We start from the raw sequence: 115,343 nt of genomic DNA, 5'->3' as shown, positions 1-115,343 counted from the left end.
TTCCGTAAGGTGTCCTGATCCTCACCAAAAACCCTCACCACAATATTGGCTTCAATCGGAGTACCTTGTTCAAAATCTTTAACTTCTATCCTTGCATAAGGAAAATCGTTGAATTTTTTTCGCAGTTGTTTGATCAGATCTGTTTTCGATTTTGGACTTGCCTCTTCGTCCAGTTGAACGAATACCTGGGCGAAGTCAGGCTTTACATCCTGCTGGTGCACGTTGTAATAGATCTGTGGATTGCCTTTGCCCACGTTAGATGTGTAATAAACGATCTCTTTGTGTTTCTTCAGTTCACTTTCTACCAGCCTGGTTACCCGGTCACTTTCGGGAATATCAGCTTGCAGGGGCAGTTTGATATTGATCAGGAACATCGGCTTTTCAGAGGTCGGGAAAAGCTTAAACCCGGTTTGTGTAAATAAGAAAAAAGCAAGCCCGCTTAAGGCCAACGAGATCCCGATAGTAGTTTTGGGCCACTTTAAGGCAAGCGGCATTACCCGGGCATAAGACATGGTGAGGAAACGTTGCAGGTGCTTTAAAAGAAGTTACCCTCGCCATGGGTATGTGTCTTTAACATTCTGCTGCCCAGGAAGGGAACAAGCGTTAAGGCCACGATCATAGAAGCCAGTACACTGGTCATCACAGCCATCGGCAGGCTGCGGATAAACTCACCGGCCATATCGGGCAAAAAGGCAAGTGGCAGAAAGGCGATAACCAATGTAGCCGTACAGCCTATAACCGCTATCCCGATCTGTTGCGTACCTTTCAGGATAGCATCCTTCCGGGAGTGGCCCTCGCGAAGCCAGCGCTCGATGTTCTCAACCACCACAATACTATCGTCTACCAGCAGCCCCAATGCCACCACAAGCCCTACGATACTAAGCTGATTTAAGGAATATCCCAATAAGTTCATGGCAATGAGGCCCAGCGCCAAAGAAAGCGGGATAGAGATCATCACGATAAGCGATGCCCTGAATCCTAATGGCAGCAAGGTAATGATCACTAAAACGATGGCTAATCCAAAATCAAAACCCAGGTGGCCCAAGCGCTCGGAAACCATGTTAGCCTGGTCAAAGTTTTTAACAAGCCGGACATTCTCGGGCAGGCTTTTGCCGAATTCATCCAGTACCGGTAAAAACTCTTGCTGTACGCTGGCGATATTCACATTGTCTTTCATCCCCGCTGTAACCAGCACACAACGGTGCCCGTTCAGCCGGGTGATATGATCGGCAATGCCATCTTTGTAACTCACATCGGCTACATCCTTTAGGTAAATGATCTTGCCATTGGCATTATAAATAACGGTATTGGCCACATCATCAACGGCCTTGAACTTGCCGCTGGTCTTTACGTTGAATATCTTGCTGTCCAGGTTGATGCCGCCGCCGGGGATATCCGCTGCCTCGCTTTGTAAACTGCCTATGACCACATTGAGCGGTATTTTTAACTGTGCCAGTTTATCCAGCTGCATGTCGATACGGATCTCCTGCTCTGGCATTCCAAAATACTTAACATCCTTCAGGTTGGTGATCTTCTCCAGGCGCGTTTTCAAAATATCCGCTTCATCCCTTAATAACTTTCCGGAAGCGTTATCAGAAACTAACGCCACTTGCAGTACCTTTACATCAGATGAGGATATTTTTTCTGTTTTGATCAGATAAATATCTTTTGGAAGCTCGCTATTTTTTAAAGCGTTGATCTCTGTCGATATCTCCTGGTATTTGTTGTCTACGTCCACGCCATATTTAAACTTTGGCTGGATAACCGCAACACCGTCTTCCACAGTGGTCAGGATCTTTTCGATGTTTTCCAGTCTGTAAATTTTGTTCTCAATGGGTTTTACCACCTGCTCTTCCATATCTTTCGGACTCGTGCCTGGATAGATCACAGTGATTAGGTATTGCGGCGGATGGGTGGTTGGGTCTTCCGACCGTGGCATGGTAAACAACGTTAATACGCCTACTACAGCGACAAGCAAAAATATGATCAGTGTGAACTGGTAGTTCTTAACTGCGAAATTTGTGATTTTCATAACTGCAGCTTACTTGATGATTTTAATAATGGACTGTTCGTTGAGGTAGGCGCTGTTGGAAACCACGATCTGGTCTATACCTTCCAATTTATCCTTGAGATATACATTGTCGTTATCGAACTTCAGGATGGTAACCGGCACTCTTTTTACACGGGTCGCGCTAACGGTAGTAAACACAAAACCTTTATTGCCATCGGCCTCCACCAGCGATCCATAGGGGATCACCATCACAATTTCATCCTGGTGGGTGGCTATTTCCGCCTTGCCAAACATGCCAACCGCAGGTTTTATGCCACTTAAATTCAGCTTCAGCTCTACCTGGAACGATCCAAGGGCCTGGTCTGCAGCCTGCGACTTGCGAAATACCACCGCATCAAATTGCCTGCCTGCGTATCCATCGAGCGTGACTTTGGCTGTTTGCCCCGGTTTGACGATGGCCCATTCGCGGTCGGTCACCCCAACCTTTAGTGAATAACTGTTGTGCTGTTCGGTGGAATTGATGAGCAACACTGGCATTCCTTCGGCAATCACTTCCCCCTCATTGGCGATCTTCTTGCTCACAAAACCATCGGATGCTGCGTATATTTTGGAATAGCGGTCATTAAACGCCACCGCTTCCCGGGCCTTTTGCGCAACGTCAAGGGCAGTTTTAGTATTTTGTAACTGCTCTAAGGTATAAACGCTGTCTTTGTAAAGGTTCATTGCACGGCTGTAATCACGTTGTGCCTTTTCCACACCCAGGCTGGATTGAGCCAGACCGGCTGAAATCTCGGTTGAATTGAGCGTAGCCAGTAATTGGCCTTTTTTAAAGAACTGCCCTTCCTGTACGAAGATCCGGCTGATCACACCACCTATTTTAAAAGCATATTTGGCTTCATCTTCGGTGCTCACCAGGCCGGTTGCACTAATGTGGTCGGGAACTCCTAATATGGGAACCGATGCTGTTTTAACGGCGATGATATCCGGTTCACCCATTGCATTTTGTTCCTGGTGTTTTTGTTTGCAGGAGGTTAGCAGGAATATGGCTGCCATTATTATGCTGAGTAATTGAAGTTTTTTCATTGTTGTATGTTTTTATTGTTGAATTGTAAAACTGGCATTAGCTCGTTCGATAGCCGTATAGGCTATCCAAGTGTCGTAAAGGGCAATGTTGGCATTAAGCTGCGCATCTATCCACTGATTTTGGGCATCCAGCAGTTCGATGTAAATGGCCATTCCTTGCTTATATAGCTTGACCATATCGTTGTAGTAGGTCTGGCTGGTCTTCAACTGGGATTGTGCCGCCTCGTATTGTGCAATGGCGCTTTGCATGGCGGCCTGGCGTACTTTAAGCTCGGTAAGGAGTTGCTGCTGTACATAGTCGGTCTGTGATGCCAGGGCCTCTCGGTCTGCAATCGTTTGTTTTACCCGGTAACTATTTTTCCCGGAGGAGAACAGGTTCCATTCCAGGGAAACGCCAAATAAGTAGTATCGGCTCTGACTGTTGAACTTCCAGTCAAAAGCTTGTGAGCCCAAGTCAATAAAAGTGCCCAACTTGGGGATGATATAAGATTTGGCCAGCCCGTTCAGGTTGCCGTTAATGTCTTTAGCGATCCTGAGCTTGGATAATTCTTCCCTGGCGCTAACGCTATTCCCCAACAATTGCTCCCTTGCGGGTAGCGTGGTAATATCATCCAAAAGGATGCTGTCCGTTAGCGAGCGATTGATCAGGAAGTTAAAATAGTAGCGGGCCGATTCCGCAATTTTCTTTGCGCCGGTAAGTGAGGCATTGATCCTGGATACTTCGTTCTGACTTCTGAGCACAACTGTGCGATTTACTTTACTGTTGTCATACAGCTTGGTATTGATTCTTTGGCTTTCTTCCACCAGCCGGAGCGAGGATTCATAGATCCCGGTAGCATAAATGGCTTTCGAGTAATTATAATAAGCCGTTTTGATCTCTTTGACCAGTTCGCGTTTGTAAAGAAGTACTTCGGCTTTTTGCAGATCAACCTGCTGCTGCTTTATCCTTTTGTTATAGATGAGCTCCGCATTCAAAATTGGAAGTGAAGTGCGAAACTTGGCGTCATAAAAATTATCCGGGTTGAGCAGAATGTGCTGATTTTGCAGCTGCGGAAAAGCATTGCTGCCGGTCAGTTTATTCAGCGTGGAATAAACCCCGTTAAACAGGTCGCCTGTTGGAAAGTCTATCGTCCGTCCGCCGTCGGCTTTAGTATAGGTGGTTGAAAAAGTAACCTCGGGCCCGAACATGCTTTTTGCTTCTTTCAATGCATATACATTTTTTTCGAGTACAAAGTCCTGTTGCTTAATGCTCTGATTGGAGCTGAGCCCCTCGCGGATGTATTCATCCAGCCGGCTTTGAGCTTTTGCCGAGGTAGCGGCTATCAAGGTTGCCGCCACCAGGACAAAACCATATCGGATATGTGTTTTAGATTTCATTTTTAAACCACCGTTATAATTTTAAACATTGTTCAATAAAATATCAAAAAAAAGCGTTAACTTTTTCAAGGAGCGCGACAAAGCACTCATAGCCGCTCTGCATCAGTTCCTCATTCGTTCTGCCTATAAAACTTGTAGTACGGTCTCTGCAGAAGAGGGCACAAATGCCGTGCATTGCGGAAAGGATCATAAAAGTTAGATCTTCTGTATCCAAATCTTTGAATCTTCCCTTTTGCTGGCAGTCCTTAATTACAGAAGCCAGGCGGTCAATTGCTTCCTGTGCTATCTTAAAGCCACCATCATTTTCGGACATTTTTGTCGGTTCCTCCACCAGGAACATCAGGTTATAATAATCCTTGTTTTCCTGTGCAAATTGGATAAAGATGCGGCCCATCGCTTTCAGACGCTCAAAAGGATCACCTACCTTGTCTAAAACTTTGAACTGGTTGAGCAGTAACGCGAACCCTTCCTTATGCAGTTCCTGGAAAATCTCACTTTTATCTTTAAAGTAAAAATAAATAGAGCCTGGGCTGTAGTTGATCTCGTTGGCAATACTACGCATGCTGGCTTGTTCATAGCCTTTTTCAAGGAATACTTTACGTGCTCCGTTTAAAATGCGTTTATGCATTTCCTGTTTCTCTTCCAATTTTCGTTCTGCTATGCCCATTTTTATTAATAATAATATACAAATATAATAGCGCCGGCCAGGTGGCGAAATTTCGCACCACGATTCGGCGTTTAGTTTTTCATGCCGGGGCTAATTTGTCCCATAATATTTATAGCGGATTTTCGGCTCAATAATTTGAATCCAAATAGCATGAACCTATTCTTCCAACCCTGTACAACTCTCGGCTTCCGCCTGTTTTCCAGGGCCCTTACCAGTTCTTCGGCGACATCCTCAACAGAAGACATTACAAATTTTGGAAAATCACTGGTATGCCCACCTGCATGTGAATGAAAGTCTGAGGCTGCAGCACCGGGATTAAAACCCATCACAAAAATTCCTTTTTTCTTGAACTCATACCATAGTGATTCCGAGAAATTGGCGACAAAACCTTTGGTAGCTGCATAAACTGATCCGCCCGGAAGGGAAGAATGCGCAAGCAGGGAACCAATATTTACCAAAGCATCACCCTGCCTGGCATTTTGCAAAAACGCATAAGATAAGGTTACCAGGGCATTCATATTGAGCTGCATGGTTGCCAGTTGCTCGTCCAATGGGATGTCAATAAACTTTCCGTAAATACCAGCACCTGCATTGTTGATCAGAACATCGTATTCCCCGGTTTTCAAATGCTCCGCTACTTTTTGCAGGTTGTCTTTATCCGTTAGGTCCGCAACCAAAATGGTATGGCCAGTACCATCCAGATCTTTTATTGCCTTATTTAACTTTTCCTCGCTACGGGCTACCAGTGATACTTGGTAATTTTGAGAAGCCAGGCGTCTGGCTATTTCCAGCCCTATGCCGCCGCTCGCTCCTGTGATCAATACTTTTTTTCATGATTATCCGGTTAATATTTTTTAAACATGTCAAAATTATTGAACAGCGTTCAAATAATTAAATTAATTTATTAATCTGACGTCAGCATGATAGTCGGATTAATAAATTGTTATAAGTCGAGTGAAAACTTGCCGTGAAAGTAAGGAAGGAATATTTCGTCAGAAGTACGGCGAACTGGTATGCCGATATTGCCTTGTAGCCTTATGCCCAGGCTTACCTGCACAATGATGTGCCCAGCTATGTGCTTGCTCAATAACGCTGGCATCATGTCGCGGAAGGCGCGTAAAAGCGCCCAGGGATGGGATTTAACTTATGCGACCAATCATCTCGGCCCTTTTGCATTGACGGAGACGTTGGCAACTCATCTTCCCGATAGCGGCGATGGCTTTGGCACGAGAAAACCCGAGGCAATGTGTCAATGCGCTGGAGCCGGGAATAACCCCGCGGGACCAATCTTGGCGGCGAGGACACCAATGCTATTTTACGTTACCTGTTTGGTAAAATATTTTCATTGATCCCTGCCGTTGCCCAATATAAAAGCACGCCCGAAAAAACCGCCATTGCCAATAGTCTTTGCCCGATAGTCCGGTCTCACTACGCGTATTCGAGGTAAATGCCCTTAATGAATTGCGATCAATCGGTAACTTTTGAGCGAATGATAGTAAATTATGAGCGACGAATAGGAAAGTAACCGGAAAACGTAATTTAATCATCTCCAAAAATAATTTTATTCTCAATGCTGGTTTGCACTATAATTTTAACGGTTTTTTATTGATCAACCTAAAACCATATTCCATTCGCTTGTCAGACTCCTATAAATAAAAGCATCCATAGAAGTCATGGTAGCTTGAATGGAACATGGATTCGGTTCCTGGTTTCAAAAACAGGTAATAATCTTTTCAATAAATAAACTCTGCGAACATGGAACTGGATCAATAATGATCGAACTTTCTTCATTATCCGTTCTATATCTGATGCGATTTCCGGAGAATAGAGGTTATCTTATCTTTTGCATCTACAACCTCACAGGTGCCTGTAGTTTGACTTTTCGCCCAATAAGCCGCTATTTTACCACCGGAAAATTACCGCCGTCAATGAAGTAATTCGCTCCGCTGATATAAGATGCTTTTGGCGATGCCAGGAAGTAGATAAGTTCAGCCGTTTCTTCCGGTTCTGCCATCCTGCCCAGCGGTACCCCGCCAACGCGGTCAAAGAGCTTTTGTGTCATCTCATCAAACGTGATGCCTTCTTTGGCTGCCAGCTGACCCAGAAAATCAGACATTGCTTCCGTTTTATTAAGTCCGGGGAAACAGTAAGTACACGGACGCCATACGGGCCTGCTTCATCAGCGAGTGATTTACTGTAAGAGGTCAGCGCCGCTTTGGCCGCACTATAAGCCATGGTTGATTCCCAAATCGGGTACTGGCCGCTGGTGGAAGAGATGTGGATGATTACGCCGCTTTTCCTTTCCAACATTTTTGGCAATAAGGCCCGGTCTAAACGTACCGATGATAGCAGGTTGATCTCCAGCGCCTGGTACCAATGCTCATCAGCAAGCGTACTGAAACCGCCACCGGGAAAGGTGTTCGCTCCCATATTATTGATCAGAATATCAACCCCGCTATACCTTTCGCTAATCTCTGCCGCGACTTTTTCTACATCCTCACGCTTTGCCAGATCGGCGGCAATAAAGTGATATGGCTTATTATGCTCATCCGGCTTGTTTCGTGCCGTAACGATGACCGTTGCGCCGGCCTGTGATAATCTCGCGGTTACCGCTTTACCTATGCCTTTGGTGCCGCCTGTTACCAGTGCTATTTTTCCTTCAAGATCCCTGATCAGTTGCTGCTGTATTTCCATTTTTCTATGTTATTTACTTTTGTTTCACAAAGAAACTAAAGCAGATGAACTATATTTGATGATACACTGCTATTAGTGGTTACAAGCTGGTAACTAAAGCAAAATAGCAGTAACCTATTGGTAACTAACAAATGAGAAAGATGCTGCAAAATCCCGAAAACTGCGCTGTTGTAAGAACGGTGGGTTATATCGGAAACAAATGGAAACCCATCATACTGGTGCGCTTGCTGAACGGAGGAAAGGTTCGGTTTGGCAAGCTTTGTGTGCAAATGGCTGATATTTCACGCAAAATACTCAGTCAGCAATTGAAGGAGCTGGAAGAGGATGGACTGATCATCCGTCATACTTATATGGAAAAGCCGCCACGGGTAGAATATGAGCTCAGTGAACTGGGCAAAACGCTTATTCCGGTGTTGAAAGCCATGTATGACTGGGGAAATCAGATCGCACTGCCGGAACAGCAGGGGACCTGGGATCCGGTAGTGAAATGATAGCATAGTTTTTCATAACAAGGCGATCCTTATCAAATCACAACAGTACTTTAATGGTCATCGACCAACTCTTTTAATGGCATACAAGAAAGCATCGCTCAGAACAGGTTTCCTGCATGAGGCGGTTTTGTTGGATTGGATCAACCACAATTAACAGAACGATCAGTTAAAAGATTGCCGGAATTCCAGTGGCGAGAGGCTGGTTTTGGTCTTAAACAGTTTACTGAACGACTGCAGGTGTTCGAACCCGAGTTCATAAGCGATCTCGCTGACCGTAAGGTTGGTCGTGGACAATTTTTCCTTGGCCAGCTCTATCAGCTTATGATGCAGGTGCTGCTGCATGGTTTGCCCGGTCAGTGTTTTGAGCAGGCTGCTAAGATACCCCGGGGAAATATTCAGTATTTCGGCGATGTGGGTTACGCTCGGCAGACCCTGCTTCGCTAAGGTTCCGCTGTTAAAATAACTGTCCAGATGATCTTCCAGCCTAGTCAATAGTTCATGACTGGATTTTTTACGGGTAATAAATTGACGCTGGTAAAAACGTTCCGAATAGGTGAGCAATAACTCCAGTTGCGCAATGATGACGCTTTGGCTGAAACGGTCGATAGCGGTGTTATATTCCTGTTCTATCTGGCCCGCGATCGCGGTGAGCATTGTCTCTTCCTTTTCGGACAGGTACAGCGCCTCGTTCACCGAATAGCTAAAGAACTCATACTGTTTGATGTTTTTGGCCAGCGCCGTGTTCCACAGAAAGTCCGGGTGGATCAGGACCATCCAGCCTTCAGGCTTTTTTGTTGTATGCTCCACACTTTCCACGCCAAACAACTGACCGGGCGACATAAAGAAGAGCACACCCTCGTCAAAGTCGCTGTTTTGCTGGCCATAGCGGAACTTGACATGCTGCATTTTCTTCATCGAGATCCAGTAAAAGTCCCCCACCAGGCTAAATGGCACCTCGGCGATCGGCAGGTTAATATTTTCCATGCGGACCACACTGATCAGCGGATGAGCTGGTTTGGGCAAGCCCACGGCACGATGATAGTCGCTGATGGTGCTGAAACGGAAAGGCGTTGAATTGCTCATCACACAAGGTACTTAATTTTGATGGTATACCCGGGCAAACTCCTGGGCAAAATTTGTGAGCTTAACGTTGCCCATTTTCGGGTGATTACGATGAAAGTTTTCCAGCGGTTTACCGCTGTGCATAGCGGCCTGCATTTCTACCAAAGTTTCCGCGAGTTTTTCGGGTACTTTAGCCATTTTCAATCCCTGCAGCATGGCTTTATCGCTCAGCAACACCCATTTCAGCCAGGGCTTGCCTACCGCCGTGCCGATGATCCTGGCCGCTTCGTTGCAGGTCAGCTCCTCACTGCCTACATAGCGAATGGTGCTTTGCTCAGTCATCAGCACCAGCTCTTCCGCGACTGCCACGGCAATATCTTTGGGCGATACGAAAATAATGCGGTCGTCACCGCCACAATTGCCCATCAACAGGCCGGTCTTCCCCGTCAGCAATGCCCAAAAGCCGGAGTAACGCAGTGTGAGTAGTTTGCCCATCAGGCCCCTGCCTTTGATCATGTCGACATGCTGATAAAAGTTCGTATAAAATGATCCGGGGCGCATAAAAGTCACGGAAGCTTCCAGGCTGTTAAACTCGTTCTCGAGGTTTTCGCTTTTGATCAGGTCGGCGACCCAACCGCTCATCACGACTACGCGCTTGACCTTCGTTGTGTTTAAAGCTTGCACGTAGTTTTTAGCTATCCGGCGCAGGTACTTGCCCAGGTCCGGCTCCGTAAAACTGAGCGGAATCATGGCGTAAACCGCATCTGCCCCCTGAAAGGCTGCTGTAAGGAAATCAACATCGGCAATAGAGCCTATGGCAGCCGAAGCGCCCAGCGCTTCAATGGCTGTTTGTTTTTTTACATCACTGCTGATTACAGTAACCTCGTGTTCCAGAGTTACCAATATTTCTGTCAGCGGTTGGCTAATGTTCCCTAAAGAACCGGTTACAACTAACTTCATCTTATTGGGTGTAAATGCCGTTTTCTATATCGGTTAACAGGAAAGGATGTGTTGGCTGCCAGTTTAAGTGTTCTTGGGTCCACGTGCTCGAAGTCGGGCAATCGATCGCCGCCATGTGGGCAAACCAGCCGAAATGCCCGGCTGCTTCTTCGCTGGTAATCGATCTGACCGGTAGGTTCAATTGAGCGCCAATGGCCTCGGCGATGCTTTTAACGGTTATGCCTTCTTCTGTATTCGCATGGAAACGCGCTCCGGGCGTTGCCTGCTCCAATGCTAAACGGTACAATAACGTAGCGTCCAGCCGGTGTCCCGCGTTCCAGCGGTTCTGTCCTTCGCCAATGTAGGCAGAGAACCCTTTTTCTCGTGCCAGATTCACCAGGATAGGGATAAAGCCGTGTTTGTCCCCATCGCCATGCACTGAAGGCGGCAAACGCACAATGGCGGCACGGACGCCGGCGGCTGCGGCAGTTTCTGCTGCCCGCTCCGAGGCGCGCGGCCAGGCAGGGTTGAATGGTGATGGCATATCTTCGACAGCCAGACTACCGGGATTTACCAGGGCGGTCCCTGAAGTAACGATCAGTGGACGGTCTGAACCGGCCAGTACACTGGCTATGGTTTCTATGGCCCGCTCATCCACCGCGCAAACTTCGGCAAAGCGTGTAAAGTCGTGGATAAAGCCGCAATGGATCACCCCATCGCTTTCGGCGGTGCCTTTACGCAGGCTATCCAGATCTTCCAGATCGCCGTAAAACACTTCGGCCCCGGCTGCTTTTAATTTGGCTGCTGATGCTTCCGAACGCGCCAGCCCCAGTACCTGGTGACCGCCTTTTAATAATTCCTGCACAACGGCAGTACCTACGAAGCCTGATGCTCCGGTAACGAATACTTTCATATTGGTTCTTTTTGTTAATACAAAGAACCGCCGTTACAGTGGGAAAGATTTATCCAAATCCATGTTTGGTTTAGCCGAAACCATGGTATCTATCGTCAGGTGCGTTGTCTGGTCATGCCGAAGAAGCCGCATGGCCTCTCTTAACAATCTGCCTCCTTACACGGCTGAGGTATGCCCGGGTAAGACCCAGAAAAGACGCCATCATGTATAAGGAGATACGGTTGTATCGTGTTGAATGGTGCTGCACGAACGTTGCATAACGTATCTCCGCCGGATCACTGATGTTGATGAAGATCCGGTTCTGATCAGCCTCAAAATTTTTGGTGGTCAGCGCTTCGATGATCCGCCTGAAGCTTGGCGAAGCGGCGAGCAGTTCATCCCATTTATCTTTTGAAAAGCGGATGATTTCACTGTCCTCCAATGCTTCTATAAAACACTTGGAGGTCTGGCCGGACATTAAGCTGCTGAAGTCCGAGACCCACCAGTTCTCAATGGCGAGCCGCATCACATGTTCCTCCTTGTCATCTTCGATGGGGGAATAAACAGAAACTGCCCTTAACGACTAATGCGACGAGAATCACTTACCTCGCCTTCTTCGAGCAGATATTGATTTTTCCGGCCCCTTTTTGAAAGAATTGCAGGAATTGGAGCAAAATCAAATAGTAGCCCGTACGGTGATGCCCACGAAACTGATAACCGTGGAATACGATTTAACGGAACATGGTAAGACTTTAAATGGGGTAATTACCGCTATTTCGGCCTGGGGAGTTACGCATCGAAAATTCCTGTTTAAAAAATAAGCTAAACAGGAATTCTATTATGCATACCGGACACCAACTAAGTTAGTATCAGGTAAAAAAGCGAATTGTGTTAGCTTGCGCCAATAATATTTTATGGCAGGTTTGATATGGAAAAATAAATAGCCTAAACAGGCAAAATGAAGGGTCGAGAAAATAATCATAAAAAACGGGCGGAGAAATCTTTCCCCGTCGGTTCCGGCTCTGCATTAATGTTCAAACAAGGGACACCCAACTGGATTGACTCAATTCACATTTTATCAAAAGAAATTTATTATTTGAAATTAAAAAAGCTCAAATCGGGTACCCATTAATTCAATCCGACACTTAACGAAATAAAAATGTTATTTAACTAGTCGTCTTCGCACGATTTTTTTCCTTCAACATGGATACTGATACTACTTGGATGGATCATACCTAATGTAGAACCGGGCCGGATTCTTAAATATTTTTTAAATACCTTTCCATTACTGCTTTTGATAGTGCGGTATAACTTTCTTCATATCCTTTTCCAGTAAATGGAATCAACGGTTTATCATAATGAATATCTCCGCGGTTGTCAACAAAAACAGAAAAAGAATAATAAAAATTCGCATATGCCTGGTTAATAGCAATATCGTATGTAGGATACATATAATTATCGGACGTATCGAAGTTGTTTAACATGTCGCCAAGAGCGTACCGACGTGTTACTTTAACCAGATTACTTTTACTCTCAACAATTGGAGGTTGACGTGCAGAAAATGCTTTATGATAATCTTTTTCTGCAGAATCCACGAGGATTTAACAAACAAAGTATCCTGTTTACCGGGTGCCTTTACAGTCGCAGTATCTTTGTGGATCACATTTTTTATGTAATTATCAGCGTAAAAGGTCATATATACATTTGATCCCCTTGTATCTATTGAATCTGCATGGGCTTCAATAAGCTGAAACAATAAACTGTCTCGCGTTATTTCCCTCGCCTTAAACCAGGTCCTTGCTGTGTTAAAGATTGAATCGTACCCACAGGTAAGAGGAAAATTGATGTATTCTTTTTTTATAGGACTATATATACATACAGAGTCGTTTGAAATAAATTCCATTTGCCAATCGGGTTCCAACTGGTAACCATCTTTGCTGAACGAAAGGCCATTATCTAACCTGCGTGCCACTTCGGTATAACTGATACCAAATATCTGCTTAAAAGATATCCTGTCTTTTTCGCCGTTGTGTTTTACTATGACTCTTTGTTTACAAGCTATCAAACAAAAAAGGATTAGGAACGAGTAGAAAATCGGTTTTATTTTTTTAACCAGAGGAGTTACATTCATGGAATAGGTTTAATTTAACGCGTTTCAGCTGATCACTCACTTCTTAAGCTCTGCACCGGGTTGGTAACGGCTGCTCTTATTGCATGATAGCTTACAGTTAACACTGCCACGATGATAGCCAGCAGCCCCGCAGCTCCAAACATCCACCATTGTATTGTAATGCGATTAGCAAAGCCTTGAAGCCAGTTATGCATGGCCCACCACGCTACCGGCGACGACAGCAAAATTGACAACAATATCAGCTTTAAAAAATCTATGGAGAGCAGGCTGTTGATTGATGATATGCTCGCGCCCAAAACTTTCCGTATGCCAATTTCTTTGGTGCGTTGCTCTATGGTAAATGCAGCCAGTCCAAACAAGCCCATCGCAGCTAAAATGATAGTTATGACGGTAAAAACACTGAAAATTGCAGCCAGCTTATCTTCGGCTTTATACTGGGCATTAAAAGCATCATCCATAAAAGTGTAATCGAACAGGGTATCCTTATCGTATTTTTTGAAAATGTTTTGTATCGAACCGATCAGCGTAGGCAAGTTGGTACGCGGTTGTACTTTGGCAAACAGGTAGCGCCCGCCCGAGCCGAGTGTCCAGTCCCTTGCCGTATCGGCTGTAATGAAAAGTCCCAGCGGCTGTACTGCATCTTCTAACGAGCCAAAATTGAAATTTTTCACCACTCCGGCTACTTCAAGTTTCTCGGGCCCCGAATCAATAATAGTTCCTATAGGGTTAAGGGGTAAGTGCAATTTCTCTATAGCCAATTCGTTAATGACCACTTTCGATCCTGCTTCTAAGCGGTTATCCTGTATCGGGGGATATTTCCATTGCAATCCCAAAATAGAGATGAAGTTTTTATCTACTCTTAAACCACGCAGCATCATGCTTTCTTCTTTGGAATTACCGCCTATACCGATTATGTCATAACTCCCGAACATTCCATAACGGGAAGTTGCTACATTACTTATGCCCGGCAATGACATAACATCCCGCTTAAATGCTGCATAACTTTTAAGCCCGCTGCCAGTCGGTATCATGATAACATTATCACGGTCGACACCAGTTTCTGTGTGCCTGAAAAAATAAAGCTGCCGGTCTATTACAATACCACAAATAATCAGTGCTACAGATATCGAAAACTGAAGGGTGGTAAATATCTTCCGGATGATGATACCACCCGATTGTTTGCTCATTTTTCCCTTGAGAGTAATGGCCGGCTTAAAGCCCGACAACACTAATGACGGATAACTGCCGGCTATTAATATCGTTAACACCAACAACCCAAACAAAATAGATAAAGTTAGCGGATTGAGCAGAAATGTATAATCGATTTGCAGTTGAAGAATATTAAAAAATACCGGCTTGAACAACAAACACAACAAACACAACAAACAGCCGATGCCAAATGATATAGTAGAAAAAACAGCTGATTCAACATAAAACTGCATGGCGATGCCTTTGCGGCTTGCACCTGAAACCTTACGCACACCGATCTCTTTTGCCCGCAACGTAGCCCTCGCTGTTGACAGGCTCATATAATTGAACAAGGCCAGCAAAAGGATCAATATAGCAACCAGGGGGAATATGGTAAGGTATTTAAAATTAGAGTTGTCATGCGACCTTTTCAAATGTTGATCCAAGAACGGGAACAGTGAGAATTTAATGTTTGGATCCCTTTCTTTACCCGCATCAAATGCCAGGAGGCCACGCCTCAACACTGCTGTATCCGTACGGTGTTTCAGAAGAAGATAAACATCGAAAGCTCCCCCGCCTATTCCTGGTGCACCGATGAACATGTCAGAAATTCTGGTTTTCATTAAACCGCTGTTGGAAGCAACAAAATTATACTCAATAGAAGAATTGGACGGACAATTTTCGGCCACTCCGGTTACCTGGTAAGTATAGGCGCTATCCGTTTTAATGGTTAGGCGTTTGCCTACAGGGTTTTCATTGCCGAAATATTTTGCAGCCATGGCCTGTGATATCACAACCGAAAAAGGTGAGGATAAAACCTGCGATGCCTGCCCTGACAATAGCTTAAAGGAAAAGAAACTGAAAAAACCAGGATCTGCAAACAACAGTTTATTTTCAGTGAATTTGAGCTCCGGTTTTGAAGGGTTAATAACTACCGACGGCATAAAATAATGCAGCGTACGCATATAGTCTTCCACAACAGGCTGCGTTTGTTTAATGATCGGGCCTGATGCATAACTCATATGATCCATATTAATGGTATTGCCGTTTATTTTTGTTTCGGCAAAAGGCCTGAATATGCGATCTGCATTTTTGTGAAACCGATCATAGCTATGTTCATGGGCAACATAAAGCGAGATGAGCATACATACGGCCAGCCCGACAGCAAGGCCAGAAATATTAATGAAGCTGTAAAGCCTTTGCCGTACCAGGTTTCTCCACCCTATTTTTAAATAATTCTTAAACATATAATTCCGGTTTACTTTATCAGTTGGCCAGTTTGGTTTGGCTTCCTGGTACGAAATTATTGCCGCCGAACGGGAATAAGGGCTCAAATGATAAGTTGGGCCACCTTTTTTCAGGTCATTTTTGTATGCTGCCGGGCTTTTACCCGTGATTTCACGAAAAGTACGATTAAAGGTTGATTTTGAATTAAAACCCGAATCGAAAGCAATGCCCAGCATCGTTAACCTGTCGTAATTGGTGTCCTGCATTTTCAGGGTCACTTCCTGGATACGGTATTCGTTAACAAAGTCATTAAAGTTTTTGCCGAACGTTCCGTTTATAATCCGGGACAGCTCATGGGGATGTATCTTTAGTTTTTCTGCCAGTGTGGTCAGGCTTAGTTCCGGATCATGATATAACCGGTCATCAAGCATGGCTTTCCTTAGCCACACTCCTTTTTCCTGAGCGCAGCAGATGGACCTGACTTTGGCAATACCGGCACATGGGCCGGCACCTCTTTTTCCGGTTTTAAGAAAGCAACAGCTGTTATCCGTATCATTGCAACTGTAAGCAGCAGGTATAAAGGGTAGCAGGCGTATATACCCCGTGCATTGTGGTAATAAAAGTAATTGATTGCTGTAAAAGGTATCCACAATAACCACAGCACACCAAAAATATTCAACCACCGGTGTAACCAGCGCAAGCTCAACCTATACCTGTCGCCCCATCTGTTGAATTTTAAGCCCCGGTAATAGTTTTCAATTAATCTGAAAGAGAGGACCAGGTACACTATCACCGAAATAAATGCTGCCAGGTGTAGTACCGGGCTCATTTGCTGAAACGTTAAAGTATCATCAATGGGCTCACTGGTCCTTAAGCTCTCCTTTATTTCTAACAGCAATATAAATTGTTCTGCCAGTACGGGGCCGGAATGCAGCAGATCCTTCCACCCAAATACCCGATCCGGCCGTACTATCTTTAAAACATAAAAATAAATCAAGGGGCCAAAAGCCAATGAAAACTGCAGTGGTAACCAATTCCAGCGGGGAAAATAGGTTGCCAACCCGATATCGGCACACAACGCCCAAACCATCCACAAAACAATGGTTATCATGGCCACGGCGAGCAAACGGTTAGCCACTCTGTTGATCCCCTTGCCAAACCATAAAAGCAGCGAAAAATTCAACCCGATAAATATGGTTCCGGTTGAGGCGAGGTCATAAAGGCTGATATTAAAGGTATATGGGTTCAAGCGAATCTTTGCTTAATTACATCCAAATTTACATTTATCTGTTGATACGACTCTATTCCTTAATCTAAAAGCACCGTTGTAATGATAGATTTTTTAATTGATATTGATTTATATATCCAACAGACGCTTAATAAAAAAAGTTGTCAACTTTATTGGCAACTTGCCTAAAATTGTACTCCTTGACTTAGTTGGTTCGAACCAACTCAAAGAAGACTTGCCTACAATGTCTAGGATTCCTTTACAAGGAAATAAAAGATGATTTAATCCACCGCACATTCATTAAATAACGTTATTCAATTTGATAAGCGATTTTAGGAACACCTAAAAAGTTAATAATAGTTGTTTATTATTTTTTTACAGGTTCGAGTCCATTAGGGTGCATTTCTGAAAAAAAGCCGTTTTGATATCAAAAAACGGCCTTTTTTTGTCGCTAAACGCGAAATAGGATCCTTCGCTGAAATGTTACTGTAACACTTTTGTAACATGATTTACACGTTTAAGAATGCGTTACGTATCTCACCACGGAACGCACCTACTAATGTTCAATTAAGCCTCAGATCCCAGTTTGCGGATTTAAGCGTTTTCAGCGGATCCTATAAATCATTCACTCCGCAAACTTTTCTCTGGGTTGGTCAACGCAGCTTTTATAGCCTGAAAAATGATAGTGAACAGGGTGATCACGATTGCCGCTATCCAGGATGCGATAAATACCCCTGGGCCAATACTCACGCGGTAAGCATATTTTTCGAGCGAATTTTCCAGGAAGTAGAGTGTAAGCGGCGAAGCAATGAAGCAGCTATTCTATTTTTTTCGGTTTGCATTTTCGCCGGTGGCCATAAATCGTGCTCTGAACTTAGTATTGCTTCAACCCGCGTAACAAATAAACCTTCCTTATTTTGATCGGGCTTGGCGTAAGGCCCCAGGTTAAAATTGTAATAATGGATCTCCGGTTTGAGCTGTTCGTAAGTGGTACGTGCTGTTACCCAAAGTTCCTGATAATTGAAGGTTTTTAATGCGGTAGTGAGAATGGCAACCGCACTCGATATAATCAATGTCAGGATAGTCCAATCAACGCCCAGTCCACTGCCAGGGGCGGCGTTACCTCCTAATTTTAACGCCGTAAATACCGGAGTCAATAACGACAGAATTATCAGAGTCCACTGAAAATTCCTGTAGAGACGATGGTTTTTAGCCGAGGTTGTCTTGTAATACTCCATTTGATGACGATACCTGTCTTCAACATACTTTTGAAAATCATTCTGTTCCATAATGGCAGATAAATGGCATAAGCTTTTGCTTTTTTAAAAGCACTATGCCTATGGGTTGGCGTTTAAAATTTCTTTAATCTTCAATACGGCGGGTTCTTTTCCGGTAATAACTTTCGTTTGTTGCATTTTCTCAAAATCATCCAGGAAACTCACCTTAATTGTCTGACTCCGGTACAAAACATCCTTATAATTCCGGTATAATAGTTCTGCCTCTGTATAATTTCCCTGTAGCAGATTGCCAAGCGCAAGGTTAGTGTAGATCCAAGTTTCACCGGGACCGAGCTCCAGTCCCTTTTTGCTGCAGCAATTGCAGCAGTGTAATCCCGTTCAAAAATTTTGTAGAAAGAAAGCGAACCATATGAAACAGACAATAATCGTTGCGCTTCTGCATCATTGGGAGTGAGAGCCAGGTATTCGTTATAAAGTTTTATATTCTCCGCTGAAAGTTTAGCTTTTTCGCTGTAAACAGAAAGGTCAACTTCTGGCATCTCGGCAATCATTTGATTATTAACCATGGCGAGTTGCCATAGCTCATATCGCCGTTGGCTGGTGTGGTTTATTTGTAACGCATGCGTTAACAAAGCTTTGACCTTGATAAGGGTATCCATCGGCATCTCATTGTACGAATCCGGTGTATGCGGAAAAAAATAAATAACCGACTTTCTGATCAATCTAACATTGTTAGAATGCATGATGTAATCATAAGAAAGCAGGCCACTTTCAAGCTTTTCTTCCTCTGATTGTTTAAGAAAGCCCTTTAATCGGCCAAAACTTTCGTTTATATCAGCCCTCGAATTGTTACGTGTATTCCAAAGACTCACAAGCCCGTCGTTGTCGGTCATCACTGCAGTTATATCATCAATAAATTTCGCGTCTTTAATTGGTGTATTCCCATTGCTGAACCTCTTCATTTTTATATCCGGATAGATTTTTTTCCTTGCATAACTACGCGTCATCTGGTTTGCAGACATATTATGTAATAAGGAATCGTCAGCCGACTCAATCAAAAAAGTGCCTCTTCTTGATAATACTATAGCCTTTTTCCAATCGGCAGAAAGCATAATCTTATCAATTTTTGAGCTGTTATAGCCCTGGTCTAAACCATTGCCGGGCAAAGGCCAGGTAACGACATTTAAAACTCTCCCATCAAACTTTGTCAGGTATATGCTATTTCCCCATACTACTAATAAATTATCGCTGTTCGGAGTAAAACTTACATAGTTTGTCCCCTTGAGGTAATAATTATTTCTTAAAGTAAGCTTTACCATATTATTAATATCCCATGCCTCGTCATACTCTGAGGTTTGAATCAACAACTTTAAGCCATCGGGCGATACTGTTAAACCTTTGATATTCTGTTTAGCTGTAAGGAATTTTCCCTTCATCCTGCCAAATCCGGGGCCCGTTTTTAATTGATCCAGATTCCAGAGCGTAACCGAATCCCGCAGGGAAGTAATAAGCTGTTTTCCGTCTGGAGTAAAAACTGCATATGCAGGTGATGGAATAGTATCTAATAAAGATTCACGACCTTTATCCCAATAAATCAAATTGCCCCGGTCAAGTGCAAGCAACCCGTTGTTGTTTATCGAAATGTATGCTTTCCATCCAAGGGATCCCCCTTTGATCCGGTAAGCCTGACGTAGCTCAATCATTTTGCCAACCGGATCATAACGAAGGGAGAACAGGGAGTCGCTGCCGATAGCATAAAAACCATCGGTTCCGGCGGGCGAAATTTTAAGATTTTCGTCATCTCCCACGTTCAGGATATTATCGGGAAAAAGATTGGTTTCGAAAATAGTCCTGATGATTTGACTCAGGTAAATGTTTTCTGAATGCATGTTCCACAAAGTGTCTGCCATTCTCAGTCCCAAAATAGCATTGGCTGGTATCGTATCAAATGCTATCGCAGCCCTGTTCAGAAGTTGAAGTTTATTATTGTCAATATATTTTTCTACATCTACCGTTCCAGAACGTTCCAGCTTTCCTTTTAACACATTACCCAACATATCGCCCTTGAGCTTGTCACTTAGTCCACTTACCTTATAAAAATGTTCCTTTTGAAGCGCGTTGATGGTTAGTTGTAGTTCAATCGCTTTTTTTGACTCGCCACTTCTTTTGAAACTTTGCGAAGCGAATTAGTAAGTGAATCATTATGTTTTAGTTGCAATTGAAGGCCAGCCTGGCTTTTTATGAGCTCGTTGTTAACAAGTGTGGTCTGTTCCAAATATTTGTCTGCCCTGATCTTTGCGTTTTGAGCTATTCGGGCACTTTTTTGCGCTTCTACAAGGTTTTTGTTCGCCTCTGCCTTTTGCCGGTTTGCCTCTGCCTTTTGCTGAATAGCCCATGCTGCGACTATCAATGTCAGTACTAAACCGAAAGAAAGTATAAACATTAAAATCTTCCTGTTCCTTTCCCGTTCCTGCCTCCTGACTTCTGCCTCAATCTCTAATTTTTGCTCCTCTGTTTCCTGATCCTCCTTTCTTATGCTATAATCCAGGAAGGCAAGATTCTTTTCTTTAAGAAACTCATGATCAGGTTCAGCACCCCTTCTTGCGGGGTTTGATGGTAACGTGAAGCCCATGCTGCCGTAATTTTTATCTTCTCCACCAGCTCTTTCAGTTCACGTAGTAATACACCCTTTATAACATCCGAAGGATCGTGTTCATAAAGCTCTCTTCTTTCATTAAGCCTGGTATAAAGTTTTCCGTTCGCGGTTTCTTCGTTGATCCAGGTACGGAGTTCAACCCAGTTTCGCATCAGGCTTTCATGTGAGATGTCGATAACAAGCTCCGGATTTAATGGCGTAGAGGGGGCGGCATCAGAAAAGAAGTATCTGTTGCCCTGAAATACGCAATTACGGCATTTATTTCTTCCTCATTTGCAGGGAGCGGTTTGCATAGGTCATATATTTTACCGAGTGGAAGCGGCCGACGGCCCCCTTTTTGTCCGCCCTTACTTTGGTCAGTAATGGCCTGGAAAATCAGTTTAGCAATCTGCTGCTTTTTTGAAAGCTTTGCTTGGTTGTCTTTATCACCTAACTCCCGGAATTTATCGCTTGCATGGCGCGATAAAGATTCCTCCATTCCGCCAACGGCCTTGTAATCGTCATATACAATCTCTCCGTTAATTGATCTATCAGATGATTGCCGATACGTTCGCATTAGCGCATGCTGCAAAATTGGCAGTTGATCAAGGTTATCTTTTAGCTTATTTTCTTCAATCTTGTTGATCAGTAATTCAATAAGCCCGGATGCTATGCTCTTTTCCGCCAGCAAAAGCGGACCTTCTATTACTTCCTTCAATTGTGGCCGGTCAAGTTGCGGCACAAGATACTGGCTCCGGTTAATAGCCTCAGGTAAGCCCTGAAAACGGACACAATCGCCAAGAAATTCCGACCGCATGGTGGTAATTACGTAAACAGGATCATCTTTAGTTGTGGCAGCTTTCAGCAACAGGTTTACAAACTGGGTCTGATGCCCGTCCATCAGCCCGCTTTTTGCTGTAAAACGAAATAATTCTTCAAATTGATCAATAATTACAAGCAGGTTTCGTTTTTTTCCTTCTTTTTGCCCTCATTAAGCAATCTGGCAACATCCAACAATCCATAAATGGATCTAAGTAATTGTGGGTAGATCTCCCTGAAATCGTGCTCGATCACTTCTTTGCTCCTTGAACTGCTTCGTATACTGGCCAACGCGATAGCAAGGTTTTCTATAGGATCAGCTCCGGGCCGGCAAATAGCTACGTCCCATCTGTTGCTTGTACCATGCAGATAACCACCGAAGAGTTGCGGAATGAGGCCGGCCCGCACCAAAGATGATTTACCCGTACCCGAACTACCAATAACCGCAAGGAATTTATTGTTTTGAAGCCGCCTGATCAGTTCCTCGGCCTGCCCGCCCCTGCCTTTGAAAAGCTGAAATTCAGATGTGCGGTAAGGCCGCAGGCCGGGAAAAGGATTTTTCTTTATTTCGGCAGGGGTCAGTAATCGGATATGATTACCATCTTCCTGCAAGTCCAGGTAAAATTCATCCAATTGATAACACATGCCAGACAATCCCGCGCCGTTATCTACTGCTGATACCTTTGGTGATTGATTTGGGTTGTTCATTACTTCGGTGCAAAAAGTCCGTTGATAAAACCTTCAAGTTCAAAATCTATTCTGTCTTTGCCTTTTATAATATGATTAAAAGCATTCTTGCTTACATCCCGGTCATATTTTAAATCAATATCAGGATCATCTATGCACAGCATTTTCTGTTGATTGCCTTTGGCGTCTATAAGCATTGACTGCCTTATAACAAACCACTCCGGGTTCGACTGCCCGTAATACAAACAAATCCCCTCGCTTTCTTGTGCTTCCGCGCGATCTTTTTCAAATGGAATGCCTGGTATGCTGAAATTAATGAGGATCCGTTTGTCGGTTTCCATCATGTTTTTAAGTTTAATACGCAGCATGCTGTTATGGTCTTTTTCAAAATCATAAAACATGTATACCTTTTTGTGCGGAGCAAAATCATGTCGCATCGCTTTTATCCTGGCCTCCTTCTCGGCATTCTTATCTTCAATCATCCGAAAAATCGTTTCAAAATTATTTCCAAGTACGGTGGGGTGCATCAACAGCTTTTCATCCAGTTCCTGGCTAACAAGCGGGTTGGGCAACCAAAGGATATTGCTAAAAAAAGCGGCCTGCTTTTCGTGTGTTATAGCAAGGTTATATTGCAATAAATCAAACCCTTCATCCAATTCATCGGCGGTCATCATGATATGAATAGCAAAGGCACATTCCTTTATCAGCTTAAGCATGCGGTCGCTTCTTTCGGTTTCTGGTAACTTTTCAATCGCTTCCCAATCTTTAATACCGGGAACAATTTCATAAGGCCAGTTTTCATATTGTTTGCGCCCCATAACTACATAAAGAAACTCTTTCCGCTTTTCCCGTCCGCTAAAAGAATCGGGAATGGACAGAAACACCTTACGGTTATCGCTCAGCATCGCAATATCTTTTGCCGCCCGGCTTTGTTCATCCTGCTGATCGATTGACTTACGAATCTGCAGATCTGTAAGCATTTCGCCCGCAATTTCATTTATTTTTTTACGATCTGAACGTATTCCCTGTCTGCAGCATCGCCCAATGTAGATAGAAAACGTTTATTGTCTGGCAGTCCCTGGAGCCTGGTTATCTGAGGATAGGGCTCAAGAAAACAATCTTTTACAAAAATCGGCACCACCCTTGTTTTTTTCTTATCCAGGTTTTCCAATGCGGTATTTAGCTCAACGTTATTAATATACCTGGAGTTTAAGAAAGTTTGAGTGATTAAAAGCAGCACGATATGTGCTTCATCAAGCCTGTTTTTTATCTCGGCATCCCATTCTGCTCCAGGCTCTATTTTTCCATCGTCCCATATTCTGATGTTGGGGCAATTCCTGTCTGAAAGAAAAGTCCTTAGCTGTTTGAGATGCCTTTCATCCTCGTGCGAATATGAAATAAAGAGATTAATCATAGCGGGTAATGTTAAAGCACTGGCTGATAAATAGTAACAGATGGTTTGTCTAAATAATTTATAAACATAGCATATATAACTATAGTTAAATCCATAAATAATTTTATCGCAACCTATTCAAATATGGCACTGCATAATCCGAATCGCAAGCGTATTTATACTGAGTTTAGCGCGTATTAATACGTTTTTACTGCAAAAAGGTGTTATTCGGCTACCACTGGCAAATTTAGGGTGTTCTAAATCCCTTAATCGTCAATTAAAAATGGAATAATGTGTGCACACAAGCGATTTGATTATTTAAAGGTGATCTATTAGGTGACCTCTAATTGTAAAAAACACAAGGCATTGATTTACAGCGGAAGTTAAATACGTTATTGTTCCCTAACTCTCCGCGAAAAGAAAAAGTTCAGTAGTACCTTAAATTACTGAAGGAGTTTATTTTTTTATAAGGCTGTTTCTTTGGAGCAGCCTTTTTCTTTTGATGATACGGTGATGACATTGACCATAGTCTTAATCTTTTCTTTCGAAAATCGTAGTCCGATGACCCAACTTAAAAAAAGCAACTGGTGTCGAGAAGGTAATTAAGCAGGTGATTATTATTTCAACTTTAATTTCAAATTTTCAGTTTGTTTAATTGTGGTGTCAGGTTTAAGGCTATTGGAAACGTAAGGCTCCAAAATAATTTTGACAACTGCTCCATTTTCTAAAATATCGGTTCTTGCGGTACCGCTATTATCTTTAAGTTGTTCTGAAATATTAAATGTTGTAAATTTTTTTGATTGGGGTACAACATTTCTCGGCTTGGTGATATAATTTCAACGATTAGTGCAAAGGCTAATTCGTCCGCCTGACCCTTTTAAAAGTATCCTGATCAACTGTAGTGTCTTCCTAGTTGTCCCCATTCATTATCAGTCAAATCACGGACAGTTAAAATATCAATATTTTTATAATTCGCTTATTCTACCGCACCTTACTGAAAGCCCTTAGTTGTAAAAATACGCCCTTTGAGGCATTCAGATCCTCCATTGATGGAGCCAACACATCTATGCGGGCACGGCCTACCCTATGCTTCCAGCTTTTATATTCAATGATTGTTTTATAGGTACGCAGTTTCGTCTTATGAATTACTCGTACATCTATTTGCCGGAACGCGTTCGATTTACCTATTTCTTCTACGTTATGATCTACTATTACTTCATCGTTATCTTTATATAATTCAGCAACAAACAACTCAAATTGGTTCCAATCAATACGTTTTTTCAAAAAGTCTGTTGCAATTACTCTTTTGTATTAATTACCTGATTATTTACTACCCTTACAATGGTACTATGTGATTGCCGATCTTCGTCTAAATAGGATATTTTTAAAGTAAGCCTTTTAATTTTTCAGGTATATGAAAAGCCATTATGCGGTCTGCTTCCGTGTGAACATTCTCTACAAATTGTCGGTACCCCGCATTTAATTCAATGCTGTTAAAGGGTTGAAAATTGTTAATTTCTGTTAGCTGCCCTAATTCAGAAAAATAAACATCGCCGATACTTTCATTTTGTCATTTATGGCTGATGTTTCATTGCAGAGCGGTAAACAAATATTAGTTTTGGGTAATGATTGCAGACCCGCTAAGCGTTTCCATTTTTGAGATGAGGCTGGAAGAAATCCATCGCCGCGATCCTATGCTAAGATATGATATTAGCATTCGCGATTTTATTGCCTTATTCCCGCTTAAAATAAAAGACGGAAAACCTCTGAAACCCGAGCAGCCTGCTTCCTTTGCCTTAGACAGGGATGTGTTTTTGCAGGTACTCGTAGCGTTTAACCAGTCATTCAACTAATTAATCCGCACTCCGTTGTTTCATCCAATCAGGAACACTTCTAAATAACAAATAAACAATTTTGGCGGCTTGTCAAGTTTTAACTTTGGCCAAAATTTAACACATGGAGAAAACTAAACTTACCATTAATAATAACGGTTCGGTTAAAATAGAAGGCGATTTTGAAATTGTTGATATGCAGGGCAACGCTTACGGTTTACAGGGCCGTACTGTAGTTTCTATTTGCCGTTGCGGCTTATCGGCAAACAAACCATTTTGCGATGGTTCGCACAAAGGTCATTTTGAACATAACGCTATCGCCTTTGATCTTCCGCCCAAAAAAGTGTAAACAATTGTTTTAATATACATAAAGCCCGGTGTTTAATTACATTGGGCTTTTGTTTTGTACACGATTTTTAAAATAATCTGCATTTTTGAAAACTATGCTTAAATCAACAAAGCGGCACTTTTTTCATATCGGTTATCATGGCGCAAGATATTCGGGCTGGCAAAAACTTTCTAAAGCAATTACAGTGCAGGAGGTAATTGAAACGGCCCTCTCTAAAATACTAAAACAACCTGTTGCCATTAACGGTTGCGGCCGTACAGATGCTAAGGTACATGCAAGTCAGTATTTTTTTCACGCAGATATTCCTGACAGTTTAGATTTCGACCTGTTATTTCGCCTTAACAAACTGCTGCCGGATGATATTGCTGTATTTGATATTATCCCGATGCAGGGCGATCCGCATGCCCGTTTTGATGGCGTGATCCGTACCTATGATTATTTCATCCATAATTATAAAGACCCATTTCTTAGTAATTTCAGTTCACTTTATCCGGATCAGGATCTTGATTTGGATGCAATGAAAAAGGCTGTTTCCATCCTGCCTCATTACACCGACTTCCGCGCCTTGTGCAAAACGCCCAACAGGATTGAGCACACTATTTGCCACGTAAAATCTACAGGGCTTTATATCGACGGCAATGGAAGCAAGCTCAGATTTAACATTACCGCCAATCGTTTTTTATATAAGATGATCAGGATCACTGTTGGTCGCCTGCTTGAAATTGGCAAAGGACAGATGAGCACAGATGAATTTGAGTTTTATATTGCCAACAAACAAACACCCAAAATCATTATTCCGGCACACCCCCAGGGCTTGTATCTTTCAAAAGTAACTTATCGTTACCTTGATCTTGAACCGCGGTCGGCATTTTCACTGCTCAACAGTACAGACTGGTACCCCCTATAACATTTATTTGCCATGACAAACGTATGTAAATGGGGGTTAACAGGGTTAACACTTTTTAAAAGTTACATTTTCAAATAACTTATATTCAGATACTTAAATAAAATCAAGGGTTACACTAAACTGATATTCTTGAGCTCTTAAACATGTCCGAATGTTTGTGCTGGTTATCGGCAAAAGCGGGTACAGATGAAACCAGTAACATTAACCGCGATCAGGCCATAAAACAAGTATCATTTGATGCTGATTGCTCACCAACATCATAACCTTATTTTGTTAGCAATCTTATAACAAGTCGTCGCCGCTAAATATTTAGATGCAGTTCCCCTGCCTTATCTGCTGATTTTTAAAAATATGACGCGTTAATTTGGTACTTTTGCACCCTCATTTTAACTTTTAATAAGTATCCTGATGGCGTGGTCTGATAAATTGAAGCTTAACAAACAATTATTGCGTTCGGTAAATGAAGCCGGTTTTGCAAACCCTAAAGAGCTTCAGCTTAAAACAATCAACCGCATAATTGGCGGGCAGGATATTATCGCCATAGGCCCCGAAGGCAGCGGGAAGACCACCACTTATGTATTAGGTGTATTAAACCGCTTTAACTATGCTCCCGAAGGTGTTCCGCGTGTATTGGTGCTTGTACCCGAAAAAGAACAGGTGTTTGCTGTTATAGAACAGTTTGACAGGCTTAACAAAAATAAATCTATCCGCATAGTTGGCCTGTACGTCACTCCTGGCTTTGAAAGCCAGATGGATGAGCTTGCCGACGGTGCCGACATTGTTGTAGCCACTCCCGACAGGGCGAGGGCCATCTATCTTAAACTGGCCTTAAATTTAAATAAGGTTGATTTGCTGGTGATAGATGATGCCGACCAGATTGTAAAAAGATTTGCAATTGCCGGTTGTTGAACTGGCTAACAGTATTGACAAGGGCCAACACCTGGTGTTTACCGAGGTGATGCACGCCAAACTCGAAAAAATGCTTGATCCGTTCATGAGGCAACCGGCTACAATTGAGGTTGATGAACTGGGCGAAACGGCTATTGAAACCCATGAGCAGCTTTTATATAACGTACCAAACTTTGGCACCAAGCTAAACCTGCTCAATTTATTCATGTACGATGAAGAACTGTTTACTAAAACCATTGTATTCGTAAACACCCAAACAACTGCTGAGAAGCTTTTTCAAAGCCTTAAAAGCCGTTTACGTACCGGTGTAGCATATTTAAACCCTAAGTTTTTCGACTCAAAGGGGTTCAAAACCATTCAAGAGTTTAAAGCCGAAGCGGGTGCAAGAATCCTGATCGTGACTAACGAAAATGACGAAAACCTTAACCTGAGCGGTATCCCCTTCCTGATCCATTTTGATTTGCCTACAGATAATGAACTGTTTATTAGCCGTGTGGCAAATCCTAATCCGGACGATAAGGAAGAAACGCTGGCCATGACCTTTGCTACTGATATCGAGTTGAGCCAGGTAAAAAAGATTGAGCAGATGATAGGGAATAAAATCCCAGTAGCCGAGCTGCCGGATGACCTGGTGATAGTAACCGAGTCGAAGCCTAAAAAAGCGGATGCTAAGGAAGATGTTAAACCCGCAGGTGTTGGTGAAGCTTTCCACGAAAAAAAGCATCAAATGCTAAAACTTATAATTTAAGTGCCGGTACCAAGGCTAAAATGAATAAAAAGAAAAAACACGGGTAGTTATATCCCAATGTCATTCAAAACTTGTTTCGGCACCCCATAAGCCAGATAGCCAATTTGCTCAGCATGGTTGCTTAGCGAGTGAGGTGTTAAAACAAGTTAACATGACTTTCTTTTTATAAGTATCACACTATCTCCAAATACAACTCTTCTACCTTTTTCCTTGCCCAATCGGTTTTTCTCAAAAACTTGAGACTTGATTTTATACTTGGATCATCGTTAAAACAATTGATCCGGATCCGTGTGCCCAGTTCTTTCCAGCCAAAGTGAGCTACCAATTCATTAAGGATCATCTCAAGTGTTTTGCCATGTAACGGGTTATTGGGCTGTTGCTGCATATGGCAAAAGTAAATGTTTGTTTTGTTAAAATGGTATAACAAAATTTGTTACCATCTCGTTTAAATAGTAAATGATATTAGCTGATATTTAATAAACGGTAAATTTTATTAAATTTAATGCAGCCAATCATGCACGGTTAAACCACTTCTTCAATTTGCCCAGAAATATTTTAATGAATAGCTATAAGTGTTATCTTGTTTTATTGTTGCAAGCTATTTCGTTATGCGTGTTCTCGCAAAACCGTCCTATTCATTTTCAGCATATCGGCAGTCGCGAGGGGCTTTCTGAGTTAAACATCAATTGCATTATGCAGGACAGCCGCGGCTTTATATGGGTGGGCACGCGCGACGGTCTTAACCGTTATGACGGTAACAAATTCAAAGTTTTTAAAAACATCGTTAACGATACTAACAGTATCAGCAACAGCTTTGTTCAGGATGTAATTGAGGACAAAAACGGAAACCTGTGGATCTCGACCAGCGGTGGGGGGTTAAACATGTACGACCGAAAACTTGATCGTTTTATCCATTATCGCCATAACCGAAACAATACCAATTCAATTGCGAGCGATCTTTTAGTTAAGATAGCGCTCGATAAAAGCGGCAACCTGTGGGTCTCGAATCAAAAAGAAGGTCTTGATCAGTTTAATATCGCGAAAAAAAGTTTACCCATTACCGGTATAATGCAGCCGATGCAACCGGTTTAAGTGATAACAATGTCCGTACAGTTTATGTAGACAGTCAAAATAAGGTATGGGTGGGTACAACCTACGGCGGACTAAATCTTTATAAGCCTCAAAGCGGTGATTTTACCCGCTTTGTTCATGATGAAAGCATCTCTTCTTCTATATCAGCCAACAAGGTCAATGCTATCTTGGAAGATAGCGATCATCGTTTATGGGTTGGGCTAAGTGATGGGGGCCTTAATTTGTTTAATCCGGCAACCCAAACTTTTACCCATTATAAGAATGATCCGCACGATAATAATTCCCTTTCGTACAACACGGTACAATGCATGGTAGAAGACAGTAATCATAACTTGTGGATAGGTACGGAAAACGGCGGGTTAAGTATTTTTAATTATGCCGAAGGAAAATTTAACAACCATTTTGAGGATGATGTAGATAACAGCAGCATTGCTAATAACTCGGTAGATGTAATCCTGAAAGATAAGAGCGGGAATATATGGATCGCTGCATTTGCATCAGGCCTTAACTTTTATAAAAAAACAAGCGAAAACTTCATACATTACAAGCACGGCGCCCAGCCAAATAGTCTGTCAAATAACTTTGTATTAAGTATTTACGAAGACAAAAATAACAACATATGGCAAGGCACAGATGGCGGCGGCCTCAATCTTTTCAACCCGGAGAAGGGTGAGTTTAAGGTTTATAAAAACAACAAAAACGACAATGCCAGTGTTTGCGGAAACTATGTTTTGGCTATACAGGAAGATGCGAAAAATAACCTATGGATTGGCACCTGGGGCGATGGGGTAAGTATGATGAACCCGCAAACCCGCAGGTTCAGGACATTTAAACATAATCCGGACGATAGTACAAGTATAGGCGGGAATAACATTTATGCCATCACTAAAACACTTGATGGAAAACTATGGTTTGGCACGCTTGGGACAGGGCTTGATTTATTTGACCCTAAAGCCAACAGGTTTATTCATTACCGTCACGATCCCGGCAACCCCAAAAGCATAAGCAGTGATAATATCAATTCGCTGCTTGGCGATTCGAAAGGTAACCTTTGGGTGGGCACTAATGATGGAGGCGTAAACCTGTATGATGCTGCAACTGATTCATTTAAACCGGTACAATACGAAAAACTGAACAGTGCGGTAGGCAACAACACCGCGCTCGACCTTTTTGAAGATCACCTGGGTAATATCTGGATCTGCACTTACGGCGGTATCTATCGCTTAAATCCTGCTACCGGTAAGGTTACAAATTTTAAAGCAAAGGATGGCCTTCCCAATGATTACGCGTACGCGGTTGAAGAAGATAACAGCGGTAATTTATGGATCAGTACCAATAAAGGCATTTCCAAATACAATCCTAAAACTAACCAATTCAGGAATTTTACCATTGAGGATGGTTTACAGGCCGACGAGTTTAAACCTCACTCGGCTGTAAAAAGTCATGATGGCACCATGTACTTTGGCGGGGTTAACGGGTTTAATATGTTTAATCCTGAAAATATCCATGAAAATATATATAACCCTCCACTGGTACTTACCGATTTTCAGATTTATAACAAATCTATCCGCGTAGCTCAAAACAGCGATGATCCTTCGCCCCTGAAAGAAGATATTTCCGAAACAAAATCAATAACCTTAACGCATGATCAATCGGTTATATCGTTTGAATATGTATCTATGGACTTTGCCCTAAGCAATAAGGGAACGTATGCTTATTTACTCGAAGGCTTTGATAAAACCTGGAATTATGTAGGCAATAAAAACACGGCCACGTATACCAATCTGCCGGCCGGAAATTATGTATTCAGGGTAAAAAGCCGCAGCGCCGATGGCAAATGGTCTATCCGGCAGGTAAGCCTGAATGTTACTGTGCTTCCGCCTTTCTGGCTTACCTGGTGGTTTATCAGTTTGCTGATCGTGCTGATTGTTACGGCCATTTATGCATTTTATCGCTATAAAGTAAATGCTATAGTGAAACAAAAAAACCTGCTTGAAAAGCAGGTTAGCGAACGTACCGCCGAGGTAATGCAACAATCGGAAGAGTTGAAAACACAATCCGAAAATCTGCAGACCTTAAATGCTGAACTCCAAAATCAGTCCGAAGAGTTACAGGCTTTGAACGAAGAACTGCTTTCCCAATCGGAAGAGCTGCAACTGCAAAAAGAACAGGAACGTGAGGCCCGGGAAGAAGCTGATAAAGCTAACCAGGCCAAAAGCATATTTTTAGCTACCATGAGCCATGAGATCAGAACGCCCATGAACGGTGTTATTGGCATGGCCTCACTCCTGGGCGAAACTGAACTGAATGCCGAGCAGCGCGATTATACGGATACCATTATTTCCTGCGGTGATAGTTTGGTAAATGTGATCAATGATATCCTTGATTTCTCCAAAATCGAATCAGGAAAGATGGAAATGGAGCAGGAAGATTTTGACCTGCGCCAGTGTATTGAAGAGGTAATGGATATCTTTTCGCAAAATGCAGCCAAACGCGAACTGGAGCTGGTTTACCAGATTGACCCCGCCCTGCCCCAGCAGGTAATTGGTGATAGTTTGAGATTAAAACAGGTGCTCACTAATTTAACTGGCAATGCACTTAAGTTTACCGAACGCGGCGAAGTATTTATTAAAGTGTTTTTATCCAAAAGTATTGGCGATAAGGAAATTGAAATCGGTTTTAGTGTAATGGATACCGGTATAGGGATCCCGGAGGATAAATTGACAACTTTGTTTAATGCGTTTTCGCAGGTTGATTCATCAACAACGCGAAAGTATGGAGGCACCGGCCTTGGTCTCGTGATCAGCCAGCGTCTGGTAAACTTAATGGGGGGCGAAATATGGGCTGAAAGTATTTATGGAGAAGGCTCTGTTTTTGTATTTACCATAAAAGCCACTATCAGCAACAAACAGTCGAAACATGTACCTATTGTTTTTAATGCCGAAGAGCTTGAGGGCAAAAAGGTGCTTATTATTGATGATAATAAAACAAACCGGTTTATCCTGCAAACGCAGCTCGAACAATGGGGAATCCAAACGGTGGCGGCGGCCTCGGGCAGGCAGGCGCTTGACATCCTTACTGCCAATAACGGATTTAACTTGGTTATAACCGATATGGAAATGCCTGAGATGGATGGCGTAGGATTGGCGCGGGAAATCAAAAGCAATTATGGAGAATTGCCGATAATTATGCTCAGTTCTATAGGCGATGGTTCAAAGAAAAAATATCCGGGCTTATTTTCAACTATTTTAACCAAACCTGTAAAACAATCGCAATTAGGTAAAAGCCTCCAGGCCGAGTTCCAGGGAAAAACACAGGCGCCGGCTCCTGAAGCAAAGCCGGACAAACTGCTTGATGTAAATTTTGCGAAAGATCACCCCCTCAGCATACTTGTGGCTGAAGATAACACGGTTAATCAAAAGCTGATTAGCCGCATGTTGGAGAAGCTGGGCTATAGTTTTGAACTGGCCCATAACGGGCACCAAACGCTCGATAAATTAAAGGCTAATCCAACCTTTGATGTAATTTTCATGGATGTACAAATGCCTGAGATGGATGGCTTTGAGGCAACCCGGCATATTCGTCAATATGCTTTTAAGCAGCCTTTTATCATCGCTATGACCGCTAATGCCGGCCCCGACGACCGGGATATGTGTATAAGTGAAGGCATGGACGATTATATTGCCAAGCCCATGAAAACCGAAGCATTGATCAATGTTTTAAAGGGCGCTTACAAAATGATGAAGAATGTAAAGGGCAAGTATGTTTAACTGTTGAAGGCAAAGCTAATTATTCTGATGCCACACCCCAGTAACAATTATGGCGGATTTTTTTAAGAATTGCGGGTGTTATGCTTGACACTTCATGCTGATATTTATTCTGGCTATTGAGCAGGTACATGGTACCGCTGGTATTGTTATAAATATATGTGCATAAGCGCGCGTCTTCACCATCTTCATCTTTCTTTACGTCAACTCTTATACCGTTGGTTTTGTTACTCGTGTCTGGTGTTAATGCCGGGGCCGACGCTTTTACCCAGTTAATGGTATAATTTATGTTTTGCGGCGAAACACCGTTGGTGTTTTCTTTGTAGCTTTTACTATCCTGAATAACTGTAAGCAAACATTTTACGCATGGATCGCCCACCGTTGCCTCTCCATATTTTTTGCGCGGATTATTGATCACGCTATTTTTTTTACCTGCAACGGTAACTATTGTTTTTGAAATATCATTTGATAAAGGCTTCGGTTTGTTTTGTTTGCAAGCAAATATGGTCATCGCCAAGGCGCAAAAACAAATACATGGTTTAAACAGAATCATGGTTTATAGATTAGCTCTTAACTTATATACATCATTTTAGCCGTTTTGTGTTATCGTGTTTTGATATACCAAATGCGGTATTAATCTATAAATGGAGTTTAAACAATTTAAACATAGATTTTATTGCATTTAATGGACAGGTAAAGGACAGTTTTTCTATAAAAATTTCTTAAAATTGCCTGATTTATTTTGCCGGGCCGGTTAATTAGCGGCAGGACTTAAACCATCATAACAATTTTAAAAAAACGAGGTTTACCTTGTTATAAATAACACTGCGGCATATGCAGGATATCATAATAAAATGACTAATAGCGGTACAGGTTCAAATTTAACAGTTGATGTGGTTTTAATTGGCGCAGGTATTATGAGCGCCACCCTTGGTGTAATGCTTAAAGAGCTGCAGCCCGATCTGACGATTGAAATTTTTGAACGCCTGGATGTTATCGCTGCCGAAAGTTCGGCCCCGATGAACAATGCAGGTACCGGTCACTCAGCATTTTGTGAATTAAACTACACCCCTCAGCTTCCCGATGGTACCGTTGAAATAAAAAAAGCTATTAAAATTGCCGAGCAGTTTGAAACCAGTAAAGAGTTTTGGGCTTATCTTATTGAACAGGGCCTTTTAAATAACCCGCAAAGTTTTATCCGTAAAGTGCCGCATATGAGCTTTGTTTGGGGTGAAGAAAATGTTGAATATCTAAAAAAACGTCAGCAGGCCCTTACCAAGCATCATTTTTTTAAAGGGATGGAATACTCGGAGGATAAAGCTCAGATAAAGAAATGGATCCCGCTGGTGATGGAAGGCCGCGACCCTGATGAAAAAGTATCGGCAACGTTTATGGATATCGGCACCGACGTAAACTTTGGCAGCCTTACCAGTGCGCTTATAGATGAGCTTAAACAAAAAGGAGGCGTAAACATAAGCCTTAATCATGATGTAAGAGATATTAAACGCAATGCCGACGGTACCTGGAAAATTACGGTAAAAGATAAAAACACTGGCAATAAAAGAAAACTGAATGCTAAATTTGTTTTTGTTGGTGCCGGTGGTGGTGCCTTGCCCTTGTTGCAAAAATCAGGAATTCCGGAAAGTAAGGGCTTTGGCGGCTTCCCGGTAAGCGGCCAGTGGCTGGTATGTAACAACCCCGATGTGGTAAAACAACATGAAGCCAAAGTTTATGGTAAGGCATCGGTTGGTTCGCCGCCAATGTCGGTTCCTCACCTGGATACCCGGATGATCGATGGTAAACGATCTTTACTTTTCGGTCCATATGCAGGTTTTTCAACCCGCTTCCTGAAGAAAGGATCTCTGCTTGATCTTTTTGGTTCTATTAAGTTAAACAATATACTTCCCCTGCTTGCTGTGGGACGCGATAACTGGCCTTTAACCAAATACCTCATATCTCAGGTTATGCAATCGCCTGCCGACAGGCTTAACGCACTTAAGGATTACATGCCAACGGCCAAAGCCGAAGACTGGGATCTGGATATAGCCGGCCAGCGTGTACAGGTTATTAAAAAGGACGCCAAACATACTGGTGTGCTGGAATTTGGCACAGAGGTGGTTACCTCTGCTGATGGCAGTATCTCAGCCTTGTTAGGCGCCTCACCGGGCGCATCTACTTCGGTACCTATTATGATCCAGCTTATCGAACGTTGTTTTAAAAACCACGTCAAAACAGAGGCCTGGCAGCAAAAATTCAGGCAAATGATCCCTTCATATGGCGTGTCATTGGCCAGTAACGAGGCTTTGAGCGATGAAACCAGGGCAAGGACGAGCAAAGTGTTGGGATTGGTTTAAAATTAACTTAGCGTTGTTCATAAGCCAATGAAAAACTTATTGGTACAGAATAAATTACATCAACAGTAATGCCATAACTGGTGGCGGGTTTCCAGGGCGGGGATAAACGCATCACCCGTAAAGCTTCTTGAGCCAGGATTAGGTTCCCTTGTATGGAGCGAATATCGTGTAAGATGCCCTGCCGATCAACGTTAAAGGTTAAGATTGCCCGCCCCTGTATATTATTATTACGTGCTTCAAGCGGGTATACTATACTTTTCGCAAGGAAGCTTCCGAATTTGTTTAGCCCTCCCATAAATTCAGGGGCAGTATATTCCTTATTAAAAGAATATTTATTACCGCTTTTCGCATAGCTGTTCCCTGCAATCAGGTTGCCGCTTTTATAAGTCGCCTCATAGCGTAAAGTATCGTTTAAGGTTCCATTCCAGGCATTGTCTTTTAAACCGTCTTTTATAGGACCAGTACCGATTGTGTTTTTAAAATCATCAGAATAAAGAATTATAGTACCGTTGCCGTTTTCGGCTAATACGCGTCCTGTTGAGTCAGCGCACTGGGCAACGATTAATGTATCCTTTTTGTAAATTCCGGACAAATAAATTTTGCCGTTGGGATAGTATTCGGTTATATCGCCGGAAAGCCTGCCTTTTTCATAATTGCAAATACGCTTCCTTTTACCATTAGGAAAATATTCAATACAGGCACCTTGTAATTGTGCCTCTATTAAACCTGTATTCGAAACACCTTGAAGTTTGGGTTTCCCATTTAAATAATAATCATTGACGGGGAAAAGTTGGTTATCGGTACTGGAATCTGGTGTGGTTACCATTCGGATAAAATCAGCACTATCTTTACTATTGGTTATTTTCGCTGACGGTGCCAGCCAGGGGGCAACAGTAAAATTCTTCATGTAAGCCATTATAGTGTCGCGTTGTGCGCTTACACGTTCAGTACAAAGGATAATTGCTATTAGCAATAAGGGAACTACTTTACGCATGGGTTCAGGTACAAATCTTATCAAAAAATCAGGTTAAGATAGCAATGAAATTGAAATTTTAAAACCGTTTTTTGATATGACTAAGGCAAGGCTTACGGATCGCCATTGCATATTGCGGCAAATGATCTATGGAAAAGCTCACCTGTGCCCTGATAGCACTGTTGCCTGTGTATCTGTCAATGTTTCGATTGGAACCCCGGAATTAATTTATAACCTCTGTGTGATACATTGATCAACTATTGCTTAACAGGAAGAGTTGCACCCTCTTTCATCTCCTCATTGGCTTGTTTAACCAGTTTATCGCCATCTTTCAGGTCACCAGTAATTTCTACTTTTTCTTTGCCTGTAAACCCTGTTTTTACATCTACCCATTTCGCTCTGCCATCCACGAGTTTCACGACAAACTTGCGTTCCTGCGTAGTTACAACAGCCTTGTAAGGTACCGTAAAGCCAGGATCAGGTCGATCAACGTTTAAGGTGATCTGGGCAAACATCCCGGGCTTAAGCTGTTTTTTTGATTGGGGAAACTAAACTCCCATGTTTCGCTCCGGGTATCTGAGCTGATCGCTTCCGATTTTCGGGCAAGATTGGCTTTAAATACAACACCCGGCAAAGCAGAAACGGTAAACGAGGCCTGGTTATCTTCTATTTTAGTAGCATTATAAGCCTCCGGTACCGACACCTGGATCCTTAACAACGAGTTATCCTCTACAGTAAAAAGCAGGATTTTACCGGTATTATCCACATAATCGCCTTTAAAAATATTACGCGCGGTAACTACTCCGTTAAATGGTGACCGGATAACCAGGTAATCTTCTAATGCATGGTTAGCCCGGGTAGCAGCTTTAGAAGCTTCGTAAGCGGAGCTATCCGTTTTCATTTGGTTGCGGGCAATATCCAGCTCGTTATCTGATATGGCGCCGGGTGTTTTGGATGCTTTTAACAACCGCGAATAAACGCTTTTACTGGACAGGAACTTAGAATAAGCTCCCTGGCTGTTACTGCGGCTCTGCGCCTCGCCGGCTTTTAGTTCCGGCGCGTCCAGGATACAAAGCACCTGGCCTTTACTCACCTTGCTGCCAATGTCCACTTTTACATCTTTTACATAACCGGCTGTACGGGCATAGATATTGGCGCGGTCGTTTGGTATAATTTCCCCGGTGAGGCTGAGTTTATTGCTCACTTTACCGGCTTTAAGTTCAATCAGCTCTACAGGTTGTTTTGCCGGCGCCACCGTAGCTACCGGTGTCTTATTTTCATTGCTGCCGCAAGCTCCAAGTACCAGCGACAGGCCTAATCCTAAATATGTATGTAATGCTTTCATGCGTTTGGTTCTGTAATGGTAAAGTATTTGCTTTCCTTATCGTCGGGATCAAGTGAGATTAACTTAACCGGGCGATCGCCGGCTAAGGCATGATAGATCAGTGGTAAAATTAACAGGCTCAAGAGCAACCCGAATAATAACCCGCCTATTACCGCTATGCCTAAAGGCGCGGTCTGATCCCCGCCCTCACCTATTCCCGATGCCATCGGGACCATACCTGCGATCATTGCAAGGCCGGTCATCAGGATTGGCCGCGTCCTATCCCTGATCCCGATCAGAAATGAATTTTCCGTTCTTAGTTTACGATAGCTTTCTGCCTGTATGATAAACAGGATAGCATTGGCCACCGCCACGCCAATGGCCATAATACAACCCATGTAAGATTGAATGTTTAAGGTTTTGCCCGTTAGCCACAGCAATAAAAAACACCCGGTCAATACGCCTGGTATAATACCGATCACGATCAGCGAAATCCTGAATGATTGGAAATTAACAGCCAGCAACAGGAATATCACGACAATGGCCAGCAGGACACCTGTTTGCAGTTCATCAAATGTTTGCTGAAACGCTTCTGCCTGGCCCTGCTGCTGGATCTTCATACCATCGGGCAACTTGCCTAAGCCCGCAATAATCTTATCAATGTCGCTGATGGCAGCGCCTAACGATTTGCCATGCAGGTTAGCTGTAAGCGTGATAAAACGCTTTTGGTTTAAACGGTCGTACTCCCCTTCTATCCTACCCATCTTCCAACTGGCCACATCCCGCATAAACACCTGTTTGCCGCCATTTGAACCCAACAGGATATTATCTACTTTACCAGGGTCGTTCATGACAAACTCCGGCACCTGAACCTGCACCTGGTAAGCAGTGGCATTAGCTTTATCCAGCCAGTAATTGGGCTGGGTAAACCTGCTGGAAGACGTGGCCGCGATCAGTGATTTACTTGCGTCATCTACCGTTAAGCCTAATTGTCCTAACCTAACCCGGTCAAACTCCAGTTTCATGGCGGGGTAACTTTGAGGTGCGCCATAGGTAATATCCCGCAGGTATGGCAATTTGTGTAGTTGATCCAGGATCCGCTGCGCAAAATCCCTGTCCTGTAATAAATTTTTACCCAATATCCTAATCTGTACAGGGGTATTGGTGCCCTGGCTCATCACCTGGTCTACCAGGTCCGACGGCTCAAAGGAAATTTGCATGCCGGGTATTTTCAGGGCCACTTCTTTTCTCAAAGTTTCCTTAAAATCTTCGAGATTTATGCCTGCATTCTCCACGAAATTGACTTTAAGAACTGCTTCCTGAGGGCCGCTTGTCCATAAGTGGATGGCATTAACAGGGTATGACAGAACCCTGGTTGCCGATAAAGGCAGAAGTAATGGCTATTTTTTGCCCGCCCGATAAACTATCTATCAGGGCCAGCAATGCTTTGGTTTTAGTTTCAGTTCGCTCGAGACGGGTGCCATCGGCTAAACGAATCCTGACCTGGAATTGGCCTGCATCAACTTTAGGAAATAATTCTTTTCCTAAAACATTGAACAATAAAACCGCGGCAACCACAGATACCAACAGGTATACCGTAACAATCAATGTAGATGCGGTGGCGGCTTTTTTCAGCCATTTGCCATGCCGGTCTTTAAATTTACTCGTCTTTTCACCCTCTTTCGCCTTTTCGCTCAAATGATCCTTAAAAAGCCAGTTGGCCATGACCGGGACAAAGGATTGTGAAAGCAGGAATGACGCGATCATGGCCAGACCTACCGCTAAGGATAAAGGCAAAAACATCGCTTTGGGAATACCGGACATAAAAAATGCCGGAAAAAATATCGCAAGGATACATAGCAATATTAACAGCTTGGGTAATGCTATCTCTTTAGAAGCTTCTAGTATCGCCCGGCCTTTGGGTTCGCCTTTTTCCTGGTGATGATGGATGTTTTCTATAGTAACGGTAGCTTCATCTACCAAAATACCAACGGCCAGCGCCAGGCCGCCTAAAGTCATGACATTGATGGATTGCCCGAATAATTTCAAACAAATAATTGCTGATAACAAAGCCAGCGGAATAGTAAGTACCACAATGAGCGATCCCCTCCAATCGCGCAGAAATAACAGTACCATGAGGCCAGTGAGTACGGCACCTAATATCCCTTCTGTAGTTAAACTCTTTATCGAATTGATGACATAGCCCGACTGGTCAAACTCGTAGCTCACTTTGATATCCGGCGGTATGGCAGCCTGCATATCCGGCAATGCCGCTTTAACCCGTTGAACCACATCCCAGGTAGAAGCATCGGCCCTTTTGGTTACAGGAATATATACTGAGCGTTTGTCGTTAATGAGCGCATAACCTGATGTAATATCCGCCCCATTATCTACCGCGGCCACATCATGTACAAAAACAGTCGGGCCGCTGCCAGTTTTAATGGGAATATTAGCCAGGTCCTGGATATTTTCCACAACCGTATTTTGCGGCGTGATCAACGTTTGGTCGCCTACACGAATATTACCCGAGGGGGTGATGACATTCCCCTTGGCAATGGCGGTTACCAGATCCTGGGGTGTAACGTTATAACTGCGTAATTTATCAGGATCCGCTTTAATGAGTACGGTTCTCTGGTTACCCCCAAACGGCGGCGGAGCGGAAACACCCGGCAGGGTTGAGAACATGGGCCTTACCTTAAACAAGGCCAGGTCCTGCACTTCAGACAGGGAGCGCGTTGAGCTGAATACCAGTTGCCCTACCGGTACACTGCCGCCGTCAAAACGGGTAACAAAGGGAGATATAGTACCCGGTGGCATAAATGCCCTGGCCCGGTTCACCATCGCCACAACTTCACCGGTGGCCTGGCCCATATCAGTACCCTCATGAAAGTTCAGCTTTAGCAGGGTTACGCCTTGTATTGTCTTGCTTTCAACCGATTTGATGCCGGTAACATACAGAAAGTGGTATTCATAATAAGAAGTGATATAACCTTCCAATTGCTCGGCAGACAAGCCGCCATAGGTTTGTGCTACATAGATGGTTGGGGTGCCCAGTTTTGGAAAAATATCTACGGGCATATTGCGAATAGAAATTACGGAAAAGAAAATGATGGCGATAACCGCGACAATGATCGTTACCGGTTTTCTTAATGAACCATATAAAAGCTGGATGATATTCATTTTCCGTATTGATTTAAAAAGATATCTATATTGCCCTGGTAAGCAGCCTTAGTTAATAAAGATTTCCAGGCTCCCCAATAAGCGATCTTAACCGAGGCTTCCGATTGGTAGAGCAATTGCAGGGATTGGATCACATCATAATAACTGATGAGCCCCGACTGATAGCGGGAGTGTATTGCCTGGTAGGCGTACTGCGCCGCTTTCAATGCTTCCGGGGCCAGGCGGGCAGATTGTATGGCCTTAGTTAAAGCGGAATCTGCGATTTCCCGCTCAGTATTCAAATGAAGTTCGGTTTGTTTAAGCTGCTCCCGGCTGGTCTCAATATTCAGTTGCTGCTGTTTGAATAAGGGTTTCTGTCGAAATACTTCCATGATAGGAAAAGAAAGCTGTGCGCCGATACCATAATTATACCGCTCAAAACGCCATCCATCACCATTATTAACCGCCCCATCGGCGGCTACGCCTGATCCGCGGCCATAACCCACGCTCCAGATAGTTAGTTTAGGCAAAAGGCTTCTTTTGTAGGTTTTAAGGGTTAACTCATTGGTCAGTACATTGGTTTTTTGCAAGCTAAGCTCGGGATGTTCAGTATCATCAGCATTGAGTGGAACAACAGGCAGGCTCTTAAACATCGCAGAATCTGCCACCGGGGTACCGGGTAAGTTACCACCGGTAAGTTCTTTTAAAACGATCAGGCATGAATCCCTTCGGCGTTCAAAAGCTATGAGTTGGATCTGTGCTTTAGCCAGTTCGGCGTGAAAAGTAGATGAATCCGTTCCGGGCCTTAACCCGCTTGATACAACAGCCTGCGATTGTTTCAGGTGATAAGCATCCCTGCTGATATTACTTTGATAAACTTTAACCAGGTCGGCCGTAAGCAGGTAATTGAGCCAGGCATTAATCACAAATATCTTATGCTGAAAAATGGTAAGCGTTTCGTCGGCTTGCCCGTTTTTGAGTTTCCCCTGGCCAATTCAACGGTTGCTCCACGCTGCCCAAAGGTAAAAGGCTCCCATTGCAGGTTCAGAGCTGCGGCACTTCCTGGCGTGCCTTTATAATCATTTGATTTGCTTGGCGGGCCGCTGATAGGTGTAATGTATTGCGGGTAAATCATACCCGTAATATTGTTGTAAGTAGCGTAATCTACCTGGTAAGATGCATTTATAGAAGGAATGATGCCGTTTTGCTGTAATTTAACGGCATATTGCAATCCCTGGGTCTGCAAACGTTTGGCTTTAATCAGCGGATAATTACGGGCCGCCGTGCTGAGCAGGGAATCAAGGTAAATGCTGCCGGATTGCTGTGCATGAAGCTGCAGACAAAATAACCCGATGGCCAGCATCAACAGTATAATTTTTGAGGTTTTAGCCTGATAAAATTTCGAATAGGTTTTTGAATACACTATATATAAATTTATGGTTGCAACGCTATAAACAATCTACTGGAAAAGCTTGAATAAAATTTACCATTTGGACAGATTTTACTTTTTGGCCAGGCTTTTTTATACTCCGAAGGGCTTTGCCCCGTATGCTGTTTAAAAATCCTCGAAAAATGGCCCTGATCAGAAAAGCCGGTCAGGTAAGCAATCTCCGTGAAGCTGTGGGTGGTGGTCCCCATAAGGTTAATGGCTTTTTCAATCCGCATTTTCCGGATATAATCGCCAAAACTCATATTCTCAAAATATTTGGAAAACTCCCTGGATAAATAAGCAGGGTTGATTTCCAGCTCTTCAGACGCCTGTTGCAGGCTCAGGCTCATATTGGTATCGATTTGATCCTGGATCATCTCTTTAAGTTCCTTTGTCCAGGACGGCGGTTTTTTATCTCCTTTAGTCTTGAGGTACTGGTGGTAAACCTCTATAAGCCTCTGTTCAACAGGTCCATCTGTATGCTTTTGTTTATGGAGGTATTTGGCCCAGTTGTATAGTCCATCGTAGATCACCATGCCTAATGCCAGGAGTTGCTGATCATCGGCAATATCATGTCTTAACCCCGAAAATACCGCTTCCAACCCGGCTGATTGCGGTGCAAAATCGTGACGGTCGGTATCCGCGCCCCTGATTATCGAGGCAAGCCGGTTTAAAGCTGCATCTTTTAACTGGTGTTTTTTAAGGAAATAATCAAAGGTGCATTGATCTTCGTAGTGGGTATACTCTACATTGGGAATATCAAAAGGGATAGCATCCAGCTCTGATGCCCTCACCAGCACTTCCTCGTACGGAACGTAGATAATTTCACCTTCAGGATCAATGAAGCGTTTGATGAGCCACGGGCAGGCAATACGGTCAATTTTAGGACGGGCACGCGTGATCCATTTCATAGCGGATCAAAGTTAAAAATCTAAAGCATATTAGTGGCGACCCCATTCCTATAATCGGCAATGGAATTAGTGATAATTATGATACATAAGATTTTTTAGACTACCAGAATTATTGTTTTATCATTCCGCTATACACATCGGGCAGGCGCTCTACCTCAACGCTGGCTAATATAAATGCGCCGACACCTTTAGCATCGTTAGTTATTACCATTTCGCTTAAATAATACTCGTAACTCCCATCCCGGTATGGTTTCCCTCCAAGCCCCGATACACTCACGGTGCCGTTAAGATTTAACTGTCCATTTGCATCTGTTTCAATAAACTTTTTGATAATTCCGTTATAGCCTTTTTGAATGGCGGGTAAATAGGTTGGTTGTAAGTATCCCTGCCTCACCGCTTTTGCCATGGTGTATACAAACATGCATGATGCTGATGCTTCCGGATAATTCCCTTTGGCGTAACCTTTGTCAAGTACCTGGTACCACAAGCCAGAATTTTCATCCTGATATTTAACAATTGCCGCGGCAAACCGGTTAAGTATTGCCAGTAACTCCACGCGTTTGGGATGCTGCGCCGGAAAATAATCAAGCACATCAACCAATGCCATCCCATACCAACCCATTGCCCGGCCCCAAAAATTAGGCGACTGGCCGGTTTTCGGGTTAGTCCAACGTTCTTTTTACTTTGGTCCCAGCCATGATACAACAGCCCGGTTTTTGTGTCGCGGGCCTTTTCTTCCATCAGGATAAATTGCCTGGCTATATCATTAAATGCCGTATCTTCATGAAAAGCGGCAGCATATTCAGCATAAAAAGGCTCGCCCATATATAAACCGTCCAGCCACATCTGGTTTGGATAACGGTTTTTATGCCAAAAGCCTCCTTCAGGTACACGCGGTTGTTTCCGCAGTTGCTCACGCAGCAACGTTGCCGCTTTATAGTATTTTTGGGCACCCAGCACTTTATATAACGTCAACAAATTACGGCCGCACAATACGTTATCTATATTATAATCAGCTTGCCGATAGGTGCGGATATTGCCGTCGGGCGTAACATATCTGTCCATACATCGCTGTATATAGGTGAAGTATCTTTTGTCGCCTGTTTGTTGCCACACGCCCTCTATGCCTTTCAAAATCACGCCCTGGTCATAAGTCCACTTGTCGCCGGTTGTCAGGCTGTCTTTCCAGATAGTCATAACCGTTTGTGTCATGCGCTGCGAATAAGGCTGCTTGTTTTGAGCCTGTAACATCAATGAACACTGTGCAAGGATGGCAATAATAAGCAGACACCTTTTTATAAGCTGATTACTTCTCATACGAATTCATTTTGGTGATGATAAACTAACCGGATCATCTTCGTTTATTTTTATTTATTGCTGATTAACAAATCATGGATACCGGTTCCAATATAACCCACACAACGTGTTAATTATTAGGCGTTACCCTAAACCAGTCTACATCAGCATAACCCGAATCATTGATCTGGCTTGTACGCGTACAAAACAAGCCAATCTTGGCCCCAATCCAACGGCCTGCCTCGGCCGTAAATTGCCTGCCGGTATTTTTATAATCTATTCCATCGGTGCTGTAGCTGAAGTTACATACAGCGTTCTTCGTTACTTTAACACGCAGGTAAACAGTTGGTGACGATAGCTTCGTAATCACTTCCTCCAGCTCCTTTTTGCCCTTATCTGCTTCTGTACAAGTAGTAAATACCAGGTATATGCCATCCTTTCTACTTTGCATGGCTATATTAGCGTAGCTGAAACCCATAATGGTAAGTCCCGTTTTTTCACCCTCCAGCTTTAAGTTAGGCGTAAAGGTGATCTTGGCGGTAGCCATAAATTCATCAGCCGGAAACTTTTGTAATAGCACATTTGGCGTAAACCACAGGTTAGCGGCATCATTTGGGGGTTGATAACTATAAAGCCTCAAAGCGCCTTTATTGGTGTTCATAAACATCCATACGGACTTCGCGTTAGCCATCCATTGCCATTGTAAGCCCGGAGATATGGTATTAAATTCGTCACTTTCCTGCGGAGTGCTCACCGGAAAGATTTTACCAACATTGGGCTTTTTATACGTTAATACCGGTTCGCCTTTGCCATCACCATCCTTATCCACACCAATAACAGGCCAGTTATCCCTCCAGATCATTGGTTGTAAATGCACTACGCGCCCATAAACGCCCTTATCCTGAAAATGCAGAAACCAGTCTTCTCCGGTTGGTGTATCCACCCATGCACCCTGATGCGGGCCATTGATGCTACTTTTCCCCTGATCCATTACTACCCGCCGCTCATATGGCCCATAGATATTTTTTGAACGCAGCGCCAGTTGCCAGCCTGTAGGAACGCCCCCAGCCGGAGCAAAAATGTAGTAAAACCCGTTACGCTTATAAAACTTCGGGCCTTCTATGGTAGGGTCCATTTCATGCCCGTCATAAACAATCACGCCATCGTCAACTACCCTGGTTCCGTCATTATTTAATTTGTTTACAGCGATTACGCTTTTTATACCTGCCCGGCTGCCTGCAAAGCCGTGCACAAGGTACATGCTGCCGTCGCTATCTAGCAGCGGGCAGGGATCTATTATACCTTTGCCTTCCATTACCATAACGGGTTTGCTCCAGGGACCGGCAGGGTTTTTAGCTTTTACCACGTAAATGCCAAAATCAGGGTCAGGATAATAAATATAAAATTCGTTATGGTTATAGCGGATGGCGGGGGCCCAAACCCCATCGCCGTGCCGCGGTACGTCAAAATGATCAAAGGGTGGCTGCTTCAATAACGCGTAACCTAAGATGCTCCAGTTAACCAGATCTTTTGAATGCAAAACAGGCAAACCTGGAATTGCTTCAAAGCTTGAAGATACAAGATAGAAATCATCGCCAACGCGAATAGCGTCAGGATCGGAATAATCGGCATTTATCACCGGATTTTTATAGGTGCCATTACCCTGATCTGCCACCCATACTTTAGAGATATAACTGGCACCAGTTACGGATAGTCCTTTTTTTGTTGCGCAAGAACCTGTCCGTTTATAATTAATAGCGTAACGAACAGTAATTTATTTTTCATATAAAGGTTTAACATTTGAATGCGCGATATGCGGGGTAAGTCCAAGCTTTAACGACCGGATGCCTGCTAAAACTATTTCGGCCATTTTCAGGGCTCCCAACTCATTAAAGTGCGTATCATCAGCCCGGCCTTCCGGATAATTAATACTTTCTCCCGGAGTAAGGTAATTAAACAACTTTTTTGATCCCTCGGGCCCGAGTTTTTGCAATAAAGCCTGGCTTTCCCTGTCCAGGTCAATCAGCGGGACCTTTTGTTCTGCTGCCAGTTTACGCACTATGGCCGAATACACTTCATGTGTGCCAACTAGGGTTCCTGTTGTATCAAACTTTCTTCGCGCTGCTGGTGTCAGCAATACCGGGTTTGCTTTTTTCCCTGGTTTCGCGGACAGAACCTTGCTAAGTTATCCCGGAACCCCTGCTCATTGATATAGCTCTTTTTAGTGGGTACCTCATCATTATGGCCAAATTGTATAAATACATAATCGCCTTCCTTTAAACTGCCGATAATAGAACTCCATAAGCCTTCACTAATAAACGTTTTAGTGCTTCGGCCATTCTGCGCACGGTTGTCAACAACTACCGTACTATCAAAAAAGCGCTGAAAGGCATTCCCCAGCCTGTCTCGGGAAATGCCTTTGGCTGCTTATTGGCCATTGTTGAATCACCCGCTAGGTATACGGTGGTATGGCCGGGAGTAATCAGAAAAGACATCAACAACACCGCGCTCATTAAAAGGCAGATAAATGATAAGCCTTTAATTTTAATATTACCGCTCCTGTACATCATATATTGTTTTTAGAAAATTTTTTTCTCCGGTTGCATACTTATAGCAAACTCAAAAATTATAAAAAGGGATCATTTATCAGATCCCTTTTATACCGTTTCAAATTAATTATAGCCCGGGTTTTGTTTAAATACATCTTTATTGGTTACGGCATCAATTTGTCCCTGAGGTATGGGTCGTACCAATTCATATGGCTTGAAATTGGCTGCGGCGTCCGGGTTCATAGCCTGGATCCGGCTTGCCAATTTACCCGTCCGCTTCAAATCAAACCAGCGTAACTGTTCGCCGCCCAACTCACGTGCTCTTTCGTCCAAAATAAAATCGAGCGTAACCTGTGCAGGAGTGATCTGCATTTCTGCTATATGACCAGGTTTTGCTGCCCTTGTCCTGAGTACGTTAATATAAGTTGCCGCGGTTCCCGGGTCACCGAGGTTTAATTTTGCTTCGGCAGCAATCAGGTACATCTCGGCCAGCCTGATCACAAAGACATCACGGGCACTTTGGGCCTCAGCTACACTTGCACGTGTTGAATCTTTAAATTTCGATAAAGAAACATAAAACTTACGCTGAATAGGTACCCCATTTGATTTATATACCTTGGACAGGTCATAAGTAACGTATTTACTGCTCTGCGATGCTGCAGGTATAGTTGCATTAGGGGTATAACAAACCGTATCGCCAACTTTAACAGCATTACCATTATAAGTACCTGCTTTGTTAGCATACCAAACACTCTGAAAAGAGCCGGCATAGCGTGAATCATTTTGTTGATCAAACATGTTTAGATAAGCCAAAGTGGGCATATATCTGTTAAACGGCCTTCCGTTTGGAATATCACGGACGAGCAGGCTTGAATTTACCTGGTCATAAACCATCAGGTATAGTAAGTGCCCGTTGTTTGAACCGCGATAGTGCCCGTTTGGATATGTTGCCGAGGTAAGATCGTTATTGGCCAGGTTGGTTGAATAATCAATGGCCCAAATCACTTCCTTATTTTTCAGGTTCCCCATATTCCACAGATCAGCATATTTAGGCTGCAATACATAGCTATAGTTTTTAATCACATCATCGGCCATGTTAAATGCGTCGGCATTCATACCCCGGGTTAAGTACATCCGTGCTAAAAAGGCTTTAGCTACCGGCACTGTTGCCCGTCCGTAATCGGTGGTGGTTGGAGTCAGGTTAGCTACTGCAAATGTAAGATCTTCAAATATCTGCTTGTAAAAAGTCTCTACCGGTGTTTTATTAGCTTCTGTATTGGCGCCTGCAGTTGGTTTGGTGGTAAAGTTTACACCACCCCAGGTTTCAACAATATGCCAGTAATAAAATGCTCTTAAAAAACGCAGCTCGGCTTCGCGGTTCAATTTTTGGGCTGCCGTATAATCTGTAACGGCAGCAATCTGGGCTATACCCGTATTACATAAATTTACACCGGCATACAAGTTGTTCCACAATAAAGGCAGCGGGTCTGCAGTGCCTTGTAAATTAATATATTGAGTAAACATTGGGTATGGGTCGCCGGTACCGCTCGTCCAGATATCCGTTCCCATTTCAGAGGCCAGGTACCCTTCTTCCTTTCCATACCAAAACCGGGTATAGGTATAGGCCGCATTAACCAATGTTTCAAAACCTACCGCTTTGGTATAAACTGTTGTAGCGGTTAAATTGCTGGGGTTATATTCTTCGAGCTTTTTGCTGCAGGCACTAAATAAAGTGGCAATGGCTATAAGCAGCAGCGCCCAACTTTTTAGTAAATTTTTCATAATATGTTTTTTAGATATTAGTATTGGTTAAAAGGAAAGATTTAAACCGGCCAGGAACAATTTAGTAAGTGGCCTGTCAAATGAACCGCCGCCTTCAGGATCATAATCTTTTATCTTTGAGAAGGTCGCAAAGTTTTTGGCGCTCACATAGATCCTCAAATTAGATAAGTGAATGGGTTTAGTTACACTTGCAGGAAAGGTAAACCCAAGCGTTGCGTTCTTTATTTTAACATACGAACCATCTTTGTAGCCCAAGGTTGAAGCAAATGGCTCGGATGCCTTTGTGATATTGGCACTTGGCCTTGGGTAGGCGTTTGTGGGGTTTTCCGGCGTCCAATAGTCTACATTGGCGCCATTTTCAATTCCATTAGGCTCATACTTCAACGCGTATTGAGATACGAACATCTGCCCGATACGTCCAAATACCTGCACATTTAAATCGAAGCCCTTATATTTAAAATCGTTGCTAAAGCCAAAGCTATACCTTGGGACAGCTGAGCCAAGTATTTTACGGTCAAATGTTGTGGTAAACTTTCCGTCATTATCTAAATCAGCAACCTTAATATCACCTGGCTTGTACCCATAAGTTGCAGCCTGGGCGGCTTCAGATGTTTGCCAGATCCCTGTTTTTTGATAATCGTAAAAAGATACAACCGGGTAGCCTATAAACCAGCCATTGGCAAGGTCGTTTACACCATTTGGTAAATACGTGATGCGTTCCTTGTTGCGTGTATAGGTGATATTGGATGTCCAAGTAAAGCTTTCTGACTGGATATTAATGGTTTTCAGTGCAATCTCAATACCTGTATTACGACTTTCGCCAACATTGGCCAATGTTCTTAGCGCTCCTGTTGAGGCAGGTAATTGCTGTGGCAATAACAAATCCCTTGTGTGCGAATCATAATAATCTATAGTGCCCGAAACCCTGTCTTTATAAATTCCGAAATCTATACCAGCGTTTAAGGTTCCTGTTAACTCCCACTTTAATTGAGGGTTTCCGATATTGGGGTCAAGACCATATGCTAATGCGGTGATATCGTTCCATGAAAATGGAATAAGCACTGCCTTGCTTTGGGTTTGGTATGCGCTTACAGCAGCATTGCCGGCAACCCCATAGCTTAAACGTAATTTCAACTCAGAAAACACGTTTTGGGTTTTCATAAATCCCTCATCAACCAGACGCCAGGCCGCGGCCGCCGAAGGGAAGAATGCCCACTTATTTCCCGACGACAATACAGATGAACCATCAGCACGCCCAGTCAGGGTTAGTAAATACCTGTCTTTAAATGCATAATTTAAACGTAATGCTCCTGAAGTTAAATGTTGCCCAACGTAATTACTCGATATTTTTAAGTTAGACGGATTGTTTTGCAGCGCGTAGAAGGATTGATCGGGTATTAGTTGTCCGGTGCCTTGTGCCGCGGATTGGTCCATAACATTTGATTGATAACTGGTAACACCCGTTACAACTACGCTATGCCTTGCTATTGTTTTTTGCCAGGTAATAATATTTTCCCAAAGCAAATTAGTCTCATTTGAATTGGTTACTGATGATAATGACCCTGAAGATAAGGCCCGGTTTATAGTATTGGCACTTTCAAAATGGCCGTTTCGTGAATCAGCCAGCGTAACACCTAAATTTGACCGTATGGTTAAGCCATTTATTGGCTTCCATTCTGCATAGGCGGTTGAGAGCAAATGGGTAATCTTGTTCTTATTTACAAACTGGGATGCGTCGTCATCAAAAAGAGGATTGGCCTGGTTACCGTTACCTGGAAATTTAGCTATACTACCATCTGCATTATACGGATTAAAATAGGGAATAATTTTATTGGCTACGGATAATACCCCATCGTTTCGAAGGTTTTGATCATAATAAGCAAGCTGACTTTGCAGCCCCACCTTAAAAGCCTTAAATAACTGGTGATCTATATTTAACCGCAGGGTATACCTGTTTGAGTAATCATTAGCATATAACCCTTTTTCCTTAAAATAATCAAAAGAAAAGTAAGCTTTTGTTTTTTCACTACCACCGGAAACGCTGGCGTTGTAATCCTGTTGGGAGCCTTTATGCAGTAAAAACCCCGGCCAGTAATATGACAGGCCGCTTTGAACCGCAGCCAGATCGCCTGCACTGGTAAAGACTTTCGGATCGTCGGCAGGAGAATTCCATGTTCCTATAGTTCTGAAGCTTTCACGTTTCAGGTTTGCATATTGCGGCCCTGTCATGGGTACTGGATAGCCTGCAACATCCGAAATTCCATAATATGAACCCGCAGCTACTTTCGGTTGCCCGCTGTTGCCTCTTTTTGTTGTAATTATAATTACACCGTTTGCTCCGCGCGAACCATAAATAGCGGTTGATGAAGCATCCTTTAAAAACTCCATTGATGCAATGTCGTTTTGATTGATATCTTCATAATTGCTGTACTGAATCCCGTCGACTATATAAAGCGGGCCGTTACCTGCAGATAGAGACCGGTTACCACGAACAGTTACGCTTACATTTGCACCTGCGGCACCGCTTGTACGCACGATATCTACACCCGAAACCTTTCCCTGAAGCGCTTCCATAGGATTTGATGCCGCAACTTTGGTGATCTCATCACCCTTAACAGAAACAACCGAACCGGTAAGATCCCTCTTTTTTACCGCACCATAACCCACAATAATCACCTCTTCGAGCGATTTGCTCAAAGGAACTAAAGCCACCTTTAAAAAGGTTTTGCCATTAACACTCTGTTCTAACGGTCTGAATCCTAAAAAAGTAAATACCAATACGGTATTGGCATTGGGAACAGTAATGGTAAAATCGCCTGAAACATTAGTTGCTACACCGATATCAGTGTCTTTTATCCTTACCGATACACCAGGCAGGGGTTCACCTTTTTCGTCGGTTACTTTGCCATTTATAGGTATTGTTTCGATTTGCCCGTTGTTGTTGCTCGAAGCAGGCCCTCCGGTTGCGGTATTAAACAAAATAATATTGTTGTCTATCTGGCTATACCCAATTCCCCGGTTGGCAAAGAGCTCGTCCAGGATATCCTTTACCGATTTGTCGAGGGAAGAAACGGTAACGCGGGTGTTTGGTGACAGGACATTGTCTTTGTAAGCAAACCGCAAATTGGTTTGCTTTTCAATTTTTTTGATCACCGATTTTATCGTTTCGTTACCCACTTCCAGCCTGACATTGATCTTATCAAGCGATTGCCCCTTGCTTGAGGAAGCTAAGAGCAATTGACCGGAGACCAGTAATACCAGCAGGATCATAAAACTGAATCGCATAACTTTTCGGAATGTGTTTAAAAATTGGCGTGCAGAGGCACCGGATAATGTGCACCATTGCTTAAACGCAAGAGTTTTTTTCATAACTTGCATTGGTTTTAATCGGTTAATAATAATTGGTTAAGTACTTGCCCTGTCGCCGAATGATGTGAGAAGTCGTAAGCAACGGGGCTTTTTTTATCTGGAAGGTTTAAAGTATCAATGTTTCATAGGTTTTTTATTTAAGAGGTAAAAAATTGGTTATTATTCACAGCCGGAACCAGATAGTGTAACATCACCCTCCTTACTCCATTTATAGCTCAAATTATTCAGGTGCGATAATACTTTGACAACCTGTTCCAACCCCGTAGTATTTAAGAAGGTGGCGCTAAAACGGCAGCTCCCTATCTTTTCATTATCAAGAATAACTTTTACACCATATCTTTCTGTTAAAATGGCCACGGCTTCTTTCAATGTCATATGATCCATCACCAAATCGGTCTCTTTCCAAAGTACCGTTGTTTTGGCATTCAATATATCTATGGAAGATTGATTATTGATTTCGTTATAACTTATCTGATGATTGGGCAATACAATGCCTAAAGTTTTTTAGGGGTGGATACTTTAACTTTTCCACGGGTTACCGTTACCTGGATCAAACTGCCTTCCGATTTAATATTAAATGCCGTACCTAACACGCGGGTTGTAATTTGCCCTGTATGCACAAGGAAAGGGTGAAGCGGATCATGCCTTACATCGAAATAGGCTTCGCCGGTTAAATATACTTCGCGGGTTTTCCCGTTGAATTTTGCCGGGTAATCTAAATGACTGTTCTTATTTAATGTCACTACGCTTCCGTCGGCCAGCCTGATCTCGTGCACATGGCGGACGGGGTTTGATGGTGTTATCCGGGCCTGCATGGGCATTGGTTTAGGCCTTGTGTGTAAAAAGTACAGGCCTGCGCATATTAACAATGCAACGGTAGCGGCAACCGAACGGATAATTGTTTTGGAGCTTCTTTTTTGAAATGAGTAAACGTTTTTTTCCTTTTTTACAATCTCAAGCAACTTATTGTATAAAACTTCCTGATGAACGACTTCTGCGTCAGCATCAGGTTTCATTTCAGTGTCGGCCCATAGTTTCTCCAATAAACCTTCAATTTCTGACAGATTCTCCTCTTTGGCCATCAGTTCAAAAAGTTCGTTAAACTCTTCTGTAGTACACGAGTTGTCCAGGTATTTTTGAAATAAGTATTTTATGCGAAAAACCGAGGCTGTTGACATGCTGCACTTGGCTGGTTAAAACCAATTCATATACATGACGATAAAATGAGAAGAGAGGACTAATCAGATCTGAAAAAAATAAAAAAAGCGAGATTGTAAGCAAGATGGATAGTTGACCGTGCTTTATAAACTCGCGCATTTTTTTTAAAGCTGTAACAATGTGATTTTTTACGGTGTTTTTTGACAGGTTTAGCTTATCAGCAATTTGCTCATGCGTAAGCCCTTCTTCCCGGCTTAAATTGAGTATCAATTGTTGCTGCTGAGTAAGCATTTGCAAACAATGAATCACATGCTGGTTATATTCTTTAAAATCGTGATTTGAGGCTGCCGTTGCCTGCTCATACTGCATGTGTTGGTTAAGGAGCTGCTGTATTTTTTTCACGGGCGGCCGTACGTAAAAAGTCGAGTGATTTATTTACAGCCATCCGGTGAAGAAAAGCATCAACATTTTCTACTTCACTTAAGATCTCTTTAGCCGACCAGATCTTTACAAAAATATCAAGCACCAATTCTTCTGCAATTTCGCGAGACTTGACAACTTTATAAATATAGGCGAAAAGCCGGGGTTGGTTTTTTTGGAAGAATAACTTAAAAGCAAGCTCATCGCCCGATGACAGACGCTGGTGCAGCGAATTTGATATTTCTGTCACCTGTATCGGATGAGCCCAAATTGTTGAACAAGGCAATATTATAATTGGAATCATAAAGTAACAATCTATTATTCAAATAATCAATAAGTAAGTGAATAAATGATTGTTTAGAATACAATTAATAATACGCTCTGTACCGGTCAACCAATACTTAAATGATATATCGTAAATTATTGCTAAATATGTCGATAACGGAATCTTAAGGTCCGCTTCAGACCTGTCCTGACTTCAATACAAGTGCATCTCCTTCAAACCTGATTCCCGGCCAGCCATAGGCCTTAAACTGACGGATATTCTGATGATCTGTACCATCTGGATTTGCAAGGACGGTCCTATAGTGCTCCGCAAATAAATAAAGCGTATCAGGCTCACTTAGATTATTGAGTTGAGCAAAAGCAAAAACCCTGGCGCTGCCCTGGTTCTGTGCTGCTTCGTTATAAATATTGCCATTTTTAAATGCAGTTGGCTGATGCTCGTAATAATTATTAATAAATTCAATGACGTCATTAAATGTAACCGTACCCTCTTTTAGGGCGGTAAGTAAACCAGACAATTGCTCTTTCATTAAGAAAATATTTTCGCGAAAATAAAATTTAAAAACAGTTATTGACGCAGGTGGTTGATTTCAATTGAAATTGAGCCTGATTAACCGTAGTTTATAGCCAGCCCTGACCTTTCAGATAAGCAACAAATTGCGGGTTTTGCACGGAAAGCACGGGTAACCATAATCCTAACTTTTCCCGTTCCCAGTAAGGGCCGCTACCAGGCGTGGGACGGGAAAAACGGTAACGGTAAATAACAGCACGAATATAACGCGGTGGTTTTCCCGGGAAGGGATTTCTGGCAAATAAACCAACTACCCCCGGGTCATTATGCAATAGTTTCCAGGCCAGATGATATGTCCAGGGGTACTGATCGGCTGTGGACATTGCGGCAAACCACATCTGCCAGTCCAGTCTTAATTGGTACGGCGCCACCTGCCGGGGAGACTGGTCAGGTGCTACCGGCAAGCCTTTATAAGGATAAACTTTCCAGTTTGCACTATCGGGATTGAGGTCTCTTGTTCCTTCAAAAACTACATTAAAACGTTCCTGTCCCACGCTGCCGAATGCACCATAGGTATTTACAAGCTCCAGTGGATCAAATGAGGTATTCATAATTTGTTTGGGCGACAGGAGGTTAAACGCGGGTTGGAAGCTTAGCAATCCTACTATACAAGTTACTATCAGTGCGGTGTACTGCATAGGCTGCGAAACTTCAGCTTGCTCTTCGGCCTTCGCAGCTTTGCGTACAAGTACACCCGGCAAAAGCTTAGCCCAAAAACCATCATCAAGGCAAGCCAGCGCAGGCACAATGGTAAGCCAATTCAAAAAAGAAAGGTTCCCGCTCAGGATGATTGCAAATTGAAACAAAATAATAACACTACCAGCGATGTGTCTGAATATCCGCGGGCCAAAAACAAACCAGGGTGCCAATAGTTCGGCCAGCCAATTGAACCAAACACCAAGCCGCAATAACGAATGTGGCAGAAAGTGAAACCAGCGGCTAAACGGTCCCGGTATTGGCTGGGTTTCAAAATAATAATACAATGCAGTTCCATTGCGCCACACAGCATCGCCACGATATTTGATCATTCCAGCACCAAACATGATCCGGAAGATGAGCCAGCGAAACAGGATGATAACCAGCAAAGGCGGCGGACGTTTGGGAAAAGGCCGCATATCCAGCAAAGGGCATAAAAATATAGCAAGAAAGCCCGTTTCTGTAAGTTGGATTTCCCAGCCATAACCATACCAGTCCTGCCCAACATGTACCAATGATAGATACAATACCCACAATACCCCCATTAAAAACGCGTTGGCATAACCGGCCACAACAATCAGGGATAAAATTAAACCTGTCCATGAAACAAGCAGTAATGCCTGATCTGAATGCCAAAACCAAAACACTGAAGGCAGCCGCATAAACCCTGCTCCTTTTGAACCCAGTGCTATACTTACCTGATGCAAATAATGATCAACCGGTAATAAGCCATTTGAGCCGATTAATGGCAGCACCTGGGTTATAGCCACAAGGAACGCCACCGCGTAAACCGCACCCAGCAGGCGAAGAATCACAAAGCGGCTGAGCCAGTATTGGGGTGTTGAGGTATGTTCAAAGCTATATAACATAGTGACATGTATCTTAAAGTTACAGAGATTTGAAGGCTATGGGTAGAAATATTTGATTAACGCAGTATTCGAATCAAAATGAATTTCTTGCTCATACCCTAAGGACTTCAGCCCAATAAGCAGCCACAGCAATTAAATTTATATATTTATTACCCAAAGCTTAATTCCTAAAAAATGGCAAACAATAAAAAAACTGGTATCAAAGGCATATCGATTCTATGAACTTTGGGCAGCGATTGGCCGACTCTGTAGCGGCCGGCATGGGTTCATGGCGGTTCATCATCATTCAAACCTTAATTGTTGCGTTGTGGATGGCGCTAAACGTAGTGGCCTTTATTGGTCATTGGGACCCCTACCCATACATTTTATTAAACTTGTTGTTTTCAACCCAGGCGGCATACGCAGCCCCGATTATCATGATGGCACAGAACCGCCAAAATGAACGTGACCGCGCCCAGGCCAATGAGGATTTCCGAACCAATGTGGAAGCAAAAAAGAAATTGAAGAATTACAACTGCGCTTAAACGCCATTGAAGTAGACAAGCTTGACAGGATCCTGGCATTGCTTGAAAAAATGGATAAAGAATAATCCATAATCTCACAAACATGAAACCAACCACCTTTTCAGGATAGTTGGTTTCTTAATCTTTGCCAATCGTTTGTTGAGTGTAAAAGGTGTCCATAAAGCGCTGTTTTGGCAAGGTACCACTCGCTTAGCGCGCAATGATGCCTGGTCGGCAGTAGTTGTTGCGGGTAATCCAGCCCCAAACCTTACTATGTTTAATGCTGTTAAAGGTGACGCTCAAACAGCAGATCAAAAGCCGAATGATCGTCCTCTCTGATTCGTGAAAGCAAAAATAGTATCGGCAATTTCTATCATTTGATATCACAAACCTACATTACTAATGTTAACTAAACTTTAAGAAAATGATCGCTGCATGGTTGTTGCAAAAAAATAACCGTGTAATAAAATATTGAATGATAGTTTGTAGATTTAAAAATTATGAGAAACCAAACTACTATTAAAAAGAACTCAAATAGCAGATTCATCCGCATACAGCTTATCGCGGGATTGCTGCTTTTAATAATTTCGGGAGCCAAAGCTCAACAGGCAAAGGATCCTGCCGTTATCGGCCGATGGGATATAACTATTGATAAAGGTGGCAAAAGCCTTCCGTCCTGGCTGGAAGTTCAAAAATCAGGCACACATACCCTGGTTGGCCGTTTTACCTATGCTTTCGGAAGTGCGCGACCAATATCAGAAGTAAAACCACATGACGGCAAATACAGCTTTTCTATCCCGCTGCAATGGGAAGAGGGAAACCGGAACATGGATTTTGAATTTGAGGTTAAGGGCGAAGAATTAACCGGAACAATGGTATATTCAGATGGGGTTACTTATCATTTTACAGGTGTCAGAGCTCCATCAATGACAAGGGCAAAGGCACCTGTTTGGGGCAAACCTGTTAAACTGTTCAACGGTAAAGACACCAAAGGCTGGCATACTGACGGCAAAAACCAATGGGTAGTAGAATCGGGCATATTGAGAAGCAAGCACTCCGGCGCAAACCTTATTACCGATCAAAAATTCAGCGATTTTAAATTACACATCGAATTTCGCTATCAAAAAGGCAGCAACAGCGGCGTTTACCTGAGAGGGCGCTATGAGGTACAGGTTATCGACACTAAAACCGGTGAGCCTGAACCTATCAATAACCAGTTTAGCGCTATTTACGGTTTCCTGCCGCCTAATAAAATGATGGCAAAAAATGCCGGGGAATGGCAATCATATGATATTACACTGGTAGGGCGTTTAGTTACCATCGTAGCCAATGGCACCATGGTGATATGCCAGCAGGAGATTCCGGGCATTACCGGCGGGGCTATCGACAGTAAAGAAGGCGAACCAGGGCCGCTGCTGATTCAGGGGGATCACGGACCTATCGATTACAGAAACATTATCATTACTCCGGCAAAATAAATTACCGAAGGTATATTATTAAAAAAATCAGCCTGTTTACAATAAGCAAACAGGCTGATTTTTTTAATTAATTTATTTAAAAACGATTAATCGGCTTGATACATCAGTTCTGCAAAGTTCTCCTTTTCGGCGCCGCAGGTTGGGCATTCATAGTCGCTTAAATTTTCAAAAGGCATTCCGGGTTCTATATTATTAAAGATATCTCCATACAACTCGTCATAAATAGTGAAACAGCTTTTACATTGATGAACCGTTTTTTGATTGGGTGATTTAATTTCAGTATTGGTTTTGCTTACCGGCAATGGTGATAGGTTATTGATTTGTTGTTCATAAAACATATCGCAAAGCGCTGTCAGGTGCCTGCTTAAATCTGCTTTGGCAACACCTTGTTTGTAAATCACAAATTCGCGGGTATTGTGGTTAAAATCGCGGGTATGCACAATTTCAAATTCATCGGGCATCCGCTCGCGGATCATAATTGAGCCATAAATCCCCGATTTAGGCGACCGCTTTATGGCAAAGCTAAGTCCATATGTTCGCAAATCTGCCTCTTCAAATTCGCTTACCAATTGCTGCTTAAGCTCGAGGCAGGGATTGCAAAGGTCTTCAACCTGCCAGTTAAGCTCATTTGAAGCATGCCTGATGTTTACCCGGTATTTATTAAACAGGTTACCCCATAACGGCCTGTGCTTTGCCTCGATATTTTTAATGAGTAAGGATTTCCACGGGCTAAAATACAATTGTCCAACCCTGGTTTGCATACACAGGTTGCAGATTTCTTTCAAAAACTCAATATCAAAAAGCTCGTGGCGCCTGTAAATACCCAGCCAGTATTTATTACCCTGTTTGTTAAAACCTTCATAATAGGGTAGTTGAAATTCGGGAATAATAAGCGGTTGATCAATTTCCTGGATTACAAATTGGTAACCGGCAGTAACTAATTGATAAAGCTTATCGGGATTGATTTCAACCTGATCGTAAAACAGCTTTTTGTTGGCAAATATAACCTGTTGTATTGCTTTGCCAATGGCGGGAATATCATCCGAATAAACCAAAACAGGCCAGCAATACAAGATGTTAGTTTTAGGAAACCTGATATACAAGTACCAGTAATTACTTACCGGCGAAGAAATAAAATTAAGGTTACCTGTAAAAAACGAAGCAAAAGTTTGATTGCTGTCAACCAGGTTTATTTTCAGTTCGGGCTGATAATCAAACAGGTCGAAAATGTCTTTATAAACACCTTCTTTGAGCCAGTTCTCCTGGTTAAAAATACCATCAGCTATGTACGAACTGGTGATGTTGGGATAAGTATCCTGGTTAACTTCATGGTCAATACCGGCACTAAGCATATCAAATTCCAGATCCTCCAACTGTGCTTCTTCAATTTCAAAATACAATTGCTGCCGGTTGCCAAAACGGACCTTTTTAGCACCAGCATTTTGCGCGATGATGAGCATCTCGTAAAAATCACCGGCAGAGGCTACACCGCCGGGCAAATTTATCTTAATTAGTTGCTTATTATCCATTGGTTTAAGCTTTTAATAATTGTTGCTCAAGTACTTCTTCCAAGAGGCGTTTTACTTCGGGCCTACATGATCCGCAGCCAGTTCCGGCTCCGGTTTGGCTGCAAACATCGGCCAGTTGCGTGCAGCCGCCGGCTACTTTATTACGTATATTATCGGCACCCACATTATTACAACTACAAACCAGTTTGCCTAAAACAGGCTCGGCTGTTTTACCGCTGCGAAGCAGTTTAAGGCGCTTATCGCTAAGCTCGGTTTTGTTTGCTATCAGCTCTCTGAATTCCTGAAACTCGCCTTTATCTCCAATTAAAATGGTGCCCACCAACCTGTCCTGGTGAATAATGCATTTTTTATAATAACGCTTTGCCTTATCTATAAACACTATTTCTTCATAGTCTTTTTCATTCGGGCAATCAGATAAACCGATACTGCACAAATCAAAGCCATGAATTTTGATGATATTCATAAACAGGCTGCCCTTGTAATAACTGGCTATGTCGCCGTTCATATAGCCTGCAACTACAGCAGCTTGTTGTTCCGCAGCAGCGGTTATACCATATAATGTGCCGTTAAACTCTGCTATTTCGCCAATGGCGTATATGCTCGGATCGCTGGTAAGCAAACGTTCGTTTACAATTACGCCGCGCTTAATTTCAAGGCCGCAATCTTTTGCTATTTCAAGATTTGGCGTAGTACCAATGGCAAGAATCATGGCATCGCAATCTATTTTCCGTCCGCTTTTTAAGCCGATGCCGGTAAGCTTACTACGCCCATAAAACAACTGCACTTCATCATCATAGAAAATGTCGCAACCTTGATCAACCATTTCTTCGTGCAAGAGCCTGCTGCCCAACTCATCCAACTGGCGGTTTAAAAATCTTGATGTACGTTGAATAATGGTGATAGTAATCCCTATTTCACGCAAGGAAGCCGCCATCTCCAATCCCAATAAACCACCTCCGACTATTACTACGTGACCATTTTTGGGAACATGCTTTTTAAAGTTATCAGCATCATTGCGGCTACGCATACTGAAGATCCCTGTCAACGATGGAACGTTTTTAGGAATTGCCGCCCGGCTGCCGGTAGCCAGCAGCAATACATCGTAATAAGTTTTTACACCCCGGCTATCCAGCACATATTTGTTAACACGGTCTATTTTCTCGACACTTACGCCACGTAATAACCTTATTTTAAGTTCGGGTTCTTCCTCATCCGTCATTTTTACCAGTTGCTCCCAGCGTTGCTCGCCGCTGATATAATCTGGCAGCATAACGCGGTTGTAAAAAGGATGATCTTCTTTGCTAAAAATGATGATCTCATCATCTTTGTTCAACTCCCGGTATGACCGCACGAAGCCGTGCGCACCGGCACCGGCGCCAACAACCACAATTCTTTGAAAAGGCTTTTTATACTTTTGAATCTTTACTGCGCAATACTTAAAATCCGGCTCTTTTGATATCGGATCAAGTGCGTCATTAGTAACATTGTTAATGCGGTGGAGATCATTGTTTAGTATCTTGCCCCAATGCATCGGCACAAAAACAACACCCTGTTTTATCTGTTCGGTAATCCGGGCTTTTACCCGCACTTCACCCCTCCGGGATGTGATAATAGTAACATCGCCTTCCCTGATCTCCAAAGCTTCAGCATCAACAGGATTGATTTCGATAAATGACTCTTTAATATGCTGATTAAGCTTATTCACCTTACCGGTTTTGCTCATGGTATGCCATTGATCGCGGATACGGCCGGTAGTGAGAATAAAAGGATAGTCGCCGTCAGGAACCTCGCTGGTATGCGCATCCGGTACCGCGCTTATCTTAGCGTTACGTGTTTCGGTATAAAATTGCTTGTCGGTAAACAAGCGAGGTGTCCCTGGTATCGCATTACGTTTTTTATAAGGCCATTGTATTGATCGTTGTTGTATGATGGTTTCGTGCGTGAGCCCGCTGATATCAATATTGGTTTTCCCTGTTAGTTTAGCATGCTCGGTATAAATTTCTGCGGCATTTTTGAAGTCGAAGCCTTTATACCCCATTTTTTGAGCAAAACGGCAAATGATCTCGCTATCCGGCATAGCCTCGCCTGGGGGTCAAGTACTTTACTCAAATAACTGATCCGCCTTTCAGAATTGGTCATAGTACCCTCCTTTTCGGCCCAGGCTGCTGCGGGGAGGATCACATCGGCATAAGCCAATGTTTCGGGCTTATTACTAATCTCCTGAACCACTACAAACTTTGCTTTTTTCAAAGCCTCTTCGGCAAGGCGTACGTTTGGCAAGCTGGTTAAGGGGTTGGTACACATGATCCAGATGGCTTTAAGGCGGCCATCATTTAATGCCTCAAACATCTCCGTTGCGGTAAGACCAGGTTTTGCGGCTATCTCTATACCTCCCCAAAACTTCTGCACCTCCGCCCTGTCTGCCGGGTTAGTTAAAATACGATGCGCCGGTAAAAGATTAGCAAGCCCTCCCACTTCGCGCCCGCCCATAGCATTTGGTTGCCCCGTTAGCGATAATGGGCCAGATCCCGGCTTACCAATATGGCCCGTTATCAAATTAAGATTCAGGAGGCTTAAATTTTTATTTACCCCAACAGCGCTTTGATTTAGCCCCATTGTCCACATCGTTATAAAACCTTTTGCATCGCCTATATAACTGGCAGCAAGCCGGATGTCGTTTTCAGTTACACCGCAAATTGCAGATGATTCAGCAAGGGTACGTTCAAATACCAATTTGCTGTACTGCTCAAAACCATCAGCATGATTGTTTACAAAATCAATATCGATATCCCCATTCTCTATCAATACCCTGCCAATAGCGTGGTTAAGGGTGATATCGGTACCCGGGTTTAACTGCAGGTGCAGATCGGCATTGCTGCAGGTATCCGTAACCCGGGGGTCAACAACAATGATTTTCACATCGGGATTTGCGGCTTTATGCGCTTCAACCCTTCGCCATAAAATAGGATGGCACCAGGCTGGGTTAGCTCCGGTAACATAAAAGCAATCGGCCAGTTCAATATCGTCATAACAAACAGGTACAGTATCCTCGCCTAAAGCAATTTTATACGCGGCAACCGCGCTGCTCATACACAAACGCGAATTAGTATCTATATTATTACTGCCAATAAAACCTTTAATTAACTTATTGACAACATAATATTCTTCAGTAAGGCACTGGCCTGAGGCATAAAATGCAACCGAATCCGGCCCGTATTTATCAATGAACGTTTTAAAAATGGCTGCTGTGCGCTCCAATGCGTCGTCCCAGCTTACCCTTTGCAGGGGCATGCTTTTGTTATAACGCATTTGAGGGTACAGCAGCCTGTCGGTTTTATCATTAGCTGTGTAATGCAGGTTAAGCCCTTTACTGCACAACATGCCTTTATTTACAGGATAGTCCTTATCACCCTCAAGCGTTATACTGCCATTTTTTTCTTTATTAATTACCACGCCGCATCCTACTCCGCAGTAGCAGCAAGTACTTTTAAATGTATTTTGAGGGCGTTTGTTCAACATTTCTTTTAAGCTAAAAGCTTTTCTTTAAGCCGAAAGCTTAAGGCTTAAAGCCTAAAGCTTTCATATGATTTCTTTTCTATTTATTCAGCCTTCTGCTTTTCGCTTTCGGCCTTTTGCTTTAAGCTTATAAAGCCAAAGCAGGTTCATCTGCTGTTTGAGCTTCAGCCTGTTTTTGAAAACGGGTGATCAGCACAATCACGGAAATCACCATAACAGTTATACCGATGTAAGTAAATGCCTGTATATAAGTGATATGTTCGGACTTGAAAAGAAACCCAAACAACATCCCCCCAAGGTTACCGCCTGCACCTACTATACCGCTTACCATCCCAACATTTTTACTATTGATAAACGGAACTATACCATAAGTAGCACCATTTGACATTTTGAGGAACAGTGCAAACGAGAGCATGGAAATAATAGCCATTGTAAGGTTGCCCGAATTTGCAAACAGAACAAGACCAATGCCTTCCAGCAGCAGTACGCCGGCAAGCAATAAGCCCTTGCCCCGCATTCCGAATTTGCCACCAACTTTGTCAGATACAATGCCGCCTAATGCACGGGCAAAAATGTTCATGAAGCCAAAAATACCTGCCCAAAAACCGGCCGAACTTTGCGACAAATGAAAAGTATCTACAAAATGCAGAGAAGCTACATTATCAAAAGTGATCTCCATACCAAAACACATAGCATAAGCCAGTGTAAGTGCCCAAACACGCCAGTCGGCCAATATCGACCAATCGGTTTTTGATGGGTTGGTTTTGGCATAACCTACTTCATCATAGTTACCGTTAGGCGTGTCTTTGGTAAATTTCCAGTATACGAATGCTATTATCAGCATCATTACACCCGGAACTATCATGGCATACCGCCAGGCTTCGGCCTTGGTAAAACCAGCCCCTACTATAGCAGCAAATATTAAAGGCATCACCATATTGGTTACACCACCGCCAAGGTTACCCCAACCACCGGTTACCGCGTTGGCTGTACCTTTTATATTAGGCGCAAACATCATAGAAGTGTGGAACTGGGTAATTACAAACGATGAACCTATTACACCGATTGCCAACCGAAACAATAAGAAAGATGTGTAATCATGCGCCAGACCCACAAGAAATACAGGTAAGGACCCTATTATTAATAACCTAACGGCTGTTTTGCGCGGCCCCCAGGTATCACAAAGTTTACCTATAATAAGGCGGGCAATAATTGTTGCAGCTACAGATGCAATGATGGTGTTACCCACTTGTCCTTTACTCAAATGTAATTCGGCACGGATGGTTGGCATTAATGGCGCCAGTCCGAACCAGCCAAAAAAGCAAACAAAAAACATGAGCCAGGTAATGTGAAAGGTGCGCATTTGTACACCCTTCAATGAAAATATGTTGAGTTTGGTAAGTTGTTTTTCCATTTTTTTAAGCTTAAAGCTCAAAGCCTAAGGCTAAAAGCTGTTTGTTTGTACTTTGATTTTTTAACATTTCTCGCTTTCGGCTTTTAGCCTTAAGCTTTTAGCCTACATTACTTATTTAAAAACTCAGGTTTGATATTAAGCTGCAGGTACGCCCAAAACGGGTGCAGTTTGCTGCTATCCGGCGTTAAACCTTTAGCATACTCCATGCTGTGAGTTGCTGCCATGTAGGATAAGCCCAGATCAACAGCGGTGAATTTGTTAAGTTTATAGCTGTTGGTGAGGTCAAATTCAGTACCCAAATATTTGTCGATAGGTTGCCCGTTTGTTCCTTTCTGATCTTTAGCCAACAGAAAGTAATGATTAGCCAAATCAACGCTAAAACGCTTATTATCTGAAAGATATTTGATTTTAACGTAAGGGTTGCTCAAGCCGCCGGTTGGGGATCCGGTGCCTGCATAAAAATAGTCCATATAGCCCCAGAACTTATGCGGGGTACCATACAATGGGTCAAACCTGTGATTGGTTTTTGAAGAGGACAGCGCATCATTTCCTGACAGGTAATCCCATCCGGCTGTGTAAGCCATGTTACTGCTTTTGTATGATAAAGACCCGGTATAAGTGTAAGCACTTAATTCAGCACCGTCGCGATCATGACCTCCCTGGTAATAAAATCCAGCTGTAGCAGCCCATTCATCTTTGCTACCGAAAACGGGATTAACAAGCAGCCCGGTTGTATAACGGGTATTAACTCCTGGTTGATTAAACCGGCGGCCATATATATAACCAACATCTTCGCCTGATACGTTTTTTACCGAATCGAGCTTGTATTTGGCAAATTGATCGGCAAGGAAAAGGCCGGTTACCTTTGTTTTATTAAATTTTTTAGCAAAGTAGAGGTATTCAAGTGCTTTATAGTTTTGGTTTTGCCCATTAGTACCGGGAGGATTTAAAAATGAAAGATTGCCATTTTTGGCACTAACGCCCGATGCATTAACCAGCGGGATAAGCCCGGCAGGGGTATTAGCCAAATTACCTTTGCTATCCTTTACCGTAGCGGGCACATTGGCCGGTGTATAATAGGTACCGTTATAATTAATAGCATCAGAACTCTGATTGAATGCTGCGCCGAGATCAACCTGCCAGCCTGATTGAAGAAGTTTTAATACGATGGCGTCGTGCCTGCGGGCCTGCTGAATCCAGTCGGTAGCACCAAGCAAGCGTTCATCGTCATAGCTAATTTCCTGGCGACCAGCTTTTATGGCGAAATAATCGACAGGTGATTTTTTAAAGGAAGTGTCTTTTTTGTTGGACAGGATCAGCTCGGCCCAGGCTTCGTGAAGGCTTAGCCGGCTGCCATCGTTGATAGTAATAGTTGAGGCATCCTGGCCCCAAAGCCTTACATCCTGTACGGATGTTTGAAAAATAAGCTTGCTGCTTTTGTAATTAAAGGTGAGCCGCGTTCGTTGTGACACAAAGGCCGCGTTTTTGTTACCTACCGGTTCTAAAGTTCCATAACCATCACGTAATTCGCCCCTTGTTTTGATCTGCCCTGTCAAAGACAGCTGCGCAGAAGCATTATAAGAAACGAAACATGATATAATTAATAGAATTTTTCCAATAGTGTATTGATTAGATACATTTTTGTACATTTGAATTGGTTTTTTATTTGTTAAAGCGATTAAAAACTATTTAACCCTGTCTGGGAATGCGACCTCCCGGCAGGGCTTTTTTATGAATTTTTGATTTTTACCATAGGCTCAATCTTTTTTGATTTATTTATCTGTTTAATTATGATAAATATAACTTATTTAATGATTGCGTACAAATAATTGATTTTTAAAATGAATTTTTATGATTAAAATCATTAAAAACTATATTTTTTGATAAAAACTCAAATTACAAACGATCAAAAACAGATGAAATGCATTTTTAACAATTTATTAATAGATAAAAAATCAATAAACCATCGCAAAAACAAAATTAAAACCATTTAAACAAAATAAAATCACTATAAAAAATCACATACATCGATATAACGCCATTTAAATTTGCTTTAAACTCTAAAAATTCGAAAAATAAATTCAAAATAAGACAGCAAAAACGAACATGACTTTATTAACCAATGCCTTGGTGTATTAAATACACCAAAATTTTAAACAAAAACACAAAAAAAGCGCCATTACCCCTTTCGGCAACGGCGCTTAATGTAAATTTCGTTCTATTTTCCGCCTAAATACACTAACATTTAATCAACTCCGACAAAAACTTTTCCATCGGCTATTTTTACCGGATAAGTTTTTATCACCAATTCCTCTTCACCCAGACACTCACCTGTAAGCAGCGAAAATGTTTTTTTATGAAAAGGACAAGCTACTTTTGGCTCGCAGCTTTCGCCGGCACTGCCGATCATGCCACGCGATATTGCCATTTGCTGCTTATGCGGACAAAGATTTTGCGTAGCATACCATTCATTGCGACGTGTAAAATTAAATATTGCTATCTGTTCATCACCGTGCTTAATACATGATCCGCCATTTTCGGGCACATCATCAACATAACAGGCCATGATCCATTGGGTTGCTATTGTTGCTTCCATTGTGTTTTCTTTTTAATAATGATCAATCTAACTTTGAACTAAAAACTCGGGATTTCCTAATAAAACCTACCATTCCTTAGCGCGAACCTGTTCACGCATTGGCTCAAATTGAGCATGAGGATCTTTTTCATCAGGCGCATTTATAAAATGAGCGAAGCGCTTGCGCATTGAAGGGTTATTTATAGCTTCTTTCCACTCGCAATGGTAAGTATTTACCAATGCCTGCATTTCCTCTTCCAACTGCTCGCCCAATCCAAGACTGTCATTTACTATTACATTTTTAAGATAGCTCATGCCACCGTCGAGTTTATTAAGCCAGGTTGCTGTCCGGGTTAACTGATCGGCTGTTTTTATATAAAACATCAGGAACCTGTCGAGATATTTAACTACAGTCTCCTTATCAATATCTGTAGCCAACAACTGGGCGTGCTGAGGCTTTGAGCCACCATTGCCACACACATATAAATTCCAACCTTTCTCCGTGGCTATAATTCCAAAATCTTTTGATTGCGCTTCGGCACACTCCCTAACACAACCGCTTACACCACCTTTAATTTTATGCGGCGCGCGGATCCCCTTATATCTATCCTCCACCTCGATGGCGAAAGTCACACTATCATGCAGGCCAAACCTGCACCAGGTACTGCCTACACAGCTTTTTACAGTACGGAGTGCCTTGCCGTAAGCATGCCCACTTTCAAAACCGGCATCAATAAGCTCTTCCCAAATTAAAGGAAGATCGCTCAGGTGCGCACCAAACATATCAATGCGTTGCCCTCCGGTTATTTTAGTATACAACCCGTATCTTTTAGCAACCTGGCCAATCACGATCAATTTATCAGGCGTAATTTCACCACCCGGAATACGCGGCACAACAGAATAAGTACCCCCTTTTGAATATTGGCTAAAAAACGATCATTGCTATCCTGTATTGCTTCCTGCTTTACAATAACATCATTCCATAAGCTGGATAAAATACTGGCAACAACCGGCTTGCAAACCTCACAGCCATCGCCCTTGCCATAATGATCAAGTACCAGATCGTAGTTTTTCAGCCCGTTTATTTTAACAAGGTCAAACAATTCCTGGCGCGAGTAATCAAAATGCTCACAAATAACATTTTTAATATACTGACCATTTGCCTTCATGGTGCCGGCAATCAAATCTTTTACCAATGGTACGCAACCGCCGCAGCCTGTACCCGCCTTGGTGCATTTTTTCATGCCATCAATACCAGTCACACCACCCTCATTTACAGCCGAACAGATTGCACCTTTGGTAACCGCCTCGCATGAGCAGATCAGCGCATCATCAGGCAAACTCATTACACCTGCCCCTGCATTAGCTTCACCTCCCCTTGATCCTAATATCAGATCTTCAGGATCCGGCGGCAGTACTATTTTATTATTAACGGTTTGCAGCAGCATATTATAAGCATCTGCATCGCCGATTAAAATACCACCTAAAAGGTTCTTGCCATCGTTTGTAATGTTAATGCGCTTATAAATCCCCTTATGCGTGTCCTCAAACAAAATGGTACGGCAATCAGGTTCAGTAATAAAGGCATCACCAAAACTGGCCACATCAACACCAATCAACTTTAGTTTGGTGCTCATATCATAGCCATAAAAACTCTTATCAGCCTCAGTTAAATGAGCTGCTACAATATCAGCCATCTCATAGCCGGGTGCAACGAGGCCATATATCATACCTTCGTATAAAGCACATTCACCAATAGCATAAATACATTCATCACTGGTTTGCATTTTTTCGTTCACCACAATACCGCCACGTGTACCTACATGCAAACCCGCCAATTTAGCCAGCTCATCGCGCGGGCGAATACCGGCCGAAATAACCAGCATATCTACAGCAAGCTGGCTATCATCATTAAATTTTAATGAGTGGATTTTTTTATCGCCGGTAATAGCAGCAGTGCTTTTATTAAGGTGGATATGCAACCCCAGCTGGCTCAATTTCATTTGCAACATATTACTCCCTGCAGAGTCTATCTGACGCGGCATCAGGCGCGGTGCAAATTCGATGACATGCGTTTCAGAAATGCCAAGATCTATTAAAGCCTTAGCAGCTTCCAGCCCCAGCAAGCCGCCACCCATTACAGCCCCTGATTTTGCATTAACAGCGCAGGCCTTGATCAACTCCAGGTCTTCAATGGTGCGATACACGAACACACCTTCCTTTTCAATACCCGGAATATCAGGTACAAAAGCCGATGAGCCGGTTGCTAAAACCAGGTAATCATATTTAAGTGTAATGCCTTTTAAAGAGTGGATTGTTTTTTCGGTGCGATTGATTTCCTGGATGGGGTCATCCAAATGCAGCGCGATGCCATTATCTGAATACCACGATAAAGTGGATAACGAAAGATCATCAGCAGTCTTGCCGTTAAAATATTCACTAAGATGCACCCTGTCATAAGCGTGACGCGGCTCTTCGCCAAAAACAATTATTTGGAACTGTGTTGATCTGGCTAAAAGTTTTTCGCAAAACTTATAACCTACCATACCGTTACCAACAACAATGATGGTTGGTTTTGACATATCGAAATTTTTAAATGTTAAAGCAATTTTCAAACTAAAAATGAATCAACTGCGACCTTGATTTCATTTATATTACAATTATAACTCAAAAAAGCATCAAATAAAAATTTAATTTCAATTTTTTGTTAAATAAATCATGATTATTGACGTTTAAATTCATAAATTAGTGCTATTAATATAATTTACATCATTATTTAAACAGATTTTTTAAACTGATTTTGCTATTTTAACAAAATCACCAAAATATAAAGGCTTAAAAGTCTATTTTTTAATCACTAATTTAATAAAATGCAAAAACAAATACAAAATCCTGAACTTTTTGTACTTGGAGCAGGTCCAGGAGACCCAGATTTGATGACTATCAAGGGATTTAAGGTATTACAGCAGGCAAATGTGATATTATATGACAACCTGGCTAACAAAGAGTTACTGGCGATAAGCCGGGATGATTGTGAAAAGGTATACGTTGGCAAGCAACCTTATGGTGATTATACACCGCAGGAAACAATTCATGAACTGATAAAACACTACGCATTTACTAAAGGTAACGTGGTAAGGTTAAAGGGAGGCGATCCGTTTATATTTGGCCGCGGGTTTGAAGAAATCATTTATGCACGTGCACATGGTATCACCACACATTACATACCGGGTGTAACCAGCATGCAGGCCTCCGGGCTGGAAGACATTCCCCTAACCCACCGACAAGTGAGCGAAAGCGTTTGGATGGTTACCGGCACCAAAAAAGACGGCAGCCTATCTGCCGATTTAACCTGCGCCATGCACAGTAACGCAACAGTTGTTATATATATGGGGATGAAAAAGCTGGCAGAAATAGCATCAGCCTATATAAAAGCTGGCAAAGGGGATATACCGGCAGCTATTATACAGCATGCTTCATTGCCCCAACAAAAATCTGCAAAAGGAAAAGTAAGCGACCTTGAAGCTATCGCGGCAGATAATCAGCTTACTTACCCCGCTATTATTATTATAGGTGATGTTGTTAACGTAAAAAATTAAGGAAATGAAGATCAGGATAAAAGGAAACTCACTGCGTTATCGCCTCACCAAAACAGACGTGCAAAACTTTAACAGGGACGGCTATCTGGAAGAAAGCACCAATTTTGGTTCACAAGTATTTAAATATGCATTGCAACGCTCTGCAACTGAATTTTTAACTGCCGGGTTCAGCGATAACACCATAATTATGTATATGCCAGCCGCGATGGCCGTTGAATGGGCGAGCACCGATCGTGTTGGTTACGAAAGCAACAACAACCAAATGTACCTGCTTATTGAAAAAGATTTTAAATGTCTTGACAATGTGGCTGAAGACCAAAGCGACAATTATCCTAACCCATTGAGCTTAAAACTTCAACATTAACCCTGGAGTGAATTTATTTACTGATAAATATACTTTATCAGTAAATAAAAATCATTTAAACCGAAGTTATGATGAAGCTTTGGATTGGTTATTCAACCTTAAATGCCGCACGGTAAAAAATAACGCAACTAAAATTAATATCCATACCCAGGTATCAAGCGGGCAACCATCAGGTCCGCCATCATTACCATCGCAAAGGCCATCTCCCGGATCTGCATAACTCAAGGATACTGTAAGCAAATTGATTATAATAACAGCTAATACTGTTTTCCATTTTGATGTAATTATAGATAATACGTACATACTGTTATTGTTTAAAAAACATTCCGCTCCCAATCCTGTCTCCTGTGCTTTCATTAACTGCAACTACTATGTAAAGTCCCCGGCCTAAACTATTAACATTTTCCTGAAAGGTATTAGTACCAGTAGCCGATAGCTTTCTGACAATAGCGCCCGAAGGGCTAACTATACTTATCCTAACAGGTTTTGAAGATGTTTGTTCTAACTTTATATTTACTGTACTGGCCGAAACCACAGTTGGATATACCAGGAATTTACTTACACCGGGGCCCGGCCGTATTTCAAAATTTAGATTATCAGATAATTTAGTTTCGCCGGTTACCAGGTTTTGGCTAAGCCTATAAACGATCTGGCCACTGCCTGGAGTTTGGTCAGTGTAGCTATACTTACCGGTAGCTGTTGACTGCAGGCTATCTATAGTCAAAAACGTTTTGCCCCCGTCAGCACTTTTTTGAACAGCGAATTTGGTAAAATTACTTTCGTTATCAGTTTCCCAATTAAGGGATATTCCTTCGGCTACTTTTTTACCGTTAAAGCTCAGCAAGCGATAATCGTGTCCCGGTACGATACCAATTTTAAGATAAAACCTGTCATGAGCATAGCTTGCCGGATTTGCATCAACCTTAAATGCGTACTCGGCGTTATTTACAACATCGAGTGAATCATTGGTATATTTATCTTTCAGATAGATGGAATATCTTTCGTCAATGTTCTTTTTTACAGGTGAGGTGAGTTTATAAGTACCATAATTAGAGAAAGTAACGATGAGATTCACACGTTTTAATTTTTCGAGGTTACCTGTGTAATTAGCAAAACACCCTACCGAATCGCTGCTTAACGAGTAAAACAAATCAACCTGCCCCGATGGCCGATAGTAGGGCGCATCTTCACCGGGCACAAACTTGTCGGTAGCGTTTTCATCAAAATTGATGTCGGTAGAGTTATGAACAATAGCGTCTTGTACCAGGTTCATAGTTAGACGAGGAATACTGCTTTCAACATTATTGGTAGCCGGGCTTGCTGCAAATGAAGCCGTAATGTTTTTTGAAGGGCTGCCAACAACATTAAATACAGGGGTTGATGGAAGCGCTCCGCTATAATTTGAGTATGCTACCTTCATTGTTTCATCAAACTTAATAGCTGAAGCAGAGGTTGCAACGGTAAAAAATCCCTGCCCTGATAAAGCGTAGCGGCTTGCTCCTGTGCCAATAGATCCGGTACTGGCATCATACAACGCGAATTTGGTTGACGAGCTATTGGTTCCGGTACTGGCATCTTTTACCAGCATATAATAAAATTTATTAGTAGTGTTTACAGTGTAAAGGGTATGCAGATCTATTACCGAGGCATATGGATTACCAATAAGGTTTAAACCTTGTTTAACAGTCGGTGTTGACGTGTGATAAGACAAGGTAGCCGGGGCACTCACCGCGGTAGCGGTATAATAAGTTGGCGGTGTAGATGGAAAATTCACAATATTGGCCGTTAATGTTGCATTGCTGGCCCCCGTACCTTTAATAACAGTTCCAAAAAAGTTTAGCGTAGCATTATCTGTTGCCGGAAAAGGCCTTACAAAGGGGTTTGCTACACTCCTGCTCCCTCTGAAATAGTATAAAAAACCGTTTGCAGGTGGCAAACCCTGGCTTGTTGAGCTAAAAGGCTTGTATTCATTATTCAATACCTGATTTACATCCGAAGTAACCGGTGCGTTTTCATCATAAACAAATACCGAAGGGCTGTTGCCGGTAGCTGTAGCATCATCAAATCCATTTGTTGTACCCCCTGGACCGGTAATGTACGTTGTAGCGATAAGCGGTAAAAGATTATAGGTGCTAAGCGAACCGGTTGTTAAAAATGTTGATGTTGTATTAAGTACCGGCGATGACATTAGCATATAGCGACGCAATGTACCTTTCACATAACGTTGAACATTGATACTGCCCGTAATGGCGCCTGCTGAAAGACTGCCGATACTTGCATCGCCTGCAGCGGTGGATAGTATGGTAAGCGCCGTTGTGGTCGATGTGACATTGCCTACCGCAAGCGTTGACGATGAGTTAACATTTAATGTATAAGTTGGCGCGACGGTAAATGTACTTCCTGAGGCCATTGTTTTTGTTCCGCCTGTGGTGAAGGTAACATTGTAAAAATTTGTTCCCGTGGCAGTTGCGTCTGTAAGGGTTTGGGTTGTACCGTCAAATGATATCAGCGCGGATGGATTAGGCGTGAACGTACCTGTATTTGTGTAATTACGCGAGATATTTAAAGCACCCGTACCCATATTCATGGTACCTGCATTGCTAAGTGTTCCGTTTATATCAATTGATCCCGTACCACCGGTAATGGTTGCTGCCGAATTATTCGTCCACGTGGCCGCTGTTGATCCGGCTGCACCTATAGTAGTGGTAGTATTTGTGGGGTTTGAAAAGGAGACGTTTGAGTTTGTCGTAAGCGTAGAATCGACGTTAAGATAACTCGTCTGCCCCGTACTTGCAGATCCACCTATAACCGCTGTCCCCGTCCCCTGGATCACCAGGTTATCATAAATAGGATCAGTTGAAGCGTTAGTGTTAACTACGCCACCACCAGGACCAAACCCAAGTGTGGCTGTAGTATAAATTAAAGGATTTGAGCCGGTATACCTGACCGTTGCCTTACCACCCGGGTTATGGTCGCCATAAAAGTTTGCTGAAGAATACGGGGTAACTAATGTACCAATAGCACTCGTATTAGCCAATACTAATGTGGGATTCGTATTCGTGTTTGTTACTTTATACGATGTACGGGCATTGACCGTAAAGTAACCTGAATTTCTGGCCGTCACGCCCCGGTTGGTAAAATTGATCTGCCCGTTTATGGTCATCGTGCCTCCTTCAAGCCTGATACCGCTGCCATTTATTTGTCTAACGTTTAAATTAATATTAACGTTATTGCTTACTGTAAAAGCAGATGCTTCAAGGATTAAAAACGAAAAGGATGAGGTTGTTACAGAAGCAGTGCTGCCAAACTGTAAGTTGGTGCAGGTTACAGTTCCCGTTCCCCTGATATCATTAAAAATGCTTGTGCCTGAAGTGCTTGAATTATAGTTTTGGGTAATATCTCCCGCTACGGTGAGTGTGGCGCCGTTAACAGTTAAAACGGTTCCCGTTAATGTTGTGCCGCTTAGTACGTAAGTGGAAATGTATTGAATACTTCCAAATGTAATGGAGCCAACTGTTACACTTGTAGCCAATACCGGCTGATTGGTATATATTGATCCGGTTACCCCAAACTGAACAATGTCATCGGTTCTGCCCCCACTTCCCGGATAAGTGGCTGTTCCACTTCCCGAGCCGGAAATAGTCCAATTCGCCGTAGTATTCCAATCCGTTGATGAACTGCCATCCCAGGCAAAGGTATAAGAAGCGAGGGCGTTGCTAGCACAAAAGAAAAGATTTATCAAAAGCAGTAAAAAAATTTCCGTGGTGTTTTAAAGACATCCCGCAAGTGCATAGTTATCCCATATTTATTAATAGTTACGTTTTACGAAAAACCTATCGCAAAGGTTTTTAATTAAAATGTGAATTAACCTATAATTAACACCTCTTGCTCTATCTTGCTCATTTTAAAGCGTATTTACAGTTGAGCAATATCAGCGTATGCAACCTTATGAAGATTGGATGAAGGCTTGGGCCGAGAGTTGTTCATGTTTAAATATGAATTATATATTTGTAACTCATATTTAAACATGGCTAATCATAAAAAGACTGAGTTTGCCGCAACAGATCAGGACATATCAATGGTAGCAAAGGCGCTTTCGCACCCTGCAAGAATCGCTATTATGCGCATTTTGGCACAGCACAAGCATTTTACCTGCGGCGAAATAGTTGAAATACTCCCTTTAGCGCAGCCAACGGTATCCCATCATTTAAAAGAATTGATGGATGCCAAGCTGATCACTGTTGCAATTGATGGTAAAAAATCGTTGTATGATGTAAACTGGCCAACCTGGAACAGATATACAGCCGAGTTTGAAAATATGCTCAGTGCTATTAACAAGGCGGACCAGCAGACCTGATCTGCCTTGTTAATTTATGGGTTATATTCATACACAACCTTATAAGGTACCTGTTTAAGCGAGGCAGATACCTGTCCTATCTTCAGATCACGCGGTTGTGGCGTAGGCTCACAAAAGGAATAAGCTTTTCCTTTATAAAGCACGGGTTTCCCCATCGGTTTATCAAACTGCACTGCCATAGTTATATGAGTTGGATATAACACCGCTATCATCGGCAAATTGTATATTTCTTTAACAAGGTAAAAAAATAACGCGGCACGATCGTCGCAGTCGCTGTATTGGGCAAACAGCGTTTCTTCGGGGCTCAACCGTTTCTCCCGGCCAAAATTCATATCATCATTTTCATATAAAAAGGCATATCGCGTAAAATGCATCAGGTAATCAACGCCTTTTTTGATACTCATGCCGTCCACATTTTTCTTTAGCAAAGGAATCAGCGATCCATAAGTTTCTTTACTTAGGGGAATATTGAAGTAATATTCAAAATCGACAACCGGATAATTCCTGAAAATGGAATCAATCAGCGGGTTAAGCTTAATCTTGAAATAGTATGCCTTATGCCGATATGTAAACTGCAGGTCCTTTTCAACATAGTCCGCAGGCGTAAAATCAGGCATGCTCGTAACCTTATATGAAAATGAGTTTATTGCACCGGGCACATTGATATCAACAGGAATAGCAGGTTGTATTGTAAGATCGGTACCCGGGTAGTCATGAATGTTAAGACACATGTACTTTTTATCATTAACCGTATAAGAAGGAATATCTGATACATCCTCATTGTTGTAGACATAAAAAATGATTTTTTTCCGGCCAGCGCCAATCGTGCATCATAGCCCGATTTAACCATCAGGAACCATTTATACAAGGTATACCTACTGTAATTTTTTTCTTTAGGACTTATCTGCTGGGCAGTTTTACGCACGAGCTGGTAATACAGCCAGTCATTAAGCTGGTGATCTTGTTTATAACTCAACAATGCATCAAGTAGAGGTTTATAATTACCGGCATCAACATTGATATAAAAGCTTTGTATGTTATTTACCGATAGTCCGCCTGTGGTATCCCTAATAGTTAAAGCATCGGCATTAAATGTACCATCATAAAAAGCAAAACAAATCCTACTGTTATTTTGAGCAAACAAATTAACTGTACTTAAAAGTATCAAACAAGGGAATAATATTTTAACATATCTGCCCATAGCAAACACATCATTTTACTTATAAGGGTTAAAGCATTTTGGTTTATGTCTAAATATACAAAATTGCAAATTAAAACATCAATTGACTTAATATTATTTTAATCGTTTAACAACATACTATTAATACTAGGCGCATAGATTTGAATTGGAAAATTATGATGCATGGGGACAGAAACATTAGGTAAAAGAATACTATGCTTATTTATAGCAATAGGATATTTCTTTTTTTCGTGTTTGCATGTTACACGATGTCCCAAAATTGCAGGTCATGCTAAAACAGGAAAGTATTTAACGCTTAACAACGGAACGGTAAAACAAAACGATCCGGTTATTTCGAGTGCAAATAACAGCAAATCGGCACCTGTTCTCTTTTTATCCCGCCCCCGGGTCATTTTCGGCAAAACCTTAACTGCATTAAATAATCAATTCAGGTTAATTCGTACCTGTGAGTTATGCCCGTTCCGGCTCATATCACAATATGACACTCAAAGTAGATTTCGGTCTCACAAGGTTTTTTACGCTGCTAACATTTTTTCCATTACCTGTACCTGGAAAATCTGAGTTATCAGCTTCTCACCTGCCAGTACCTTTTACAATGTTTTCTTAATACCTGCATTTACAGCGATTAACGCTGTATTATTAATTTATTTAAAAATCGTGTATACAAGTTATGCCTTATTTCAACTTAAAATTTTCAAATACCGATAACGAACTGGCTAATTTTGCCAAAGCCCTTGCGTTGCCGGTCAGGATTGCCATTGTTCGTATTATTATAGCTAACGGCAATTTAGTGCCCAAAGAAAGTTTATATAGCATCCCATTTAACCAAGAAACAATAACCAAGCACATTGCCGAATTAAAACGGATGGGTATTTTAAAGACTCATGGTTTACGCGGCTCAATTAAATACAGCATTGACGAGCGCTTGTTTCGTCAAATGGCCGATGGATTTGCCATGCTATTTGAAAGTATAAGAAGATTTGAACATGATCTGCAGGATTATTAAACTTGATTATACGAACATCGAGGTGAATTTCTGAACGTAAAATGATTAATTGCAAAAAAATCAATTATAATAACCTGATAAACAGACACTTCGTTATAACATTTGCTTAACCTGTGCTTAAAGTACCAATTCAGATTTGGCAATTCGGTTCAGATTTGTACTTTTGCGCCCGGAGAGTTGGCAGAGTGGTCGATTGCGGCAGTCTTGAAAACTGTTGAACTGTGAAAGGTTCCTGGGGTTCGAATCCCTAACTCTCCGCAATACGAGATTTTATCTAAATCATCATAGGGCTGTTCATCAATGAGCAGCCCTAATTGTTTTAATTTCAGCCTATTGTGTGTGAAGTCTGGATGTAGCTGAGGTGTTCTAAATATACCTTCTTTAAACGTGAGACCTTGTTTGAACACCTCCCTTAAAATAGCATGCTGCTGGTTGATTGTCGCTTCCTCAAAAATGTGAGGCAGGTTTAGCAGATAAGGCAAAACTAATAGTTCCTGATTGATAAAATCTTCTAAACTATCTTCCAATTCTTCTTTACGAGCCATTAATTGAGCTTTTTCCGCTGTGAACCTTTTATTCCATTTTTTATAGGTATCGGCATTGATTGTATCATCCATTACTTTTTGTTCGGCATTTTCCATTTTTTCTGACAGCAAGCCCAACTGCTTATCGACATCGGCCAGTTCCTTATCCCTAACGGATTGCATTCCATTTAAGCCGCTTTTAACATCATCGACAATTTCATCAATCAGTTCCTGCGAAAAACTCATATTGATCAAAAGTTTGTTGAATTGCTCATGTAAAAGTGTACCTGAAATATTGGTACTGGTATGCTTTATACAACGATAATACAGGTAGTATTTCTTTTTGCCTTTACACCAGCCCGCTGTCATACTATAACCGCAACAAGGACTTTGTAAAATCCCCTTAAGTGGGAATTCTGCTTTGGGATGGCTTTTCATCGCCCGTTTGGTGATACCCAACATGTCTTGAACCCGCCAATATTGCGTTTCGGAAATGATGGGATCATGGATACCCTTTACAATCTTTTCTGGATTTTTCCCATGGGCTACAACTCTAACTAAGCCAGCATATAGGGGATTTGTCAAAATCCGAAAGATAGCTCCGTTTCCGCTTTGTGGAAAACCTATATTTTTTAACTCCTGATGTATCAGATAACGAGGAACGCCCGCGAGATAATCCCTGAATATTTTTTGAATGATGTAGGCTTTCGTTTCGTCAATCATCAAAACCATTTTGCCATCTTTCCCCCTGCCATTCAGATAGGCCATAAGGCGCTTTGTTCAGATAACGCCCTGATTCCTGTGCATGCCTCGCACTCATCTTTGCCCTTCTACGTATGGTTAGCAATTCCTGGTTGGCGATAAGGTATTTAAATGCCCTGAGAAGGAATACGGAAGGGTCGGACGTGTCTATGTCTAATGGCTCGCTGGTTGCCACTACCTTAATACCGTGAGTCTTTTCTAACTGCTCTATTTTCTGTAATGCTTCGGGCAAGTTGCGACTGAAGCGGTCATGGTCAAGTACAATAAGATATTTTACTTTACCACGGTGTTCTTTGATGAATTTTTCTAACGCTTTGTAATCCGGCCTGTCAAATGTAAAGCTGGATGCACCATCATCAACAAAAATGGAGTTGAGCGCAATATGATTATACTCACAATAATCCCTGATGTTCTTTTCCTGATACTCGATAGAGTGAACGGACTGATCCTTTTACTTATTCTTATATACCCAATGGCGTCCATTTTTTCTCCTTTTTATAATAATTTCCAAGACAATTTCAGCTAATAATTTACGGAAATTATTGCTAAAATCCTCATTTTCAGAATTCTTTTTATCTATAGTTTCAGTGCAAGTTATAGCTGATTTTTGTTCCATAAATGAAGTTTATCAACCATCAAGATTGCAAGGTTGTAAGTGATATTTCAGAGAAAACGAGCGGTATCCCTAAGATGAAATTGATACTTATCGTAAGTGTCAAAATAATAGCGGGAGAAGTAGAAAGCATCGAAGGACTTTACTTGCGACAGCAACGCCCGTCTGCTGCGGAGCAGCAGCGGGCGACCCGGCCTTTCAGGCTATATTTCGACGACTAAGCCGTCCTGACAATCTGCCGCTTCTTTTTCAGCATCCTCGCGACTATCAAAAACCAGCGTGTTGCCATCCTCATCCGTGCAGATTGCAGCATATTCAGGCCCGCCGTGCATTTCCAGTACCAAGTATTTATAGCTTTGCTGTTCAATCTCTTTAGCTGGCAGATAAAACAATTGTATGGCCAGCGCAAAGCGTGGTGATTTAGCCTTGTTTAAACCATACTGTTCTAAACAATGGTTGCTGAATATAGCTAAGTAACCACCAAATAACTGTTCTGAAAACACGTTAGCACTTTTAGTCAACCCATTAGCATAACGTTTAATAACTCCTGTAACCTGATAAGACAGGTTCAGCCATTGCTGATAACTCAAAAACGGATTATTCCAGTTAGCAATCATTTCTTGTTCGCTACTGGCAATTTTTTCCGCTATAGTGTTAACATATTCCAAAAAGTCAGGCATTTCAGACCTGAACAGGTCGAAAATGATTTTAGCTTTTTCGACATTGGTTAATTGATCTATCGTTTTCATGATTTTTTTAATTTAAATAAAGGGGCATTACTGCCCCATCTATTAGTTTAAGCTGCTTGCGCCGTGCTTGGCAAAATCGGCACACAGGTCAAATGCAGTTTGGTTGCGTTGCAACCCTGTACCGCCCATGATGGATTTGAATTTGCTTTCCTCGTCCCTGAAATTACGGACGTTTTGAAAGTAGCCCGTTACGGCATTATAGGCACCGAATAGTGTACCCTTAGCGGTGCTCTCTTGCTGAGACGGTGCAGTCATTGCATAATCAAACACACTGCTGACCATGTTGTTAAATTGGCTCGATAATTCCGCATGTTTGCCGGTGGTTAACTTTTCGTGGGTTTCCTTATTCGGGCACATGGCTAATTGTATCAGCTTCTTTAATTCAGGGTCGGTAATGCGTACCCGTGACCAGCGGTTAAAAATCGCCTCCAGTTCCGTTGATAGCTGATTGGTAATGCCAAGCATCTTGTGCGCTTCTTTCAGTTTATCGGAAGCGCTGGCGGTATGCCTGATTTTTACATGGTTGACATGGTTACGCATGGCGGCATTGAGTGTATTTTGGCAAACAATGCGAACAGGCGTAAAAGCAATATAAATACTCCCTGTTCCGTCATGCGAAGCATTCAGAAATAAGTATTTTTCAATACAATCGTTGCGCCCGACTTTGATATAATCGGGTAGCTTGGCGGTAACAAAAATACGTTCGCCTTTACCTAAAGCCCCGGCAGTTTCGTACATAATGCCGCCTTTGCCGCCTACAATGCTATCAAAAAAGCTGAATGTATCCACGTTTTGTATCACCTCGTAATCTTTACCGACCACGCCCAACGGCTGCTCGGTATCGGTGCGAACTGTAGCGAAGAAGTCAGGCACTTCAATTTCGGGTATAATGATACCATCTTCTGTATTGCCTATGTAGTTTGCAGTATCATAAGTAAACAAAGGCCTTTTTTCTACCGTGTAATCTAAACAGGCGTGTTGTATCGCTTCTGCGCTCGTTGGGTATTGGCTAATGATCTGCCCCAGGCCGTGCCATGCTTTTTCCTTTACGCTGAAAAAACTATGTTTTCCAGCCTGTTCGTTATAATTGAGATTATGTGCCATGACTTTGGAGATTATGATGAATGAGACCACACCATTTCGGCGCAAGCTGACCCACTGTTTCGGGCCAAACTGACCATGGTATTTCGGGGCAAACTGACCCACCAAAACGCGTAGCAAATGCTGTAGAAGCAACCATCTTTTGAGGGCAAAAGACCCGTTCTAAGATGGCCAATTTGACAATCAGCATGAGTAAGATTAGAAAGATTTTAAGGATGAACAGCCAGGGTCGCAGCACGCGATTTATAGCTGCCCAGATTGAATCATCCCGGAATACCGTAAGAAAGTACCTGGCGGTCCTTAAGAAGAGCGGCTTTACCTTTGAAGAAGTTAATAACCTGAATGATAAGGAACTGGAAGACCTTTTCGGCAAGACCAGGGAAAACAGCCAGCCAAGCAGCCGTATGCAATCCATGTTGCGCTGCTTTCCACACGTCGATAAAGAGCTCAAAAAGACCGGGATGAACCGGCAGCTCCTGTGGGAAGCTTATATCAAAGAGTTTCCCGACGGCTATAAGTATACCCAGTTTTGCACGTATTACAACCAATGGAAGACCAGGGTCAACCCGACCATGCACATGGATCACAAGGCCGGGGACAAGCTATACGTCGATTTTGCGGGTGAAAAGATGAACTATACGGACAAGGAAACCGGTGAAGTCATTGAAGTAGAAGTCTTTGTAGCAATCCTTGGTGCCAGTCAGCTCACCTATGTAGAGGCTGTTATGAGCCAGCAAAAGGAAGACTTTATCGCAGCCTGCGAGAATACCCTGCACTTTATCGGCGGCGTTCCTGCCGCCATTGTACCGGATAACCTGAAAGCGGCTGTAACCAAAAGCAGCCGCTATGAACCAACCCTTAACGAAACGTTTGAGGACTTCGCCGACCATTATGGGACTACCATATTACCAGCGCGGGCGTACCGCCCGCGTGACAAGGCATTGGTAGAAGGCGCCGTTAAGATCATTTATACCAAGGTATACGCCCCTTTAAACAAGCATATCTACCATTCTTTATCAGAACTCAACACGGCGATCCGGCAAGCCCTGGAAGTCCATAATAGCCAGTTGCTCAAGGGGCGCAATTACAGCAGGAAACTACAGTTTGAAGAGATCGAGCGCCAGACCCTGGCACCGCTGCCCGTATTGCGTTACCAGTTCAAAAAGCACTTCTATGCCAGGGTGATCAAAAACGGCCATGTCAATCTCGGCCCTGATAAGCACTATTACAGTGTGCCTTACCGCTTTATTGGCAAGCGGGTTAAGCTGTTATATTCCCGTACCATTGTGGAGATCTACTCCAATTATGAGCGTATCGCTTTGCACCCGCGCGAAAAGAACCCCTATGGTTATACGACCGACAAAGAACACATGGCCAGTGCCCACCGCTTCAAAAGTGACTGGACGCCAGATATGTTCCTCAATTGGGCGGCCTCCATCCACGAGGATGTCAGGTTATATATCCTTCAGATACTGGAGCGTAAACAACACCCCGAACAGGCTTACAAGTCCTGCCTGGGAGTACTTGGCTTTGCAAAAAAAGCGGGGAACGAACGGTTAATAATGGCCTGTCAGCGAGGGCTCAGTTATGGCCTTTATAGCTATAAAACGATACAAACCATATTGGAAAACAAGATGGACAACTATGAGGAAAGCATATTTGCCGATGAGCTACCCATGCCTGATCATGGTAATATCCGGGGAAAAGACTATTACAAATAACCATTAAAACAACAATAACATGAACACAAGTACCTTAGACAAATTGCGGAAGATGAAGTTCTTCGGCATGTTCCATGCCTTTAAAAGCAGTATGGAAACCGGTAAAACAAACGATTACACGGCAGATGAACTGCTGGCCCACCTGGTAGATGCAGAATGGGACGACCGGCAGAACAGGCGTATTGAACGCACCATCCTATATGCCCGGTTCCGCTATAAAGCTTCAATTGAAGATGTTCACTATCATGCTGACCGAAGTATTGACCGCAACCAGATCATGCGCCTGGCGGATTGTACGTTTGTTGACCGCTTCGAGAACCTGCTGATCACCGGGAGTACTGGTATCGGTAAAAGCTATATTGCTTCTGCTGTAGGCTACCAGGCCTGTGTATTGGGCTACAGGGTATTGTACACCAGTACGCCCAAACTATTTGCCAAGCTCAAGATGGCCAAGGCGGATGGCTCCTACATGAAAGAGCTGGCTAAGATCGAACGCCAGCAACTGCTCATACTCGACGACTTTGGTATCCAGCCATTTGATGCACAAAGCAGGGCGGCACTAATGGAGATCATTGAAGACAGGCACGGAAAGACCTCGCTGATCATTACTTCGCAGCTGCCGGTCAGTAAATGGTTTGAGGTGATCGGTGAAAAAACGATTGCTGATGCTATCCTGGACCGGATCGTTCATGATGCACACCGTATCGAGCTAAAGGGAGAATCTATGAGAAGAAAACGTAACGTAGAACCGGAAAACACCCACTAATGAAATTACCTTTTAAATAACTATTTTTGTACGTGCTTTTATAGCATTTGCTGCAACCCAAAAGTCAGCTAACCCCTGGGTCAATTTGGCCCGAAACAGGGTGGTCACTATCTCCATAATATACAGTAAAACACCTGAATACCCATCCGGAAAAGATCAACAAAGGCGAACGCTTTATCGCGCATGCCGGTAAAATCGATGTAGAGGTACTCGGTACCATATTCAACATCCGGGACAGACGGAACGAAGTCCTGGTATCCTTACTCCAGGGCCGGATTAGTATTAACAGGAGCAATTCCGGAAAAACACCATTGCTGTTAAAATCAGGCGATGCGGCCAGGTTAGTTAACACGAACCTATCGCTGATGCCGGTGAGCAAACTCGACAATAAGCCGGATGCCTGGACCAGCCATCAAATGGAAAGTAGCGGCATGACCGTAGCAGGCATTATTGAAAACTACGAGGATACCTACGGTGGCCGGATCATAGTAGATAATCCCGTTTTGCTGAAAAAAGGATCGAAGGCACTATCTCACTTCAGACACCGGAAGAAACGGTTTACATGCTGGCTAACTTATTAAACGCTACCGTGGCGCAGCGGGATCATATTTATTACCTGAAATCTAAATAACCCTGATAATTAAAAACTACTAAATCCACATTTATGCACAAAAAACTTACCTTTTTACCGGTTTGTTTACTATTCATTCTTTTGTCCGGACCGCTATTTACGGCAAAGGCGCAGAATAGGAACACGACCAGGCTCACGCTGACAGAAGCGCTGCAGTCTATCCAGAAACGTTTCAAAACAAAGTTCGCCTACGAACAAGGATTGCTGGAGAACAAATTCACAACGGTTAAGGATCTGAAAGGTGACAACCTTGAAGAAGTCTTAAAAAACGTATTGTACCCCAATAACCTGATCTTTCTCTATGTGAGCGATAACAGCTATTCGATCGTTTCGCGCAATGCTGCATTTTTCAATAGTCCATCGACGACGCCGTCGACAGATGCACGTACCGGCGCTGCCGGACCCGGGGTGGCTTACACGTTGCGGGGCACAGTGAAAAACGAAAAGAACGAGCCCCTGGCTGATATTGATGTGTGGGTTAAAGGTAGCAATCAGGCAACGAGGACCAATGAAAGCGGCGGATATCTTTTACCGGCAGTGAGTCCCGGTGACGTGATCCAATTTAGCCTGCTCGGTTTTAAAAAGCAGGAAATTCCTGTAGCCAGCCAGGCTAAATTAGATGTCATCATGGTTTCCGACGTCAGGGCATTAAATGAAGTAGCCGTTGTTTCAACCGGTTATCAGCAGCTACCTAAAGAGCGGTCAACGGGTTCTTTCAGCGTGGTAACCAGCAAACAATTGGAACAAACGCCAACGGCCAACGTATTACAGCGGCTTGAAAACCAGGTTCCCGGATTACAGTTAAATTTCCTGTCCGGTGATAATACTTTTTCTTATGCAAACCCGGGAAGTTTAGTTAGCGATCCTAAAACGAAAAACTCAGTCTACACATTGTCTGTTCGCGGAGCAAGTACCTTCAAAGCTGATACCTATCCGCTGATCGTGGTAGATGGTTTTCCGGTAGAAACAGATATCCGGTCGCTTAACCCCAATGATATCGAACAGATCACGGTTTTGAAGGATGCGGCAGCGGCTTCGATCTGGGGGATACGGGCAACAAATGGCGTAATTGTCATCCAAACAAAAAGAGGACATCAGAACCAGAAGGCAGCGATCAGCTTTAATGCCAATTTCGGAATAGGTTCCAAACCCGATCTGAACAAACAAAATCTGATGACATCGGCACAGATGATCGATTTTGAGAAAGAACTGGTTGCTAAAAACCTGATCTTTGATAATACAAAGGCTGATTATGCCCGTGGTTCGAGCCAGGTGGTCAATTTGCTGTTCGCACAAAAACGGGGAGACATCACCCAATCCCAGCTTAACAGCAACCTGGCTGCCCTGGGTGCTACTACTAACTACGGTGAATACGGGAAATATTTTTTACAGGCTCCGGTTACCCAGGATTACAATTTATCGGTAAACGGCGGCGGCGAGGCTTATACTTACTTTACCTCTGTTTCTTATGCCAGAGAATTGCCCATTAATAACGGATCATCTACAGCGAGGTTTACACTGACCGATAACCAGACTTTTAAGCTTTTCAAGGTCATCGACTTTAATGCGAACCTTAAATTAGCCAATTTCAGATCCTTATATAACAGCATAGGTCTTTCTGCGCTGGTTAACCGCTCAAACCCGTTCATGCCGTATGACCATGTTGTTGATGCGAACGGTAACGGCCTAAGTTATTACCAGACCTACAATCCAACTTTCAGTCAAAAACTGGTGAAGGAAGGGTACCTGGATTACGGATACAACTACCTGCAGGAACAGCAAAATATGGATAACACCTACAGCGAAACCAATATTACCGGTAATTTCAGTTTAACAGCTCCTTTACCACTCATCAAAGGATTAACAGCGAACGTGCTTTACTCCATCGAAAAGTCGTTTGGAAGCAGCCGCAATTTTAGCAATAAGTATACTTACGCGGCCCGGGATTTTACGAATAACGCGACGTCTTACGATCCCGTTAATGGTGTATCGGTGAACGTACCCTACGGCGGAATACTCAATACGAACATCACCAACAGGAATAATTACAGTTTAAGAGGACAGCTATCCTATTCCAATAAAATTAGTGAGCATCATGAACTGAACATGATCGCAGGTACCGAGATCAGGCAAACTTATGACATCGTTAACGGCAATACGTTATACGGATGGAATGACCTGTCACAGATAGCGCAGTATGTGCCCTCCAGCTATACCACGATTTATGGGTACTCCACGACCAGGGCACCTCAGGGAAACTATAGTGATCAGCAGCGAAGATTCCTTTCCTACTATTCTAATGCCGCTTATACGTTTATGGACAAATACACGCTATCAGGAAGTATACGCTATGATGATTACAACAATTTCGGGTTGGATGTTAAGTACCGGGCAAAACCTTTCTGGTCCGCAGGCGTAAGCTGGAACCTGGCCAAGGAAAGTTTCATGTCACCGGTATCCTGGATCGACGCGCTGCAACTAAGGGCAACCTATGGAATCAACGGCAACATTGACCGGACGCTTCATCCTGAAGCCACCCTGTCTTTAGCCGGTGCTGACAACGTAACCGGACTGCCTACAGCTTTTGTCAGTTCGCCGGCAAATGCGGCACTGAAATGGGAAACCACGAAAGTAACCAATGTAGGTATTGACTTTGGCTTTTTTGGTAACCGATTGAACGGCTCCTTTGAATATTACACCAAAAAAGGCAGTGATCTGTTCTCCGAATTTGATTATGATCCTACCTACGGTTTTACCAGACTCAACAGGAATACAGCGACCTTATCCGGAAAAGGGTTTGACGGCTCATTAGGCGGCGATGTCATCCGGTCAAATAAATTCAGCTGGAATATCAACCTGAATTACGCCTTTAATACCAATAAGGTAACCGACAGCAGATTTGATAACACGGCAAATATCGTTAATTCACCTACGGGCGCAGGACTGATCAAAGATTACCCGATCGGTTATTTGTTCAGTTACCGTTTTGCGGGGCTGGACAGCAAAGGACAAACCCAGGTTTACGACCAGCATAATGCCATTGTCAATTCAACAAGTCCGCTTAAAGATATCAATGACCTGAAGTATGCGGGGAATACGGCTCCAAAATACTTTGGGGCGCTTAATCAAACATTCCGCTATAAAAACTGGAACCTTGCGGCACAGATCTCTTATAAATTCGATTACGTTTTTCTGAGGAACAGCATTCCTTACTATGTCAATCGCGGAACGATTGCCTACAGCCTGAATGCTGATATTGATAAAAGATGGCGGCAGGCCGGCGATGAGCGTACAACGAACGTGCCGGGCCTTTCCAGTTTTAATTATACAAGTTACCTGCGGTACACCTATGCGGATATCAACGTGTTGAGGGCCGATAATATCCGACTGCGACAAGTTTCCCTTGGTTACACGTTCCCACAGGTCCGTTTGGCAGCGTTAAAAATCCGTAGTCTGAACATTCAGGGAACGGTCCGGAATCTGGGCCTGATCTGGAAGAAGAACAAAGCAGGGATAGACCCGGATTTCCAGGTTGGATCTAATGGCAGTTCCCTGACATTGAGGCCAACCCCGCTATACAATCTATCCCTTAATGCTAACTTTTAATTGATCATCAACATGAAAAAGATATACCTGCCATTAGCAATCATAGCCACCGTTCTATCGAGTGGATGCCGTAAATACGTAGATATCCGGACCAAAGGCCAACTGGTGCCTAATGAAACGGAGAACTTCCGCGATATTATGAATACCACCAGTACTTTCAATATCGGGAATGGTTTTCCGGATTTTGGGGATGACAATGTGGACTTCGTGGATGCCGCGCAACAGGCCTCCCTGGCCACTTATACACCCTACAATAATGTGTATACCTGGGCTGCACAATATTACGATCCCGCATCCCATGACTACACCTGGGACGCGATGTACAATATTATCTTTAACAGCAATGTGGTTATTGACGGGGTTCCCAACAGCACCCAGGGATCACCAACGGACAAAAACCAGATCCTGGGCGAGGCATTGGTCAACCGTGCGGATGCTTACATGACCCTTGTCCGAGCTTATGCGAAAGCATACAATGCCACTACTGCTTCCACCGATCCCGGTGTGCCTTTGCTGATCACACCTTCAACAGATCAGGCCTTACCCAGGGTTCCCCTTCAGCAGGTCTATACCCAGATCGTAAGTGACCTGAAACGAGCCGCCCCCCTGATGGGCAATATCAGTAAATACAATACGCTGGCATCAAAACAAGCGGCCTATGCATTATTGGCAAGAGCATACCTGGACATGAGCGATTACAAAAATGCGGCGGTCTTTGCCGACAGTACGCTGGCCATCAACAGCAATATCCTCGATCTAAATACACTCAGCGGAAGTTTACCGAGAAACATAGATAACCCGGAACTGATCTTTTCAAAAAATGCCAATGTTAATACAGCCTATGCGCCAACAGTTTTAAGGCTAAGCTCCGAATTGATCAATTTACTTGGTACCAAAGATCTCCGTTATGTTAATTTTACGACCGATGCCAGCAACGCGAGTTTTGACTATACCGGCAGGATCTTCAGTATAGACCTTTTTTTGCAATACCCGAATACACATAATTGTGGCGTTACCGTACCGGAAGTGATGCTGATTAAAGCCGAATGCCTGGCCAGGTCAAATGATGTTAACGGCGCTTTAGCATTGGTCAATACCATACGGAGAAAGCGATTCACCGCCGCAGATTATCAACCGCTTACCGCATCAGATGGCGCTACAGCACTCGACAGGGTATTGGACAGAACGGAGAAGGGAGCTCTTCGCCCGCGGCATCCGCTGGACAGACCTTAAGCGACTGAACCAGGAAAGCCGTTTCGCCAAATCCATTACCCGTGTGTTTAATGGGCAAACCGTCGTTTTGCAGCCTAACAGCAACCGGTATGTTTTTCCGATCGCTGAATACTATTTCAAATTCAACAAGAATTTAGTTCAAAACCCCAGATAATCTTATAAAACCATGTTACTTAAAAAAGTAAAGTTTCTTTCGCTGGTCTTTTTACTCGCAGGCATTTCGGTAGCCAGGGCGCAGTATAAGCAGTTCAAATCGTCACCTTCGACCGTAGTGGCCGGACAGCCCTTCAACATCACGTACGACGCATCCGGAACGCTGCTGGCTGGTCGGGAACAGGTGAAAGGCATCGCCTACTATTACGCCGATTTCGGGTGGCATGGCATCGACCTGAACCTGGTTTCCTCCGAAAAGAATAAGTGGTCTGCAATGGTCAACACCCAAAAAAACTGGGCCATGGTGGCTTTTAAATTCATGTCGGGTGATTCTGTCGATACCAACTCTGGACAAACAGATGGCTTTCTGACACCCTATGCCCAATTGCTGCGAAACCCTGAAGATACTGCCAGGAATGCAAAAGGGGCTTTAGCTATATGGGGGTTATTCCGTTCTTCAAAATATGGTTTTGAGATCCCGGATTATTTGAACCAGGGTAAGTTTGTGACGGATACTGTTGTGGCCATGTATCTCCAGAAAGAGTTGGAGCAAAACCACGATCCGGAATATAAATCGGCCTTCGCAGTAGCCTATGCAACGTCAATGCATAGTGCTTACGGAGAAAACAGTGCACCTAAGATCAATGCCGTGACCAATTACCTGACACGCAAAGACGCGCCGCAAACAGACCGGCTGCGGGCCTGGCAGATCTTAGCCTACACCCAACAGGCAGCGAAAGCCGATTCGTTGGAAAAAGCAATTGAAACGCAATATCCAACCGGTTTTATTGCCAAACTGGGCGCTTATAAAATGTTTTCCGCCGAGAAGGATCAGGGCAAATTAAAAAGTCTGGGGGAAGAATTTCTTGAAAAATACCCTTATGACCCTGCTTATGCGGAATTTGACAAAGCTAACCGGATAGATTATAACAGGGTTTACCTGACGGTCATCTTATTGCAGATCGGCAATAATGATTTTAAAGTGATCGACAAGTATATTGATCGGCTCTCTTTCCTAACTACGATCAACGTTTATTACAAAACCGTACAGATCGCCCATCACCGGAAATCTATCGACGACAACTACCTGTACCCGTATTCCGAATTATTGCTGAAACGCATGCAAACTTTTAAGACAAACGTTCCGGAAGAGTACAAATATTACTCACCGGAGGAATGGCTCAAGTTTTACAATAATGCTTACATCGCCGGTTATGCGCCGATGGTGCTTGAACATATCAGCATCTGCAGGGGAGCCGGAAAATACGACGAGGGATTGCAGTATGCGAGGGCAGCGGAAGCGGTACAGCATTATAAAACAGAGTCGCTTAATGATGATTATGTCTTTTTATTGAATAAGACAGGACATCAGGATGAGGTAAACGACGTATTGATCAAAAGTATGTATGAAAATCAGGTTTCAGCCCCTATGCTGGATCTGCTGAAAGCAAACTACATCAGCAAATACAAGTCGGCAGAGGGATTTGATAAATACCTGCAATCCTTAAAAAATGCTTCAGCATCAAAAATGAGTAAGGAAGACCTTACCTTGATGAATAAGCCAATGGTGAACTGGACGATGACCGATCTGAAAGGAAAGAAAATAAGCCTGGCATCGTTAAAAGGCAAAACGGTGGTTATGGATTTCTGGGCTACCTGGTGTGTACCCTGCAAGGCTTCCCTGCCGGGCATGAACCTGGCCGTTCAGCGTTATAAAAATGATCCCAATGTTGTATTCTATTTTGTAGACACAGAAGAAACCGAGGCTGATTACAAGCAACAGATCAGGCAATATGTGAAAGATAACCATTATACATTTAATGTTCTGTTCGACAACCCTATGATCAAAGGTAAAGGCACGGGTGAGGTTTTCGCCCGGGTTTCTAAGGCCTTCCAGATCTCCGGTGTCCCGCTGAAACTCATTATTGATAAACACGGTGTTGTACGCTACATGACATCCGGTTTTAAGGGCAGTGCGACTGCGCTTTCCGACGAGAATATCTCAACTAATTGAACTGACAAAAAAACTAAATTAATGCTAAAAACACTGCTGCTGAGTATTACATGTGCGTTCGTTGCCGGAACGGCAAATGCTCAGGTCAAAAAATCAAACTACAGAACGGAACAGGTCATCTTTAAAAATGCAGATCGCTCTATCACTTTCGCCGGAACGTTGACCTTGCCTGCCGGCACCAAACACTTTGCAACCGTGGTTATCGTATCCGGAACAGGTAAACAGACCAGGGAAGGTGAAATGGCGGGACATAAGGAATTCGCGACCATCGCCGATTCGCTTACCAAAAATGGCATTGCTGTTTTGAGAACGGATGACCGGGGAACCGGGCAAACAACCGGTGAGTATGAGACGGCAACGACCGGCGACTTTGCTGACGATGCCCTTGCAGCCATTAATTACCTGAGAAGCCGCCCGGAAATCGATACGGCTAAAATAGGCCTGATGGGTCATAGTGAGGGCGGCGCTGCAATCTCGATCGCAGCGGCTAAATCCGGTAAAGTTAAATTTTTGATCAGCCTGTCGGGTCTTGCGATGAATGGCTATGAGTCGCTGCTAAAGCAGAATGAAGACATCGTAAACAGCGCGCCAATTCCGGACTATGACAAAAAACGTTACAACGATGTCAACAGCCTGATGTTCGGAGTGGCCCACAAATACGCCGATTCAACCAACATGGAAGCGAAACTAAATGAGGCGTACAACGTATGGAAAAAAAGGACAGTATTTATTTCAGTACGCTTAATGTTCAGTTCGACCATTTCCGGTATCCGATCTACAGTTGGTCAAAGTCTGCGGTCGGTCCGTGGTACCGTTATTTTTTAAAGTATGACGCTCAAAAAACCATGTCTAAGATAACCGTCCCTATCCTGGCCTTAAACGGGGATAAGGACCTGATGGTCGCTTACAAAGAAAATCTGGACAACTGGAAAAAGTTCCCGGAGTCGGGTGGAAATACCGATGTCACAACGCGCGTAATGCCGGGACTTAACCATTTGTTCCTGCCCTGTATAAAATGTACCACGAGCGAATATGCGGAGATCAAAAGCGATTTTTCACCGGAAGCATTGCAGATCGTGACCAACTGGATAAAAAAACATTTCAATTAATTAAAATCAGATCAACATAAACGATGAAGAAATTAATGTTCCTGATCCTGCTCATCAGCAGCACAGGATTGGTTAGCGCCCAGATCTTAACGCCGGTTCGCTGGAGTTATGCGGCAAAAAGGCTGAACGATAAAGAAGCTGTCATATTCCTGAAAGCAACGATGGATCAGGGTTGGCACGTCTATTCACAAAATGTGCAAAAGGGCGGCCCGGTAAAAACAACGATCACTTTCGAGCCCTCAAAAAGCTTCCTGCTAAGCGGTAAACCGGTTGAGCCAACTCCGGTTACTAAATTTGAGAAAGTGTTCAATATGGAGATCAGCTTCTTTGCCGACGAGGTCATCTTTCAGCAAAAAATACTGCTTAGAAGCAAAGGCCCGGTTAAGGTAAAAGGGAATATACATTATATGACCTGCAACGAAGAAAAATGCTTACCCCCGGATGATGCCGGATTTACCGTTATGGTCAATTAGCCGAGGGTAATTATCGCCGGCTATTACCGCAAACACTGCGGCTGATTGCTGTGTCCTGACCTGCAGGTTGCCGCAATCCGCAGGTCACCTCCAGATTTTTGGACAGAACTGATCAGGCGTAGTTTGACCAACTATGCCTCCCCAACTGCTTGCGGGGAACCTTTATCCGCCTTTACGTTCTTTTCCGTTCAGTTATAGTTAACCGGCAGCCTGTGAAGGCAGGCTGCCTTTATTTTCAATCATGCATTCAATCTTAAAAAAAGGCACCTGATAGTCTATCTGGCAAGCCTTTTTATCTCGCATAATTTATACAGCCAGCAAAACTTAAAACGGGACCAGCCGGATGCTGCATTGCCGCTCGATCCGGCCGTCAGGACCGGTAAACTGGCAAATGGGTTTACCTATTTTATCCGGCGTAATACCAATCCTGAGAAAAGGGTTGTTTTTTATATCGTTAATAAAGTAGGATCTGTACTTGAAAAAGAAGACCAGCGCGGCCTTGCTCATTTTCTGGAGCATATGAACTTCAACGGTACGACTCATTACCCTAAAAATGAGTTGATCAGCTATCTGGAAAGATCAGGCGTGGCCTTTGGGGCCGATCTGAATGCTTATACAAATTTCAATGAAACGGTCTATCAGTTACCACTGCCGTCTGATGATCCCGAATTGCTGAAAAACGGCTTGCAGATCATGCGGGATTGGGCGCATGGCGCTTTATTGGAACCAGCGGAGATCGACAGGGAAAGAGGTGTCATACTCGAAGAAAAAAGAATGCGCTCTGGTTTCGATCAACGCCTGCTGGAAAAAAGCCTGCCCATGTCTTTAAACAATTCCATTTACAGCAGGCGTCTTCCGATCGGTACTGAACAAGTGCTGACCACTTTTAAACCGGCGCAGATCAAAAGTTTCTATGATCAATGGTACCGGCCTGATCTGCAGGCGCTGATCGTTGTAGGGGATATCGATCCCGCACGGATTGAAAAGTCGGTCAGGGCTATATTTTCAGATCTGAAAAATCCGGCTAAAGAGCAGCAGCGGCAAAAGATCAGCATACCGCTTACAGGCGATGAGCATTTTCTAAAGTACACGGACGCCGAGGCCCCGGATTCCAGGATAACGATCTCTTATAAATTCAGGTCCCCCATGTTGAGGACCAGGTCTGACTATAGGGAAAAATACTGCGAAGCCTCGTTGATCAGCTGCTCACTTTCCGGTTCAATGACCTGAATCAAAGGGAAGGTGTTCCTTATCAGCAAGCGGGTGCAGGCACCGGAAATTACCTGGCTGACCTGGATGTGTTCAATTTTAGCGTAACCCTTAAACCTCAGCATGCGGAAGCAGGCTTTAAAAGCGCCTTCACGGAGATGGAACGCATAGGCCGCTATGGATTTACGGCTACTGAACTGGACCGCGTAAAAAAGACCTACATGGCGGGCATAAAAGCGCTCATACTGGAAAAGGACAAAAACAAATCCGCTAATTATGTGGAGGAATATGTAAACTATTTTTTAAACCAGGAGGCTGCCCCGGGGTTGGAAACAGAATTTAAGCTGACCGGCGAATTCCTGCCCGGAATAACGCTTGCAGAAGTGAACCGCAAAACGGCCGGCTTTCTCTCCCTCAGGGATCAGGATATCCTGGTGACCGGCCCCAAGACCATCCCGGATGATCTGCCTGATGAGCGGACATTGAAACAATGGATCGATGAAGTTAAAAAAGCGCCTTTAAGCGCTTACCTGGAAAATAATTTGAATGCGGTGCTTATGAAGGACGAGCCGGTCAAAGGAAAAGTAGCCGCAGTATCCAATGTGAGTGCATTGAATGCGGCGATCTACAGGCTTGATAACGGTATACAACTGGTATTTAAACCAACAACTTTCAAAAATGATGGCGTATTATTCTATTCTTATAAAAAAGGCGGCACCTCTTTAGCTGCTGATCCGGATTACCATTCTGCGGTTAACGCGGCCGCATTGGTGAAAGCCGGAGGGGTAGCAAATTTAACTGCAAACCAGTTAGCGAAACTGCTGAGCGGCAGAAAACTATCGGTATCGCCCTATATCAATGAACTTTACGAAGGTTTCAGCGGCAGTTTCGGCGCAGAAGACATGGAAACAGCTTTCCAATTGATCCATCAGTATCATGTCAGTCCAAGAAAAGATACAACCGTTTTCAAGAATATTTTAGCGAATGCAAAAATAGCGGTGGCCAACAGGCACAACGACCCGGAGGCTGTTTTTTCAGATTCTGTAAATGCCGTATTAGGAGATTACAGTATCAGGAGGACACCGCCTGCCTTAGCGGATATAGCAGGCATCGACCAGGATAAAGCGCTGCGGTTTTACCGGGAGCGCTGGGATAATGTGAACGGAGAGACATTTGTTTTTGTAGGGAACTTCGATCCTGAAAAACTTCTTAACTACTGCGAGACTTATTTGGGCAGCCTGCCTGCCGATACCGGATCAGCAGAAAGTTTTAAGGACTTAAAGATCGTCGTACCTGCCGGAATAGCGACACATATCTTTAACAAGGGCAAAGAGGCAAAATCGGAGGTAAAACTGGTATTCAGCGGCAAATACGATTATTCACTGGCCAGCAACCTGCAACTACAGGCGTTAGGTGCGATCGTTGAATTGAGACTATTGGACAGGCTCAGAGAGTCAGAAGGTGGTGTATATACGCCGCAAGCGGGAGCGACTTTTGCTAAATACCCATCGCAACAATATCAAATCGCTGTTGATTTTACCTGTGCACCTGGAAATACCGACAAACTCATCCACGCTACACTGGAAGAGATCGAAAATTTAAAAACCAACGGGATATCAGCGTCAGACCTTGAGAAATTTAAGGCGGAAACATTACGCAATAACGAGGTTAGGGTAAAAACGGATGCCTATTGGTTAGGTTACCTGGTAAGGCAGATGAGTAACAAAGAAGACCTGCTGGAAGCCGATCAGGTTGTCACGATGATCAATGCCCTTGACCGGGATACACTGCAAAAGGCGGCGAAGAAATATATAAGCGGGGATAATCTCCAGCGATTCATATTAAACCCTGAAAAACCGAATTAACCGGGTTTCCGATCCCGGATTTTAAAAATATTTTAAACACCTCCAGCCAGAAACAATGACAAAGCTGATCATTCTCTTTATAGCCGGATTACTCCTGACAACAACTAACTTATTAGCACAGGTTAAAGCTGACACAAGCGGCGTGTCCTTCACCGAAATAACTCCCTCAACCGCTGTTTCCGCAAAAAAAGCTGCGAAAGAGGAAAAACGGATACTGGAAAAAGAACGCGGCCAAAGGCAAATAAAACCAGCGATGCGCCGCAAACACTCTGGACTATCTTTTTAGCCGGGCTGGCCGGAGGTTTCGCCGCACTCCTGATGCCTTGTATCTTCCCTATGCTGCCGCTTACAGTGAGTTATTTTACAAAAAATTCCGGTGGCAAAGGATCTGCGGTAAGCCGGGCCTTATTATACGGTCTATCGATCATCGTCATCTATGTATTACTCGGATTGATCGTCACGGTTATATTTGGGGCAGACGCGCTAAATAGCCTTTCCACCAATGGCATATTTAACTTTGCGTTCTTTTTACTGATCGTGGCCTTTGCAGCCTCATTTCTGGGTGCTTTTGAAATCACTTTACCAAATTCCTGGGTAAACAAGATGGATGAAAAATCAGGATCAAGTGGCATGATGGGGCTGTTCTTTATGGCAGCAACGCTCGCGCTGGTTTCCTTCTCCTGCACCGGTCCGATCATCGGCTATTTACTGGTGCAAACAGCGACGAGCGGAGCTGTGCTTGGCCCGGCTACAGGGATGCTGGGTTTTTCGTTGGCACTGGCCATACCATTTGCCATATTTGCGATGTTCCCGGAGTGGCTGAACTCGCTGCCCAAATCAGGCGGCTGGTTAAACAGCGTGAAAGTTACCCTCGGGTTTCTGGAATTAGCCCTGTCGCTTAAGTTCTTGTCCAATGTTGACCTTGCTTATCACTGGCACTGGTTTGACCGGGAACTTTTTCTCTCCCTATGGATCATAATATTTGCATTAATGGGTTTATACCTGTTGGGTAAATTGACCTTTAACCATGATTCCGCTTTGAAGTTTATTACTGTTCCGAGGCTATTTCTGGCGATCCTTACCCTGTCATTTACCGTGTATATGGTTCCCGGCTTATGGGGTGCCCCCCTGAAATCGATCAGTGCGTTCTTACCGCCTATGTCCACACAGGATTTCGATCTGTCCCATATTCTCGTCCCCGGATGTGATTGCCCCTGCATCAAGTGGTATCCATAAATATGCCGATCTTTTTGATAAGCCTAAAGGGTTCGATCCGTTCTTTGACTATGATGAGGGCGTAGCATACGCAAAAAAGTCAATAAACCGGTGATGATCGATTTTACAGGTCATGCCTGTGTGAATTGCCGCAAAATGGAAGCCAATATCTGGCCTGACAAAGAGGTATCGAAAAGGATCAACCAGGAATATGTATTGATCCAATTGTACGTTGACGATAAAACCGACCTTGACCCGAAAGAGCAAACGATCTCCACAACGGGTCGCCAGATCAAAACGATCGGTAATAAATGGAGCGATTTGCAGATCAAGCGGTTTCAATCCAATTCCCAACCTTTCTATGTGTTACTTGATCCCAATTCGGAAACGCCCCTGGTCGATCCGCAGGGAGCAATTTTTGATTCGCAACAATACCTTAATTATCTTGATAGTGGTCTAAATGCTTTTCATCATAAATAGTTTATCAAAATAATACGATCATTTTTTGACAATCCCTGACAAGACCAGTTCAAAAACAACTCTTGTCAGGGATTTAAAATGTCCGGATTTTTGTTTCGCAAAATATTCCGTTTTTTTGTTGACTTAATTTAAAATTGAAATGATAACAATAACTGGCCGTCCAGTCCCTTTTTGACGATGTGCTGAAGGGTTGAAATTCTTACATCTTTAAGGTTGTTCTCGATCTTGGAGATATACGCTTTCGTGGTACCGCATTTTTCTGCAAGTTGTTCTTGAGTCAGTCCCCTGGAAAGTCTGGCCTCTTTCAGCACGGCACCGAGGATAAATGCCTCGGCTTCTTTTTCAAATTGCTCGCGTCCGGGTGTTCCACGTACGCCATATTCGCGATCCAAATGTCTCGTCAAATGTCGTTAGATTCTTACCTTGCGTTTTCATATTGCCTTTTTATTCTTTCAGCTTTTTCAATTTCAGTCACTGGCGTCTTCATCGTCTTCTTTTGAAAACCGTTCATTAACACGATCAGCCTTCCACTGTCGAAAAAGCAGAATATCCGGAATATATCATTTCCTGCTTGAATTCTGATTTCGTACAAACCATCCGTTCCGGCAAGGTGTTTAAGATACTTTTCCGGTACCCGCAGATGCGTCTGTATTAATAGAAGTATCCAGTCAATCTTTTTCCTCACAGGTTACCTCAGACCTTTATAAAAATCCTGAAAGTACTGTTGATAAAAAACTATTTCTCTTACTTTCTTCATACAAATTTAATTAAAGTTGCCCAATTGGGCAACTTGTTAGATAATATTTTTATATGAAAAAAGCTGTTCGATGATCAGGACGCTGATCCGGGCGGCACGAGGTCCTTTTAATACACCGGACAACATAAACAGCCCGCTATTGGTGAATGCTAAAGGCGGCAGCGGTTTCGTTGCAGACAAGCCCGGCGAAATTTGCTCGGCGATGTCTACCCACTCTTCCGGGGTGAGCCAAAACATAAAATCAGATGGGAAACGCTTCGAGTGTTTGGTCACCGCTTTGTGCAGAACCGATATGTTTACTTCATATAATGCGGCAGCGTCGAAATCAAATACTACCGTTTGGTTACGAACTTTGAAAACTTTGCCGGTTAATAATTCTATCATTTTATCCGGAGTTGCCATGATTGAAATTTTATATTTTTGTTATGAATGATTTCGCTCCGGGCATTGCCGGGCTTTTTATGATCTTTGAACGTTGCCACATTAGTTATTGGCGTTGATGAGGTTTACTACGACCCTTACCATGATATCCTTTTCCTCCGGTTTACTCTCTGCGATCATCAATGTTAAGGCCACCAAGGCATTATTTTCAATACGCTTCGATCCATCAGGACGATAAAGGTGCCGGTTCTTTTCAAGGAACCATACAAAAAGATAAGCGGCTATGCGCTTGTTGCCATCCGAAAAGGAATGATTTTTCACAACGAAATACAAGAGGTTGGCCGCTTTCTCCTCTATTGTCGGATAGAACTCTACTCCGCTGAATGATTGATATATGGTACCTATTGAACCTTTGAACGAATCGTCTTTTTCATTAGCAAACAAACTACCGGCACCAAAAACGATTTTGAGATCATTGATAGCCTGCATAGCTTCTTCATAGGTGGCAACAAAAAGCTGATGGTCATCAGTTCCTTCGAGCACAAGTTCCTGATGGTCATACTTGTCAAGTATTTCAAGCGCGTAACTATAATCCGTCACTACTTTTAATAAGCCCGTAGCTTCATCAGATGTCAATTCTTTGTTTTTAAGCACGTTGCCCAAAAGATTTACGGCTTGCTTTAAAGAATTGAAATGCTCGTACTGCTCTTTTAATTTCCGCTCGTTTAGGGTATATCCTTTGATCAAATAATCTTTTAGTACCTGGTTAGCCCAAATACGAAATTGGGTTCCTCGTTTAGAATTAACCCGGTATCCTAATGATATGATGGCGTCTAAATTGTAATATTCTACATCTCGAACAACGTTTCGATTACCTTCATTTTGAACTGTTGCATTTTTTGCAACAGTTGCGTTCCGTTCAAGTTCACCCTCCAAAAATATATTTCGAAGGTGTCGGGATATGACTGATTTGTCACGTTCAAAAAGCTCTGCTAATTGATTAAGGGTTAACCATAGCGAGTCGTCACTCAATTTAACTTCAACAGTGGCACTGCCGTCGGCGCCCTGATATATAATGATTTGATCGTTGTGCATGATTTTTGCGTTAGTTATTAAGTAATTAGATTGGAAATTCGATCGTCTCAGTGGTTTGATCATCACCTGCTTTTAATCAGTTGTTGCATTATTTGCAATAACTAATTTGATCAATCATGATCTGTGCTTGTCTGATTTTTCTCAATGATCTTTTTGAGCTGCCCCATGTCATCGCTGATCTTTTTCAGCAGCACCCTGGCATAGATCTGGGTGGTAGCGATCTTGGTGTGTCCCATCATTTTACTCACTGTCTCTATCGGAACATTATTGGAGAGTGTTATCGTGGTAGCGAAGGTGTGACGGGCGACACCGAATGTCAGCACCTTTTTGATGCCGTTCATAAAACCGATCTCTTTCAGATAGCTGTTCACTTTCTGATTCGACAGATTGGGAAAAAGCGTACCTGTGATCTCCGCGCGGTCAGAGTTTCGGTAACGCTCCAATATTCGTTGCGCGACAGGAAGTATGGGAATATTGGTCGGCTCGTTACTTTTCTGGCGAAATAGTTTGATCCACTGCGCATTGTCTTCACCCGCTGTAATATTGCTCTCTTTCAGGTTCATCAGGTCCACATAAGATAGCCCGGTATAGCAACTGAAAACGAAGAGATCACGAACGATATTCAGCCGGTCGATGGCAAAATCTTTCCCTTGAATCGAATCAAGCTCTTTCTGGTTAAGAAAGGCGGTTTCCACTTTTTTATACCGGAATTTATAATTCTTGAATGGGTCACGGGATATCCAGGTCAATTTCAGCGCGAGGGTGGTCATTTTACGCAGGCGGATCAGGTGTTTCATGACGCCATTGTTATTCATTGGCCTTTGGTGATCTTTGGGCTTATGGTTCCGGAGATAGGTCTCAAAGTCAATAATGAATTTATAGTCAACATCATTGATCCTGATGTCGGTCGTATTGCGCTTTTCTTTCAGGAATTTTTCCAGGTAGCGGCGCGTCACCGCATAGTGTTTCAGCGTACTCCAGGTGAGGGCGGCAGAGGCGGTCTCGTAATGGTAGTCCATCAGTTTGCTGAGCGAATAGGTCTGTTCTGTTTCTTCTCCCAGGAACATAGCCTTCAATAATTGCGGGGTTACTTCCTTGCCTGCGATCTGTAGCTGCTGGTAATAAGTAGTGATCGTGAATTTGACCTGTTCCAGGTAAGCATTGGTCTCTTTGGCCTCGGGAACCTTTATCCTTAGCCCGCCACGACCCGAGTCCCAATTGTCGACCTTCACTTGATGTTTTAATGCGAATCGAACACGTTCTTTGTTGACGGTAACGGCTGCGTAAACGTTCGTTACGCCGTCCTTCGCCTTTTCTTTTTTGATGGTGAAATGCACACCAAACGACTGTGATGTCTTCATCTTTTACAGTTTTTTAATGAATAAATGATTAATTACATCCCGAAATCGTCATTTTCAGGGGCCAGGAAAGGCGAAAGTGTGGTTAGAATTCCAGTCCTTTTGGATTCATTACGATCTTTATTTAAAGATGTAATATATTGTCTAACAATTACTTAACACGTTCTTGGCCCCCAAATATAATAACTACTTTCGGGGGGCCGGATTGGTGTTCCAAAGCGTGCATTCGTAAGGATTGAAAAGGATCGGAATAAAACAAAAAACCCTCTAAATCAGCGATTTAGAGGGTTTTGCGATTAGTAAAAATCGCTTTTCGTGCGCCCACCTGGGCTCGAACCAGGGACCAAAAGATTATGAGTCTTCTACTCTAACCGACTGAGCTATAGGCGCGGTTATTTTGTTTTTGTTTGCGGGTGCAATTTTACATATTTGCGGCCATATCTCAAACTCTTTTTATGGAAAATATTAAAAATATCATCTTTGATTATGGTAACGTTATTTTCAGTATCGACTTTCTCCGGGTTCAACAATCATGGAATCAATTAGGTATAAGTAACCCCGAAGCGTTTTTTGGCCACAAAACTCAGGATGAAATTTTTGATAAATTTGATCGCGGCGAGGTTACTGCAACACAATTCAGGGATTACGTAAGGGAAAAAACAAACAACCTATCCCTTACGGATGATCAGATTGATGCCGCATGGAACAGTATCCTGGTCGGAATTGCCGAAGGAAATCACGAATTACTGTTAAAGCTGAAAGACAAATACCGTACTTTTTTGCTTAGTAATATTAACGCTATCCATTACGATTATATCATGAACTATCTTAAAACCGATTTCGGTTTTGACGGAAACGATCACCTGTTCGAAAAAACATATTACTCGCACCTTACAGGCAAACGCAAGCCAGAGCCTGCCATTTTTGAACAGGTACTTAAGGAAAATAATTTAATATCCGAAGAAACCTTATTTATTGACGATAGTCCGCAGCATTTGGAGGCCGCAAAAAAGTTGGGTATCCAAACCTTTCTAATGACAGCTCCAGATACAATACAGTCCTTTGCAAAAAGAGAGCAATTAATTTAATAAATGCCCTCTTTGTATGGTAGTTTTATAAGTTAGCGCTTCGGCGCTTTCTTTCTTTTGTTATTAAACTTAACTCGCGGCTCATTTGCCCGGCTATAGCCGTATTTTCCTGTGCACGGCGAAATAAATATGGCAGTACAGCCTTTACCGGTCCATAAGGCACATATTTAGCCACATTATAATCGGCATGGGCGAGGTTAAAGCTCAAGTTATCGCTCATGCCAAGCAATTGCGAAAAATAAACATGTGGATGTTTATGATCAATACCTTTATTGTCCAGTAATTCGGCCAGCAAACGGCAGCTTTCTTCATTGTGTGTACCTGCAATAAAAGCTATTTCATTGATATGACTGGTACAATAATCAAGCGCCGAATCATAATCAAGATCAGCAGATTTTTTATCGGGCTGAATTGGCGATGGGTAGCCCTTTTCTTCAGCACGTTTACGTTCTTTTTCCATGTAAGCACCGCGTACTATTTTTGCTCCCAATATAAAGCCTTCGCTTTGAGCAATTGCATGATCATTTAACATCGAAGCCAGTTTATCATGCCTGTACATTTGATAGGTATTATAAACTATCGGCCTTTGCTTGTTAAATTGAGTCATCATGGTAAGCGCCAAAAGATCAATGGTATCCTGGATCCAGCTTTCTTCGGCATCTATCATTACCGGTACGTTGTTTTTGAACGCTTTATCACAAATGGCCAGCACGCGGTTTTGTACCCTTCTCCACTCCTCTTCTTCAGTATCGTTTAATTTAAGACGGGCATCCAATTTTTCAAGCAGGCCAAAGCGGCCTACACCAGTTACTTTAAATACGGTAAGGGGGATGGCTTTATCTTTCGCTGCACGCTCAATGGTTCGGATAATCTCATCGCGGGTATTATCAAATACGGTTTCTTCATCCTCTCCCTCTACTGAATAATCCAAGATAGTACCTACCCTGCCGCTGTAAAGATTTTTAATGGTATTATCACATTCGGCAATGGTTTCACCGCCGCAAAAATGTTTAAATATGGTAGCTTTGATAATATTCTTTATCGGCAAACCAATTTTCATGGCAAAATTGGTAACTGGCGGGCCTATCTTTACCAAAAAGTTAATATTGATCATCCTGAACAGCCAGTAGGCCCGGTTAAGATCGGTATTGGATGAATGGCGAAAAGCTATTTCTGTATTTTCGAACGAGGGCGTATTTCGTCCTTGATTATTGTTAGTTTCAAAAGAGGTCATCTGCAAAATTATAAAATGATAACTCATAATTGCATGAATAGTTTATTTTTGCCATCCCATGATCGAATTTAAGTTAGAAGGGGACTTTATCCCCATGATCCAGCTACTCAAGGCTGCGAACTTAGTGCAAACCGGCGGCGAGGCGCAAATAGTTGTAACTGAAGGCCTCGTGAAGTACAACGGCGTAGTTGACTACAGAAAACGCCTCAAAGTAAAAAGAGGTGACGCAGTTGAGTTCGACGGAAATAAAATTATAGTCATATAATAATGAACACTATTTTAAGCGATAATTACTCGGTTTATTTTGATAATAGCCTTGATGAATTAGTTGATTTTGTTAAAAAAGGCAACTATTCAAAATTCTTTATTTTAACCGACGAAAATACAGGCGAACACTGCCTGCCCTTACTTACCAGCAAACTTACAGATTTTAATAATTACGACCTGATCGAGGTTTCATCGGGCGAGGAAAGCAAAAACATTGATTTTTGTGTTGGGGTTTGGAAAATGCTGATTGACTTTGGTGCCGATCGTAAAAGCCTTATGATTAACTTAGGTGGCGGTGTTATTACAGATATGGGAGGCTTTGCCGCTTCTACCTATAAAAGAGGGATAGATTTTGTACAGGTGCCAACTACCCTCCTTTCACAGGTTGATGCCTCTGTGGGCGGCAAAACAGGTATCGATGTTGACGGCATAAAAAATATTATCGGGACATTTACTATGCCTAAAGCTGTGTTTATAGCGCACGAGTTTTTACAAAGCCTTCCGCCTCGCCAGATCCTTTCGGGTTTGGCCGAAATGCTTAAACATGGTTTAATTGTTGATGCCAATTATTGGAATCAACTTAAAAACAGCGACCTGAAAAATCCTTCGGTTGAACTTGTTCACCGCTCCGTAGAAATCAAGAATAAAATCACTATTGAGGACCCGCACGAGAAAGGCATTCGCAAGGCGTTAAACTTTGGGCATACTATCGGGCATGCGGTTGAAACATACTCTCTATTACATGACGAAGACAGCCTTTCGCACGGTGAAGCAGTGGCTATCGGCATGATCTGCGAATCATACCTCGCCCACAAAAAAGCGGGATTGTCTTCAGGCGAACTTCATGAAATTGTAACAGTATTAACCGCTCTTTATCCGAGATATACCATCGACGAAAACAGTTTTGATGAGTTGTTACTGAACATGAAAAAGGACAAAAAGAACGTTGGAGACGAAATTAATTGCACCCTGTTAACACATATAGGTGAGTTTAGTATTGATAATGTGTGTACTGCCGACGAACTTTGTGAAAGTTTGAGATATTACATTAACCTGTAACATGCTGCAACATTTGGATCCGCGAAATCAGGCAGCCCTTGTTTTAATGGGCTTATTAGTTGTTTTAACACTTGTTGAAATGGCTCTGAGCTATTGGGAAGATCGCAAGTACTATGAAACCCGCGATACACTAACCAATATTTATCTTACTTCGCTGGCTGTTGTTATTAATCTCTGCGTTAAGGTATTTACCTTTTTTATACTTGATTATACCTACCAGCATTACAGGCTTTTTCAAATTCAGAATATTTTTTGGTACTGGTTTATATTGGTTGTTGTACAGGACTTTTTATATTGGGTGCTTCATTATACCGGGCATTACTGCCGTATGTTTTGGGCCATGCACGTTACCCATCACTCGTCCGAGCATTTTAACTTCACCACGGGCTTTCGGTCAACAGTATTTGAACCACTTTACCGGGTATTCTTTTACCTCCCGCTGGCTTTAATGGGCTTTACCGCTTTAGATATCCTGTATGCATACCTTATTACCCAGCTTTATGGCAATCTGGTGCATACTCAGTACAAAATCCCCTTGCCAAAATGGTATGGGTGGATTTTTGTAACGCCTGCGCATCACCGTGTTCATCATGCGTCAAACATCCCTTATCTTGACAAAAACATGGGCATGGTATTGATTATCTGGGACAGAATATTTGGCACTTTCCGCGATGAGGATTTACCGGAGCCGGTTAAATATGGCTTAACTAAACAACCTCAAGATATGGGGCCCGTGAATATTTTATTCCATGAATGGAAGGCTTTATTGCATGATGCCAGAAATGCCCCGGATCTCAAATCAAAAATAGGGTACTTTATTCACCCGCCGGGCTGGAGCCATAACGGCAGTACCCAAACTGCGCGTGTGCTGCAACGGGAATATAAGGAAATGGAAGAGGCTCATAAAAAACACGAAACTGCCGCATAACAACATTATATTCACTGTTGTCCGGTAAAGTTTGTTATTGTTATAAAAAGACTGCATTATGATATAAAAAGAAGGATTTAGGTTTTAAAGCGGATGTCCAAGCCCCCCAATTTTAGTTGCCGTGAGTGATTTGTTGACATGACGGACAGTTTCTCCGGATCGTTCAGAAAGTTAAATAGGTGGATATAACTCATCAGATGGAGTCTTATAATAGAACTCAGATTAGAGAAAGACCATTGTCTTTTGAGTTGTACCTGGACAATTTTGATTAGAAGATCGGCAATAAAAGCGCACCATATCTGTATTTTGATTGCATTCTCATTATCCCCCAGGAAGTATTTAAGCGGGAAATTTTGCTTTACCCGCTTAAATAGTATTTCAATAAGCCATCGTTTCTTATAAAGATCGGCAATAGCTTCAGGTGGTAACGAGAAATTATTGGTTAAAAACTCAAATGTCCTTTCGGTTTCTTTGTCAAAGAAAGTAACCAGGCGAATCTCCAACTGGATACCCTCTTTTTGAGTACGTGTGCCCTGGAGGAGTAGTTTATCTTCGATGACACCGTGTGCCTTGCTTTGTTCGCTAAGCTCATTCAGCCACATTGTTGAGTATTTGGCATCTTTTTTCTGCCTGGTGACAAAGAATACGCCTTCATTTGTCATTCTTTGATATTCAGAATAGTCTACGTAACCTTTATCGAAAACGATAAAGGAACCTGGTTCGAGTTTGATCTCTTTAAGGAAGGGCATATCGTTAGCGCTGGCTGCCGTGAAGCTAATTTTCAGCGGTACATCATCTGCTGCCTTAATGAGCGTATGAACTTTGATCCCGCCTTTTCTCTTACCGTTGGCCTTTCCCGGGCTTGGGGCTTTCAATATTTGCTGAAATAAGGTAATTGTTGAAGAATCGGCAATGAATAGCTTAGGGTCGATCTTTAATCGGCTGTCCGGTAAAAGCTGCTTGTGTCGCCTATACAGGTTATCATAAATACGGGCGAATACTTCAAAGCTACGCTGGGCATTAGCATCACATAAGGTGCTTCTGGCCGGACATTTACTTATACCGATATGATGAAGCTTATGCAGGCTTGCTTTCATGCCGCTGATTACTTCTCTGCTGCTGGTGCATCTGTTAAAAACGCAGTAAAGCATCGTTACAAGATGTGTATAGGTATCAAAGTAACGGTAGTAGAGATCGTGATCCCCACGTCTTGCTAATGATCGAACATTATTACGATCTATTAAACCTAATAACTGATTCAGGACCGGCTGTCCGGTAAAAAAGTACTTTTGCTCATGTTGTGTATTTAAGTGTGGTAACTCAAATATCAACACAAAGGGGTAGTCTTTCGGCTATCCCTTCCTTTTTCCCTAAAAAATCTTTACCGGACAACAGTGCATTATATTTGGCGTGACACTTTTGTGTCGCACTAAACCATGTTACAATTAATATCCAAACTACAGCATAATACTTACAAAAAAGGCGAGTACTCAGATGAAGAATATCGCAACCTCGATGACACCATCCAACTCATTAAGGATTTCCCCTGGGATGCCGAGCGTGCATTAACTGATATTCAGTTAACCGGCCCATCAGTAACTATTCAGGATAATGATTTGAATTATCTAAAATTAGGACTTTACTTTAACAGCAAGTTTTGTGTTTATTATCTTGATATAGATAATCACTTGTATGAATATCATGCACCTAATGTTGAAGAAGCTTGTAATCTGGTAAAGGATTTTTTTGGACAAGCTCTGGAACAACATATCATGACTTATTACAAGACTGACATTGAAGAGATAATTCATAAACAAAGTCGTAATACGGCTGATGTAGAAATAAGATTTAAAAACGGAGAGGTTATAAAACCCACCATGTTAATTAGCGATGCCGATCTTCTTCAGAAATTTCCGGAAAAATCAGGCGTTAAAATTACTTTTATCGTAAAAACGAGGTTCTTCGGTGAATCAAAATCCAATTTTAACAGAATTTAATTTGGTTGACCTATTATTTTTTACAAAAAATAAAATTTTCTATTGACAAACTCTTTTTTTACCGTACATTTACGTCGTAATAAAGAAACAACAAATGAAATTAACAGGTGCATATTTTTTTGGCTACTACTTTTACTTTACCAGTGAGAGCCGGGACTAATATGTACAAAACAAACATATAAAGAAACTAAAAAGTCCCGGCCTACCAGCCGGGACTTTTTGCTTTAAGCAGGTTTATGAAAATAGAACAACCAAAAGTTGCAATTCAGGGTATCCGGGCCTCTTTTCACGAAGAAGCTGCATTGAAATACTTCGGCGAAAACACCGAGACCATTGAATGCAACTCTTTCAAACAAACGTTTGAAAGTTTAAAAAACCGTGAGGCCGATTATGTGGTAATGGCTATCGAAAACAGCATTGCCGGCAGCATCCTGCCAAACTATACCTTGCTGCTTGATTATGGCTTTCCCGTAGTTGGTGAAATTTACCTGCCCATCCAGCTGCACCTGATGGCTTTGCCCGGGGTAAAATTCGAGGATATTAAATATGTAACCTCCCACCCCATTGCCTTACGCCAGTGTGTTGATTTTTTTGACGAATATCCACACCTCAAAATTGTGGAGAGCAGTGATACCGCGGCCTGTGCTAAACGCATCAGAGATGAGCAACTAACAGATACGGTTGCTATTGCAAATTCCTTAGCCGCGAAACTTTACGGCCTGGATGTTTTGGAGCGTCGCATCGAATCGAACAAAAGAAACTTCACTCGTTTTCTGATCCTTACCCATCATGATAATATCGAAAAGAAACCGGCTAACAAAGCTTCTTTATGCTTCCAGGTAAGTAACAAAGTTGGTGCATTGGCTAAAGTGCTTAATATTTTTGCCGAAGAAGGCGTAAATATGAGCAAAATCCAGTCGATGCCAATTTTGGGCAAGCGCAACGAGTACAATTTTTATGTAGATATAGAATGGGAGGAGCAAAAACAATATGACGCTTCCATAAGGCAGATCCTTAAGTACACCCATAACTTCAATATCCTTGGCGAGTACGAAAGGCACGATGATGAGCATGCGGTGAGCCCAAAACCTCGCCGGGCCGAACGGAGCATCCGCAAGTATATCAATATCAGGCGTAGTGTATAATAAAGACAATCGGCAAACAGAACCCAAAAAACTAAATAATTTAAATTATCAACTAACACTCCCGGCTACCACCGGACAAACAAAAAAACGATGAAACTAAATTTAAACATACAGCCGCTTAACACCTGGATTAAAACAGGTAAGGAACCTTTGGTTATTTCAGGCCCTTGCAGCGCTGAAACAGAAGAACAATTAGTAGCTACAGCTCATTTATTAGCCCAAACAGGTAAAATCTCAGCTTTGCGTGCAGGTATTTGGAAACCACGTACCCGTCCGGGTGAGTTTGAAGGTATTGGCAGCATTGGTTTGGAGTGGTTAAAACGCGCCAAAGAAGAAACAGGCTTGCCAACTGCTGTTGAGGTTGCTACTGCAAAACACGTTGAAGAAGCTTTAAAAGCGGGTGTTGATATCCTTTGGGTAGGTGCACGTTCAACAGCTAACCCTTTCACCGTTCAGGAAATTGCTGATGCTTTAAAAGGTGTTGATGTGCCTGTAATGGTTAAAAACCCAGTAAATCCTGATCTTTCATTATGGGTTGGCGCATTAGAGCGGATCAACAATGCAGGTATCACCAAATTGGCTGCCATTCATCGTGGTTTCTCATCTTATGAAAAATCAGCTTTCCGTAATGAACCGATGTGGGATGTTGCTATCGCCTTAAAAACCCTGGCCCCTGAACTGCCTCTTATTAATGACCCGAGCCATATTTCAGGTAATCGCGATCTAATCGGTTATGTTTCACAAAAAGCTTTAGATCTTGATATGCAGGGCTTAATGATCGAATCACATATCGACCCAAGCGTAGCCTGGACAGATGCTAAACAACAGGTTACTCCAGCTGCTCTTGCCGATATCATTGACCACTTAACTTTGCGTAAAGCGGAAGTTAGAAATTCTGAAGTAAACGATAAACTGGCTGAACTACGTAATCAAATCGACAAGATAGACGACTTGGTAATCCAGAAAATTGCTGAGCGTATGCAGATTGCCGAAAAAATCGGTCAGTACAAAAAAGATAATAACATTACTATTTTACAGGTTGGCCGTTGGGATGAGATCCTTCAAAAACGTACAACTTACGGTAAAGCATTAAAATTAAGCGCCGAGTTTACTGAAAAATTGCTTGAATTAGTTCACAACGAATCTATCCGCAGGCAAACAGAAGTAATGAACGCCGACGCCGCTCAGGGCCAGGCAGCAGAAAAACTTACACACGCCTAATATTTTAAATGATGCATAACATCATTCTGAAAAGAAACAACAAGTTCATTAACGGCACGGTTAACCTCACCGGTTCAAAAAGTGAGTGTAACCGCGCCCTGATCATCGAAGCGTTAAGCAAAGGTAAAGTAAGAGTTGAAAACGTATCTGACGCCGCTGACGCTGTTTTACTGGCAGGTATTTTAAGGGAGAACCAAGAGTCAAGAGCCAAGAGCCAGGAGGTTCTGGCAGGAAACGCTTCTCCTGATAATTCCGAAATCGAAAATTGCAAATCCGAAATCGTAGACATCGGTCCGGCGGGTACGGCTATGCGTTTTTTGACGGCTTACTATGCTATACAGGAAGATGAAGTGATCTTAACCGGTAGTAAACGCATGAAGGAACGGCCAATAGGTATACTGGTTGATGCATTACGCGAGCTGGGCGCCAATATTGATTATGAAGAGAATGATGGCTATCCTCCTATCAAATTAAAAGGCGGCTTTAAACAACAAACCGGTCAAATCAGTATCAAAGGCAATATCAGCAGCCAGTACATTACTGCTTTGTTACTTATTGCCCCAGCCCTGCCTTTGGGCCTGGAATTGCATATTGAAGGCAAGTTAACTTCACGTCCTTATGTTGAAATGACCCTGGCTATGCTTGAAACTTCTGGTATCAAGCACACTTGGGAAGGTAATGTTATTGCAATTTCAAATCAGGAATTCACGACAACATCATTGTACGTTGAACCGGACTGGAGCGCTGCCTCATATTGGTACGCTATTGCAGCACTTGCTGATGAGGCCGAGCTATTTTTAACTGGTTTAACACCATATAGCTTACAGGGCGACAGCGTGATCACCGAGATCATGGCTAACTTTGGTATTACTTCGCAGTTCAGGGATGGTGGCGTTCATCTAAAAAAGAGAACAAACCTATCTCCCGCCGTGAGTTTGACCTGAAAGAATGCCCCGACCTGGCACAAACAGTAATTGTTGTTTGCGCAGCGCTTAATCATGAAGCATCTTTTACCGGCCTTGAAACTTTAAAGATCAAAGAAACCGACCGCATCCTGGCCCTGCAAACAGAACTTGGCAAAATGGGTGTTAAGCTGATTGAAAAAGATGAAGTTTACACGCTTGATTGCAGCGGGAAATTTATCCCCGAAACTGTCTTCATCAACACATATCACGATCACCGCATGGCAATGGCTTTTGCGCCGCTCGCTCTCATTCTTCCTCAAATGGAATTTGAGAACGGACCGGTAGTTGAAAAATCATATCCCGCTTTCTGGAACGATCTGGAAAAACAGGGGTTTGAAGTAGTAGAGAAGGAAGCTTAAAGCTGAAGGCAAAAAGCCTAAAGCAAAAAACAAACAAAAAACGCGTCACTACGGGGTACGAAGTAATCCCAGGCGAGGTTAGACTTACGAAGTTTTAAAACTTCGTAAGTCTGGATTGCAAAATGACGATTATAAAACAACCAATTAAAGATATCCGGATAAGATTTTCTCATATCTCATATCTAACATCTCATATCTAAAACTATGGCAGGCAATTCATTCGGGCAATTATTCAGGATAACAACTTTTGGCGAATCACATGGCGAGGCCATCGGTGTAATTATTGACGGATGCCCGGCCGGCTTACAGGTTGATCTTGATTACATCCAGGGCGAACTGGATAAACGCAAACCAGGCCAGTCAAAGATCACTACCCAACGTAAAGAAAGCGACACGGTAAGAATCCTTTCAGGTGTATTTGAAGATAAAACTACGGGTACCCCTATTGCTATGCTGATCCCCAATGAAGATCAGCGTTCGAAAGATTATAGCCACAATGTGGATGTTTTCCGTCCATCGCATGCAGACTATACCTACGAAGCTAAATATGGCATCCGCGACCATCGCGGTGGTGGCCGTTCCTCTGCCCGTGAAACTGCGGCCCGTGTTGCTGCCGGCGCTTTGGCTAAACTGCTACTTAAAACACTGGGTATAGAAATTGTTGCCCATGTAAGCAGCGTAGGTAAGATCAATGCACCAAATGTATTTATAAACGATCCGATTGAGTTTATTGCAGAGCGCGAAAAAAATATTGTACGCTGTGCCGATCCGGCCACTGCGGAAGAGATGATCGAATTTATTGATAGTGTGCGAAAAGATGGAGATACAGTTGGTGGCAAAATCAGCTGCTATGTAAAAAACTGCCCGGTTGGCCTTGGCGACCCTGTGTTTGATAAATTGCATGCCGATTTAGGCAAAGCGATGCTAAGCATCAACGCCGTTCACGGTTTTGAGTTTGGTTCAGGCTTTGAAGGTAGCGAAATGCGCGGGTCTGAGCATAACGACATCTTTGTAAAATCACATCTGGGTGATATACAAACCATTACCAATTTTTCGGGCGGAATCCAGGGAGGCATCAGCAATGGCATGCCTATCGAATTTAAGGTAGCCTTTAAACCCGTAGCCACCATAATGAAAAACCAGGCAACTATCGACAGCCAGGGAAATGCTGCCGAAATATCAGGCAAAGGCCGTCACGATCCTTGCGTGGTTCCGCGCGCCGTACCTATTGTTGAAGCTATGGCAGCCCTCGTTTTGGCCGATCATTGGTTGAGGAACAGAAACGCCCGTTTAAGCTAAAAGCGCTCAGTTAGCCGAAAGCAAAAAGCCGAAAGCTTAAAGCGTTCCACTGAGAACATTTGAGTTTTCGGCCTTTTATTTTCACCAAGCTTCTTTTGCTTTTGGCTTTCTGCTTTAAGCTTTCAGCCCAATAACCTACCTTTGTAAAGCCATGCTTACCTCAATTATCCAATTATACAAACAAGCCTATAGCGGACTTTCAAAAAACAGCTGGTACCTGAGCATCGTAATGCTTATTAACCGCAGCGGTACCATGGTTGTACCTTTCATGACCATTTATACCATCAGGCAACTGCATTTTACCATTGAACAGTCTGGATATATCATGGCAATTTTTGGCGTGGGTGCTGTATCCGGCGGCTTTATTGGCGGTAAGCTGATCAATAAAATAGGCTTTTATGATTTACAGGTGGGTGCATTACTTACCGGTGGCTTGCTTTTCCTGGTACTGGGTTACCAAACAAGTTTCATCAGCATGGCTATCTTCACGTTAGTTTTAAGCATCTGCAATGAATCGTTCCGGCCCGCAAACTCAACTGCTATAGCGCACTACAGTACTGAAGAAAACAAAACGCGCTCCTACTCGCTTAACCGGTTAGCTACAAACTTAGGCTGGGCCTTTGGCGGCGGGTTAGGGGGATTATTGGCGGCTATAAATTATCATTTACTTTTTTGGGTAGATGGTTGTACCAATATAGCAGCAGGCATACTGTTGCTTACTTTGATGCCCCGTTCAAAAGTAGCCAAAACCATTAAAGAAGCAGTGGCCGGTTTTGATGAAGTATTTTCATCGGCTTATAAAGACGGGGTTTACCTGCTGTTTATCTTATTGGCTACCCTGTTCGCAACTTGTTTTTTCCAGTTCTTTATTATGCAGCCTGTATTTTATAAAATACAATGGCATTTTAATGAGCGTTTTATCGGTTTCCTGCTGGCTTTAAACGGGATACTTATCGTTTTGATTGAAATGATATTGATTAACTGGCTTGAAGGCAAACGCCATGCCCTAACCTATATTATCTCGGGCATCCTGGTTACCGGAGCCGGTTTTGTTTTGCTTAATCTGATGCCGCATGTGCCTTTGGTAGCCATATTAATTGTCTGCATGATAACTTTGGGTGAAATGCTTTCCATGCCATTTATGAACACGTTTTGGATAAGCCGTTCAAATGTACGCAACCGAGGTGAGTATGCTGCATTATACAGCATGTCATGGGCCGGCGCACAAATCATTGCTCCATTTTTGGGCAGCCAGGTTATCGCCTACGGAGGGTTTGAGCTTTTGTGGTGGCTACTTGGCGGTGTCTGCCTGATTGTGGCCTTCGGCTATTTGATCATGAAACGTTCAATACATACCACTAAACGTGTGCCTGTTTTACCTTAATTTGCTATCATGAAAAAAGCCATCATATTAGATCTTGATAATACCATATACCCTGTAAGTTCCATTGCCGATCATTTGTTTAATGAACTGTTCAACTTTCTTGATCAGCATATTGCCGGCGAGGGTATCGAGCATATCAATAAAGCAAAGGAGGATTTAAAGAGGATTCCCTATCAAAAGGTGGCAGACAAATATCAATTCAGCGAACTCGTTAAAAACAAAGGGCTCGAACTATTAAATAACATCGAGTACAACCGGCCGATGCAGCCTTTTGATGATTATAAACAGATCCGCGAAGCAGAGGTCACCAAATTTTTGGTTACCACAGGTTTTACCAAACTGCAATGGAGCAAAGTTAAAATGCTGAACATTGAAGCAGATTTTGAAGCCATCCACATTGTTGACCCTGAACTTTCGCCCCTAACCAAGAAAGATATTTTCGCGTCAATATTAGAGAAATACGATTATAAAACGCGAGACGTACTCATTATTGGTGACGATCCCGAATCTGAAATAAAAGCTGCAAGCG

106 protein-coding genes, 2 tRNA genes and 4 pseudogenes (2 of these 112 running past the window's edge) are annotated in these 115,343 nt (G+C 42.9%); 41 read left to right on the top strand and 71 right to left on the bottom strand.

Translation table 11 applies throughout. The features are described 5' to 3' along the window. From ACRQ5D_RS22895 to ACRQ5D_RS22855, 9 genes and pseudogenes are all read right to left on the bottom strand, one after another. Positions 1 to 494 (bottom strand): annotated as a pseudogene (locus ACRQ5D_RS22895) (efflux RND transporter permease subunit) (it extends 1,032 nt beyond the left edge of the window). 41 nt (positions 495 to 535) lie between these two features. Next, positions 536 to 2,032, bottom strand: a complete 1,497-nt coding sequence (locus ACRQ5D_RS22890; protein ID WP_432326727.1) for an efflux RND transporter permease subunit — start codon at positions 2,030 to 2,032, stop codon at positions 536 to 538. Between the two features lie 9 nt (positions 2,033 to 2,041). After that, on the bottom strand, positions 2,042 to 3,094 hold the full coding sequence (locus ACRQ5D_RS22885; RefSeq protein WP_431200534.1) for an efflux RND transporter periplasmic adaptor subunit: 1,053 nt from the start codon (positions 3,092 to 3,094) through the stop codon (positions 2,042 to 2,044). A 12-nt stretch (positions 3,095 to 3,106) separates the two neighbouring features. Then, positions 3,107 to 4,471 (bottom strand): TolC family protein, encoded by a 1,365-nt coding sequence (locus ACRQ5D_RS22880; RefSeq protein ID WP_431200533.1) that lies wholly within the window; start codon positions 4,469 to 4,471, stop codon positions 3,107 to 3,109. A 43-nt stretch (positions 4,472 to 4,514) separates the two neighbouring features. Continuing rightward, positions 4,515 to 5,138 (bottom strand): TetR/AcrR family transcriptional regulator, encoded by a 624-nt coding sequence (locus ACRQ5D_RS22875; RefSeq protein ID WP_432326725.1) that lies wholly within the window; start codon positions 5,136 to 5,138, stop codon positions 4,515 to 4,517. 71 nt (positions 5,139 to 5,209) lie between these two features. Further along, entirely contained in the window at positions 5,210 to 5,959 is a 750-nt protein-coding gene (locus ACRQ5D_RS22870) for an SDR family NAD(P)-dependent oxidoreductase (protein WP_432326723.1), read from the bottom strand. Between the two features lie 122 nt (positions 5,960 to 6,081). Continuing rightward, the gene (locus ACRQ5D_RS22865) at positions 6,082 to 6,240 is read right to left on the bottom strand and encodes a hypothetical protein (protein ID WP_176844510.1); all 159 of its coding nucleotides are present in this window, start codon (positions 6,238 to 6,240) and stop codon (positions 6,082 to 6,084) included. A 795-nt stretch (positions 6,241 to 7,035) separates the two neighbouring features. Further along, positions 7,036 to 7,200: an SDR family oxidoreductase gene (locus tag ACRQ5D_RS22860; RefSeq protein ID WP_432326721.1), complete on the bottom strand. Its 165-nt coding sequence runs from the start codon at positions 7,198 to 7,200 to the stop codon at positions 7,036 to 7,038. Next, positions 7,197 to 7,832 (bottom strand): oxidoreductase, encoded by a 636-nt coding sequence (locus ACRQ5D_RS22855; RefSeq protein WP_432326719.1) that lies wholly within the window; start codon positions 7,830 to 7,832, stop codon positions 7,197 to 7,199. Before ACRQ5D_RS22855 ends, ACRQ5D_RS22860 begins: the two co-directional genes overlap by 4 nt. Before the next feature lie 131 nt (positions 7,833 to 7,963). On the opposite strand from ACRQ5D_RS22855, the gene ACRQ5D_RS22850 reads away from it, so the two are divergent. Continuing rightward, on the top strand, positions 7,964 to 8,323 hold the full coding sequence (locus tag ACRQ5D_RS22850; RefSeq protein WP_091170936.1) for a winged helix-turn-helix transcriptional regulator: 360 nt from the start codon (positions 7,964 to 7,966) through the stop codon (positions 8,321 to 8,323). Between the two features lie 162 nt (positions 8,324 to 8,485). On the opposite strand, the gene ACRQ5D_RS22845 is transcribed toward ACRQ5D_RS22850, so the two are convergent. The 4 genes from ACRQ5D_RS22845 to ACRQ5D_RS22830 form a co-directional block, all read right to left on the bottom strand. Further along, positions 8,486 to 9,406: a helix-turn-helix domain-containing protein gene (locus tag ACRQ5D_RS22845; RefSeq protein ID WP_091170933.1), complete on the bottom strand. Its 921-nt coding sequence runs from the start codon at positions 9,404 to 9,406 to the stop codon at positions 8,486 to 8,488. A gap of 12 nt (positions 9,407 to 9,418) precedes the next feature. Then, positions 9,419 to 10,345, bottom strand: a complete 927-nt coding sequence (locus ACRQ5D_RS22840) for an NAD(P)H-binding protein (RefSeq protein ID WP_091170930.1) — start codon at positions 10,343 to 10,345, stop codon at positions 9,419 to 9,421. A gap of 1 nt (position 10,346) precedes the next feature. Further along, positions 10,347 to 11,237, bottom strand: a complete 891-nt coding sequence (locus ACRQ5D_RS22835; RefSeq protein WP_091170926.1) for an SDR family oxidoreductase — start codon at positions 11,235 to 11,237, stop codon at positions 10,347 to 10,349. Between the two features lie 112 nt (positions 11,238 to 11,349). After that, the gene (locus ACRQ5D_RS22830; RefSeq protein ID WP_432326717.1) at positions 11,350 to 11,745 is read right to left on the bottom strand and encodes a Crp/Fnr family transcriptional regulator; all 396 of its coding nucleotides are present in this window, start codon (positions 11,743 to 11,745) and stop codon (positions 11,350 to 11,352) included. Positions 11,746 to 11,863: 118 nt separating this feature from the next. Here ACRQ5D_RS22830 and ACRQ5D_RS22825 point away from each other — a divergent pair, with 118 nt between their 5' ends. Continuing rightward, entirely contained in the window at positions 11,864 to 12,037 is a 174-nt protein-coding gene (locus ACRQ5D_RS22825; protein ID WP_176844509.1) for a winged helix-turn-helix transcriptional regulator, read from the top strand. Between the two features lie 438 nt (positions 12,038 to 12,475). On the opposite strand, the gene ACRQ5D_RS22820 is transcribed toward ACRQ5D_RS22825, so the two are convergent. The 12 genes from ACRQ5D_RS22820 to ACRQ5D_RS22765 form a co-directional block, all read right to left on the bottom strand. Next, the gene (locus tag ACRQ5D_RS22820) at positions 12,476 to 12,811 is read right to left on the bottom strand and encodes a hypothetical protein (protein WP_432326715.1); all 336 of its coding nucleotides are present in this window, start codon (positions 12,809 to 12,811) and stop codon (positions 12,476 to 12,478) included. Between the two features lie 568 nt (positions 12,812 to 13,379). Then, complete coding sequence (locus ACRQ5D_RS22815; protein WP_431200529.1) at positions 13,380 to 16,211, bottom strand: ABC transporter permease; 2,832 nt, start codon at positions 16,209 to 16,211, stop codon at positions 13,380 to 13,382. After that, on the bottom strand, positions 16,202 to 17,011 hold the full coding sequence (locus tag ACRQ5D_RS22810; RefSeq protein WP_431200528.1) for a hypothetical protein: 810 nt from the start codon (positions 17,009 to 17,011) through the stop codon (positions 16,202 to 16,204). Before ACRQ5D_RS22810 ends, ACRQ5D_RS22815 begins: the two co-directional genes overlap by 10 nt. Positions 17,012 to 17,736: 725 nt before the next feature. Next, entirely contained in the window at positions 17,737 to 18,279 is a 543-nt protein-coding gene (locus ACRQ5D_RS22805) for a DUF4231 domain-containing protein (RefSeq protein ID WP_431200527.1), read from the bottom strand. Between the two features lie 149 nt (positions 18,280 to 18,428). After that, positions 18,429 to 20,285, bottom strand: a complete 1,857-nt coding sequence (locus ACRQ5D_RS22800; protein ID WP_432326712.1) for a hypothetical protein — start codon at positions 20,283 to 20,285, stop codon at positions 18,429 to 18,431. Between the two features lie 68 nt (positions 20,286 to 20,353). After that, the gene (locus ACRQ5D_RS22795; RefSeq protein ID WP_431200524.1) at positions 20,354 to 20,671 is read right to left on the bottom strand and encodes a hypothetical protein; all 318 of its coding nucleotides are present in this window, start codon (positions 20,669 to 20,671) and stop codon (positions 20,354 to 20,356) included. Positions 20,672 to 20,760: 89 nt separating this feature from the next. Further along, on the bottom strand, positions 20,761 to 21,054 hold the full coding sequence (locus tag ACRQ5D_RS22790) for a hypothetical protein (protein ID WP_431200848.1): 294 nt from the start codon (positions 21,052 to 21,054) through the stop codon (positions 20,761 to 20,763). A 20-nt stretch (positions 21,055 to 21,074) separates the two neighbouring features. Then, positions 21,075 to 21,812, bottom strand: a complete 738-nt coding sequence (locus ACRQ5D_RS22785) for a hypothetical protein (protein WP_432329840.1) — start codon at positions 21,810 to 21,812, stop codon at positions 21,075 to 21,077. Positions 21,813 to 21,814: 2 nt separating this feature from the next. Further along, positions 21,815 to 22,390: a hypothetical protein gene (locus ACRQ5D_RS22780; RefSeq protein WP_432326708.1), complete on the bottom strand. Its 576-nt coding sequence runs from the start codon at positions 22,388 to 22,390 to the stop codon at positions 21,815 to 21,817. Next, positions 22,390 to 23,349 carry a hypothetical protein gene (locus ACRQ5D_RS22775; RefSeq protein WP_431200522.1) on the bottom strand — a complete coding sequence of 320 codons (960 nt, stop codon included), beginning with the start codon at positions 23,347 to 23,349 and terminating at the stop codon, positions 22,390 to 22,392. Before ACRQ5D_RS22775 ends, ACRQ5D_RS22780 begins: the two co-directional genes overlap by 1 nt. Positions 23,350 to 23,366: 17 nt before the next feature. After that, positions 23,367 to 23,783: a toll/interleukin-1 receptor domain-containing protein gene (locus ACRQ5D_RS22770; protein WP_431200521.1), complete on the bottom strand. Its 417-nt coding sequence runs from the start codon at positions 23,781 to 23,783 to the stop codon at positions 23,367 to 23,369. A gap of 960 nt (positions 23,784 to 24,743) precedes the next feature. Then, entirely contained in the window at positions 24,744 to 25,046 is a 303-nt protein-coding gene (locus ACRQ5D_RS22765) for a restriction endonuclease (RefSeq protein WP_176844508.1), read from the bottom strand. A 341-nt stretch (positions 25,047 to 25,387) separates the two neighbouring features. On the opposite strand from ACRQ5D_RS22765, the gene ACRQ5D_RS22760 reads away from it, so the two are divergent. The 5 genes from ACRQ5D_RS22760 (at position 25,388) to ACRQ5D_RS22740 (ending at position 28,507) form a co-directional block, all read left to right on the top strand. Further along, the gene (locus ACRQ5D_RS22760) at positions 25,388 to 25,615 is read left to right on the top strand and encodes a hypothetical protein (RefSeq protein ID WP_091170896.1); all 228 of its coding nucleotides are present in this window, start codon (positions 25,388 to 25,390) and stop codon (positions 25,613 to 25,615) included. Between the two features lie 103 nt (positions 25,616 to 25,718). Beyond that, a complete protein-coding gene (locus ACRQ5D_RS22755) occupies positions 25,719 to 25,943 on the top strand; it encodes a CDGSH iron-sulfur domain-containing protein (protein ID WP_090525766.1) in 225 nt (74 codons plus the stop codon). A 94-nt stretch (positions 25,944 to 26,037) separates the two neighbouring features. Next, a complete protein-coding gene (locus ACRQ5D_RS22750; protein ID WP_091170893.1) occupies positions 26,038 to 26,850 on the top strand; it encodes a tRNA pseudouridine synthase A in 813 nt (270 codons plus the stop codon). A 408-nt stretch (positions 26,851 to 27,258) separates the two neighbouring features. Continuing rightward, positions 27,259 to 27,759: a DEAD/DEAH box helicase gene (locus tag ACRQ5D_RS22745; protein WP_432326705.1), complete on the top strand. Its 501-nt coding sequence runs from the start codon at positions 27,259 to 27,261 to the stop codon at positions 27,757 to 27,759. After that, complete coding sequence (locus tag ACRQ5D_RS22740; protein ID WP_431200519.1) at positions 27,746 to 28,507, top strand: helicase-related protein; 762 nt, start codon at positions 27,746 to 27,748, stop codon at positions 28,505 to 28,507. The genes ACRQ5D_RS22745 and ACRQ5D_RS22740 overlap by 14 nt, the downstream gene beginning before the upstream one ends. 172 nt (positions 28,508 to 28,679) lie before the next feature. Here ACRQ5D_RS22740 and ACRQ5D_RS22735 read toward each other — a convergent pair whose 3' ends face one another. Further along, positions 28,680 to 28,892 carry a VF530 family DNA-binding protein gene (locus ACRQ5D_RS22735; protein WP_091170888.1) on the bottom strand — a complete coding sequence of 71 codons (213 nt, stop codon included), beginning with the start codon at positions 28,890 to 28,892 and terminating at the stop codon, positions 28,680 to 28,682. A 173-nt stretch (positions 28,893 to 29,065) separates the two neighbouring features. Between ACRQ5D_RS22735 and ACRQ5D_RS22730 the strand changes: the two genes are divergently transcribed. Beyond that, positions 29,066 to 29,599 (top strand): ligand-binding sensor domain-containing protein, encoded by a 534-nt coding sequence (locus tag ACRQ5D_RS22730; RefSeq protein WP_432326703.1) that lies wholly within the window; start codon positions 29,066 to 29,068, stop codon positions 29,597 to 29,599. A 50-nt stretch (positions 29,600 to 29,649) separates the two neighbouring features. Then, positions 29,650 to 33,369, top strand: a complete 3,720-nt coding sequence (locus ACRQ5D_RS22725) for a response regulator (RefSeq protein WP_432326701.1) — start codon at positions 29,650 to 29,652, stop codon at positions 33,367 to 33,369. A 19-nt stretch (positions 33,370 to 33,388) separates the two neighbouring features. Here the strand turns inward: ACRQ5D_RS22725 and ACRQ5D_RS22720 are convergent, their stop codons facing one another. Next, on the bottom strand, positions 33,389 to 33,919 hold the full coding sequence (locus tag ACRQ5D_RS22720; protein ID WP_432326699.1) for a hypothetical protein: 531 nt from the start codon (positions 33,917 to 33,919) through the stop codon (positions 33,389 to 33,391). 301 nt (positions 33,920 to 34,220) lie between these two features. On the opposite strand from ACRQ5D_RS22720, the gene ACRQ5D_RS22715 reads away from it, so the two are divergent. Continuing rightward, positions 34,221 to 35,720 (top strand): malate:quinone oxidoreductase, encoded by a 1,500-nt coding sequence (locus ACRQ5D_RS22715; RefSeq protein ID WP_091170879.1) that lies wholly within the window; start codon positions 34,221 to 34,223, stop codon positions 35,718 to 35,720. A gap of 7 nt (positions 35,721 to 35,727) precedes the next feature. Here ACRQ5D_RS22715 and ACRQ5D_RS22710 read toward each other — a convergent pair whose 3' ends face one another. The 19 genes and pseudogenes from ACRQ5D_RS22710 to ACRQ5D_RS22620 form a co-directional block, all read right to left on the bottom strand. After that, on the bottom strand, positions 35,728 to 36,714 hold the full coding sequence (locus ACRQ5D_RS22710; protein ID WP_091170876.1) for an energy transducer TonB: 987 nt from the start codon (positions 36,712 to 36,714) through the stop codon (positions 35,728 to 35,730). A 236-nt stretch (positions 36,715 to 36,950) separates the two neighbouring features. Continuing rightward, entirely contained in the window at positions 36,951 to 37,208 is a 258-nt protein-coding gene (locus ACRQ5D_RS22705; protein ID WP_432326697.1) for a hypothetical protein, read from the bottom strand. Beyond that, complete coding sequence (locus ACRQ5D_RS22700; protein ID WP_432326695.1) at positions 37,187 to 38,038, bottom strand: efflux RND transporter periplasmic adaptor subunit; 852 nt, start codon at positions 38,036 to 38,038, stop codon at positions 37,187 to 37,189. Before ACRQ5D_RS22700 ends, ACRQ5D_RS22705 begins: the two co-directional genes overlap by 22 nt. Next, positions 38,035 to 39,312 carry an efflux RND transporter permease subunit gene (locus tag ACRQ5D_RS22695; RefSeq protein WP_432326693.1) on the bottom strand — a complete coding sequence of 426 codons (1,278 nt, stop codon included), beginning with the start codon at positions 39,310 to 39,312 and terminating at the stop codon, positions 38,035 to 38,037. Before ACRQ5D_RS22695 ends, ACRQ5D_RS22700 begins: the two co-directional genes overlap by 4 nt. Before the next feature lie 55 nt (positions 39,313 to 39,367). Continuing rightward, positions 39,368 to 41,197, bottom strand: a complete 1,830-nt coding sequence (locus tag ACRQ5D_RS22690; protein ID WP_432326691.1) for an efflux RND transporter permease subunit — start codon at positions 41,195 to 41,197, stop codon at positions 39,368 to 39,370. Further along, positions 41,194 to 42,102: a TolC family protein gene (locus tag ACRQ5D_RS22685; RefSeq protein WP_431200514.1), complete on the bottom strand. Its 909-nt coding sequence runs from the start codon at positions 42,100 to 42,102 to the stop codon at positions 41,194 to 41,196. The genes ACRQ5D_RS22690 and ACRQ5D_RS22685 overlap by 4 nt, the downstream gene beginning before the upstream one ends. Then, positions 42,099 to 42,599: a TolC family protein gene (locus ACRQ5D_RS22680; RefSeq protein WP_432326688.1), complete on the bottom strand. Its 501-nt coding sequence runs from the start codon at positions 42,597 to 42,599 to the stop codon at positions 42,099 to 42,101. The genes ACRQ5D_RS22685 and ACRQ5D_RS22680 overlap by 4 nt, the downstream gene beginning before the upstream one ends. An 11-nt stretch (positions 42,600 to 42,610) precedes the next feature. Next, positions 42,611 to 43,516, bottom strand: coding sequence for a chromate resistance protein ChrB domain-containing protein (locus tag ACRQ5D_RS22675; protein ID WP_431200512.1), 906 nt, complete (start codon positions 43,514 to 43,516; stop codon positions 42,611 to 42,613). 109 nt (positions 43,517 to 43,625) lie between these two features. After that, positions 43,626 to 44,713: pseudogene (locus ACRQ5D_RS22670) on the bottom strand (glycoside hydrolase family 88/105 protein). A gap of 229 nt (positions 44,714 to 44,942) precedes the next feature. After that, positions 44,943 to 46,487, bottom strand: coding sequence for a glycoside hydrolase family 43 protein (locus ACRQ5D_RS22665; RefSeq protein ID WP_431200511.1), 1,545 nt, complete (start codon positions 46,485 to 46,487; stop codon positions 44,943 to 44,945). Positions 46,488 to 46,586: 99 nt separating this feature from the next. Next, positions 46,587 to 46,949 carry a hypothetical protein gene (locus ACRQ5D_RS22660; RefSeq protein ID WP_432326687.1) on the bottom strand — a complete coding sequence of 121 codons (363 nt, stop codon included), beginning with the start codon at positions 46,947 to 46,949 and terminating at the stop codon, positions 46,587 to 46,589. A gap of 535 nt (positions 46,950 to 47,484) precedes the next feature. Next, positions 47,485 to 49,143, bottom strand: a complete 1,659-nt coding sequence (locus ACRQ5D_RS22655) for a RagB/SusD family nutrient uptake outer membrane protein (protein WP_091170862.1) — start codon at positions 49,141 to 49,143, stop codon at positions 47,485 to 47,487. Positions 49,144 to 49,170: 27 nt separating this feature from the next. Beyond that, positions 49,171 to 52,428 (bottom strand): SusC/RagA family TonB-linked outer membrane protein, encoded by a 3,258-nt coding sequence (locus ACRQ5D_RS22650; protein ID WP_256337481.1) that lies wholly within the window; start codon positions 52,426 to 52,428, stop codon positions 49,171 to 49,173. Between the two features lie 243 nt (positions 52,429 to 52,671). Then, positions 52,672 to 52,998, bottom strand: a complete 327-nt coding sequence (locus ACRQ5D_RS22645) for a FecR domain-containing protein (protein WP_432326685.1) — start codon at positions 52,996 to 52,998, stop codon at positions 52,672 to 52,674. A gap of 8 nt (positions 52,999 to 53,006) precedes the next feature. Continuing rightward, on the bottom strand, positions 53,007 to 53,594 hold the full coding sequence (locus ACRQ5D_RS22640; RefSeq protein ID WP_432326683.1) for a FecR family protein: 588 nt from the start codon (positions 53,592 to 53,594) through the stop codon (positions 53,007 to 53,009). A gap of 16 nt (positions 53,595 to 53,610) precedes the next feature. After that, a complete protein-coding gene (locus ACRQ5D_RS22635; RefSeq protein ID WP_431200510.1) occupies positions 53,611 to 54,072 on the bottom strand; it encodes a sigma factor-like helix-turn-helix DNA-binding protein in 462 nt (153 codons plus the stop codon). Continuing rightward, positions 54,047 to 54,340, bottom strand: a complete 294-nt coding sequence (locus tag ACRQ5D_RS22630) for an RNA polymerase sigma factor (RefSeq protein WP_432326681.1) — start codon at positions 54,338 to 54,340, stop codon at positions 54,047 to 54,049. The genes ACRQ5D_RS22635 and ACRQ5D_RS22630 overlap by 26 nt, the downstream gene beginning before the upstream one ends. 211 nt (positions 54,341 to 54,551) lie before the next feature. Next, complete coding sequence (locus tag ACRQ5D_RS22625; RefSeq protein WP_091170845.1) at positions 54,552 to 54,905, bottom strand: HopJ type III effector protein; 354 nt, start codon at positions 54,903 to 54,905, stop codon at positions 54,552 to 54,554. Between the two features lie 91 nt (positions 54,906 to 54,996). Next, the gene (locus tag ACRQ5D_RS22620) at positions 54,997 to 56,511 is read right to left on the bottom strand and encodes a lipase maturation factor family protein (protein ID WP_091170843.1); all 1,515 of its coding nucleotides are present in this window, start codon (positions 56,509 to 56,511) and stop codon (positions 54,997 to 54,999) included. Positions 56,512 to 56,729: 218 nt separating this feature from the next. Here ACRQ5D_RS22620 and ACRQ5D_RS22615 point away from each other — a divergent pair, with 218 nt between their 5' ends. Together ACRQ5D_RS22615 and ACRQ5D_RS22610 are read left to right on the top strand one after the other, a co-directional pair. Beyond that, the gene (locus ACRQ5D_RS22615) at positions 56,730 to 57,035 is read left to right on the top strand and encodes a DUF1003 domain-containing protein (RefSeq protein WP_431200508.1); all 306 of its coding nucleotides are present in this window, start codon (positions 56,730 to 56,732) and stop codon (positions 57,033 to 57,035) included. A gap of 479 nt (positions 57,036 to 57,514) precedes the next feature. Further along, entirely contained in the window at positions 57,515 to 58,492 is a 978-nt protein-coding gene (locus ACRQ5D_RS22610; protein WP_091170833.1) for a 3-keto-disaccharide hydrolase, read from the top strand. A gap of 86 nt (positions 58,493 to 58,578) precedes the next feature. Here ACRQ5D_RS22610 and ACRQ5D_RS22605 read toward each other — a convergent pair whose 3' ends face one another. The 8 genes from ACRQ5D_RS22605 to nirB form a co-directional block, all read right to left on the bottom strand. Next, on the bottom strand, positions 58,579 to 60,021 hold the full coding sequence (locus ACRQ5D_RS22605) for a rubredoxin (protein ID WP_256337480.1): 1,443 nt from the start codon (positions 60,019 to 60,021) through the stop codon (positions 58,579 to 58,581). Positions 60,022 to 60,025: 4 nt separating this feature from the next. Next, positions 60,026 to 62,098, bottom strand: a complete 2,073-nt coding sequence (locus ACRQ5D_RS22600; RefSeq protein ID WP_431200507.1) for an FAD-dependent oxidoreductase — start codon at positions 62,096 to 62,098, stop codon at positions 60,026 to 60,028. After that, a complete protein-coding gene (locus ACRQ5D_RS22595) occupies positions 61,996 to 63,540 on the bottom strand; it encodes a molybdopterin-dependent oxidoreductase (RefSeq protein ID WP_431200506.1) in 1,545 nt (514 codons plus the stop codon). Before ACRQ5D_RS22595 ends, ACRQ5D_RS22600 begins: the two co-directional genes overlap by 103 nt. Before the next feature lie 124 nt (positions 63,541 to 63,664). Then, complete coding sequence (locus tag ACRQ5D_RS22590; protein ID WP_091170827.1) at positions 63,665 to 64,951, bottom strand: MFS transporter; 1,287 nt, start codon at positions 64,949 to 64,951, stop codon at positions 63,665 to 63,667. A 107-nt stretch (positions 64,952 to 65,058) separates the two neighbouring features. Continuing rightward, on the bottom strand, positions 65,059 to 66,507 hold the full coding sequence (locus ACRQ5D_RS22585) for an alginate export family protein (RefSeq protein ID WP_431200504.1): 1,449 nt from the start codon (positions 66,505 to 66,507) through the stop codon (positions 65,059 to 65,061). Positions 66,508 to 67,196: 689 nt separating this feature from the next. Continuing rightward, on the bottom strand, positions 67,197 to 67,547 hold the full coding sequence (nirD, locus tag ACRQ5D_RS22580) for a nitrite reductase small subunit NirD (RefSeq protein WP_090525796.1): 351 nt from the start codon (positions 67,545 to 67,547) through the stop codon (positions 67,197 to 67,199). Between the two features lie 66 nt (positions 67,548 to 67,613). Further along, positions 67,614 to 68,420 carry a hypothetical protein gene (locus ACRQ5D_RS22575; protein ID WP_431200503.1) on the bottom strand — a complete coding sequence of 269 codons (807 nt, stop codon included), beginning with the start codon at positions 68,418 to 68,420 and terminating at the stop codon, positions 67,614 to 67,616. Continuing rightward, on the bottom strand, positions 68,378 to 70,108 hold the full coding sequence (nirB, locus tag ACRQ5D_RS22570; RefSeq protein ID WP_431200502.1) for a nitrite reductase large subunit NirB: 1,731 nt from the start codon (positions 70,106 to 70,108) through the stop codon (positions 68,378 to 68,380). The genes ACRQ5D_RS22575 and nirB overlap by 43 nt, the downstream gene beginning before the upstream one ends. 288 nt (positions 70,109 to 70,396) lie before the next feature. Between nirB and cobA the strand changes: the two genes are divergently transcribed. Both cobA and ACRQ5D_RS22560 read left to right on the top strand, forming a co-directional pair. After that, the gene (gene cobA, locus ACRQ5D_RS22565) at positions 70,397 to 71,125 is read left to right on the top strand and encodes a uroporphyrinogen-III C-methyltransferase (RefSeq protein WP_091170819.1); all 729 of its coding nucleotides are present in this window, start codon (positions 70,397 to 70,399) and stop codon (positions 71,123 to 71,125) included. Positions 71,126 to 71,129: 4 nt separating this feature from the next. Then, positions 71,130 to 71,489, top strand: a complete 360-nt coding sequence (locus ACRQ5D_RS22560) for a DUF7009 family protein (protein ID WP_091170817.1) — start codon at positions 71,130 to 71,132, stop codon at positions 71,487 to 71,489. 66 nt (positions 71,490 to 71,555) lie between these two features. Here the strand turns inward: ACRQ5D_RS22560 and ACRQ5D_RS22555 are convergent, their stop codons facing one another. Both ACRQ5D_RS22555 and ACRQ5D_RS22550 read right to left on the bottom strand, forming a co-directional pair. Further along, positions 71,556 to 71,792, bottom strand: coding sequence for a hypothetical protein (locus ACRQ5D_RS22555; RefSeq protein ID WP_091170812.1), 237 nt, complete (start codon positions 71,790 to 71,792; stop codon positions 71,556 to 71,558). A 4-nt stretch (positions 71,793 to 71,796) separates the two neighbouring features. After that, on the bottom strand, positions 71,797 to 75,231 hold the full coding sequence (locus ACRQ5D_RS22550) for a beta strand repeat-containing protein (RefSeq protein WP_143020815.1): 3,435 nt from the start codon (positions 75,229 to 75,231) through the stop codon (positions 71,797 to 71,799). Between the two features lie 285 nt (positions 75,232 to 75,516). Here ACRQ5D_RS22550 and ACRQ5D_RS22545 point away from each other — a divergent pair, with 285 nt between their 5' ends. Then, positions 75,517 to 75,846 carry an ArsR/SmtB family transcription factor gene (locus ACRQ5D_RS22545; protein ID WP_091170804.1) on the top strand — a complete coding sequence of 110 codons (330 nt, stop codon included), beginning with the start codon at positions 75,517 to 75,519 and terminating at the stop codon, positions 75,844 to 75,846. Positions 75,847 to 75,860: 14 nt separating this feature from the next. Here the strand turns inward: ACRQ5D_RS22545 and ACRQ5D_RS22540 are convergent, their stop codons facing one another. Both ACRQ5D_RS22540 and ACRQ5D_RS22535 read right to left on the bottom strand, forming a co-directional pair. Next, entirely contained in the window at positions 75,861 to 76,577 is a 717-nt protein-coding gene (locus ACRQ5D_RS22540; RefSeq protein WP_432326676.1) for a hypothetical protein, read from the bottom strand. Next, complete coding sequence (locus tag ACRQ5D_RS22535) at positions 76,490 to 76,990, bottom strand: hypothetical protein (RefSeq protein WP_431200498.1); 501 nt, start codon at positions 76,988 to 76,990, stop codon at positions 76,490 to 76,492. The genes ACRQ5D_RS22540 and ACRQ5D_RS22535 overlap by 88 nt, the downstream gene beginning before the upstream one ends. 727 nt (positions 76,991 to 77,717) lie before the next feature. Between ACRQ5D_RS22535 and ACRQ5D_RS22530 the strand changes: the two genes are divergently transcribed. Continuing rightward, on the top strand, positions 77,718 to 78,053 hold the full coding sequence (locus ACRQ5D_RS22530) for a hypothetical protein (protein ID WP_091170798.1): 336 nt from the start codon (positions 77,718 to 77,720) through the stop codon (positions 78,051 to 78,053). Positions 78,054 to 78,224: 171 nt separating this feature from the next. Continuing rightward, positions 78,225 to 78,311 (top strand) — tRNA-Ser (locus tag ACRQ5D_RS22525). 734 nt (positions 78,312 to 79,045) lie between these two features. On the opposite strand, the pseudogene ACRQ5D_RS22520 reads toward ACRQ5D_RS22525, so the two are convergent. From ACRQ5D_RS22520 to ACRQ5D_RS22500, 5 genes and pseudogenes are all read right to left on the bottom strand, one after another. Next, positions 79,046 to 79,300: pseudogene (locus ACRQ5D_RS22520) on the bottom strand (recombinase family protein); the annotation flags it as partial. Continuing rightward, the gene (locus ACRQ5D_RS22515; RefSeq protein WP_432329838.1) at positions 79,293 to 79,769 is read right to left on the bottom strand and encodes a recombinase family protein; all 477 of its coding nucleotides are present in this window, start codon (positions 79,767 to 79,769) and stop codon (positions 79,293 to 79,295) included. The pseudogene ACRQ5D_RS22520 and the gene ACRQ5D_RS22515, both read right to left, overlap by 8 nt. A gap of 21 nt (positions 79,770 to 79,790) precedes the next feature. Then, entirely contained in the window at positions 79,791 to 79,955 is a 165-nt protein-coding gene (locus tag ACRQ5D_RS22510; RefSeq protein ID WP_176844506.1) for a hypothetical protein, read from the bottom strand. Positions 79,956 to 80,155: 200 nt separating this feature from the next. Then, positions 80,156 to 80,701 carry a hypothetical protein gene (locus tag ACRQ5D_RS22505; RefSeq protein ID WP_091170793.1) on the bottom strand — a complete coding sequence of 182 codons (546 nt, stop codon included), beginning with the start codon at positions 80,699 to 80,701 and terminating at the stop codon, positions 80,156 to 80,158. A gap of 42 nt (positions 80,702 to 80,743) precedes the next feature. After that, positions 80,744 to 81,805 (bottom strand): DUF932 domain-containing protein, encoded by a 1,062-nt coding sequence (locus ACRQ5D_RS22500; RefSeq protein WP_091170789.1) that lies wholly within the window; start codon positions 81,803 to 81,805, stop codon positions 80,744 to 80,746. A gap of 185 nt (positions 81,806 to 81,990) precedes the next feature. Between ACRQ5D_RS22500 and istA the strand changes: the two genes are divergently transcribed. From istA to ACRQ5D_RS22440, 12 genes and pseudogenes are all read left to right on the top strand, one after another. Then, complete coding sequence (gene istA, locus ACRQ5D_RS22495) at positions 81,991 to 83,523, top strand: IS21 family transposase (protein ID WP_432326672.1); 1,533 nt, start codon at positions 81,991 to 81,993, stop codon at positions 83,521 to 83,523. Positions 83,524 to 83,542: 19 nt separating this feature from the next. Continuing rightward, positions 83,543 to 84,289 carry an IS21-like element helper ATPase IstB gene (istB, locus tag ACRQ5D_RS22490; RefSeq protein WP_432326671.1) on the top strand — a complete coding sequence of 249 codons (747 nt, stop codon included), beginning with the start codon at positions 83,543 to 83,545 and terminating at the stop codon, positions 84,287 to 84,289. Positions 84,290 to 84,600: 311 nt separating this feature from the next. Further along, complete coding sequence (locus ACRQ5D_RS22485) at positions 84,601 to 84,870, top strand: hypothetical protein (RefSeq protein WP_432326669.1); 270 nt, start codon at positions 84,601 to 84,603, stop codon at positions 84,868 to 84,870. A gap of 83 nt (positions 84,871 to 84,953) precedes the next feature. Next, complete coding sequence (locus tag ACRQ5D_RS22480; protein WP_432326667.1) at positions 84,954 to 88,526, top strand: SusC/RagA family TonB-linked outer membrane protein; 3,573 nt, start codon at positions 84,954 to 84,956, stop codon at positions 88,524 to 88,526. Positions 88,527 to 88,538: 12 nt separating this feature from the next. Continuing rightward, entirely contained in the window at positions 88,539 to 89,759 is a 1,221-nt protein-coding gene (locus tag ACRQ5D_RS22475) for a RagB/SusD family nutrient uptake outer membrane protein (protein WP_432326665.1), read from the top strand. Positions 89,760 to 89,925: 166 nt separating this feature from the next. Further along, on the top strand, positions 89,926 to 91,926 hold the full coding sequence (locus ACRQ5D_RS22470; protein ID WP_432326663.1) for a TlpA family protein disulfide reductase: 2,001 nt from the start codon (positions 89,926 to 89,928) through the stop codon (positions 91,924 to 91,926). A 21-nt stretch (positions 91,927 to 91,947) separates the two neighbouring features. Next, positions 91,948 to 92,751, top strand: a complete 804-nt coding sequence (locus ACRQ5D_RS22465) for an alpha/beta hydrolase family protein (protein ID WP_432326661.1) — start codon at positions 91,948 to 91,950, stop codon at positions 92,749 to 92,751. Between the two features lie 20 nt (positions 92,752 to 92,771). Beyond that, complete coding sequence (locus ACRQ5D_RS22460) at positions 92,772 to 93,035, top strand: hypothetical protein (protein ID WP_432326659.1); 264 nt, start codon at positions 92,772 to 92,774, stop codon at positions 93,033 to 93,035. Between the two features lie 23 nt (positions 93,036 to 93,058). Next, a complete protein-coding gene (locus tag ACRQ5D_RS22455; RefSeq protein ID WP_432326657.1) occupies positions 93,059 to 93,508 on the top strand; it encodes a protein-disulfide reductase DsbD domain-containing protein in 450 nt (149 codons plus the stop codon). A gap of 351 nt (positions 93,509 to 93,859) precedes the next feature. Then, positions 93,860 to 94,738: a M16 family metallopeptidase gene (locus tag ACRQ5D_RS22450; RefSeq protein WP_432326655.1), complete on the top strand. Its 879-nt coding sequence runs from the start codon at positions 93,860 to 93,862 to the stop codon at positions 94,736 to 94,738. A 68-nt stretch (positions 94,739 to 94,806) separates the two neighbouring features. Further along, positions 94,807 to 96,582 carry an insulinase family protein gene (locus ACRQ5D_RS22445; RefSeq protein WP_432326653.1) on the top strand — a complete coding sequence of 592 codons (1,776 nt, stop codon included), beginning with the start codon at positions 94,807 to 94,809 and terminating at the stop codon, positions 96,580 to 96,582. A gap of 55 nt (positions 96,583 to 96,637) precedes the next feature. Beyond that, positions 96,638 to 98,277 (top strand): annotated as a pseudogene (locus tag ACRQ5D_RS22440) (protein-disulfide reductase DsbD family protein). A 128-nt stretch (positions 98,278 to 98,405) separates the two neighbouring features. Here the strand turns inward: ACRQ5D_RS22440 and ACRQ5D_RS22435 are convergent. The 6 genes from ACRQ5D_RS22435 to ACRQ5D_RS22410 form a co-directional block, all read right to left on the bottom strand. Further along, a complete protein-coding gene (locus tag ACRQ5D_RS22435) occupies positions 98,406 to 98,669 on the bottom strand; it encodes a helix-turn-helix domain-containing protein (protein ID WP_432326651.1) in 264 nt (87 codons plus the stop codon). A 26-nt stretch (positions 98,670 to 98,695) separates the two neighbouring features. Further along, complete coding sequence (locus tag ACRQ5D_RS22430) at positions 98,696 to 98,962, bottom strand: type II toxin-antitoxin system RelE/ParE family toxin (protein WP_432326649.1); 267 nt, start codon at positions 98,960 to 98,962, stop codon at positions 98,696 to 98,698. Between the two features lie 108 nt (positions 98,963 to 99,070). Next, positions 99,071 to 99,436 carry an ORF6N domain-containing protein gene (locus ACRQ5D_RS22425; RefSeq protein WP_432326647.1) on the bottom strand — a complete coding sequence of 122 codons (366 nt, stop codon included), beginning with the start codon at positions 99,434 to 99,436 and terminating at the stop codon, positions 99,071 to 99,073. Between the two features lie 81 nt (positions 99,437 to 99,517). Beyond that, positions 99,518 to 100,510 carry a RhuM family protein gene (gene rhuM, locus ACRQ5D_RS22420; RefSeq protein ID WP_432326645.1) on the bottom strand — a complete coding sequence of 331 codons (993 nt, stop codon included), beginning with the start codon at positions 100,508 to 100,510 and terminating at the stop codon, positions 99,518 to 99,520. A 110-nt stretch (positions 100,511 to 100,620) separates the two neighbouring features. Then, on the bottom strand, positions 100,621 to 101,871 hold the full coding sequence (locus tag ACRQ5D_RS22415; RefSeq protein ID WP_432326643.1) for a site-specific integrase: 1,251 nt from the start codon (positions 101,869 to 101,871) through the stop codon (positions 100,621 to 100,623). 313 nt (positions 101,872 to 102,184) lie between these two features. Then, positions 102,185 to 102,258: transfer RNA gene (locus tag ACRQ5D_RS22410), tRNA-Ile, on the bottom strand. A gap of 65 nt (positions 102,259 to 102,323) precedes the next feature. Between ACRQ5D_RS22410 and ACRQ5D_RS22405 the strand changes: the two genes are divergently transcribed. Then, positions 102,324 to 102,956, top strand: a complete 633-nt coding sequence (locus ACRQ5D_RS22405; protein WP_176844616.1) for an HAD family hydrolase — start codon at positions 102,324 to 102,326, stop codon at positions 102,954 to 102,956. A gap of 25 nt (positions 102,957 to 102,981) precedes the next feature. Here the strand turns inward: ACRQ5D_RS22405 and ACRQ5D_RS22400 are convergent, their stop codons facing one another. Continuing rightward, positions 102,982 to 104,190 (bottom strand): proline dehydrogenase family protein, encoded by a 1,209-nt coding sequence (locus ACRQ5D_RS22400; protein ID WP_091176595.1) that lies wholly within the window; start codon positions 104,188 to 104,190, stop codon positions 102,982 to 102,984. Positions 104,191 to 104,248: 58 nt separating this feature from the next. Between ACRQ5D_RS22400 and ACRQ5D_RS22395 the strand changes: the two genes are divergently transcribed. Genes ACRQ5D_RS22395 through ACRQ5D_RS22385 form a run of 3 tightly spaced genes read left to right on the top strand, consistent with a single transcriptional unit; the run spans position 104,249 to position 106,444 of the window. Beyond that, positions 104,249 to 104,455: an RNA-binding S4 domain-containing protein gene (locus ACRQ5D_RS22395; protein ID WP_091176598.1), complete on the top strand. Its 207-nt coding sequence runs from the start codon at positions 104,249 to 104,251 to the stop codon at positions 104,453 to 104,455. Positions 104,456 to 104,457: 2 nt separating this feature from the next. Then, positions 104,458 to 105,516 (top strand): 3-dehydroquinate synthase, encoded by a 1,059-nt coding sequence (gene aroB / locus ACRQ5D_RS22390; protein WP_091176601.1) that lies wholly within the window; start codon positions 104,458 to 104,460, stop codon positions 105,514 to 105,516. Between the two features lies 1 nt (position 105,517). Further along, entirely contained in the window at positions 105,518 to 106,444 is a 927-nt protein-coding gene (locus ACRQ5D_RS22385; protein ID WP_091176603.1) for a sterol desaturase family protein, read from the top strand. Positions 106,445 to 106,521: 77 nt separating this feature from the next. Here ACRQ5D_RS22385 and ACRQ5D_RS22380 read toward each other — a convergent pair whose 3' ends face one another. After that, positions 106,522 to 107,778, bottom strand: coding sequence for an IS4 family transposase (locus ACRQ5D_RS22380; RefSeq protein WP_431199200.1), 1,257 nt, complete (start codon positions 107,776 to 107,778; stop codon positions 106,522 to 106,524). Positions 107,779 to 107,880: 102 nt separating this feature from the next. Here ACRQ5D_RS22380 and ACRQ5D_RS22375 point away from each other — a divergent pair, with 102 nt between their 5' ends. The 8 genes from ACRQ5D_RS22375 to ACRQ5D_RS22340 form a co-directional block, all read left to right on the top strand. Continuing rightward, positions 107,881 to 108,441, top strand: a complete 561-nt coding sequence (locus tag ACRQ5D_RS22375; RefSeq protein WP_091168350.1) for a hypothetical protein — start codon at positions 107,881 to 107,883, stop codon at positions 108,439 to 108,441. A gap of 236 nt (positions 108,442 to 108,677) precedes the next feature. Further along, the gene (locus ACRQ5D_RS22370) at positions 108,678 to 109,586 is read left to right on the top strand and encodes a prephenate dehydratase (protein WP_091168353.1); all 909 of its coding nucleotides are present in this window, start codon (positions 108,678 to 108,680) and stop codon (positions 109,584 to 109,586) included. 90 nt (positions 109,587 to 109,676) lie between these two features. Then, positions 109,677 to 110,807 (top strand): chorismate mutase, encoded by a 1,131-nt coding sequence (locus ACRQ5D_RS22365; RefSeq protein WP_090525833.1) that lies wholly within the window; start codon positions 109,677 to 109,679, stop codon positions 110,805 to 110,807. 11 nt (positions 110,808 to 110,818) lie between these two features. Further along, on the top strand, positions 110,819 to 111,751 hold the full coding sequence (locus ACRQ5D_RS22360; protein WP_432326639.1) for a 3-phosphoshikimate 1-carboxyvinyltransferase: 933 nt from the start codon (positions 110,819 to 110,821) through the stop codon (positions 111,749 to 111,751). Continuing rightward, positions 111,727 to 112,131 carry a hypothetical protein gene (locus tag ACRQ5D_RS22355; RefSeq protein ID WP_431200845.1) on the top strand — a complete coding sequence of 135 codons (405 nt, stop codon included), beginning with the start codon at positions 111,727 to 111,729 and terminating at the stop codon, positions 112,129 to 112,131. Before ACRQ5D_RS22360 ends, ACRQ5D_RS22355 begins: the two co-directional genes overlap by 25 nt. 204 nt (positions 112,132 to 112,335) lie before the next feature. Further along, a complete protein-coding gene (gene aroC / locus ACRQ5D_RS22350) occupies positions 112,336 to 113,430 on the top strand; it encodes a chorismate synthase (protein WP_091168359.1) in 1,095 nt (364 codons plus the stop codon). A gap of 151 nt (positions 113,431 to 113,581) precedes the next feature. Continuing rightward, positions 113,582 to 114,814: an MFS transporter gene (locus ACRQ5D_RS22345; protein WP_091168364.1), complete on the top strand. Its 1,233-nt coding sequence runs from the start codon at positions 113,582 to 113,584 to the stop codon at positions 114,812 to 114,814. A gap of 9 nt (positions 114,815 to 114,823) precedes the next feature. Then, positions 114,824 to 115,343, top strand: partial view of an HAD family hydrolase gene (locus ACRQ5D_RS22340; RefSeq protein ID WP_091168367.1) — the 5' portion only. The gene runs 107 nt beyond the window's last position; only the first 520 of its 627 coding nucleotides appear in the window; its start codon is at positions 114,824 to 114,826; the stop codon falls past the right edge of the window.

Origin of the sequence: Mucilaginibacter sp. P25, from assembly GCF_050859465.1 — a bacterium.
Taxonomy (GTDB): Bacteria; Bacteroidota; Bacteroidia; order Sphingobacteriales; family Sphingobacteriaceae; genus Mucilaginibacter; species Mucilaginibacter gossypii.
This window is presented reverse-complemented; position numbering and strand designations above follow the sequence as displayed.

Bases quoted from the DNA above. Each gene is read 5' to 3' on its own strand.
- ACRQ5D_RS22890 (WP_432326727.1), bottom strand. From the start codon at position 2,032: ATGAAAATCACAAATTTCGCAGTTAAGAACTACCAGTTCACACTGATC.
- ACRQ5D_RS22885 (WP_431200534.1), bottom strand. From the start codon at position 3,094: ATGAAAAAACTTCAATTACTCAGCATAATAATGGCAGCCATATTCCTG.
- ACRQ5D_RS22880 (WP_431200533.1), bottom strand. From the start codon at position 4,471: ATGAAATCTAAAACACATATCCGATATGGTTTTGTCCTGGTGGCGGCA.
- ACRQ5D_RS22875 (WP_432326725.1), bottom strand. From the start codon at position 5,138: ATGGGCATAGCAGAACGAAAATTGGAAGAGAAACAGGAAATGCATAAA.
- ACRQ5D_RS22865 (WP_176844510.1), bottom strand. From the start codon at position 6,240: ATGATGCCAGCGTTATTGAGCAAGCACATAGCTGGGCACATCATTGTG.
- ACRQ5D_RS22860 (WP_432326721.1), bottom strand. From the start codon at position 7,200: ATGACACAAAAGCTCTTTGACCGCGTTGGCGGGGTACCGCTGGGCAGG.
- ACRQ5D_RS22855 (WP_432326719.1), bottom strand. From the start codon at position 7,832: ATGGAAATACAGCAGCAACTGATCAGGGATCTTGAAGGAAAAATAGCA.
- ACRQ5D_RS22850 (WP_091170936.1), top strand. From the start codon at position 7,964: ATGAGAAAGATGCTGCAAAATCCCGAAAACTGCGCTGTTGTAAGAACG.
- ACRQ5D_RS22845 (WP_091170933.1), bottom strand. From the start codon at position 9,406: ATGAGCAATTCAACGCCTTTCCGTTTCAGCACCATCAGCGACTATCAT.
- ACRQ5D_RS22840 (WP_091170930.1), bottom strand. From the start codon at position 10,345: ATGAAGTTAGTTGTAACCGGTTCTTTAGGGAACATTAGCCAACCGCTG.
- ACRQ5D_RS22835 (WP_091170926.1), bottom strand. From the start codon at position 11,237: ATGAAAGTATTCGTTACCGGAGCATCAGGCTTCGTAGGTACTGCCGTT.
- ACRQ5D_RS22805 (WP_431200527.1), bottom strand. From the start codon at position 18,279: ATGGAACAGAATGATTTTCAAAAGTATGTTGAAGACAGGTATCGTCAT.
- ACRQ5D_RS22800 (WP_432326712.1), bottom strand. From the start codon at position 20,285: ATGTTGGGTAATGTGTTAAAAGGAAAGCTGGAACGTTCTGGAACGGTA.
- ACRQ5D_RS22795 (WP_431200524.1), bottom strand. From the start codon at position 20,671: ATGTTTATACTTTCTTTCGGTTTAGTACTGACATTGATAGTCGCAGCA.
- ACRQ5D_RS22780 (WP_432326708.1), bottom strand. From the start codon at position 22,390: ATGAACAACCCAAATCAATCACCAAAGGTATCAGCAGTAGATAACGGC.
- ACRQ5D_RS22775 (WP_431200522.1), bottom strand. From the start codon at position 23,349: ATGCTTACAGATCTGCAGATTCGTAAGTCAATCGATCAGCAGGATGAA.
- ACRQ5D_RS22770 (WP_431200521.1), bottom strand. From the start codon at position 23,783: ATGATTAATCTCTTTATTTCATATTCGCACGAGGATGAAAGGCATCTC.
- ACRQ5D_RS22760 (WP_091170896.1), top strand. From the start codon at position 25,388: ATGATTGCAGACCCGCTAAGCGTTTCCATTTTTGAGATGAGGCTGGAA.
- ACRQ5D_RS22755 (WP_090525766.1), top strand. From the start codon at position 25,719: ATGGAGAAAACTAAACTTACCATTAATAATAACGGTTCGGTTAAAATA.
- ACRQ5D_RS22750 (WP_091170893.1), top strand. From the start codon at position 26,038: ATGCTTAAATCAACAAAGCGGCACTTTTTTCATATCGGTTATCATGGC.
- ACRQ5D_RS22745 (WP_432326705.1), top strand. From the start codon at position 27,259: ATGGCGTGGTCTGATAAATTGAAGCTTAACAAACAATTATTGCGTTCG.
- ACRQ5D_RS22735 (WP_091170888.1), bottom strand. From the start codon at position 28,892: ATGCAGCAACAGCCCAATAACCCGTTACATGGCAAAACACTTGAGATG.
- ACRQ5D_RS22730 (WP_432326703.1), top strand. From the start codon at position 29,066: ATGAATAGCTATAAGTGTTATCTTGTTTTATTGTTGCAAGCTATTTCG.
- ACRQ5D_RS22720 (WP_432326699.1), bottom strand. From the start codon at position 33,919: ATGATTCTGTTTAAACCATGTATTTGTTTTTGCGCCTTGGCGATGACC.
- ACRQ5D_RS22715 (WP_091170879.1), top strand. From the start codon at position 34,221: ATGACTAATAGCGGTACAGGTTCAAATTTAACAGTTGATGTGGTTTTA.
- ACRQ5D_RS22710 (WP_091170876.1), bottom strand. From the start codon at position 36,714: ATGCGTAAAGTAGTTCCCTTATTGCTAATAGCAATTATCCTTTGTACT.
- ACRQ5D_RS22705 (WP_432326697.1), bottom strand. From the start codon at position 37,208: ATGTTTGCCCAGATCACCTTAAACGTTGATCGACCTGATCCTGGCTTT.
- ACRQ5D_RS22700 (WP_432326695.1), bottom strand. From the start codon at position 38,038: ATGAAAGCATTACATACATATTTAGGATTAGGCCTGTCGCTGGTACTT.
- ACRQ5D_RS22690 (WP_432326691.1), bottom strand. From the start codon at position 41,197: ATGAATATCATCCAGCTTTTATATGGTTCATTAAGAAAACCGGTAACG.
- ACRQ5D_RS22675 (WP_431200512.1), bottom strand. From the start codon at position 43,516: ATGAAATGGATCACGCGTGCCCGTCCTAAAATTGACCGTATTGCCTGC.
- ACRQ5D_RS22655 (WP_091170862.1), bottom strand. From the start codon at position 49,143: ATGAAAAATTTACTAAAAAGTTGGGCGCTGCTGCTTATAGCCATTGCC.
- ACRQ5D_RS22650 (WP_256337481.1), bottom strand. From the start codon at position 52,428: ATGCGATTCAGTTTTATGATCCTGCTGGTATTACTGGTCTCCGGTCAA.
- ACRQ5D_RS22640 (WP_432326683.1), bottom strand. From the start codon at position 53,594: ATGGCCAAAGAGGAGAATCTGTCAGAAATTGAAGGTTTATTGGAGAAA.
- ACRQ5D_RS22625 (WP_091170845.1), bottom strand. From the start codon at position 54,905: ATGAAAGAGCAATTGTCTGGTTTACTTACCGCCCTAAAAGAGGGTACG.
- ACRQ5D_RS22620 (WP_091170843.1), bottom strand. From the start codon at position 56,511: ATGTTATATAGCTTTGAACATACCTCAACACCCCAATACTGGCTCAGC.
- ACRQ5D_RS22615 (WP_431200508.1), top strand. From the start codon at position 56,730: ATGAACTTTGGGCAGCGATTGGCCGACTCTGTAGCGGCCGGCATGGGT.
- ACRQ5D_RS22610 (WP_091170833.1), top strand. From the start codon at position 57,515: ATGAGAAACCAAACTACTATTAAAAAGAACTCAAATAGCAGATTCATC.
- ACRQ5D_RS22605 (WP_256337480.1), bottom strand. From the start codon at position 60,021: ATGGATAATAAGCAACTAATTAAGATAAATTTGCCCGGCGGTGTAGCC.
- ACRQ5D_RS22600 (WP_431200507.1), bottom strand. From the start codon at position 62,098: ATGCCGGATAGCGAGATCATTTGCCGTTTTGCTCAAAAAATGGGGTAT.
- ACRQ5D_RS22595 (WP_431200506.1), bottom strand. From the start codon at position 63,540: ATGTTGAACAAACGCCCTCAAAATACATTTAAAAGTACTTGCTGCTAC.
- ACRQ5D_RS22590 (WP_091170827.1), bottom strand. From the start codon at position 64,951: ATGGAAAAACAACTTACCAAACTCAACATATTTTCATTGAAGGGTGTA.
- nirD (WP_090525796.1), bottom strand. From the start codon at position 67,547: ATGGAAGCAACAATAGCAACCCAATGGATCATGGCCTGTTATGTTGAT.
- nirB (WP_431200502.1), bottom strand. From the start codon at position 70,108: ATGTCAAAACCAACCATCATTGTTGTTGGTAACGGTATGGTAGGTTAT.
- cobA (WP_091170819.1), top strand. From the start codon at position 70,397: ATGCAAAAACAAATACAAAATCCTGAACTTTTTGTACTTGGAGCAGGT.
- ACRQ5D_RS22560 (WP_091170817.1), top strand. From the start codon at position 71,130: ATGAAGATCAGGATAAAAGGAAACTCACTGCGTTATCGCCTCACCAAA.
- ACRQ5D_RS22555 (WP_091170812.1), bottom strand. From the start codon at position 71,792: ATGTACGTATTATCTATAATTACATCAAAATGGAAAACAGTATTAGCT.
- ACRQ5D_RS22545 (WP_091170804.1), top strand. From the start codon at position 75,517: ATGGCTAATCATAAAAAGACTGAGTTTGCCGCAACAGATCAGGACATA.
- ACRQ5D_RS22540 (WP_432326676.1), bottom strand. From the start codon at position 76,577: ATGTGTCTTAACATTCATGACTACCCGGGTACCGATCTTACAATACAA.
- ACRQ5D_RS22530 (WP_091170798.1), top strand. From the start codon at position 77,718: ATGCCTTATTTCAACTTAAAATTTTCAAATACCGATAACGAACTGGCT.
- ACRQ5D_RS22510 (WP_176844506.1), bottom strand. From the start codon at position 79,955: ATGGAACAAAAATCAGCTATAACTTGCACTGAAACTATAGATAAAAAG.
- ACRQ5D_RS22505 (WP_091170793.1), bottom strand. From the start codon at position 80,701: ATGAAAACGATAGATCAATTAACCAATGTCGAAAAAGCTAAAATCATT.
- ACRQ5D_RS22500 (WP_091170789.1), bottom strand. From the start codon at position 81,805: ATGGCACATAATCTCAATTATAACGAACAGGCTGGAAAACATAGTTTT.
- istA (WP_432326672.1), top strand. From the start codon at position 81,991: ATGAGTAAGATTAGAAAGATTTTAAGGATGAACAGCCAGGGTCGCAGC.
- istB (WP_432326671.1), top strand. From the start codon at position 83,543: ATGAACACAAGTACCTTAGACAAATTGCGGAAGATGAAGTTCTTCGGC.
- ACRQ5D_RS22480 (WP_432326667.1), top strand. From the start codon at position 84,954: ATGCACAAAAAACTTACCTTTTTACCGGTTTGTTTACTATTCATTCTT.
- ACRQ5D_RS22475 (WP_432326665.1), top strand. From the start codon at position 88,539: ATGAAAAAGATATACCTGCCATTAGCAATCATAGCCACCGTTCTATCG.
- ACRQ5D_RS22470 (WP_432326663.1), top strand. From the start codon at position 89,926: ATGTTACTTAAAAAAGTAAAGTTTCTTTCGCTGGTCTTTTTACTCGCA.
- ACRQ5D_RS22465 (WP_432326661.1), top strand. From the start codon at position 91,948: ATGCTAAAAACACTGCTGCTGAGTATTACATGTGCGTTCGTTGCCGGA.
- ACRQ5D_RS22460 (WP_432326659.1), top strand. From the start codon at position 92,772: ATGTCTAAGATAACCGTCCCTATCCTGGCCTTAAACGGGGATAAGGAC.
- ACRQ5D_RS22455 (WP_432326657.1), top strand. From the start codon at position 93,059: ATGAAGAAATTAATGTTCCTGATCCTGCTCATCAGCAGCACAGGATTG.
- ACRQ5D_RS22425 (WP_432326647.1), bottom strand. From the start codon at position 99,436: ATGGCAACTCCGGATAAAATGATAGAATTATTAACCGGCAAAGTTTTC.
- rhuM (WP_432326645.1), bottom strand. From the start codon at position 100,510: ATGCACAACGATCAAATCATTATATATCAGGGCGCCGACGGCAGTGCC.
- ACRQ5D_RS22415 (WP_432326643.1), bottom strand. From the start codon at position 101,871: ATGAAGACATCACAGTCGTTTGGTGTGCATTTCACCATCAAAAAAGAA.
- ACRQ5D_RS22405 (WP_176844616.1), top strand. From the start codon at position 102,324: ATGGAAAATATTAAAAATATCATCTTTGATTATGGTAACGTTATTTTC.
- ACRQ5D_RS22400 (WP_091176595.1), bottom strand. From the start codon at position 104,190: ATGACCTCTTTTGAAACTAACAATAATCAAGGACGAAATACGCCCTCG.
- ACRQ5D_RS22395 (WP_091176598.1), top strand. From the start codon at position 104,249: ATGATCGAATTTAAGTTAGAAGGGGACTTTATCCCCATGATCCAGCTA.
- aroB (WP_091176601.1), top strand. From the start codon at position 104,458: ATGAACACTATTTTAAGCGATAATTACTCGGTTTATTTTGATAATAGC.
- ACRQ5D_RS22385 (WP_091176603.1), top strand. From the start codon at position 105,518: ATGCTGCAACATTTGGATCCGCGAAATCAGGCAGCCCTTGTTTTAATG.
- ACRQ5D_RS22375 (WP_091168350.1), top strand. From the start codon at position 107,881: ATGTTACAATTAATATCCAAACTACAGCATAATACTTACAAAAAAGGC.
- ACRQ5D_RS22370 (WP_091168353.1), top strand. From the start codon at position 108,678: ATGAAAATAGAACAACCAAAAGTTGCAATTCAGGGTATCCGGGCCTCT.
- ACRQ5D_RS22365 (WP_090525833.1), top strand. From the start codon at position 109,677: ATGAAACTAAATTTAAACATACAGCCGCTTAACACCTGGATTAAAACA.
- ACRQ5D_RS22360 (WP_432326639.1), top strand. From the start codon at position 110,819: ATGCATAACATCATTCTGAAAAGAAACAACAAGTTCATTAACGGCACG.
- aroC (WP_091168359.1), top strand. From the start codon at position 112,336: ATGGCAGGCAATTCATTCGGGCAATTATTCAGGATAACAACTTTTGGC.
- ACRQ5D_RS22345 (WP_091168364.1), top strand. From the start codon at position 113,582: ATGCTTACCTCAATTATCCAATTATACAAACAAGCCTATAGCGGACTT.